The organism is Patescibacteria group bacterium, assembly GCA_004297735.1.
GTDB lineage: Bacteria > Patescibacteriota > Saccharimonadia > UBA4664 > SCTI01 > SCTI01.
On sequence record SCTI01000002.1, the window covers coordinates 1 to 115,343 of the forward strand.

A 115,343-nucleotide genomic window follows, 5' to 3' on the forward strand; every position below is an offset into this window, starting at 1 on the left:
CGTAGCTAACCTGTGACGATGCCACCATTTTTTGAACGGTACCCGACTTTTGAATGCTTTGGATTGAGGTTAGCCTGGCAGCCTCAACCTCAAGCTCCTGCTTATTAGAAACAGCCTCAGCGCGTTGTCGCTGCAAATCTGATACCTGATAACCTAACACCCCCACCTTGGTTACCTGAGTTAAGTACAGCAAGGCTAAAACCGAGATCGCGGCAACCACTACTACGGTGGCCGAAACCGGACCAAGCTTCATGTCGGTCTTGGTGCGGTAAAGATTTTGGTTGCGTCGCACAGCAAGTGTGGCGGTGCTCATAATTACTAATTTCCTGTTTATTTTTAAGTTTTAGTTTTTGGTTAAATCGTTTTTTGGTGCGGTTAGCGGCGCTCATCTCGTTTTTTGGTACACCGCTAACCGCGGCAAACTAGCGGCTATTTAGCGATCTAGCTTGCGAACTTGGATGCGTCGAGCACGCATGCTCTCTACTTTGATTGGAACTGACATTCAGCCCTCCTTTTGGTTTTGGTTTATTTTCACTGCGGCTCGGAGTTTGGCGCTCCTAGCACGCGGGTTAAAAGCATCTTCGGTACCGGCTACTGGTTTGGTGGTGAGCTTTTTAAGGCTGGCCACGTGGTCACAGGTGCAAACCGGCTGTTTTGGTGGGCAGGTACAGTCTTTTGACTCGCGGTTAAAAAACTCTTTAACCAAGCCGTCTTCCAGCGAGTGAAAGCTAATGACCGCTATTCTGCCACCTGGCTTAAGCAATCTAACTAGCTTTGGTAAAGCTTGCTCTAGCTGCTCTAGCTCTTGGTTGACGTGGATGCGCAAGGCCTGAAAGGTCTTGGTGGCAGGGTGAATCTTGCTCGCTCCTCTACCGCCCACCGCTTGCTCAACAATTTTAGCTAGTTGAGTGGTGGTCGAAATCGGTCGTTGGCGTACTATCGCCGCCGCAATGCGACGTGAGCGACGTTCACCGCCGTACTGGTAGATTAGATCGGCTAGATCTTTTTCTGACACCGCGTTAACCACGTCGGCCGCCGACGGCGACTGCGACTGGTCCATGCGCATGTCGAGCGGGGCTTCAGCCATAAAGCTAAATCCGCGCTCTGGGTTGTCAAGCTGTGGTGACGAAACCCCCAGATCCAACAAAACCATGTCGACTAAACGACGATCATGTAACAGCTCTTCGGTAGCCGATAAATAATCGCGGCGCATAATCCGGACTCGATCATGGTTGTTAAATCGCTGCTGCAACGCGTGTATAGCGCGATGATCGCGATCGGCCAAGATCAAGAAGCCGTCAGGAGCAATCCGCTCAGCAATTGCCGCAGCGTGACCGCCATATCCTGCCGTTCCGTCAAAGTACAGCTCACCTGGATTTGGATCCAGTAGCTTGACTGTTTGCTCTAAGAGCACCGGAACATGTTTGGCGACGTGGGTCATTGGTATCTCGACTGTCCGTAGTTCGTGCTGGCTATCAGTTGGTGACGCGATAGCCTACGGCCAGAGTGGTTTTCAAGGTCACCTACTCAGTAGTCAGTGTTGTGTTTGAGATTTTTGTTTTTGTTGAGTGTGATGGCTATCGTATGAGCCATCGAGTTGTTGTGGTAAGGAACTGTCATAATTCCGTAAGAATTGTGGCACATTCCTTATAACGATTGTGTGAGGTGGAGTTGTTTGTTGCTAGGTGCCAGGATGTTTGAACGGATTCCTCGAACCGTCGTACTGACTACCAAGTAGCTAATCTTGAAGTTTTTGTTTTTGTTTTTAAAGGACGATGCCTGGTTAAGTTAGGTAGTTGAGGGAGTCTTGATGCGCCAGTAGCCTCCGGGCATTTTAGTGGCCACCACCTCTTTATTGCGATCAAAGCCGGCGTAACGGAGCAAATCCTGCTCTATTGTTATACGTCCCTGCTTTGAATCCATGGTGGTTTCCATCATGCCTTCGAGCAACTGATCGGCCATGTCGGCTAGCTCGCGATCAAAAACGATCGGAGTGGCTCCATTACCCTTCCACTGTCCACTGAGTGCGGTTTCCATTTCGTTGTTCCACACCGCCTCACTGTACACATGTAGGTAGTTACCAAAGCCGCGAGTGATGATAACCTTACCGCTTTCAAATTCAGGGCGAAGTTCAGCTGGAATTGTCAGCCGATTTTTGTCGTCCAATTTGCGCTTAAAGTATCTCATCAAACTCTTTCTGCCTCTCTTTCAACCCTCTATGTGCTACCTTGTGTAACCCATTGATTAGATAATACTACCCACTGCTACCCACTGTCAACGATTTTCTCTATTATTTTACCCACTTTATGCATGAATACAAAAAAGACCACCTAATCAGTGGTCTTTTACAATAATTGCTGGGGTTGGCGCATGTAGGGCTACTGCCCCACCTGCGCCGGAACGGCTACCCCAAGCGGCGCATCTCGTCGATCATGCCGTCGATCTCGCGAACGCGATTGCGTCGATGCCGACGCCCACCGTGGCGGACCGGAGGCTCGTGGAGACTCTTGGTCACCTCCTGCGGGCTGCATCCCCTCTCGCGAGCGATATAGCCGACACGTAGCGCGGCCTGTTCGTAGCTGAGCCGATCGTCCACCGAAATCTCGTGCAGGGTCGGAACTGGGAAGCCCCACTCGATTAGGAGCCGTTTCGCATCCTGTTCCGAAAGCGTCTGATTCAAGTCAGGTGCAACTGTCATACGGCGTGACCTCCGTGGTCGTTTGGGTACCGTTGCTGTGATTTTACAGATGTGAGCGTGTTTTGTCAATACTGTTAAACAAGTTTGACGAACAATATTAAATAATGATTAAAACTTGTCGAGCTGAGCCTGAACTTCGTCCGCTAGCCCATCGATCTTAACTCTCACCTGTTCCAAAGTATCGCGGTGACGAATGGTAACCGATTTGTCCTCTAGGGTGTCAAAATCAATCACAATACATAATGGCGTGCCAATCTCGTCCTGGCGGCGGTAGCGCTTGCCGATATTGCCGTTGTCGTCATACATAACCGCGCCGAACTGCTTTTTGAGGTCGGCGTAAACGTCCTTGGCAACCTTAACCAGCTCAGGCTTGTTGCGCAGCAGCGGCGATACCGCTACCTTTACCGGGGCTAATTGCGGCTTGAGCTTAAGCACGGTGCGGTCATTCTTGTCGTCCTGCCAGTAAGCGGCAGTCAGAATAGCCAGCACGGTTCGGTCCACCCCAAAGGTTGGCTCAATCACGTGCGGGATAAATCGCTGGTTGGTGGTTGGGTCGAGGTAGCCCACATCAACCCCACTGTGCTTGGCATGGTTGCTCAAATCAAAATCGGTGCGGTAAGCCAGGCCGTACAACTCCTTTACGCCAAACGGAAACTCAAACTCAAAGTCGATCGTTTTTTTGGAGTAGTGAGCACGGTCAGCCTCGGGAACGTCCAGGTCGTGAATACTGGTCTTTGGCAGGCCAATCAGCTCCATCCAATCGCGCATACGCTGCTCCCACTCGGCAAACTGCTGCTCCCACTCCCCTTCGGTCACAAAGTACTCAATCTCCATCTGTTCAAACTCGCGGGTACGGAAAATGAAATCTTTAGGTGTGATTTCGTTACGAAAGGCCTTACCGATCTGCGCCAAACCAAACGGCAGCCGTGGATGAATACTATCCATAACGTTTTTAAAGTTTACAAACATACCTTGAGCGGTCTCGGGGCGCATATAAACTTGGTTGGCGCTATCCTCGACCACCCCGGCCCGGGTCTCAAACATCAGATTGAACTGACGAGCGTCGCTCAGTTCGTTGCCCTCCGGGCTCTTGATGCCAAGCTCTTTAATCTTGGCGCTCATTTGGTCTAGCGTCATCCCAACTGGGTCAATATCATGCTCTTCCAGTAAATGATCCACGCGATAGCGTTTGCGGGTCTTCTTGTCCTCAACCAGTGGGTCGGCAAAGCCGGCGCCGGTGTGCCCACTGGCCTGCCAGACACGAGCGTTCATTAAAATAGCGGCATCGACACCGTACATATCATCGCGACTATCAACAAAAAACTGCCACCACAGCTGTTTAATATTGTTTTTAAGCGCCACTCCATAAGGACCATAATCCCAGGTACCAGCTAGACCGCCGTAAATTTCGGATCCCTGAAAAATAAAGCCACGTCGCTTGGCCAGCGAGACCAGTTCATCGATTGTAGGAGTTTGAGTGGTTTTTTTGTCGGCCATAATGTGGCTTATTATAAGGCAAACCCGGTTAGCTGGCTACTCTAGCACCTGGGCGGCACGAAACCGCTGACCAAAGGTGTGGTCGTAAAAGGCGTTGCAGGCCAGCATTGAATCAACCGCTAGATCGCTCACCGCCTCAATGCGCCGGATTGAACTCAGCGGGTTGGCCAACATCAATCGCCACAGCTTAATCTGGTCCTGGGTTAAGGGCAGATTGATTGAACCACAGCCGTCCCCAATTATGCCACCGTGCTCGACGCTCAAACCATAATTACGGTGCGATTTTGCGCCATGACAGACAACACAGCCGTCCAGCTCCGGGCGGTAACCGAGTTGATCTAGCAAGCGCAGTTTAAACCACAGCTCGGTTACCGTGTCGGGGTTAGCCGGTATCTCCTTGAGCGTATCGTGCATCAAATCAAACAGCGCCGGGTGTTCCCCTTCGCCACTCAAGCGGTTGGTCATCTCGGCAACCAAGTAGGCCAAGCGCATTGCATCGTAGTTATCACCAATCTTCAAATGCGACTGCAGTCGCGCCGAGGTGATAATATCGAGGTTCCGACCCTCGGTTAACATCAGATCCGATTCAGAGAACAGCTCTAGGTGTCCGGCCAGTTTGCTTTTAATCCGGCGCACCCCTTTGGCTACCGCGCGGATCACCCCCCGCTCCGGCGTAATTAGCACAATAATACGATCGGCCTCACCAAAGTTATGGCGGCCAATAATAATCCCTTTTGTCTGATAACTTGCCATGCCGTAAGTTTAGCAGGTATCTGGCGGACGCTTTGGTTTAAGCGGACGAGGTATTAAGCGCTACCATCACCTTTTTTACCACCTCATCCGGGGTATGGTGCGACTTAATTAGATAGTCGGTTACGCCCAGGGCTCGCGCCAGCTCTTGGTTCATGTCAACTTGAGCCTCACCAAGGTTGGTCAGCAAAATTACCGGTACGTTGCGCAATCCCGGCTTCTTTTTTATCTCTTTTAAAACGTGGAAGCCGTTCATTTTTGGCATCAAAATATCCAGTAAGATGATGTCGGGGGTGTAACCCTCTAATAAATTCAAGCACTCTTCGCCATTGGTAGCCACCACCACCTCATGACCCTCCATATCAAACTTGGCCTCATACATTTCAACCAGTACGCGATCATCTTCTGCCAACATTATCTTTGCCATTACTGTACCTCCATTCACTCGATTGGGCTTTGGTTCATCATTATACTACACTACTGCAGCAGCGGAAGCTGCTTAGCAATTGGCAAGGTAAAGCTAAACCGACTGCCCTTGCCCTCACGGCTGCTAACCCAAATTTTACCACCATGTGATTCAACCAAATTCTTAACAATATAGAGTCCCAAGCCGGTACCGCCAGCCTGAACGCTCATTGGGTTGTAAATCCGGCCGAACTTCTGGAACAGACGCTCTAGGTGAGCCGGAGTGATGCCGACCCCTTCGTCTTTAACGCTTATAACCAGCTCATTACCTTGAGCCTTAAAGTCGATTGAAACCTCGCTCTTAGGTAGAGAGTACTTAATGGCATTATCGACCAAGTTAACCAAAATCTGCCGCAACCTCACCTCGTCAGCCAACACCAGCGGCAGCTTGTGCTTGCGATTAATCTTTAGCATGATCTGGCGCTCAAATCCTTTGCTCGCCAGTTCGGCCACTACATCATTAATGAGCGGTTCAACCGCGGTTGGGGCAATTTTGAGCTTGATCTTGCCGCTTTCAATATAGCTAGCGTCCAGCAGATCTTCTACCAAATGAATCATACGCTGGTTGGTCTGGTAGACCCTTTCCATAAAGTACAGTTGACGATCGGTTAATGGACCAAAATCCTTTTGCACCAACATACTCAAAAACCCTTTAATCGCGGTTAATGGCGTGCGGAGTTCATGCGACACAATTGAGATAAAGTCGCTCTTAACCGCCTCTACCTCTTGCTCACGTTGAATGTTGCTAATAATTACGATGCCGCTGGTCACGTTACCGCTGTCGTCAAAGATTGGCGAGCAGCTAATTTCGGTCCACAAAGCCTGGCCGTTCTTGGTCTCAATCAACTGCTGCCGCTTGGTAACAACCTCGCCTTCCTGTAGTACCTTCCGCAACGGTGTCAGCATCGCCATACTGGTACCTTCGGGAGTCATCGCCTTAACCACATCGTGGAACGACCGCCCAATCGCCTCCTGCATGGTAAAGCCGGTTAGCTTACTGGCGGCCGGGTTAAAACCAACCACCTTGGTATCACGGTCAAAGATCAGGATCCCCTCTTCGGTAAAGGTAAACACCGCCTCCCATCGTTCACGGCGAGCGTTAACCTCGTTGTACAGCTCCCAGTTTTCAATGATCACCGCTAGCCGTGAGGCAACCAGTCGTAGCAGCTTGGCCTCGTGCGTGTTATAGGCCGAGTCTCGGTGGCTGACCTTGATCACGCCCAGGGCTTTAGAGTGGTAAGTGATCGGCACGGTTAGCATGTGGCTTTTGGATATCGCCCCATCATCAATCTCTGGATTATAGGTTTGAGGTTTACGTCGCAAAAACGCCTCCACCACCGGATGATACGCCCCTAAATGCCACTGGCCGGCATGTTCATGAAAGTGCGTGCTGGTCGCCACCCGCTTAAGCAGCTGCGAATCGGGCTGATACAAGTAAATGCTGACGTTGGGCGACTCCAGCAGCTGGCTGATCATGGTTAAGTACTTTTTATAGATTTGATCAAAACGGAAACCAACAAAACCACTCAGTTCCGCCAGACTGGATAGCTCGCGTGAGTGCTTGTTAGCTAAGCGAGCCATCTTGTTGGTCTCAATCGTCTTTTCGACCAACGTGGTGACGTCTCTAGTGGTGATAATGGCGCCCTCGTACCGATCGCCGCGAATTAACGGGCTAGCAACCAACTGTAAGTGCTGAATCTTCGACCCAAGATCGGCCTCGGCGTAAAAAGTGGTCTCCCGCCGCTGCTTAACCAGACCTAAAACCTTATTAATATCGGTATCAAAGCTCAAAAAGCTGGTTACTTCGGGTTGAGCCAAGGCCTCGGTGATTGGCTTGGCCGGCAGCACCTGGTTAATAATCTCGAACCGCGAACTAACCGTCGTGACCACATCATCGGCGTCAAGAATAATCATGCCAATACTGTGGTTTTGTTGAATCGCGCGCAGCTTTTCTTGCTCAGCGTACAGGTGGGTTTGGTCGCGAAGGTTGATAAGGACGCCCATAATGCCATCGTTAATGTCCCGATACGGACCCAGCACCGCCTCAATTGAGGTGGAGCGATCATCGCAGGAGATTGACATGACCAAGCGCGATTCCTGGCCGGACAGAGCACGCTTAAGAGCTCCATCGGCGTTGTCGTAAGTCAGTGGCGTTTCGTCTGGGCTGCCGTTGGGCGACTCCACCAACCCCAGAAAGGTGCGGCCGTTAATCTGCTCTTCAGGCAAGCCAAGCAGACGTGCTGCGGCTGGATTACTGTAGGTGATTACCCCGTCTTGATCTAAACAAAGCAAGCCGTCACGCATACTCTCGCGCATTCGGTCCAACTCGTTTTTAACCTTGGCAGTGGCGACTTTGGCTGGTGCCGCCACAACCGGCTGCTGGTAGAAATTTGTGGTTCGCCGCGCCATCATCACCCTTGTTACTAGTACTTAAAGTACCATGATCCACCAGATAGCCTCAAGCATAAGGGCTGTGTTCTGCTCAGTTATCTACGGGTTGATTTTAGCGCCGGCAACGATGGTATTAAACTCGCCGACATACCTTTTATCTTCGGTGATCAAAACGATGGTTTTGTCGCGCACCGGCACAATAATAACCACGCCTTCATGGCGCTGATCATCAATGGTCCCTTCAAGTTGGGTGGCGTCAATCCCCGAAACCTTGGTTCCCTTGCTAGTAACCTTTTTCTGCTTAATTAGGGTTTGATAGTCTTTAACCACATCGGCCTGGGACTGGCGCAGCAGCTTGAGGCGAAAAGCCTGGGTGTTGCGAGCATCCCGGTTGAGATTAATGGTCACCGTATCAGGGTTAGCGGCAAAATCAACTTGGGTTGGACCGGTGTTGTTACGGCCGTAATAGGTGCTCCAGGTTTTGGGTATGGGCAGTACAAAGCCACCGTCTACCGCATCGGCGGTAAAGTTTTTAAATGGTAGTTCGTTAGCTTTGCGATTTTCTTCAGCACTTTGCTGTTTTTGCTGTTCTCTAGCGCGCTGCGACTCAGCCTTAACTAAGGTGTTGAGATTACCACGAACATACTCATTGTCTCGGTAAGCTAGGACTGCTAGAACCCCAAAAACAACCATCCCAATGGCTAAGAAAATGGTAAGAATAAGATGGATGCTGATGCGTTTTTGTTCGTACATTCTGGTTATGGTTATACCATGAAAAGATCTTTTGGAGCAAGGCTGGCCAATGCGGCCCTCTTTTTAAGTACTATTTTGAATTTAAGAAAATCTATAATATTCGCTGAATATTATATAAATTATCAAATTCGATAAACTACCCTATTCGATACAAGTAGCTGTTGCGAGTTTTAGAGATCGGCTTGCGCGGCAGCTCAAACACATGACAGACAACTCGGGTCGGTCGACTAAGCTCTGATTCGAGCTTAGCGTTTAGCTTGGCCATGTACCGATCAAGCAAAAAAGTGTAAATAACATCCGCTGGCGGCAAGGTAACCATCCAGTAATTTTGCAGCCTAACACTCACCTGCCGCCGATACGGCCAAGTCCGAGCGTACGACACCAACCACAGTAATGGATTCAGCTCATACCCAATAGCGTTAGCGCCTCGCCGCGCCGCGGCAATCAACACGGTTCCATCACCGGAGCCAAGATCAATTAAGGTCTCACCGGCCTGCAGTTCGGCTAGATCAAGTGCGCCCTCAAGCTCGCGTCGTTTAATTGGCAAGTATGGTGCGCCAAAAAAGGTTCCGGCCGCAAAGCACACCGCCAGTACAATCAGCAGCCACCACATTACAGTAAGGTAGGAGGCTCACCGGCCCAGGCCGCTTCGGTTTCAGCTGGGGCAGCGGTATCAAAGCGCTGCTTGATCTTTTCAACCCGGTTCTCAACCTCGCCCAGCTCTTTCTTTAGCTCGCTGGCTAGCTCCATCCCCCGCTCAAACTTGGTTAAAGCAGCGTCTAGATCTACCTCGTCCGATTCAAACCATTCGGTTATGGCCTCAAGCTCTTTTAATTTGGTTCCAAAATCTGGTTTTGCTGTCACTACTTATCCACCTTTGCGTTGATGTTTCCTGCCGCCAATTGTACCACGAGCGAATCGCCAACGTTAACCTGCTGCGGCCCGGTAACCACCTGTTCACCCTTGCGTACAATGGCGTAACCGCGCTTTAGGGTGGCGGTCGGGTCATAGCTTCCTAGCAGGCGGCTGAGCGAGTTAAGGCGCTGCTGCTGCATGGCCAAAGTTTGACGCTGAGCGTTAAGTAGCCGCAACTCTAAGTTTTGCAGGCGGGCTTGCGGCAGCCGTACAAACCGCTCCAGTACATTAATTTGGCGAATAATGTGGTTCTGGTAACGATCGAGCCGGCCGCGAATGGTTTGTTCAAACCGGCGTTGTCGGTGCCCAATGTCCTGTATCACCTCGGCTTTATCTGGAACCACAATTCGAGCCGCATCGGTAGGAGTAGCCGCTCGCACGTCGGCCGCAAAGTCAGCCAAACTAACGTCCACCTCATGGCCCACCCCAACCAAAGTTGGCACTCGACTACCAGCAATGGCGCGAGCCACCTCCTCGGTATTAAATGCCTGCAAATCCTCCAAACTACCGCCACCCCGGATCACCACCAGCACGTCGGGAACGCTGGCCTGTTGATTAAAGTACTCAATGGCACGCACAATTTGAGCTGGGGCCGGCTGTCCCTGCACCTGAACGTCGGCCAGCTGGATCTCCATTCCGCCCCAGCGTTGGCCTAAAATTTTAATAAAATCGGCGTAGGCCGCCGACTGGCCGGAGGTAACCAAGCCGAGTCGCTCTGGGAACCGCGGCAGCGCCCGTTTACGACTGGCCTCAAACAAACCCTCTTGCTGCAACTTGGCTTTGAGCAGCTCAAAGGCCCGCTTAAGCGCGCCCTCACCGGCCAGGCTCACCGACTTGACCGTCAGGCTGAACTTACCCCACTTGGTTACCTTTGGCACTCCGGTCACTCGAATCTTCATGCCATCTTCGATTGGAACTTTTAGCTGGTAGATTGGGATAAAGCACGGCAAAGTGGCGTCCTCATCCTTTAAATCAAAGAACACCCACTTGCCCTGATTAACCTTGTAGCTGGACACCTCTCCCTCGATCGTAACCGCCGGGAAGGCAAAGTTTAAGGTTTCGTTAAGGATATCTAAAAAGGCCTTAACGCCAATAATTTGATCTGAGGGTGGCTCCAGTAACTGCATACCTTTTAGTATATCAGGTACAATAGCTCTATGAATCACATTGTCATACTCGGACGCCAACCAGAATTTGGCTTGGTAGAGCTTGAATCACGCCTATCGCCAAAACAGATCCAGCCCTGGGGCAGGTCTGCCGCCCTGCTTGAGCGGTCGATTAATCTAAGTGAGTTTGGGGGTGTTATTAAGGTCGGTCGAATCATCTACCAGGGCCCTGCTCGTGACATTAACGAGGCACCTCTCCCCCTTGACGAGCTGGTGGCCGAATCCGGCAAAACCACCTTTGGGCTAAGTTACTACGGGCTGAATGCCACCACCGCTTTTGTCCGCAAAACCGGGGTTGCTCTTAAAAAACGCTTAAAGGCCGGCGGATCGGTTAGGTTTGTGGCGCCACAAACCGGCATCCACCTATCGGCCGCTCAGGTAAAATTTAATGGCTTGTTAAAAAATGGCCATGAGTTACTAATAGTGATTAATAAGCAGCAGATGGTGGTGGCAATTACCGAACAGGTTCAAGATATCGATAGTTACGCCGCGCGCGACCACCAGCGTCCGACTCGCAGCGCCAAGGTGGGCATGCTACCACCAAAGCTGGCCCAGATTATGGTTAACACCACTCACGGCAATGAGGTTTTTGATCCCTTTTGCGGCACCGGTGTGATTCTACAGGAGGCGGCCCTGCTTGGACGTCGGGTGGGTGGCTCCGATCTGTCTGCAGATATGGTTTCGGCCACCCGCGAAAATATGAAATGGCTGAATGATATTGCCGCCTCCGCTATAGCAGCCGACGAGGCGCTTGAAGCCGACGCTAGAGCGGTTAGACTGCCCTCTGCGAAGGCATCAATTGTTTCCGAAGGCTACCTTGGTCCCAACATGAGCAGTAAGCCCACCTTAAAGCAGTTAGGGCCGATTCGGGATGAAATGCTGGCGCTTTACCGCGATAGTTTACGCAACTGGGCGGAGCAGCTTGAGTCGGGTTCCGAGATTGCAATTACCGTACCAGCTTGGCAAACCGCCGATGGCGGCCAGCAGCTACTGGGAATTGTTGACCTGCTACCTGATTTAGGGTATACTTTGAGGCAGTTTGCGCATGTCCGTAGTGACGCGCTAATATATCGGCGACCAAACCAGATAGTTGGTCGTCAATTATTAATCTTAAGGAAGAGTTAATGTCAAAGACAAAAGCTGGCGGTACAGCTAAAAACGTACATGATTCACCAGGACAACGGCTTGGTGTTAAGTTGTTTGGTGGTCAGTTAGCTATTCCTGGTAACATTATTGTCCGACAGCGCGGCAGCCGTATGGAAGCCGGAGATGGCACCCGCATGGGTAAAGACCATACCATTTTTGCCACCCGAGCCGGGCGGGTTAAGTTTACCCTTAAGCAGATTACTAAGTTTACTGGCTCAAAGGTTCGTCGTCAGATCGTAAGTATCGAAGACGAGCAGCCAACCAAGAAATAACTTTTATATTTAGGTGAATTTAAAAAACCGCCATCTTAGGCGGTTTTTTTGTTGCTGTCTTGATCTTAAAATTTACTTCGACAGCTCCTGAATCGCCCGTTCCAGCTGTGGATCACGGCCGGCGTTCAAGTCAGCCTGCTCCAGCTTAACCTCGATATCAGGCTTAATTCCAACCTTATCAATCCCTTGCCCGCTAGGGGTAAACCAGTGCGCTACCGTCACCTTAAGCTCAGCGCCATCACCCAGCTTAATTACTTCCTGCACGCTACCCTTACCAAAGCTCTTTTCGCCCAACAGTTGGCCGGCTTTGTTGTCGCGTAAAGCACCAGCCACAATCTCGCTCGCCGAGGCGCTACCCTCATTAATCAACACCACTAGCGGCAATCCAACCAGCTGGCCGCCACCGGTAGTCTGGAGTCGCTCAACCGTCCTACCCTGACGCCGCTCCTCTACCACCGTCTTGCCATCAGGCAAGAACTGGCTCGAAACATCAACCGCACCATCCAAGTACCCACCAGGATTGTTGCGCAGGTCCAAAATCACCTTGGTCGCACCCTGAGCCTTAAGATCAGCGGCGGCCTGCTGGAGCTTAGCTACAGTATCGCTGCCAAACTGCGTTAGCTGAATATAGCCAATGCCATTCTCTTTCATACTCGACTTAACGCTTGGCACCGTGATCACGTCGCGCACAATCTTAATCTCAATTGGCTCGCTGCTGCCCCTGATTATCTTAAGCGTTACCTCGCTGCCTTTTGGCCCGCGAATCTTACTTACAGCCTCGTCCAGCGTCATGGTTGAGCTGTCTTGGCCGTTGATGCTAATAATTACGTCTCCAGCACGCACTCCGGCCTTAGCGGCCGGGCTATCAACAATTGGCGAAACCACGGTCAGCTTGTTGTTGCGAATCGCCACCTCGGCGCCTACGCCCGATAAAGTACCATTTAACTGGTCTTCAAGATCCTTGGCTTCCTTTGGCTTAAGGTAAACCGTATAAGGATCTCCCAATCCGGCTACCAGCCCGGCCTTCGCACCTTCCAGCGTATCGTTTGGCTTAACCTCACCATCAAACTTTTTAACCAGGGTGTCGTATATCGATGATAGTTCGTTAAAATCAGGGCGCTCATTTGCGGCCGGACCGCCAAACGTCACCACCGTTGGGGCCAGCTGACCACCAACAAACCCAATCGCTAGCAACACCACCGCTATCAGGGTGTTGCGCACACTAAATCGAGAGGGTTCTGGATTCAAAAACTTACCTTTTATTAACTAATTAGAAGTGGATAAAGTACAAATTATCTGATGGGATAGTCATTACACTGTATTCGCCAGCGTTATTGAAATTATACTGACTTACAGTAATCATACGTCCTGAAACTGATTCAACATACATAGCATGGCCATATGGCCCGGCAGTTGTAATGGCAACATCTCCTGGTCGAGGGCTTCCATCAACAGGTATGCCTTCGGCTTGGGCGTTTCCAGGCCACTGCTTGGCGTTCCCCCTACCTCCCCAGTATGGCATACGACGTCCGGAATTGGCTACTCGGAAGGCGGTGTAGCTAACACATTCTCGGTTATACATACCCCATCTATCTATAAGTGTGTCTTTCGGGGCATTACACCATGTGGATGGATAGCCTCCCCCGCAAGGGGTGCCTCCGGAAGGTATGCCTCCAAAACGTGATGCCAAAATAGCCGCTTGCTGCTTTTTAAGCTCCTCGGCCTTGGCTGAGCTGGCCTTAGCCTGCTCGGCGTACTTCGCCTCATCACCCCTGGTCGAAGCCAAAAGATTTGACTGCTCATTTTGCTGAATTGCCAACGCCTGAGATAAATTAGTCTGGTTTCTAATTGCCAAATCTAAATCAGCCTGCTGCTTTTCTAGCTCTTCCTTTTGTCGCTGAACCTCTTTAGCGGCTTCCTGAACGTGATCCTTTAAGGTGTCTAAGTACTGCTGGCGGTCAACATACTCGCTAAAGCTTCGGCTCGAAGCCAACATTTCGAGTGGCGAAACCTTAGACTCCTGGTAGATAACGCGGACGTTCTCGTCTAGCACCTGCTTTTTTAATGCCAGTTTATCTTTGGCATCATTAATATCTTGAGTTAGCTTCTGAGCCTTGGCCTTGTTAGCGGCAATTTGCGAGCGAATCGCCTGCGACTGCGCCGCAATCTCGGCCAGCTTGTTGGCCAGCGTGTCGCCCTGAGTTCTTAAGGTAGCCGCCTGCTGTTGGTTGCGAGCCGCATCGGCGTTAGCGGCCGCGATTTGCTCCTCTAGCGTGGCGGCGTGGGCCGCTACCGGCGCCAACACCAAACCCAACGCTAGAACCAGCGCTGTTATGGTTTTAAAACTGAAATTTTTGTTTTTTGGTGAAACCATACTAATTAGGTGTTCGCCCCTTAACACTGTTTACTATACCCCTTTAGGTTTAATAATTCAATAGCGGTTATGATTCAGGCGCCTTAGCGCTTACGCCAAGAGCACGAGAGGTATTATGGCTGAGTTTTAATCTGGAATCAACCGGCTAATTATAGCTTGAGATAGCGTTTTAGGGCGACCATACTCGAAGCGGTGCCAATTAAAATTCCTAAAGCCAAAAGCGCAAACACCACCAGCACCACATTATCTTGGAGCAGCTTAACTACGATTCCGGTGTCGACGTAGTTACCAAGCCGCGGCGCCCCCTTTAAGATCACGGTGTAGGTAAACGCAATCGCGATAAAGGCCGCAATAATGCCATACAGGGCGGCCTCAAAAATGAACGGCCCACGAATATACCAGTTGGTAGCGCCCACCAGCTTCATGATCTCAATCTCCTCCCGGCGGGTAAAGATGGCCATGCGGATGGTGTTAAAGATGATCAAGGTTGAGATGATCACGAACACGACCGAGGCAGCCAGCCCGGTAGCCTTAAAGAAGTTTGAGGTTTGAATGATCCGGTCGATGGTGGCCTTGCGATCGCCACTGTAGCTAATCGGCTCCCGATCAGCCAGTAGCGGCTTGAACTCCGACTGGTTCACCACCGCCGTAATTGGGTCGAGCTTGTTTGGGTCCTTGGCTTTAATTTGGAGCGAAGCCGGCAACGGGTTATCGGTCTCGGTTACCGCCTCGAGCAGCTTGGGGTTATCCTTGTTTTGCTCACGATACTGCTTGAGCGCCTCGGCCTTGGTCACCAAAACCACTCCCTGAACGTTATCGGTCTGCTCTAACTTAACCTTGAGTGCCTTAATTTGATCGGGGGTGGCGGAGTCCTTAAGGTACACCGACACATCAATCTTACCAACCACCTCTTTAATGGTTGAGTTGAGGGCGACGGTGGCCACGTAAGAGACGGCTACCAGAGTAAGCGTAATGGTCATGACGGCTGTAGCGGCGGTGCTTAGCCAAGCGTTGCGGGCAAAGTTGTGCAGCCCGGTCTTGGTGATCCGGGCGGCTGTTAGCGGATTGATCATAGAGCGTACTTCCCCTGCTCTTCGTCCTTGATGATCCGGCCGCGCTGAATGGTAATAACCCGCCGCTTGAGCGAGTTTACGATCTCTTTGTTGTGAGTGGTTAACAGGACGGTGGTGCCAAACCGGTTAATCTTTAGCAATAATTCAATGATTTCCCAAGCATTCTTGGGGTCCAGGTTGCCGGTAGGCTCATCGGCCACCAGGATCTTGGGTTGGCGAACAAGGGCGCGCGCAATCGCGACACGCTGGCGCTCACCACCGGATAGTTCGCGCGGAAAGTTCTTTTCTTTACCGCTGAGGCCGACCAGCTGAAGCACGCGGGGCACGCTGCGCTTAATCTCACGGTTGGGAGCGCCGGCCACCTCAAGCGCAAAGGCCACGTTTTCGTGCACGTTACGGCTTGGTAGTAGCTTAAAGTCCTGGAACACCACGCCAATTCGGCGGCGCAGGTGCGGCACGTTCTTATACACAATGGTGTCATAATCCAGCCCGCCCACAATAATCTTGCCGGAACTTTGAACCTCTTCGCGGGTAAGCAGTTTAATCAGCGTCGATTTGCCAGCACCGGACGCACCCACGATAGTCACAAACTCCTTGGGTTGGATGTGCAGATTCAGCCCGCTTAGGGCAATCTGCTTGTTCGGGTACATTTTGGTAACGCGATCAAACAGTATCACGTGGCTATTTTAGCACTAATGAGCCTATAGCCAAAGTGTTTATGGTTCTTTTATTGACCAACCCGACTCGACAGATACGCCTCAATAAATGGATCTAGATCGCCATCTAGCACCGCCCCCGCCTGACTGGTTTCATGCTTGGTACGCTCATCCTTTACCTTGGTATAGGGGTGCAGCACATAATTGCGAATTTGGTTGCCCCAGGCTGCCTCCTGGTTCTCGCCGCGTAACTCACCCAGCTCAGTCTTTTGCTGCTGCAACATTAGCGCAGTTAACCGAGCTTTAAGAATTGCCAAGGCTTTTTCTTTGTTCTGCAGCTGACTGCGCTCGTTTTGAATCGCGACTACGGTACCGGTCGGAATATGGGTAATCCGAACCGCCGAATCGGTGGTGTTAACGCTCTGGCCACCGTGACCACCGCTCCGATACACATCCACTCGCAAGTCTTGCTCATCCAGCTCAAACTCTTCGGGGCGATCCAGCTGTGGCAACACCTCAACCCGAGCAAAGCTGGTTTGGCGCTTAGCATCAGCATTAAATGGACTTTGACGGACCAGACGATGCACTCCGCTCTCCCCCTTTAGCTTGCCGTAAGCGTACTGGCCATTAACCTCAACCGTCACGCTCTTAATGCCAGCCTCCTCGCCGTCGGACCGCTCAACCACCTCGGCCTTCCAGCCGGCCTTTTCAAAATACCGTAAATACATCCGCAGCAGCATCTCGGCCCAGTCCTGGGCATCGGTGCCACCAGCACCGGCAAAGATAGAAATAATAGCGTTGTTGCGATCGTAAGTACCCGACAGTTTCAGCTCAAACTCTTTGGCGGCAAAAGCCTGCTGCAAGCGCTCCAGGTTGGCCTGCAGATCGCCGGCCATCGACTCGTCGCCCAGCTCGGCCAGCTCCTTAGCTACCATTACGTCCTTATGTAAACCAACCCACTCCTCTAAATGACTCCTTAGCCCTGCCGCCTGCTGGCTAATCGCCGCCGCGGCTTGCGAGTCATCCCAGAATCCTGGCGCCTGCATCTGAGCATCAAGCTCCTCCAAGCGTCCCTGCTCGGCCTCGAGCCCCAAGCGCCGCATGGCCTCCTCGACCAGCAGCTGTAGCTCAACAAACTGTTTAACAATTGATTGCATGATGAATATTATACCTGAAACCACAAAAAGCCCCGTACCTGATACCTTTACCGGTATCCGATGGGGCGATTTGTGGGCTTATCGCGTGCGACAAGCGCCAACTAGAGTAACGGGCCCGAAGGCCCGCTGCCTCTAATTAACGATGCGTTAACCTTATCGGTTGAGTAGCTTTTTAGCCAAGGCACGCTTACTGCGGCGGTAAGCCATCACAGCGTAACCAAGAGCACCACTACCAGCCATGGCCATCAGGCCAGCCTCAGGACCGGTCTCCGGAAGAGTGGTCGGCTGAGCGGCGGCTGGGGTAGCCGGAGTCTTTGGCTGCTCGGTAGTAGTAGTTGGGCAGTCAACCTGGGCCTTAAACTGGACGAAACGAATCTGTTGGGTCGAAACACCAACGCTAGAAACGGTAACGCCACCGTTTAAGATGCCGTCGGGCAGGCTATTCAAAACCACGTTGTTCGGGTCAAGCAGCTGGGTGCTACCTGGAACATAGCTCAAACGAGCGGCACTTGAAAGGTTTACACCCGCAGTGTCGGTAATCTGAGTTGGGTTGGCGTCAGCAGCGGTTACGGTAACCATTGAGCTGTGACTGGTTCCAACAGTGGTAGGCAAAGTAGCCTTAACGTTAACATTGTTGATTGGGTCTGGACCCGGGTTGTGAATACGTACCTTAAAGGTAACAACCTCACATGGTTTGGCGGTTACAGGATCACCAAAAGTGGTGTTCTGAGTATCGTTCTTTACGCGATAGATGTTACCGCCCTCGATCTGACCGGCGGCCATTACGGGGGTAGCAACTAAGCTGACGACTGCAACAGCAGCTACAGCGGAAGTCTTAAGATTGAAGTTCATAGTCTTCTCCTTTCTGATGCTTTCGCACACAGAAAATTAGTTATCTTACGAAGTGATTCGTTAACGCATGTTATTTAGTTGTAAACGTACCACCTCTGTAAGAGAGACGGTAGACAGGCTAGATAGTCACAGATTATCAAGTTGGGTTGGGGCGGGGCTCGAAAGCCCCACCCCATTGATACCCAGAACTAGTGCATCGCCGCGGTCACCGTGGTGGTGGTCCCCGGTGTGTCCGAGTCGGTGATGACGACCGCGGAGTCGAACGACCCGGGTGTCCCGGGCGTCTCGGCCTTGACGTCGGTGTTACCCGTCGTCGTGACCGTGCCGCCGGTGCCGGTCGCGGTAGCCGTGATCGTCACCATGCCCGCGACCGAAGTCGCCCACATGGTCACCCGGTAGCACTTGGTGCCGGTCGGGCACGGTGTGCCATCCCAGCGGTACGGAACCGAGATCTTGCCGGCAAACCAGGCCGACGCGTTGCCGCTGGTGATGACCGCGTCACCGCTGGCGCCTTCACCCGAAGCCTCGTAGTAAACCTGGCAGTTGCCAGTCACGAAGATGTGGGCGCAGGTCGTCAGCTGGATCGACGGCGGTGGAATCACCGGCGGAGGCGGCGTGACCGGGGGCGGCGGCGGAGGCGGAACCTCCTTCTTGCAGATATCCCCGTTCACCGTCACGTAGTTGCCGTTGCCGACCACCACGATGCTGCACTCCGCAACGATCACGAAGCACTGCTGGATCTGCGAGTTCCACACGTGGTTCTGCTCGGCCTTGCACTGCTGCTCAGCCGAAACCACCTGGCCGGGGGTTGCGGTTGGCGGGACCTCAGCCGTCGGCGGGATCTTGCGAACCAGCCGCCTCTTGACCGACTTGACCTTCTTGACGAAGGCCCGGACATACGTCTTGCACTTCTGCCACTTCTTGCCGGCCACCACGTTACGGCAGTAGGCCTTCATGAAGGGGCGATACGAGACGCACTCCTTGTACTTCTGGTGGTAGGTGGTGCTCGTCTCGATCGTCTCGTCGACGTACACCTCCGTCTCACCGGTCGCGTCGTTGTGCACGAACTGCTCCGGCGAGATCGAGATGACCTTGCTGGTGGGCTTCCCCACCGGCTTCGGCTTCCCGACCCGCTTCTTGCTCGTCGACCGAACGGCCAGCACACCCATGTGGGAATGCCGGTAGTTGCCGTCGAATGTCGAGTAGACGCCCCCGCTGCACGAGGTGTTGAACGACAGCGTGTAGCCGCCCGGGGTGGTCGTGAAGACCACCTTCGGCGACTGCAGGAACGCCATGACCGACTGGTCCTGGTGCATGTAGCCCTGCTCGATGAGCTTGCGCTTCATCGAAGGCAGGAACTTCTTGCCCGCCGGCGTCTTGTAATACGCGACGGCGCCGGCCTTCGAGGTGAAGCCCGGACCGCAGTACGCCTGGGCCGGCGCGGCGGCGCCGAACGACATCAGGATCGCCGCCACCACGGCGGCGATCGACAGCATGACCTTGCGGAACATGGTGACCTCCAGGGTCGTGGGACGGATGAACTTGATGAATCGGCTGACGAACTTGTCAGCCGTCTGGCGGGTGAGGTGCACGTTGGGCATGACCCCTCCTTTCGGATGGCTGACAAGACTACCGCGTAGCCCAACTACGCGGTTACGGTGATGTGTACCGAAACCTGGGAATATATCGTGGGCGGCACAAATATATTCCCAGAGTACGGCACACAGCCTAATCGCGTAGAGGACTGTGCAAATGTCTAGTTCTATAGGTATCAAGGGTCTTGATGACCCATGACTATCTAGCTTGTCAATGTCCCCTCATCTGAACCAGTTCGGTTGATTTCTCCACCTCACCTCTGTTCTTCAGAGTGAATATAACAATATATCATGCTTATGCATTTTTGTCAATACTTAAGCTGTATAAAATGCTTATGATTTTAGTGCATTCTCATAAGATATAATTCCTGTGCTTGGGGCCAGATCGTACAATCTGATCTGACCCCAGTTCTCTATCTATTCCGAACCTGTTAACGTTCGGCGGTCCAGGTTGAGACCATGGCAGAGGCGCGGAGTTCATTGGCCGTGAAGCCTCTGTTCTCGTTGTTCCGCCCGAACTGCCCTGTATTCCAAGGGTCTGCCAGGTAGAACTTGCCCTGCTTAAAGCCGCGGATCACCAAAAAGTGTCCGCCTCCTGTAAACGGTCCAGGAGCAAAGAGAATGATCGCGAGACCACCTCTTTGAACGGTATTGGCTACCAAACCGAGATCTCCTCCTGTGCGGCGGGCCTCAAGCCCCATACTCAGGAGGGCGGTCAAGATGATGTCTCCGCCACCATGGAAGTAGCTCAACACTCCACCCTGGATAATCTGACTGCAGTACTTGCGAGCCAGACTAACAGGAGAGACCCTGCTTCCAGGATGAAGCGTCCGGCCCACCATAGTGAGAGCCGTCACGCCGCAACCCGAACCCTTGATCGTTCTGCCGCCACCGAGGCGACAAAACGGCTTGCCTCCCCACTTCTTCGAGGTTTGGTTGAGGCTGACCATCGGATAATGTCCACCGATGGTGTAGCCAAATCCCCTCTTAAAGGGGCGGATGTGCGCGCCTGATTGACGCTGAGGGTTCGACGGATGGCGACGAGCCGGCTTGGTGGCCGACTTCGGTGCCTTATCGGTACCCTCTTCTCCCTTCACAATCCCCAGATCTTCAATGGTTGTCTCATCTGGAGGAAGCGGCGGGAGCTCGGTCGCAACCGGCGGGGGTGCCTCCGTCGAAGGGGGCAAGGTTTCTTCGGGTGGGGGCGAAGAATTTGGATCCTCAACCACCACCGTTTCACCGTTACCGGTGATGACGGTTTGAGCCATACCCGAAGCGGGTGCCCAGGTCGCGATCGCCAGCGTAGCGCTGGCAACCAAAGCCAGGATAATGCTGATGAAGCGTGACATGTACACCTCTAGAGGTTGAATTTTCAGAGAACGTGTCCCTTTACGGGATATTACACTATATAATACTTTTGTTTTTTTGTCAATCTAAGAATCGACTATGTTTAATCTGGTTTTCATCTGTTGAGCGTGGATTCGTGGGAGGTAAAGTGGGGCCCTGGAGCGGCAGAGTTGCCGCCCCAGGGTTGAGTCGCATCAAAAGCAGGGCCGATGGGCCCAGTACTGGACCGAGTATGAGGGGTAGCCAGCCACCCTGACTACCTCGACCCAGCGAGTGAGCAGAGGCGCCGAGATGGTGACTTCCTCAAAGTCAAGGCACATCCGGTAAAGCTTTCCGCTGCTGCTCCATCCGGTGTTGTTGTACGGGCTTGCCGGGGCCTTGGTTGCTGCGGCTGCCCAAAAACAGCACAAGCCGGCCGACAGCAGCATGATGAGCAGGAATGCTCGCCAGCCCCGGCGGTACAACGACATCAGGTGTGACATAATCTGGCACCCTCCTCAGGGCTTCAAGATCTACAGATCGTGAACTTCTGCGGTAGGGCATCCGTGCCCCTCCTATGTGGTTGCTTTCCTATCTGATACGACTCTGGGTGACTTGATCACCCACGAATCAACACATCGCTGTCAACGTACGATGGACAAATATACCATAAAGCTTACGTTTTGTCAATGATTTTACAGCACTGTATAGCTGATTTAATTACCAGTTAATTAAAAATTCGACAGATAGAACGATCTGGATTATGGTCGATATATGAACTATATTGATCAGCCTGGCTACGAGGAGTTTAAGGAAGCAATAAAGCGCTTCCACCCCGACACTCAAGAGCGTTTATTGCGCATACATGCTAAAAATGAGCAAAGGTGGAGAGCTCACGATGAAGATTTTTACGCAGTTATTGAGGATACAACTCAGATGAAGAAGTTATTACGACGGATTAAAAAGCGTCTTGATGCATTTGAAAATAAGTCTAAAGCGGTCGGGACAAGAAAAGCCTAACGTCGTTTTTTGCGTTTTTTGTTTGCCTTTTTAGAGCCCCCAGATGAGCTCTTTTGTCGTCTAGCAGCACGGTTGCCACCAGATGGAGCAACCTCTTCCCCATCTGATCCGGCCTGGCTCATATCGCTGAGCTCGTGGGCCTGGGCAGCGGCCCGGGTCATAGCGGTCTGGACCTGTTCACCGGCTGGTTCAATGGTCAGGCTGGCGCGTAAGATTGAATTGGCAATCTCCGCCTCCATAATCTGGATCAGCCGATTAAATAGGTTGTGACTTTCGCGCTTGTACTCAATTAACGGATCGCGCTGACCAATGGCACGCAGGCCAATACCTTCACGCAGTCGCTCCATGGCCTCCAGGTGCTCAATCCATAACCGGTCGAGTATCTGCAGGTAAACCAGCCGCTCCAGCAAGCGCATCGCCTCCGACCCCATCTGTTGTTCCCTGGAATCATACAGCTTAGCGGTGTAACCAATTAGGATTTGAGCCACATCTCGCGGGTCAGCATCCTTAACCTGATCTATTACCGACTGGTCCAACATCATGCCGGCCTGGACCTGTTCAACCACCTTATCGGTATCAAGTATGCCGGTACGCTGATCGGTGTGAGCTTCAACCAACACCGTCATCTCGTGAGCCAGCATCTTCTCAATCTCTTCCCTCAGGTTGGCGTGCTTGAGCGCCGCCTTGCGTCGGCTGTAAATCACCTCACGGTGTCGGTTCATTACATCGTCAAACTCAACCACCTGCTTGCGAATGTCGAAGTTGTGCCCCTCCACCTTCTTTTGGGCGTTTTCAAGACTACGACTAACCACGCCGCTCTCAATCGGCGTTTCGTCGTCAACACCTAGACTTTGCATCAAACCGGCCACTCGCTCGCCACCAAAGATGCGCATCAGATCATCTTCGAGCGAGACATAAAAACGGGTTGAGCCTGGGTCACCCTGGCGCCCAGCGCGACCACGCAGCTGGTTGTCGATCCGACGAGACTCGTTGCGCTCGGTACCAATTACGTACAAACCGCCAACCTCCTGCACTCCTTCGCCCAACACAATATCGGTACCACGACCGGCGATGTTGGTGGCAAGCGTCACCGCCCCCGGCTGGCCGGCATCGGCCACAATTGAGGCCTCGCGTTCGTTGTTTTTGGCGTTGAGCACTCGGTGCGGAATCTTAGCCTTACTTAGCAACTGGCTCAGCATTTCGTTCTTAGCGATTGAGGCAGTACCAACCAACACCGGCTGACCGGCCTGGTGTCGCTCGGCAATATCACCCACCACGGCGTTAAACTTACCCATCTGAGTACGATAAATTCGATCTGGATGGTCAATTCGGATATTGGGTTTGTTGGTTGGAACCACCACCACATCTAGCTCATAGACCTTAAAGAACTCCTCTTTTTCGGTCGCGGCGGTACCGGTCATACCGGCCAGCTTCTGGTAAAGGCGGAAGTAGTTCTGGAAGGTGATGGTGGCTAGCGTCATCGATTCCTGACGAATCTCAACCCCCTCTTTGGCCTCAATCGCCTGGTGTAGACCCTCGCTGTAGCGACGACCGTGCATTAAGCGACCGGTGAACTCGTCCACAATAATGATCTCGTTTTCGCGCACCACGTAATCTCGATCCTTGAGGTAGAGCGACTGAGCCTTGAGCGACTGCTCAACGTGGTGAACGTCCTCAATCCGACCGGCTTCGTAAACATTATCAACACCTAAAGCCTTTTCCAGCTTACAAATACCATCGTCGGTAACACTGACCGCCTTTTGCTTTTCGTCCAAGGTGTAATCTGTCCCCTCCTGTAAACCCTGGGCCAAGCGGGCAAACTGACGATACTTGTCGGTGCTTTCGCCGGCCGGGGCGCTAATGATGAGTGGAGTCCGTGACTCGTCAATCAAGATAGAGTCGACCTCGTCAACAATGGCGTAGGCCAGATCACGCTGCACCATCGCTGGCTCTTCATTAACCATATTGTCGCGCAAGTAATCAAAACCAAACTCGTTGTTGGTACCGTAGGTAATATCGGCGGTATAGGCTTCGCGGCGGCTAACCGGGCGCAGATGTTTGAGTCGGACGTCGTCAACACCTTCGGCCCCATAGTCCGGATCGTACAGATAAGCTGATACACCAAAGGTCGCCTGTGGCACAATCACCCCGGTGGTCAAGCCAAGCGCATGGTAAATCTGAGCCATCCAGCCGGCGTCACGTCGTGCCAGATAGTCGTTAACGGTCACCACGTGAACGCCCTTACCGGCCAAAGCGTTAAGGTAGGTTGGCGCGGTAGCAACCAGGGTCTTACCCTCACCGGTCCGCATTTCGGCGATTTTACCCTGGTGGAGCACGATTCCGCCGATTAGCTGGACATCATAATGGCGCTGGCCAATGGTGCGCCTGGCGGCTTCGCGAACCGTGGCAAAGGCTTCGGGCAGGAGATCATCGATGCCGACACCTTCTTTGGCAAGCTGATCTTTGAGCTTTTGGGTCTGATCTTTGAGCTTAGCATCGGATAATTTCTTGGTTTTGGCTTCGAGTGCGTTGACCTGTTCAACCAGCCGCTGAGCGCGGTTGACTTCGCGGGAACTGGTATCGCCAAAAATGCGCTGCAACAACTTCATAACCTGGTTATTTTAGCACATTTCTCCAGGTGTGACAGGCTCTTTAAGTGACTACTGTGTATCAACTGGTGGGTAATCAGATTCAGCGACTTGATTACCTCGCCGACGCGGACGGTGCGAGCTATGCTTATCCTTATACTTGATAATCTGGGACTTTAGCTTTTGCTCAACAATATCAACCGCAGCATACAAGTTAACCGTGCCCTCCTTGGCAAACATGTCTACGCCGGGCACGTCTAGACGCACCTCGCAAATATACTGGTAGCCCTCGCCGGCGCTTTTATCAAACTCCAGTACCACCTTACCCTTGGCGATGGCATGACCTTTGGGCATGTAACGATCCAGCTGACCAATCTTACGCCCTACGTAGTCCTGTAGCTTGTCGTCCAGCTCCTCGTGATGGCGAGCGGTTAACTGTAGGTTAATCATAGCGTCTTACCTCCATAGTAGGTTTGCAGGGCTTCTGGTATGGCCACAGTACCATCCTCGGCCTGATGATTCTCAAGCAACGCAATTAGCAGGCGACTGGTTGCCACGGCGGTGCCATTTAGGGTATGCACGTGCTCCAGGCTACCATCTTCCTTTCGGGCGCGAATATTTAAGCGGCGAGCCTGATAATCAGTCACATTACTACAGCTGGTGAGTTCGCGATAGCTGCCATCAACCGGGCTCCAGTACTCAATGTCGTACTTCTTGTAGGCCGGGGCACCCAGATCGCCAGCCGCAATCCGTACCAGCCGATACGGGATCTCTAGTTCATGGCAGATCCGTTCCTCAACCTCAACCAGCTTTTGATGCCATTTTTCGCTATCTTCGGGCGAGCAGAACACATACATTTCTAACTTATTAAACTGATGCACTCTGTATAAGCCCTTACTGTGTTTGCCGTAAGCCCCCGCCTCCTGGCGATAAGCCGGACTGTAGCCAGCATAGAGTAGCGGCAGCTGATCGGCTTCCAGGATTTCGTCGGCATGATAGCCGGTTAGCGGGATTTCGGCGGTAGCAATCAAGTTAAGGTCGTCGCCCTCAATCTCGTAGATCTGGCGCTCCTCACCGCGAGGGCTAAAACCGGTCCCGTTCATGGTGCGAGTGTTAGCCATATGCGGCACGCTCATTAGAGTAAAGCCCTCTTTTTCAAGCAGATCCATGGCCATGTTTACCACCGCCATCTCGAGGCGGACCAAGGCGCCCTTTAAAAAGTAGAACTTGGCGCCGGCCACCTTGGCGCCACGCTCGAAGTCAATCCAGTCGTTGGCTTCACCAAGAGTTAAATGATCCTTAACTCCGTCGCGCTTTTCGGCCTTGCCCCAGGTCCTTTCCTCACGATTATCCTCTTCCCCGCCTTCGGGTGTGTCAGTGGCAAGCAAGTTTGGAATCTGTTGCAGAACTGCATCCAGCTTTTCGGTGGTTTGCTTAAGCTGTTTTTCGAGCGGTTCAAGCTCGGCCTTGGCCTGCTGTAGGGCCTTGAGCTCATCCTCGCTAGGCTTACCCTTAACGTTCAGCTGGGCGCGGAGCTGCTCAACCTTGGCAATTTGCTGGGCGCGATCGGCATCAAGTTTGATGGCTGCCTTTATATCAACCTTAATTCCTCTCTGCTCAGCTGAGGTTTGGTAATCTTCGGGGTTGGCTCGGAGGTTTTTGATATCAATCATAATAGCTTTATTATAGCGTGCCTAAAGGCTTTTTTATAGGTTGATTGTTACACAAATCAAGCCAAACTCCGGTCTTTATTAGCTTTGTCGCTTCAAGCGTTTTGTTAGCCAATCGCGATCAAGACTGGCCAAGAACCAGCCCGCCTTTGGACCGTATAGCTTACCCAGGATGACTTGATAAAGCGCCTGGAAGGCTTCTTTGGGTTGGAGCTCGGCCTCATCTTTGGCGGCATAAATCAGCTGGTGCATGGTTTGGCCATCAATATCGCCAGAATGATCTTCAATTTTAGTAGCAAGTAGGTCGAGGAACTTCTGCTGGGCGGCGCTAAGGTCGGCTTGAGGAAGCTCTTTTTGAACCTGGAATTTTACTTCATCCGGAGCGTATTTTTCGAGCCAGTTTTTGACAAAGGTGAGTTCGGCAATAATGATATCGCGCTCGTTTTCAACCTCGTCTTTGTAATCGGTGCGGCGGAGTACTTCGAGCGTTTGCCCCTCGTCTCCCTGGGCGGCCTGATACACCTGAACCAGGTGCTTAAACGGTACGCTGGAAATCACGCGTTTGGTGTCACCGGCCACCGCAAAGTTGTAGGCATCACGAAACTCATGATCCGGATCATCCTGAACGGCAGCAAACTCATCGATTAAGTTATAGAGGCCTTGACCGGGATCAAAGATCAGCTTTCGCTCGGGGCGGCTGCGAACAATAAAGTAACGCAGGATTTCAGCCGGCATAATTTTGAGAGCTTCTTCAGGGGTAACTCCATTACCCTTTGATGAGCTCATCTTGATATTTTCGCCAGGACGATGAATGTGACCGTAGCGCGCCGCATCGTACGGCGGCTCGATGCCAAAAATATCGCGAGCAAAATCTACGCCGGTGTCGTACGAGCTACCGGAGGCGCCATGCTCTTGGGCGCCAAATGGCTCAACCTGCACGCCTAGCAGAGCCCAGCGCGCCGGCCAGTCGAGACGCCAATCGAGCTTTACTCGTCCATCATTAAATGGCGTATCGTTAATGGTTTCTTTATCTTTATTGAAAGTATTGAGCTCTCCCTTGGCAAACCGGTTGTCTTCCTGTAACACCGTTACCGGAGTCCAGTCGGCCGGTAGTTCACGGTTTGATTTTGCTTTAAAGATTTCGCGAATGCGATCAACTTTTGAAAGTGCCTGAGTAATGTACGGAGCCATCTTGCCAGGCTGATACAGGTCACGGTAGCTTCGAATAATCTCCGGCTTGATTCCCATTGGCTCAAGATGCTGCTCAAACTCAGCAAAAAAGTGGTCGGCATAGGATCCGTACTTTGAATCGGTTGGGTTTGGCACCAAACTAATTGGCCAACCCACATACTGCTCAAACTCCTTTGGTAAAAAGTCATAGCGTTTACGTAATGGGTCAAAGTCGTCCACCACGTGAAGATGGCGAGCCTGGCGACCACGCTGGCGCACCGCCCAGGTTAAGGCCTCGGCGGTCATAATCTCACGGAAATGCCCAATGTGGTATGAGGCCGATGGCGAAATGCCGCTCGACACGATAATCTCGCCGTCTGGGTAGCGGCGGATAATCTCGTCGGCGGCTAGGTCGAGCCAAAAATTGCTGGTTTTGGTTTCGCTCATATGATGTGATTTTACCTTAGTTATTGCTTTCTATAAACCAAAATGAGCCCGAGTGGGCTCATTTACCGGTGATCAAAGTCTATTTTATTCGATATGCTTGATCTTGTAGGTCATAGTGCCCGAAGGAACCGAAATCTCAACCTCTTCACCCTTGCCCTTGCCCATAAGCGCCTGGCCGATTGGTGACTCATTCGAAATCTTACCGAGCTCCGGATTGGCCTCGGTGGAGCCAACGATGGTGTACTTCTGTTCACCATCTTCAAGCTCCAAGTGTACGGTCGAGCCAATATCAACCTTGTCGGTCTTTTTGGGAGCCTTAATGATTACCACGTTGCGCAAAATCTGCTCAACCTCGGCAATGCGCCCTTCCACAAATGACTGGTGCTCTTTGGCAGCATCCCAAGAAGCGTTTTCGCTAAGGTCACCAAACTCCTTGGCCTCCTTCAGCTCCTTAGCAATCTGGGGACGCTGATTTTTGGTCAAATCCTCCAGCTCGGCCTTGAGCTTTTCAACGCCTTCCTTGGTTAGGTAAAACTCTTTTTTAGTTGTAGGTGCACTCATGTGTGCCTCCTTTCTTGTTCCCTCATTTTTTGCTTGGCATAAAAACGCCCGAGGAAAAACCTCGGTGCCAGGCAGAGTCTATAAGCTTAAAAGTAAGTGCGGACACTTACGATGTAATGTATTGTCCCGCAGCCAACGCCTAAGGTCAAGCGTTACTCTTGTTAATGTGGTTTAAAAGCAGTATTTGGGCTTAACAAAGGTAAAGTTTTTAAATACAAGCGTTGTTATTGACTGACATTAGCGTCTTTATTTAACGCAGCCGCCAGGCCGCTTAAAGCACCACGCTAGCGTTTCGCGAGTGGCCGGAGCAGCATATTGAGCGCCTTCACCCGAGTTTTCAACCAAGATAACTGTGACGATTTGCGGATCATCATACGGGGCGAAAGCGGTGAACCAGGCATGTGGCTTGCGCTTACCATTGGGATCGGTCTCGGCGGTACCGGTTTTACCGGCAACCGGTACCGGTACCTCTCGCTCCATCTGGCAGCAGGCGGTACCGTAGGATTCAGATACCACCTTGCGCATGGCTTGGCGAATGAGCTGAATATTGGCCGGGCTAATAAAGTTTTGGCGGACAACTTCGGTGCTGCTAGCGCGGATGGTGCGACCACCGGCATCTTGGACCTCTTTTAAAATATGCGGCTTCAACACATTGCCGCCGTTAGCCACCGCCGCCGTAGCCACCGCCATTTGCAAGGGTGAGGCGCGGAGGTCACCCTGCCCAACCGAAATGTTGTAGGTGTCTCCCAGGTACCACCCCTCACCACTAGCCTTCTTTTTACTGGCCGGAGTTGGTACTAGGCCGGCGGTTTCACCCGGCAGGTCAACTCCGGTCTTAGCCCCTAGGCCAAACTTGTTATAGTAAGCCGTCAACCGATCAACCCCTAAGCCGGCAATATTACCAAAACCACCACCAACGGTATAAAAGAAGACGTTTGAGCTAACCGCAATCGCTCGTGAAATGTTAACCACTCCCAAGCCACCCTCTTCGTACGAACGAAAGGTGTACTTGGTGTTGGGGTCATACCGGTTAGGCACCTCCAGCGAACCGGTATCGTTCACGGTGGTAGATGGAGAAATAACTCCTTCTTGCAAGCCGGCTGAGCCGATTAACGGCTTGATGATCGAGCCAACCGGGTAGGCTCCGCCCATCGCCTTGTTAAACAGCGGTTGCGCCGAGTCATTAAGCAGCCGGCTGTAATCACTCTGACCAATACCCTTAGCAAACAGGTTGTTGTCGTAGCTAGGCAGGTTGACCGCCGCCAATATCTCGCCGGTTTTTGGGTTGAGCGCAATCCCGCTAGCACGCGGACTGCCGCTAGCCTGCATCTGCTTTTTTATCGCTTCGGTCATCTGCTGTTGTAGCTCGGTGTCGATGGTTAGAACTAGGTTAGAGCCAGGCACCGACGGCTGCGAACTAAGCAGCTTGATTGGCCGACCCGACGCGTCGACCTCGGTCTGCTCGCGTCCGTTTTGGCCGCGTAGCTCCTTTTCGTACTGCAGCTCCACCCCTAGTTTACCGGCATAATCGGTTGGGGCGTAATCGGGGTTGCGAATTAAGTCCTGTTCGCTAACTCTACCGGTATAGCCCAATATCGCCGAGAGCAAGGTTTGGTCGCGGTAGTCTCGGATCGGGTTTACATCTAAACTAAATCCCGGTGTGGTGGCCGACAGCTGATCAAAGTCGAGGGCGGTCTCGCGCGGCACATTATCGGCAACCAGTCGCGGCTGTGTGGCCGCCAAACAGTCAAATTCGGCCCTAAACTGTGGCGTACCAGCTTTAAGCGCTTGATCTATACAGGAGCGTTCAACGCGTTGCTCAATCTCTTGCCCACTTACCCCCAGAGAAGCGCCAACGGTAGCGTAAATCTGACGACGGTGATTGATGTCACGCGGCAGCAAGCTGGGTATTACCGTAACATCAAAGCTAGCCAGGTTCTGGGCCAAGGTCACCTTGTTGCGATCGTAAATAACCCCTCTTGGCGCCCTAGTTACCTTTTGGCGCAGGCGGTTTCCGTCGGCGAGCCCAAGATTACGGTCGCCATCAATAATCTGCAAGCGAAACATTTGAATCGCTAGTACCGCCATCACCAAAAAAACCGCCCCCACAATAATAATCAAGCGGCGTCGGCTGGTAGGAGTTTCGATCACTCCCGCCTCGGCGTCGGCTGGCAGAATGGCCTCAATCCATCTTTCGTTACCACCCTGATCACGCTTAATCACTGGATCGCCCTTATGGGGTGACTGCTCGCCACCAAAACCGAATATAGGCTCTTTGGCTTTACGGCTCACAGCCAAGATCCTCGACGAAGCTCGCTGGTAATCCGCGCGCGCCGGTCGCGAGTAAGTTCGCGCACCGCAAACAAAACTCCGACCACAATCACATTAAAAATCGCTTCGATTCCGGTTCGCTGAACCACTACCGCCCAGTCGATGCCGGCGGTAGAACCAACCACTCCCAGTACAATAAATAGATTGGCGACTATTGTACTAATCACCACCACCGCGGCCGCTAACGAAAACGACTCGGCGTACAAACCAAACTGACGGGCCGAGATTATAGCGAGCGTTACCACCGTAAAGAAAGCTGTACGCAAGCCAAAATCACTGCCGCTGGCTAAATCAAGCAGTAAGCCACATAGCACGGCGCTAGCTACCGCCGTAGTGGCCCTAGCCCACAGTGCCGTCACCACCACCACCGCCAGCACCACATTAGGCATAACTCCCAGCGGTCGAACATGGCTAAACCAAGATAGCTGCAACCAGACCGCCGCCAAAAGTGCTCCAACCTGCATAACAATTGCTAGCATATCTTACCTCCGCTCCAAGTTACGGCTGCGAAACCACATAAACCACCTCTAAGCGATTAAAGGCCACTCCCGAGGTTACCTGAGCCACCTGGAACACCCCGTTGTCGCGGCGTTCAACCGTCTGCACCTTGCCAATAATCAAGCCCTTAGGTATCTCGCTGCCGGTACCGGCGGTCACCACCGTATCGCCAGGCGAAACCGTTTCGGTTTGAGCAATCTTGTCCATAACCAAACCGCCACCAATCTGGCCGTAAATGGTACCGGTTGGTCGATTTGGCGCGTCCTGGTCGAGGGCGGTCACTCGAAAAGTCGGGTCAATCACCAAAAAGACCTTGGCGGTGGTAGGCGTAACTTCTTGCACCGTACCAACCAGGGCTCCCTGACTAATCACCGCCATCCCCGACCTTACCCCATCGGTGCTGCCGCGTCCGATAGTAATAAACTGGCGAAAATTATCCGGTTGATACCCTATCACTTCGGCCCCAATTAGCTTGTCGGGTCGAACGCCACCCAGATTAAGCTGCTTGCGTAGCTCGTCGTTTTGCGCCGCAACCTCAACCTCTTGGCTCAACCGCTGCTTTAAATCGGCCACCTCACTACGAAGCTGCTGGTTTTCCTTAGCCAAGCCTCCAATCGAGGTTGCGGCGGTTAGCCAGCCGGAGGTTGACGCGCTCATCTTGCTCAAAATGCCGGCAAATGGAGCGCCAATGGTTGCCACGCCGCTCTGAACCGGACGCAACAGACCGGCCGAACCAAGCGCTACCAGCAACAAGCCAATTGCCATCAGGCCTAAAATCTTTCGCTGTACGCTACGCCCTCGCTTCATATCATTCCCGCCCTACTTAAACTGGGTTGGCACCAAGATATCCTTGAGCGTATCGATATCCTCTAGCACCAGACCGGTCCCCCGCGCCACCGCCGTTAGCGGGTCATCGGCCACGTGTACCGGCATCTTAGTTTGCTGCATCAGTAGAGCATCCAGGCCTTTAAGTAAGGCGCCGCCGCCCGCCAAAACAATGCCACGCTCCAAAATGTCCGCCACCAGCTCTGGCGGAGTCTCCTCGATCGTGATCTTAACCGCCTCAACAATCTCGCGAACACTCTTAGCTAGCGCCTTCCGAATCTGCTCATTGGTTACCTGAACCTCTTTTGGCAAACCGGTCACCAAATCACGCCCCCGCATCGGCATCGACTTAGGCTTGTCTAGCTGGTGAGCCGCTCCGACCGTTACCTTAATCTGCTCAGCGGTCCGCTCACCAATAGTCAGGTTGAACTCATCGCGAGCAAACTGGATAATGTCTTCGCTTAGTTCGTCACCGGCAACCCGGATACTGCGGCTGGCCACAATCCCACCCAGCGAAATCACCGCGACCTCGGTGGTACCACCGCCAATATCGACAATCATTGAACCGGCTGGATCCTGAATTGGCAGTCGACAGCCGATCGCCGCGGCCATTGGCTCTTCGATGAGGAAGGTCTGGCGGGCGCCGGCGTTGGTGGCGGCGTCTTCCACCGCGCGCTTTTCCACCTCGGTTACGCCGCTGGGGATGCCAACCACCACCCTTGGTCTGGCCAGCAAGTTCCAGCGCTGGGGATGCACCTTGTCGATAAAGTAGCGCAACATCTGCTCGGTAACCTCAAAGTCGCTGACAACACCGTCTACTAGTGGTCGGGTCGCCACAATACTGCTGGGAGTACGCCCAACCATCTTTTTAGCCTCGTCACCAATGGCTAATACCTGGTTGGTTTTGGTGTTAATTGCCACCACGCTTGGTTCGTTGATCACAATCCCACGGCCGCGCACATACACCAGGGTGTTAGCGGTCCCTAGATCGATCCCAATATCGTGCGAAAATCTTCCGAGTAGTCGGTCAAACAATGTCTATACCAGCGTTACCATCTTGAGTTAGTTTAACAGGTTTGAGGGGTTTGAGGCTAGGGGTGACTTAGGGCGGCTTCACCTCCATGTGCTGTTTTGTAAAATGGGCTGTTTAAAGATTTTTAAACGAGAGCAGCCGCGCGCTACCTGAGAATATTCCTTTAAAAAGTAAATTTTGGCCCTCACACCTGTTAAAAGATCCTTAAACAGGTGTTTTGCTATAATTAGAGCTAAGAGCTCTTCACATCTGACCGAAAGAAGTCGCACATGGCCATTAAACACGACTGCACTTACGAGGAGTTCGAACCCCCCGAAATTCGTCGCGTCCGCGAGCGCCTCCAGGAGCAGCTGGCCAGACAAGGCATCGCCCTCCGAGGTCGACCTCCTGTCTGGGTTGTCGGCGCCAGCATCAAGCCTGTTTCAACCAGAACCAAGTAGCTCAACGGGCCCGGGTGGAATGTTCCTACCCGGGCCGCAGTGTTTTTTATTGAGTAATAATTAGATTATTTGAAAAGTTTGAGAGCTTCGGCGTGCGAGACAAGCTTTGACTCCGCTTCGTTACGACGTTTTACTTCGACACTGTTTTCTTTGAGCGTCTTAGGGCTAACCGTTAATCGGACCGGCATACCCATCAGGTCGGCGTCGGCGAACTTGGCGCCAGCTGGAATGTCACGGTCGTCGTAAATTGTTTCAATACCCTGCGCTTTAAGGTCAGCGTAGAGCTTGTCGGCGGCCTTGACGACGTCTTCATCCTCACCGATTCGAACAATGTGAGCCTTTGCCGGCGCAATCTCTTCTGGCCAAATCATGCCTTTATCGTCGTGGAACAGCTCAATCAGTACGCCCATAACGCGCGCCGGGCCAATACCGTAAGAACCCATGATGACCGGCTTAACCGAGCCATCCTCATCGGTAAACTTGAGACCGAGTGGGTCGGAGAACTTGGTACCGAGCGTAAAAATGTTACCAACCTCGGAGGCGTTAACCTTTTCGAGCTTGTTTTTATCGAGGCCAAGATCGTTAAGGACCTCATCGGTGTAAACCTCTTCGTTGACGGCCAGCTTCTTGTCGCGATCTAGGTAAATAACATCCTCTCCGGCCTCAATTATGGCCTGGAACTCATGCGAGTACTTGCTAAAACTGCCGCCGCTGGCAAAAGTAATAAAGGTGTGGTCACCGATTCCAAGGCGCTGAAATACTTTGGTGTAAACCTCTTTCATTTTTTCGTAATACTCATCATGCTGCTTTTGGTCGCGGCTAAAGGAATAGAGGTCCTTCATAATAAACTCGCGCGTACGCATGATGCCGCTCTTGGCCCTAACCTCATTGCGGAACTTGGCCTGGAACTGGTAAACATACTGCGGCAGATCACGGTAGCTGCTAATGTTTTCAGCCATTAGCTCGGTTAGCGGCTCTTCGTGAGTAAAACCAAGACCCAGCTCGGTGTCGTTGTGCAACTTGGTGCGGAACCAAACGTCGACCTGCTTATCGTCCCAACGGTTGGTTTTTTGCCACAGTTCGGGCGGCTGCAGCGCGGTCATGGTTAGTTCCTGGCCGCCGGCTGCATTCATCTCTTCGCGGATGATGCCAATAATGCTGTTGAGCGTCTTGAGGCCCAGCGGCAGCATAACGTAAGCACCGGCCATCTGCTTATGAACAAAGCCCGCTCGCAGCAGTAGCTGAGCGCTAATTGCCTCCTCATCCCTGGGAGCTTCACGTCTAGTCTTGGTAAAAAGTTGAGATAGTTTCATGTTTAGCTTTGGCTGATTGCAATAAAAGCAATGTAGTTATTAAAGGCGTGCAGTGCGATTCCTGGGATGATCGACCCAAGCCGTACGTACAAGAAACATAGTACCAGACCAATCACGAAGGTGTATACAATCACATTGGGCTGAACGTGAGCCAAGCCAAACAAAAAGCTCGATATGGCCGCCCCGGCGATTAAGCCAAATCGCTTTGATAGGGCTGGAAAGACAAAGCCACGAAACACCGTTTCTTCGACAAAAGCCGGTAGAACAACCAAGACCACCGGCAGCCACCCTCTCAAGCTGGTTGCCAAGCCATCAAAATCGTTGGTCTGCGGCTCATCTGGATTAAAACCGGGAACCAGCAGTTGCACAACGACGTACAGTATTTGCACCACTAAAATAAAGGCGATGAATAATCCGCCAATATACAGCAGCGCCTTCCACCAGCTAAACCCGCGAAAGCCAAGGTCGCGCCAGTTTGCACCGGTTCGATGTAAAAGGTAACCAATAATCGCTAACGACCCAATGGCATCAACGATAGCAAAGATTAAGTTCGCCTCCGGCTTATTGGAGTTAATTAGCTCATTAAATGGCTGGAAAACAGGGAACAACCCGGCTGCAACGGCGAACCATACATAAAAAGCAAATGGCAGAACCACCCAAGCGCCAGCAAACAAAGCCAAGGCATGTCGGGCGCTCCATGGCACCGAGCGTAAACGCTGAGCGGTGCTAGTACTAGTTGAGGCGCTGGATGTCGACAAAGGTCACCACGACCATTAAGGCGATTAAAGCGGCAAAACCAATGGTATGTACGGTAGCCTCAAAGCGTTCCGACAGCCGTCGGCGGGTAAGCTTTTGGGCAGCGATTAAGGTCCAGCGCCCACCGTCTAGGGCGGGCAGCGGTAGAGAGTTTAGCACCGCTAACGATACCGAGATTGAGGCGACAAACAACAGTACGTACGACACTCCAAAGTAAGCCATGTTGGCCAAAATCGACACAATTCCAACCGGACCGGCTACCTGCTGACTCACCTGCCCCTGCGTTAGCAAGCCGGCTACCAAACCACCAAAAGCCGCCAGTGTAGCCCACACCATCTGGGCGGTCAAACCGGCCGCGGTGATTACCGCGTCTACCGGACGATACTGTAGCTTGTAGGTTTGAATTGGTGTGACTCCAAGTTGGCCCTGTTTTTCGTCAGCGCCACGCAAAGTAGTTGTAATGGTGCGAGTGCCCTGGTCACCTGCAACCTCAAAGCTAACCGTTTGGCCGGCCTGAGCCTTGGTGAAATCAAGCAACTGCTGCTCCGATTCCAGGGGCTGGCCGTTGGCGCTTAACACCACCTCTCCCCGCTCAATTCCCGCCTTAGCGGCCGGTGAATCTTTGGCGACCGATACCACCATTACCTGTTTGGGCTGATCGTAGGTTGGTTGGCCAAAGCTAAACTGATTGGCCAGTACCGGTGGCAGCCCACTAATACATAGTCCGAGCAAGATGATGTAAGCGGCAACCAAGTTCATGGTGACTCCGGCAAACAAAATCTTGGTCTTTGACCAAAAACTGGCCGCGTTAAAACTGCCAGCCCCTTGGTCTGCCGTATCCTCACCCTTGAGTTTGACAAATCCGCCCAACGGCAACCAGTTGATTGAATAAACCGTCCGGCCGACTTTTTTGCCAATAGCGCGGGGCGGGAAACCAAAACCAAACTCCTCTACCTCAACCCCGCTACGCCTGGCCGCCACAAAATGACCCAGCTCGTGCACAAACACCAGTAGTCCAAAAATTGCAATTACTAACAGAATAATAAGCAAGCTCATCTCCTTCTATTGTAGCTAACTTGACGCCCTAGGGCTATACGCCAAAGTTACGTTTACGTTTGGCGTACTCGGTTAAGGCCGCGTCAAACTCAGCCTCATTAAAGTCGGGCCACATTACATCGCTAAAGTACAGCTCGCTGTAGGCCGACTCCCAAATTAGGTAGTTGCTTAAGCGCTGCTCTCCCGATGTCCGGATAATTAAATCTGGGTCGGGAATACCGGCAGTTGATAAGTGCTCCCCAAAGCTAGATTCGTCAACCGACTTTACCCCGCTGGCCAGCAGCTTGTTGACCGCCTCTACAATATCGCGGCGCCCACCGTAGTTAAAACAAATATTAATGGTGCCGCCGCTGTTGTGGCGAGTAAGTTTTTGCAACTTGTCAAAGCCCTCCAGCAGACCTTCATCAACCCCTTCGCTGGAGCCAATAATATTAATGCGGATGCCTTTATCGTGCAGGCGTTTGCCCTCTTCTTTTAGGACCCAACCCACCAATTTCATCAAATAACCAACCTCTTCTTCGGTGCGAGACCAGTTTTCGGTCGAAAAAACGTAGCCGGTCACGTACTTCACCCCTCGGTCAAAGGCCAAGTCGGCAATTTTGAGCAGGTTTTGGTAACCAGCCTTATGGCCCTCTTTGGTTTCGAGCCCTTTAGCCTTGGCCCAGCGGCGATTGCCATCTGGAATTACAGCGACATGAGTGGGTGTGGTAGGACTGGTTTGCGACATGATTGGTATTATAGCGCGGACGGATTAAACCGTCATGAGCTCGGCCTCTTTGGCCTTGGCAATATCGGTAATTTTTTGCTTGTACTGGTCAATCTTTTTGTTAAGTGACTGTTCGGCAAACTTCATATCATCCTGAGTCGCCTGCTTGTCCTTTTCTAGCTTTTTGACCTCATTAAGCACGTCATGGCGAATGTTGCGCAAGCTAATGTTACACTGCTCCACCTTGTTGCCAAGTTCTTTAACGATCTGGCGGCGGCGCTCCTCGGTCATTGGCGGGACATTCAAGCGCACAGCGTTACCGTCGCTAGCCGGGTTAAGACCCAAAGCCTGGTCCTCGCGAATGGTCTTTTCGATTACCGCTACCAAGTTCTTATCCCACGGGCTAATGGTGATGGTTTGTGCATCAGGTGTGGTGATGGTGGCTACGGCTTTAAGCGGCGTCTGCTGACCCCACTGCTCCACCATAATGTTTTCGACCATGCTGGTCTGGGCTCGACCGGTTCGCAAACTGTTGAGTTCATCTTTAAGATGCTCAATCGCCTTATCCATCCGCCCATCGGCGGCGCTCACCACCTGTGTCACCATTTTACAGCTCCCCGCCTAGCTCAATGCGCTTAAACTGACGAATCACAATTCGTTCACCCAGCTTAGACGACAGATCGGTCATCATTTGCTCAATGGTTTGATCGCCATCCTTAATAAATGGCTGCTTGGTTAAACAAACACTTTCGTAAAACTTAGCCAACTTACCATCAATAATCTTATCGGCAATCTCGGCTGGCTTGCCTTCAACGTCAACCGCAAACACCTCTTTTTCCTTAGCAATCTCTGCCTCTGGCACACTCTCTGGGTCCAGGTACTGGGGGTTAGCAGCGGCTATCTGTAGCGCCATATTGCGAGCAAACTCCTGAAAGTCCTCGGTGCGAGCCACAAAATCGGTCTCACAGTTGACCTCAACCAGGACACCAATCTTGCCACCGTGAACGTAACTCGCGATGGTGCCTTCTTTAGCCTCGCGGTCGCCACGCTTGGCCACCCGGGCGGCACCCTTTTTACGCATGGCGGTTACCGCGGCTTCAAAGTCACCACCGGCTTCAACCAAAGCCTTTTTGGCGTCCATCATGCCGGCGCCGGTTAGCTCTCGCAGTTTCTTAATATCGGCTACTTCTACGCTCACTTAACCTCTCCTTCTTTTTTGGTATCTTCTTTAGCATCCTCAACCGGAGCCTTTTGGGCATGTAGTTTAGCGCCTTCAGCGACGGCGGCAGCGATTCGGCCGGTAATCAACTGAATCGACTTGATCGCATCATCGTTGGCTGCAATTGGGTAGTCGGCCAAATCCGGGTTGGCGTTGCTGTCGGCCACACCAATCACGGTTAGACCCAAGTTACGAGCCTCGGCAATGGCAATGTGGTCACGCGTCATGTCGACCACAAAGACCGCCTTTGGCAGCTCGTCCATCTTTTTAATACCGCCAAAAATACGCTCCAAATGGTTCTTTTCGTTGGTCAGGTCCAGGACCTCTTTCTTGTTGTACTTACCAGCAAAGTCACCCGACTCCAAGCCAGCTTCAAGCTCCTTAAGTCGCTCCACGCGACTGCGAATGGTACGGAAGTTGGTCAAAAGACCACCCAGCCAGCGCTCGGTTACATAAGGCATACCGGCAGCCTCAGCTTCCTTTTTAATAATCGCTTGGGCCTGGCGCTTGGTGCCAACAAATAGCACGCTGCCGCCGTCTTCGGCAATCTTGCAAGCGGCCTTTTCCGCCTCCTCAAGCTGCTCAGCGGTCTGAGTTAGGTCAATAACGTGAATACCGCTGCGAGCCCCAAAAATGTACGGGCGCATCTGCGGGTTCCAACGACGAGTCTGGTGGCCAAAATGAGCACCAGCTTCCAATAACTGTTTAATAGTTTGATCTGCCATAAATTGTCTCCTTAGTCTTTGCTTCAGGCGACCGCTGAGTTTTAGGTTCGGCGGAGGATTGATGCCTGAGCTGTAACGTTAATCAATGCAACTTGGTTAGAATACCAGATTTGAGAGGTTTGGGCAAGCTATTGAGCCGGCCGCACCCACATTCGTTCAACCCAACCATTTCTGGGTTCTTCAAACGTATCATCGGTTGAATTAAATCCAAGCTTTTTGAGGATTTTTACGCTTGGAGCATTACTATCTTCACAAAATGCCACGAACTCTGTTATCTCCATACTAGTCTGAGCCATCTGCATTAAGGCTTGAATTGAAGCGGTAACGAGGCCCCTGCCCCTCATCGAAGGGTCGAGAAAATAACCAAAACCGATCACGGTTGGGTTGGGCGTTCCGGACATGTAGCCATTGTCCTGCCATAAGTTGACCCAACCCACCATATTATCTTGCTGCACAAGGGTGTAGCGAAGGATATCAGGCTTACTTTGGCCTCTCCTAATCTCATTGACCACATCTGCCTCGTTGAGCATTTTGGAGGCCACAGTGACACGGTCGCGTATGCTCGGATCAGCCTCGAGTATTTCAATAGTCCTTTTAGCATCAGATTCCTGTACTAACCTCAGGTAGACATCATCTTGCACTTGGACTTTTTGTAGTGCCGGAATTTGGTGTAAGTCTCTTGCAATATTTTTTGGCTTTGTCATACCAAAACTATACTATAAATTTTTGAGATCAGAATTCGTTAATATTAGTTGTTTACGATAAATAGGCCTGGTGGATACGGTCTCACGACGAGGGGCCGAGCTGGTGCTATACTTTGGCTTCGTCACCCGCTGTATTGGGGTTCGATTCCCCATAGCTCCACCAGGTTAATAAACAAAAATAGCCGCCCGGAGCGGCTATTTTTGTAGTCAGTGTTGTCGGGCCAGTGCCACAGCTCCACCAGATACATTCGATACCTTTGTATCGATTTGATTGTAGCGCATTCTACTCCTTGACGCCATCCCCTTTTTCAGGTAAGATGGTCGAGTTATGAAAACCGATATTCATCCGACATTATTCGACACCAAGGTGCACTGCAACGGTTGTGATACCAACTTCACTACTCGCGCCACGGTGCCAGAGATCACAGTTGAGATTTGTTCGAACTGTCATCCGTTCTACACCGGCAAGCAAAAGCTGGTGGATACCGCTGGTCGCGTTGAGAAGTTTGAGGCTCGCCGTAAGGCCGCCGAGGCCAAGAAGGCCGCTAGCTTAAAGGCAGCCGATGTTAAGGCTGAGCGTGAGGCCAAAAAGGCTCAAAAGAACGACCCTGAGCTTAAGGAAATTGCCGAGGAGCTCAAGGATCAGACCATTGATGAGCCAGCCGAGGTTGATGCTCCGGCTCCAGAAGCTGAGACCGAAAAGACCGATTCAACCGAATCTTAAATAATTATTAAACTTAGCAGCACGTTCGTTATTCGGCGTGCTGTTTTGTTATGATGGAGTACAGATATGGATGCCACCGAGCAAAAAACCCGCGAGGAGTACGGTCAGCTAGAACAAAAGCTGATGGATAGCTCGTTGTTTGGTACGCCAGAATACGTAAAAGCGGCTAAGCGTCAGACCGAGCTAAAGCCCTTGATGGCGCTGTACGATGAGCGACGGCTGGTTGAGGATGATTTAAAGGCGCTGGAAGATCCAGAGATGGCCGAGCTAGCCGCTGGCGAACGGCCAGGCCTAGAGGCGCGGTTGGCCGAGGTTCAAGACAAGTTAAAGGTAGCTCTGGTGCCCAAAGATCCAAATGACGGCAAAAACGTAATTATTGAGATTAGGGCCGGGGCCGGCGGTGATGAGTCGACCTTGTTTGGCGCTGAGCTTTTTAGGGCTTACAGCCGCTACGCCGAAGCTCGTGGCTGGAAGGTAGAGGTTGATAGCGAAAGCCCCAGTGATGTTGGTGGCTACAAAGAGATTGTGTTTGAGATCCGCGGTGACGGTGTCTATGGCGACATGAAGTACGAGTCGGGCGTGCACCGCGTCCAGCGCGTACCGGCCACCGAATCGCAAGGCCGAGTTCATACCTCGACCATAACCGTTGCGGTACTGCCGGAGGCCGAGGAGACTGAGCTGGCGATCAACGAGAATGATTTGCGCATCGACGTGTTTCGAAGCGGTGGCCACGGTGGCCAGAGCGTTAACACTACCGACTCGGCGGTGCGTATTACTCACCTACCTACCGGCACGGTGGTAACCTGTCAGGACGAAAAGAGTCAGCTTAAAAACAAGCAAAAGGCTATGGGCGTGCTACGCTCTCGCCTGCTGGCCCAAAAGCTTGAGGCCGAGCAGCGCGAAAACCGCGAGGCGCGCCTGGCTCAGATTGGCACCGGCGATCGTAGCGAAAAGATTCGCACCTATAACTTCCCCCAAGACCGCATTACCGATCACCGTATTGGCCGCACCCAGCACGGTCTCCCGCAGTTTATGGCCGGTGAAATTAGCGGCATGATTGAGGCCCTAAAAGCCGAAGATCTTAAACGGGCATTAGAAACTGCAGGCCTGTAATGACGGTTGGGCAGCTAATTGAACAAAGCGTTGCGCAGTTAGAGGTCGCCGGGGTTACCGGGGCAAGACTGGACGCCCAGCTGCTAATTGCTCATGCGGTCGGGCGCAACCGCGCCTGGGTGATGGCTCACCCGGAGTTTGAGCTAGGCTTAGATCAGCTAGAGCTAGTAAAAGACTTGATGCAACGACGTGCTCAGCGTGAGCCGGTCGTTCATTTAACAAACAAGCGTGAATTCTACGGTTTAGAGTTTTACATTAACGCCGATGTGCTCACCCCTAGAGCCGAAACCGAACAGATGGTTGAGTGGGCGGTAAAGAGCGCCCCCAAAGACTCCCGCTTAATTGACGTTGGCACCGGTAGTGGCGCGATCGCGGTGGCGATTGCCAAGCAGCGGCCGGACCTCAAGATTATGGCAACCGATGTTACCGACGAGGCTTTGGCGGTGGCGCGGCAAAATATTGCGGCTCACAAAGTTCAGGTTGAGCTGGTTAAATCCGACCTATTTGAATCGGTTAAGGGTGAGTTTGATACGGTGGTAACCAACCTGCCCTACCTGCAAGATGACGCCGAACTGATGCCCGAGGTGCAAAAGGAGCCGGCGGTGGCTCTGCACGGCGGAGCGGACGGCCTTGATCTGTACCGTCGCTTTTTGCAGCAGCTGCCCTCGCACTTACGCCCTGGCGGCTATCTGTTTACCGAATGCGACCCCTGGCAGCACGCCGGCTTAATTGAAGCCGCTGCAAATCAGCAGCTTTTACTGCAGCAAGAGGGTTATTTTATTTTGGGATTTCAGCTCGCGAGCTAAACTACTGCCGAGGCGCCTCACCCAGCGTTACCTCAATTGTCTGCTGCTGGCCATCACGCCACACCGTCAGCTTAACCTTATCTCCAGGCTTGTAATCGTTAATTAAGGTTGAGAGACTGTGATCTTCATCAATGGTCTTGTTGTTAACCTTAATAATAATGTCGCCCTCTTTTAATCCGGCCTTAGCGGCGGGACTGTCGGCCGCTATTGCGGGCTGACCCTGACTGCTGGTTAAGTAGGCACCGGCGGTGACCTTAAGGTCGTTACTGGCGGCAAACTCCTTGGTTACAGGTATGTAGCGCACTCCAATGTAAGCCTTTACTATCTTCCCCTGGGTTTTAACCGTTTCTAGCTGGGCTGCAATTTGGTTGATGGGAATAGCAAACCCTATACCCTGGGCATTACCCGCCACAGCGGTATTGATACCAATCACCTTACCGGTCAGATCCACCAGCGGACCACCCGAGTTGCCAGGATTAATGGCGGCATCGGTTTGAAAAAGATTCTGGAGCTGCTCAACCTTGTTGCCCTGCTGATCACCGGCAGCCACCGGGCGCCCTAAGCCCGAAATGATACCGGTGGTAACGGTGTTTTCAAACTGCCCAAGCGCGTTTCCGATCGCCATAACCTGCGTACCAACCTGAATCTTTGATGAGTCACCTAGCTCAGCCGCTTTTAGCCCACTGGCTTTGATCCGTAAAAAGGCAGTGTCATTTTGGGCGTCACGCGCCACCACCTGCACATCCTTATACTCCTTACCTTCCGAGGTAAAAACGGTTAGATTACTGGCACCTTCAATCACATGGTTGTTGGTGATGATCAAGCCATCCGAACTGGCAATAACCCCAGTACCGGCGCCCTGGGTGGTTTGTGAGGCCCCAAAAAAGCTAAAGCCGGTTGATTCCGAGGTGATCGAGACCACACTCGGTGAGACCTTTTTTGCCACCTCGATCGTGGCCGAACTTTGTTCTAATAAGATTGACTGTTTGCTAACAGGAATCAAGCCCGGCACCAGCCGAGCCAGTCCAAAAGTGGTTAAAGACCCGCCAATAATGCCGCAGATCAATGCCACTAGTACAAATCGCCCGGCAAATGGACGGGGCGTTAGCGGATTTGATTTAGTTGGTTTTGCCTCGGTATCTGTCATCCGATTATACTCCTCTACCCCTTGAATTAGATTAAGATTTGATTAAATCGTGCCATTCCAGCGAGTGCCAGCAATCACAATTGCCAGCAGCGCCGCGCCAATGGCCACATACTCAATTAGCCGACTGCGACTTAGTCGCTTAAGGCTGTGAGCGGTGACAATACTAACGAAACAATAACCTATACCCGCTATTATAATAGCGGCTTGCGGCACAATTATATAGCCTCCCCCAATATCATAGTTAACCTGCCAGATGTACAACACCCACCCTACCTGAGCGGCTACTAAACCCCAGGTTGCCGCTAAGATATTGGCGGCCTTTTGTTGAGTCGATTCAAGCAGCCAGCGAGCGTTGGCGTAACTGGCTAACCATAACACCACCAACATAACCGCATCCGGCCAGTGCCAAAAGGCGGTGGCTAAAAAGATGGCCGAAACCGCTAAAAGCTGGCCCACACCAGCAATCAGCGGGTATAGTCTTGGCTGCTGCCATCGCCATAATATTACCGACCAAGTGGCATAAAAGATGGCAAGCGTAAGCTGGCTGGCCACCGGGAATACCGCTTGCCCAACCGGGGGCTGGTTCAACCCGATCAACACCACCACGCTCAGCCCGGCCAGTATTTCGGGTGTTAACCCAATTAGAGCCCTGTGGCTACGCCCTCGCCGATACCATCGAACTGCTGCTACTACTAGCACCAAAGTGGCGGCCAGCCAAGCAAAGCCATAGTGGCTTAAGAGCAGCACCGTAATGGCAAGAGCTAGCTGAACGAGAGCGAAAAAAAAGACGGTTAGAGTCATGGCTGTGTTGGTAGTTGATAATCCTTACCCACCATTATAACAATGTCTGCCGAAGATGCAGGTTTAGCCGCTGGATCCCCCTTAACCACCGGCGCTTTAAAGCGCTGCTGTAGGTACCTAACGGTATATGGCTTGGTGCCATTGCTGTAGTCAACCAGCTGAGTGGTGGGTTGCTGCTGAGTTGCCGTAGTTGTACCAACCACCTGGTAACTATAGGCCGATAACTGGCGGTTCAGCCGATCGGCCAGACCGGTTCGGCCGCTGGCGTTAACAATCTCAATCTTAGGTGACTCTTTCTTAAGGTAGCCATCGGCAAAAATGGTATGAACCAGCTCTTGAATCTCGCTGTAGTCAAACGAGCCTGCTCGAGGCAGTAGAATCGATCCAGCCCCCTTAAAGGTGTTAGAGCCATTAACCAGTAGGCCACCCTCTTCGTTGGTGAGAACCTTGGTTGTTATGGTGTCGGTTTTAGCATCTTTTAATAACTCTGCTAATTTTTGCACTTCGTTTAGCTGCAAGTCCATCCGAACATGATCGCCAATGCCGTCAATTAAAGCGCTCATCTTGATTGGATTGGTTAAGGTCTTAGCGGCCAAAACTTCGTGGCGCAGAGCGAGGAGTACCTCTTGCTGACGCGCGGCTCGCCCAAAATCACCCTCGCATACTCCATGACGACATCGGACGTACTTTAAGGCGGTGGCTCCGTTTAGTTTTTGTGCTCCCGGCTTGAGCGAAAATGGGCAGTAATTACGGCCGTTATCGCAGGGATAATCGGGATCATAAAGCGCTTTTTCGGGATTAACCTGGACGCCCCCTACCGCATCAACCGACTGCTTAAAGGCCCCAAAATCGGCTTGAATGTAGTAATGAATTGGCAGGTCCAGGATTTGGCTAACCACCTGTTTTGACAGCTCCGGACCACCATAGGTGCCGGCAGCGTTAATCTTAGCCGCACCATAACCTGGAATTTTAACGTACAAATCACGCGGGATGCTCAGCATGGCTACATCCTTATGGATTGGATCAATGCTGGCCACCATAATGGTGTCGGTAAGCGCGCCGGCGGTGTGCTCTGCTCCGCCCACGCCTAGCAAGAGGATGTTAATCCGGCCATCTCCCTCCCCTTTTAGGCGGGTTGGGTCAATTTGGCCTTTAAGCGCAGGGGCGCCTTGGCTCGGCTTAGCAACCACTTTTTGGCTAGCTAAAACCGCCTTAACGCTCAGCATAGCTAAAACCGCCAGTACGAGCGAGATAATAATTACCCCAATGTGCTGACGGCGATCAAGAATAGTGCCGGCGATCCGGCGGCCAAAACTAGTGCTTGATGCTCCCATTGCAATCCAGTATATCAAACTATAAGCGTAAGCGTAAAAGCTTGCTGCCATCTAGTTTAATCGGTATACTTGGGTCTAGTAATTTTCTTATTGTGAACCCAGATCTTAACCACCCTAACTCAACCACCGCTACCAGCGGCGAACCGACACCGTCCTTAGTTGAACGGATTTTTTCTCATTGGCTGGTTAGCTGGGTGATTATACCGGCCGCACTCATTTTCCTGCTACACAACTTTGTGTTTAGCGCTTACCACGTGGTTGGCAGCAGCATGATACCCAACCTGCACGACTCTGACTACTTAATCATCTCTAAGGTCGGAAAGACGGTTAGCGGACTGAGCGGTCAAAAGTACACCGCTGAGCGTGGTCAAATCGTGGTCTTCCACTACCCTAAAGAGCCACAATACGACTTTGTTAAGCGGGTGGTTGGATTGCCGGGAGAGCGAGTAGTGGTTAGAGATGGCAAGATCACCGTTTATAATACCGAACACCCAAATGGTTTTGATCCCGACACCACTCACACCACTACCGGCAGCTACACTCAGGCCGGACCGGACGATGAGCCGATTGACGTCACGGTGCCAGAAGGCAACATTTTTGTGGTTGGCGACAATCGTACACCCAATGGCTCCACCGACTCACGCGAATGGGGCTTTTTACCTAGCAGCGATATCGTGGGTAACGTGGTGCTTCGACTCTACCCGCTTAACTCAATTAAACTGTTTTAAGTTTTTGCAATAATTGATCAAGCTCGGCTTGATCGCGATAACTCAGTACCAGGCTTCCGCCCTTGGCGCCGGCTTTAGCTCGTACCGAAACACCTAAACGCTGCGACACCGCCTTAATGGTGTCGGCAGAGACTGTAATTGAGTTTGAAGCTGGGCTCTTGTGAACGGATTGAGGGGCGGTAGGGGCATTAGCCTGCTGCGCTAGCGCCTCAGCCTGGCGGACGCTCAGACCCTGGTCGATAATTGCTTTCAGTAGGCCTTCCCGTTCGTCTGGGTTCACGGCCAGAATGGCACGACCATGAGCCTCCGATATCTTGCCGGCAGCTAATGCCTGCAAGGCCGCTTCGGGAAGTTGCAGTAAGCGCAGCTGGTTCGAAATCGTTGATTTGGCTCGACCCACCCGCTTGGCTACCTGGTCTAGCGACAGATTAAACTCGTCCATTAGCTTCTTGTAGGCCACCGCCGCCTCAAGCGGGTTGAGGTTGGCGCGCTGGACGTTTTCGATCAAGGCCAGCTCTAGCTTTTGCTGTTCACCAAAACTTCGCACTATTACCGGTGCGGTGGCTTGACCGGCCAGCTTACTAGCCCTCAGTCGTCGCTCGCCAGCAATCAACTGGTAGCGGTCACCGTCTTGGCTGACAACCAGCGGCTGTAACACGCCGTGCTCTTTAATTGAGCTCGCCAAAGCCTCCAGCTCGGCTTGATCAAACTGGGTTCGAGGTTGATGTGGGTTGGGGTCAATTTGCTCAACCTTAATTAGCTGAACGGCTTCACCTAAGTTGGCGGCTGAACTAGTGGCGATTGCGCCCGACTCGGCTGGCTCTACCCCCGTGGGCTCCAATTTGGTGGGTATCAGCGAATCTAAGCCTCGCCCTAAACCGCGTGGTTTACTCATGCTGCCACCTTCTTTTTAGCAGCCTCAGCGGCGCCCTTTTTGGTCTTAGCCTGAGCCTTGGCTCGCTTGGTCACCTCTTTGGCGAGAGCGTTGTAGCTACGAGCACCCTTACTCCATTTGTCGTAGTGGCTGATTGGCTGACCGTAGCTGGGAGCCTCAGCTAAGCGAACGTTACGAGGGATAATGGTGTCAAAAACCTTGTCGGGAAAATGACGCTTAACCTCTTGGTGCACCTGTGCACTTAGAGTGGTACGACCGTTATGCATGGTCAAAACCACCCCCATTAAATCTAGTTCTGGGTTGAGCGCCTGGCGCACTCGCTGAACGGTCTGAATTAGCTGGCCAAGACCTTCAAGAGCGTAAAACTCGGCCTGGACCGGGATAATAAGCGAGTCGGCGGCGGTTAGGCCATTAACGGTCAACAACCCGAGCGATGGCGGGCAATCAATTAAAATGTAGTCGTATGGTAGATCCTGGAGCGCTTGCCGCAGCTTAAACTCGCGCTGCTTGGTGTCGACCAGCTCTACCTCGGCGGCCGCTAAAACTGGGGCGGCAGGCAGCACCACGACGCCGTTGTAGTTGGTGCGCAGAGCGGCTTCGTGGGGGTGAACATCACCGGTCAGCACGTCATATAAACTGGTGTCGACCATACTCTTATCCACGCCCAGACCGCTGGTGGTGTTACCCTGAGGGTCCAGATCGACCACCATTACTCGCGCCGAACCTTTGGCTAAAAATGCAGCCAAATTAATGGTGGTGGTGGTCTTTCCGACTCCCCCTTTTTGGTTAGCTATCGCGATAACGTGTGCCACTCGAACCCTCTTTGTATTAGCTGAATTATACCATCAACGAGCTTGTGTTTCTATGGTTTTGGAGTGACCGCTACTGGTGTGGCTACCACCACAATGCGCTGAGTTTCACGGACATCGTTACAGGTGTAAATTGTTAGCTGCGGTGTCGCGGTCTGGTTGAGCACCGCCACTTCGGTACGAGGCACCACTCGCTTGGCTTGAACCGCATACTGACGACGGGTACCCTGGTTGTCGACCAAAATCAGGTCGCCTACCTCTAGCTTATCGAGATTATATAGCGTGGTGGTGTTGGGCGGCAGATACTTAAACCGGTGGCCGGCCAACACGTAGTTACCACTGTCTACGCTACCGGTTTGATTCCAGACTCCCTCAGCCCGATCCAATACCGTTAAATCGGCACCAGCCAGCACCGCTGTATCCACCCCAATCTTGGGTATCACCAGTCGGTTTTGGGTGGTTGGTGCGGCCTGCGTAAAGGTTGGTGACGGTTGAACCGCGGTAGCCGGCTGCGATGGCGCGATCATGTGGCCAACTCGATACTGGACCTCGGGTACCCAAGGGTATAGGGCGATGGCCGCGGCCAAAAAGGTTGCCACTAGGCTAGCGCGAACCACCCAACGATAGCGACCTAGATGCCGCCGCCAGTGCGAATAAGCCGCCCGCAAGTGCTCGGCGTTGAACTGTCGCTGAACCGCCGCGGTGTCCGCCAGAACCTGCTGCACCGAGTCCGGCTGTAGTTTAAAAAAGCGAGGCTCACTGGTCAGCTGCAGCTGAAGATCAATGGGGACTTGTTTGCAAACCTTGTTGCGGCTATCTAGAAAATATCGGTATGGCCCCTTCTCCCAGGTTTGGTCGGGGCTGAACAGACTTGGAGGAGACTGCAGGTAGGCTGAGCGACTAAAAGAAGGTTGCATAGCGGCGCCTGGCCCAGACTAAGCCAGCCAGCGAAACCGCCATTGCCGCCGCGCCGGCCAAACTTAATATAACTGCGTTGTCGCCGGTAGCAGCTAGGCTAGATGAGCTGGCGGCGGATCCGCTGTTGGTTGTAGCCGCAGGGGCGGTACTGGTAGCTGCTGGCGCAGACGAACTAGCCACCGGCTCCGGCGTGGCAGCTGCCACAGCTACCACCAGGGTTAGCTGAGTTTGCCCAACTGTAGCACCGCTACCATCGGTCGCCACTACGGTAACCTGATGCTGACCGTTGGCGATGCTCTGATCAGCGGTTACGGTCCAGTTACCACTCGAGTTCGAGGTGGCCTTAAACGACTTGCCGTCAACCGTAACGGTAACGGTAGAGTTTGGCTCGCTGGTACCGCTAAAGACCGGGTTAGCAGTGGTCACGTTGGTGGGATTAGCTACGGCTACTCCGCTCACCGACTGTACCGCGGTAGCCTTGGCGGCCGCGGCCTGCACGATAAAGGCTGGCGTGGTGCTGGTGGCACCACCAAACTGAACCCACTCGCTAGCCTGATCGCCAACCTTAGCCCTGGCCTGCCACTGATACTGGCCATCATCGAGATTATCCACCGTCACACTTGGATTGAGATTGCTGCCATTAGCCGAAACCGCCGAGCCGGTATGAGTGGCCTCACCAGTAAACGGAGTGCCAATCGGTCGGACCTCAACCTCGGGCGTAACCGAGCCGCTGTTGGCATCGGTCTCAATAGTAAAACTAAGCTTAACGCTCTTTTGCTGTACCGTCCCACCGGCTGCCACCGCTTCACCGCTGGCGGTGAGCTGCTTTAAGCTGGTCGGATTAACCGCCTCAACCTCTTTAGTTGGGGCCTTGGGCTGCTCTTTTTTGGGCTGATTTAAAAACCACCAGCCAATCGCGGCGCCAACCGCAACCAGTAGTAAGACAATTAAGCCGACAACCAGCGGCCAGCGACGCTTAGGCGGCTCGGGAGCGTTTGGTACCGGTCGCGGTTCTGGTGGAGGTGGCGGAGTTTCGGCAGGCGTAGGCGCTGGGGCCGGCTTAGGGGTAGCCTCAGGAGCCTTTTTGGCGGCCGCCCTTACATACGAAGCCTTTGGCGCGGTGCTCATGCTGGTAGCTAGCGGCGTTTGGTTTACCGGGTTAGGAGCCGGGACCGGGCGGGCATGAAAAGCGCTCGCCTCATAGGCGTTGGCACTGGTGGTATTAATCTGATTGTTGGTACCCGATCCATTCAGCAGATTCATCCGCGGATTATTGGTTGGATTCGGGGTACCGCTGGTAAGTGAATCCATACTCCGTCCGTTATCACACGTACTTGAATTAAGCATAGCAATAACCATAAGCAGATTCAAGGGCTTTTAAGCGTTTTTTAATGATTACACACATTAAAAAACCGGCCGCCTAGCCGGAATCTTAATAGCTTTGATTAATCGGCTAGCTAAGCCGACTTAGCCTTACCAATTGAGGTGACCTTAATCTGGGTGTAGCGCTGACGGTGACCGGTCAACTTTTTAACCCGCTTTTTGGCCTTAAACTTGAGCACCTTAATCTTATCGCCCTTGGTCTCGCCCAAGACCTCAGCCGCTACGACCACGCCCTTAACTCGAGGCGCGCCTACCTCAACCTTATCGCCATCAATTACCATTAAAGGCTCAAAGGTCAGTTTTTTGGCGTCATCAGATACCAGATCAATTTCTAGGGTCTGGTTTGGCTCAACTAAATGCTGTTTGCCGCCGGCTAAAATTACTGCTTGCATGGGTATATAACCACTTAAATAACCTCACCACTATAACCAAAATCTTCAGGTTTGTAAAGAAGTAAAGGCGCTACGACCCAAACTGAATCTTTTTACGCCTAATCGCGATCGATTCCAGAAGGCCGACTGCGATTAGCGACACCAACAAGCTGGTGCCTCCGTAGCTGATAAATGGCAGTGGAATACCGGTCACCGGCATCAGCCCAATATTCATACCAATATTAATAAACAGGTGGAACAGCAGCATGGTGACCACGCCGACCGCTACAAACACCCCAAAACGATCTTCGGCTCTTGAAGCAATGTAGATCCCGCGTAGCAACAGTACGGTAAATAGCAGTAGCACGATCAGGCCGCCAATAAATCCCATTTTTTCGCTTAACACCGCAAAAATAAAATCGGTGTGTTGTGATGGTAAAAAGTTAAGTTGCGACTGACTACCGGCGGCCAACCCGCGCCCGTACAGCTGCCCACTACCCACCGCGATCGTAGACTGAACCACGTTGTAGCCGGTGCTAAGCGGGTCGGCGGTTGGGTTTAAGAACACCTCTAGACGGGCGCGCTGGTACGGTTTAAGCACAAACTGGATAAAGATTGGCAGGCTTACCACGGCGGCACCAAACAGCGCCGCAAAGTAGGTCCAGCGCACCTGGGCCATTATCGCCATTACCAGCCAAATAGCACCAAACACTAGGGCCGTTCCTAGGTCTGGCTGAGCCAACACCAGCAGGCCAGGGACCGCCACATACAGTAACGAGATCGCCACCGGGCGAATTCGATCCATTGAGTCATAGTTGGCACTAAAGTACTTAGCCAACACCAAGATCATCACAATCTTAGCGAACTCCGATGGCTGAAACTGGAAAAAGCCAAGATCAATCCACCTGGTAGCACCCAGGGCAGTCTTGCCCAATACAAAAACCGCCAACAAGCTGACCAACATCGCCACATACAAAACCGGGGTAACCTTGCTCCAGCCACGGTAGTCCATGCGCGCCGCAAGCCCGAACCCAACCAACGCAATAACTAAAAAATAAACTTGGTGAGCAGCGTCCACCGGCGCAACCAAGTTAGCCGCCTTAAACGAGGTTGAGTAGATTACCACCACCCCCACAAGAGACAGTGCAAGCGCTGCGCCAAACAGCACCCAATCAAAGTTTTTCCAGAACCGCGACTTAAACATTAAGTTCTATTATACGCGGTAAGCCGGGTCAACAAAATCTACCAAGACCCTGGTGGAACTGTTGGGGCGCCTCTCTAACCCAGATTCTGGCAGATAGCAGTTTTACACGCTATTTGCAGGGTGGGCATTTGACTATCGGATGGCGCTTTGCGCATGCTGAAGACCCACCGATCGGTGGGTCCCGAGGTCCACTGGCAAGGGGACGCGGGGCAACGTACTACAACCCCGCAAAGGAGGTGGAGTACATGGGAAAGCCAAAGTTCGACACCCAGTCGAACAACTCGAATGCGTGGGTCGGTGTCCGCGAAGGTCAGGACAGATCATCCGGCAAGACGCATACCGAGATCATCGTGCATGACAAGAGCAACAACGATCACGCTCACGTCGGCATCGATAAGAGCGGCAATCAGATATATCGCCGTGATCGCTAAATAGCGACACCGAGGCCCTTCCGGCCTCGGGCCGGGAGGGCCTCATCTATACGCGGCGCGTCAGGCCATCCTCGCGAGCTACTCCCTCACCGAACGCCGATGCAATCGCGCTGTAGCGCGCGAGGAGCACCAGAGCGTTCGCAATCTCGCCATGCTCAGCCGGTACGAGAAACTCTCGCATCCACGCTGAGTTCGGAGTCGCAGCCATTATGTCCGCGAGCACAGCAGCCTCTTCGGGATCTGCTGCCGCCCAACGATCACGAATCAGCTTCGAAGCTTGATCGATCGATCGGTCATCGAAGTCGTCCTCGTCGAAGCGACGGCGCATTTCATCGCGCAGCTCGACCAAGTCTTGTAATTCACTGTTACCCATGGCTTTATTGTCGAACAGGCCAGCGACTCATGCAAGCACGAGCGTGTCCAATCGCCCGTCCGATCGCGTCAGAGTGCTCGCTCCTGAACTTCCCGCATTCAGGCGCTTTCCGCTCGATTAAGGCCTAGGACTATCTAGGGCCCTTTGCCCTCCCTTACTACAAACGCCTCCAGATCTGGCAAAATACGTATTGGCTTAACTACTGATACGAGCTAAGATCCTTAACGAAAGGAGGTGCACATATGAGTGAAAGTGATAAAACTGTGACTCTCGCTCAAGCGCCCAAGAAGGCGCTGGTGTATCTCCGTGTGTCCTCGGCCCAGCAGGCCGAGACCGACTACGACGTTGAGGGCTTCTCGATCCCAGCTCAGCGCGAGGCCTGCAGGCGCCGTGCCGCGGAGCTAGAAGCTGAGGTCGAAGCAGACTTCGTCGATCGCGGCGAGTCGGCCAGAAGCGCTGACCGCCCAGCCCTGCAACGGATGCTGGCCAGGCTTGAAGCCGGCGGCATCGATTACGTCATCGTCCACAAGCTGGATCGACTGGCGCGTAACCGGGCCGACGACGTCGAGATCGCGATGCGGATCAAGGCAGGCGGTGCGGTGCTGGTCTCCGTCACCGAGAACATCGATGAGACGCCATCCGGGATGTTGGTTCACGGAATCATGTCCTCGATCGCCGAGTTCTATAGCCGCAACCTGGCCTCAGAGATCGTCAAAGGCTCCCGGCAGAAGGCCAAGAACGGCGGCACGCTGACCCGGGCGCCCATTGGGTACCTGAACGTGCGCGAGTTCGTAGATGGCCGCGAGATCCGCACTATCGGTATCGACGAGGAACGAGCGCCGTACGTGCAGCTGGCGTTCGAGCTCTACGCCACCGGCAACTACTCGCTGTCGCAGCTCTCCACGCTGCTCGAACACCAGGGGCTGCGTTCCCGGGCTACTCGCCGGCGGCCGAGCGTCCCGGTCACGGCCAGCAAGCTTCAGGCGATTCTGCGCAACCCGTACTACAAGGGCATCGTCTCCTACCAAGGCGAGAGCTTCCCCGGTCGGCATCAGCCGCTCGTTGACGACGATCTGTTTGAGCGAGTCGGCCAAGTCCTCTCCGGCAAGAAGCTCAGTGGCGAGCGGGACCGCAAGCACCGTCACTACCTCAAGGGCTCGCTCTACTGCGGCGAGTGCGGCCGCCGTCTGACGTTCAGTCGCAACACCGGCAATGGTGGCTCCTACGACTACTTCGTCTGCAGTGGCAAGCAGCGCAAGACCTGCAGCCAGGGATATCTGCGCACCGATCACATCGAGGCTGAGGTCGAGAAGCTCTACGCGACAGTCCAGCTGACGACCAAGCAGCGCGCAGAGATCCGCCGCCTGGTTGAGACACACCTCGATGCCATGCGGGCGGTGACCGACGCCGAAGCCAACAAAGCCACGGCTGAGATCACAAAGCTGCTGCGCGAAGAACGCAAGCTGCTTGAGCTGTACTACGCAGACCTCGTGAGCCGCGAGGCCTACGCCGAAGAGACCAAGCGGATTGCCGACGGCAAGCGGGCCGCCCAGCGACGTATTGACGAAGCTTCAGGAACTACACAGGAGCTACTCGAGGCACTCAACCGTGCGCTGGAGATGACAACCAACGCGCACAAGACCTACCTGATGTCCGACTTCACCGGACGCCGCCTAATGAACCAAATGTTCTTCAAGCGGATCGAGGTCAAGGCCGACGAGATCGATGACGTCAAGCTCTCCGACCCCTACGCCCAGCTACTGGCCCAGGACCTGCTGGCAGAAGCCGAGGAAGCCGCCAGAGAGGCCGCCGCTACCGGCGTCTGGGAGGCCCCGGAACTTCAGGCCGAACCGGCCACAGGGCCCGGAAACCAAAGAACCCTCGGCCTTTCTTTGGCCGAGGGTTCCATTAGTACTGCTGTCATGGAGCTGTGGGGATTCGAACCCCAAGCACGAAGATTATCGGTCCTTTGCTAGACCAACTCAGCCCCGCGTAAAAGCCATTGCTACCACCAAGGCATTTACAGTATTTCAAACAGTTATTAACAAAAAATTATCGATTTGACATGGAATGCAAAAATGTTAATCTATATCTGTACGAGGATTATCGGTCCTACCTAAAAAACCGGCCATCATGGCCGGTTTTTTAGTGCCTATTTTTTAGCTCTTCTTCAACGAGATTATCAGCTCTTCCCCATCAACTTTGGTGTGCTGCGTATCCTCAAAGTGATCCGAACCGCTCGTCACCTTCTCCGCCAAAACCTCTTGGGCAATTGTCGCCTGATGCTCTTTGAGGGCCTCGCTGAGATCTTTTGCTTCACCGACTACGTCAAAGTTGAGCTCGATTCGGTCATCAACTTGGAGACCAGCCCGTTTACGCAAGTTCTGAACATGGCGAACCACATCGCGCATGATGCCCTCGCGCTTGAGTTCGGGAGTGATAGTGGTGTTAATCTCTACACCTGATTTGTACTCACCAGACGCCCTCTCGAACTTGACCTCCTTAACGTTCAGCTCTTCTTTAGCGATATTTAATAAACTTTCTTCCAATGGATCTGTCCACTGCAGCGTAGCCATACTGAGTGGCTGACGAACCTTGATACCCGTGCCTCTTGCCCTGAGCTCGAGCCCCTGGGTAATGAGCCTTCGTAGAACGGTCATGCGTTCTAATAAATCCTCATCAATCTCCCCGGTCTCCGGCCAGTCGCTCAGATGAACCGAAGCTGGAACGTCCATACCGGCAGTCAGCTCGCGCCACAGCTTATCGGACACAAATGGACTCCACGGCGCCAGTAGCTGCGCGATTCGCGCCATGGCGTAATGCAGCGTGGCGTAGGCGGCCTGCTTGTCGCCATCATCCTCACTCTTCCAAAAGCGGCGGCGACTGCGGCGCACGTACCAGTTAGACAGATCATCGATCAGCTCGCGAATTGGACGGGTCGCCTTAGCGATTTGGTAGGCATCGGCCTGCTTGGTCGATTCGGCAATGGTTTGGTTGAGGCGAGCGAGTAGCCACTGGTCCAAAATGTTGTCGCTGTCTGGCTGGGTTAGAGTTTTTGGCGGCTGCCAGTTGTCTACCTCGGCGTAGGTACTAAAGAAGCTATACACGTTCCAGAGTCGAAGGAAAACGTTGCGCGCGGTCTCCTGCACGGCCTCGGACGAAAAACGAACATCCTCACCGGCCACAACCGGGCTCGACATCAAGAAGAAGCGCAGACTATCGGCACCCTGCGTACTAAAGAGCTCGGCTGGATCGGGGTAATTTTTTAATCGTTTACTCAGCTTTTTGCCATCGGCGGCCAGGACGAGCCCGTTCACGACCACGTTTTTATAGGCCGGCTTATCCATTAGGGCGGTCCCGAGTACGTGTAGGGTGTAGAACCAGCCGCGAGTCTGGTCCAGACCTTCGGCAATAAACTCAGCCGGGAAGGCCTTGGCGAAGCCATCTTTATGCTCAAACGGATAGTGATCCTGGGCGTATGGCATCGCCCCGCTCTCAAACCAACAGTCAAACACCTCTTCGGTGCGTTTGTAGGTTTTACCATCGCGTTTAATAACGATTTCATCAATGCCGGGACGGTGCAGATCAAACTCTTTATCGTGGCCACTGAGCTCACGGAGTTCGTCGAGACTACTAATGACGATGATGTCCTCAGTATCCTCCACGTTCACCCAAATTGGTAGCGGCGCGCCCCAGAACCGGTTGCGGCTAAAGTTCCAGTCACGCGCGTCGGCCAGCCAGTTACCAAAGCGACCTTGTTTAATGTGATCTGGCACCCAGTTAACCTGGTTGTTGTTGGCGACCAGTTTTTCGCGCAGATCGGTTACCTTAATAAACCAGCTTGGAGTCGCAAAGTACATCAGCGGAGTCTCACAGCGCCAGCAGAACGGGTAGGTGTGCTCAAAGGTTTCGGCGGCGAAGATGCGGCCCTTGGCGGTCAGGTCGGCGATAATGTGTGGGTCGGCGTCCTTAAAGAAGGTGCCAACGATTGATTCCAGGCCGTCAACTTGCTTGAGAGCTTCAACCATGACGCCAAATCCGTCCACGCTTTCGATGAGCGGCAGATTTTCGCGCTTACCAAGCTCTAGGTCGGTCTCGCCATAGCGCGGCGCGACATGGAGGACCCCGGTGCCGTCTTCAAGGCTAACCGAGTCATCGGCGTAGACTTGATGCGCATTATTAAGCTGGGCTTCGTCGGTTACTGCGAGCTTATACAGCGGCAGATACCGCTTGCCCACCAAATCGCTTCCTTTGTGCTCTGCGACCACCTTGTAGTCGGCTTTGCGCAGCTCCAGCTCGCTTAGGCGCTTCTTAGCCAAGATGAGTCGCTCGCCTCGCTTCCACTCCTCACCTTCACCCGAATTGGTCAGCTCAACCGTGACGTATTCAGCTTTTACGTCAACCGCCAGAGCAGCGTTAGCTGGCAATGTCCACGGCGTAGTGGTCCAGGCAAGCAGCGAGGTGTTTTCATCATCTTTTAATTGGAACTTAACGTAAACGCTGGGGTCGGGCACGTTATCTTTGTAGTTTTGATTAACCTCAAAGTTACTTAAGGTGGTGGCGCAACGCGGACAGTACGGGCTAGAACGAAAACCGCGGTAAACCAATCCTTTTTCGTGCAGCTGACTCAACACCCACCAGACGCTTTCAATGTAGTTATCGTCCAGGGTGGCATAGGAGTTTTCTTGATCGCTCCAGCGACCCAGGCGAGTCATAAACTCTTCCCACTCATTCTTATACTTAAAGACGCTGGCGCGGGCAGCTTCATTAAACTTATCTACACCAAGCTCCAGAATCTGGCGCTTGCTGGTTATGCCTAGCTGTTTTTCAACCTCATTTTCAACCGGTAAACCATGGGTGTCCCAGCCGTTGCGGCGCGGGACATAGTAGCCGCGCATGGTTTTATAGCGGGTGATTGAATCTTTTTCGGTCAGAGCCACCACGTGACCATAGTGCGGCAAGCCGTTGGCAAATGGCGGGCCGTCATAAAAGCTGAATCGATCGCTGCCCTGACGCTGCTCAACGCTTTGTTCGAAGGTTTTTTCATCCTTCCAAGTCTTGAGCATCTCGGCTTCGAAGGCGGGAAAGTCGGCTGGCTGGGCTTTTTTCATGGGGTCTCCTGTAGGTCCGACCTAGCAAAGGGTCGGACCTCTTATCTAGTGGGTAATCTTTTGTTAATCTAGCTTATTCGAGAAAGGTCGGACCCTTTGCTAGGTCGGACCCTAAACACACAAAACCTCTCGTCGGCAGGAGTCCAATGTGGACGGTTCCATCCTGCTTCCCGAGAGGGCACTTAATTCGCACTTTTTACGCCGTACTCGCGTCTGGTTCTACTTGGTCTAAACCGTTCTTCCAGCTGCTTCGCGGGTGATAACCGCTCATGAACCGAGGTTCAATGCATGTGTAATTGTACCCTTACAATACCGGTATTTTATCAGCCTAGCAAGCTGTTGGCGCCCTGGACCAACAGCTGCATTAGCAAAAAAGCGACCAGCGGAGCAAAATCAATCATCTGTGTCTTTGGCAGAATCATCCGAATTGGTATTAATACTGGCTCGGTTAAATCAACCAATAGCGCGCCAAAACCGCCCTTGGGGTTTGGGTCGATCCAGCTCATTAATACGCGCGCCAATAAAACGATATTAAAAATAAAGACAAATAAATTAATAAAATTTAAAGAAAACTCGGCTAGCATTGGCTTATAAACCGCCTCGGTAGGCGTCGGCCACTCGCTGTGGAGCCGGTAGCTCGCTCTCCCATTTTGCGGTCAAGGAGCCATCGCCATCGGTCACTAGTATCGCCGGTCGCTGCATTACCCCATACAGCTCGGCCAAAGCGATGCCGTCGCGGCTGTCCGCGTCAAGCAAATCAACCGTAATACCCTCTTCACGCTCAAGTTTGCGCACCAAGTAGTCAATGTGGCGATCAGCCGGGGTACTTTTAGTAAACAGCAACGTAACTTTCATGCTTACAAGTATACCAAATATAAAAGCGCTTTCGCGCCCCGAGTCATTTGTGACCCGAGGCGCTAACCAGTAGCTCATGCCAGGGATTCCTCCGGCGGCTCAACGTCGCAAACACCCCTCAACCAGAGCTCGGTATCGAGCTGGTGCGCGAAGCGCTTGAGGCTGAGATTGCGCCCAACCTTGACGTCAACCGAGACGGAGGTCGAAAAGTCTCTACCCTCGCCAAAGCGCTCAAGCGCTCGGCGATCCTCCGGGCTGATGTATTCTGGTCCACCTATTCCAGAGTGGTCCAGGCGAACCAGCAACTTGCAGGCAGATAAGGCTGATTTGACGGTCAGGCGATACGTGGGCGGCTCCTTAAGCATTACTCCTCCTCGCAATTGGTGACCCAACAAAAAAGAGTCCGCTTGGACTCCCTACTGCGTTTGCTTGTGCGTTTAAGCTACGATGAAGTCCGAGGTTGATGGCCAAGCATCAGCAGGCCGCTCACGACGAGCAGGACTACGGTGACGAGACTGTTACCAACGGTCTTCATACGGCTTAGACTACGCCTCCAATTTAATGATGTCAACAGATTAAGATAAGAAAGTTTCGGACCGGGCCCGACGCCTTCCCTTTGCAGAGAAAGTGTCGGAACCCAGCCCGTGTCTGCCCTCGGCCGTCAACCGAAGGCTAGATGTAGATCACTATCCTTTCCACCCCTGGTCGTGATCAAAATACCAAGGGATAACCTCGCCGACGGGATGCCGGCAAGACTGCTGCGACGGACGACCTAGCTGCAGCCGGCGGTGCTGCCACAGCTATTGCAGACGGGGCAAGGCCCACCCTTGCGAACCATCAAGCCACCGCAATCGGAACAGATGCCCGCCACGGACAGGCCGAGGTAGGTAAGCGGCTGCTCCGCAGGCGAATCCGGCTTGCTACCGTCACCGGTTGTCGAAACAGCAAGCTCCTGCTGAGCTGCCTCCGCGTACTCGACCGGAGTCGACCCACCGGCATCCTCAGCCATCTTGCGCTTGCGCACCTCAGGCGTCAAGATGCCGAGCTCCTCCTGGACATCCGTATCCAGGAAGCGGCTGGCCAGCCAGCGCATGATGTAGTCCGGCAGACTCTTGGCGAACGGGATCTCGATGTTCTCGGTGATCCCTTCCGGCTCGAATCGCACGAAGCTGAACTTCTCCACCAGCGTCTCAAGCGGCACCCCGTACTGGAGCGCGATCGAGATCGCCGTGGCGAAGGAGTTCATCATGCCCTTGAGCGCTGAGCCTTCCTTGCCGAGACCGTTGATGAAGATCTCTCCCATCGTCCCGTCCTCGTACATACCGGCCACAATGTAGCCTTCGTGACCTCCGAGGACGAACTTGTGAGTGATCGACTTGCGCTCCCGCGGCATCCTCCGGCGAGCCGGTGTGCCGCGAGCGATCTCGACGAGGATCAGGGTGATCATCTCCGACTCGTCCGCCGTCAGGACCTTGCGGTCACCAATGAGGGACTCGTAGAGATCGCCGACTGCCTTGAGTGTGGGCACGCCCTTGATCAGGGCATGCTCGAACACCTCGCACAAGGCCTCGACCGCCGCGCGCTGGATCGGCTCGCCGAGCTCAACGCCCGACTCGCCCTTACCCATCTGCGCGTCCGTGCGCAGCGCCTGGGCGGTCTTGGACCCATCGCGGTAGATGGCCAGAGCCTTGACGCCGAGGCGCCAGGCCTGGGTGTACGCGTCAGCGATGTCCTCGACGGTGGTCTCCTGCGGCATGTTGACCGTCTTGGAGATCGCACCGCTGATGAACGGCTGAACCGCACCCATCATCTTGATGTGGCCCATGTGGCTGATCGCCCGCTCGCCGACCGCGACATCGAACACCGGCAGGTGCTTCGGGTCGAGACCCGGAGCGCCGATGATCGTGCCGTGCTCGGTGATGTACTCCTCGATGACCTCGATCTTCTGGTCGTTGTACCCGAGGGTACGCAGAGCCAGCGGAACCGTCCGGTTAGGGATGGTCATCTGACCGCCACCAACCAGCTCCTTGAACTTGACCAGCGAGAAGTCCGGCTCGACGCCGGTGGTGTCGCAGTCCATCAGGAACGAGATCGTCCCCGTCGGTGCGAGCACCGTGGCCTGCGCGTTGCGGTAGCCGTGCTGCTCGCCGAGCGTGACCGCCTGATGCCAGGCAAGGCGCGCCTCGGCCAGCAGATCCATGTCACGAATGTGACCATCCGGGATCTGCTGTGCGGCGTCATGGTGCATCCGCATCACCTTGTTGTGCGGCTCGCGGTTATCGGCGTACCTGTCGTACGGACCGATGGCCGCCGCGATCTTGGCCGACTGAGCGTAAGCCCGACCGGTCATGAGCGCGGTGATGGCCGCCGCCGTTGCCCGACCCTTGTCGGAGTCGTACGGCATGCCGTTGGCCATCAGGTAGGCACCGAGGTTGGCGTACCCCAGGCCGAGCTGACGGAACGCTCGCGCGTTATCACCGATCTCCTCCGTCGGGTAGGACGAAGGGCCAACGATGATCTCCTGCGCCAGGAACACGATGTCCACCGCTTGCTTGAAGCGCTCGGTGTCGAACGTGCCATCCTCACGCCGGAACTTCATCAGGTTCAGCGAGGCCAGGTTGCAGGCCGAGTCATCGACATGCATGTACTCGCTGCACGGGTTCGAGGCGTTGATGCGCCCCGAGTTCGGATCGGTGTGCCACTGGTTGATGGTGGTGTCGTACTGCACGCCAGGGTCGGCACAGCGCCAGGCCGCCTCCGCGATGTCTCGCATCAGGTCCCGAGCCGGAATCGGATCGCCGACCGGATCCCCGGTCTTGCGAGCGATCAGGTGCCAGTCCTCGTCGTTCTCGACCGCCTGCATGAACTCGTCCGACACGCGGACCGAGTTGTTGGCGTTCTGGTACTGAACGTGCCTGAAGCCGCGACCGTCGATGGACATGTCGAAGCCCTTTTCCTGCAGAGCCCCGGCCACCTCTTCGGCCTCGACCTTACACCAGATGAACTCCCGGATGTCCGGGTGGTCCACGTCCAGCACTACCATCTTGGCCGCCCGACGTGTCTTGCCGCCGGACTTGATGGTGCCGGCCCAGGAGTCGGCGCCACGCATGAACGACACCGGTCCGCTGGCCGTGCCGCCCTTGCTCAGCGGCTCCATCGAACCGCGGATCGCCGACAGGTTGATGCCGGAACCGGAGCCGCCGCGGAAGATCTTACCCTCCCGCGTGTTCCAGTCCAGGATCGAATCCATCGTGTCCTCGACACTCAGGATGAAGCAGGCCGAGCACTGCGGGTTCTCTTCGAACCCGACGTTGAACCAGACCGGGCTGTTGAAAGCCGCCGCCTGGTCCAGCAGCAGGAAGAGCAGCTCGTCGTAGAAGATCGAGGCCGGGTGATCGGGCTCCTGCTCACGCAGAACCTCGATCTTCCCCCGCCCAGGACCGAAGTAGCCCCTGGCCATACCCCACTGGGTGATGGTCTTGGCAACCCGGCCGGTCATCTGCCTGACCGAGCGCTCACGCGTCGGTGAGCCCAGCTGTCCGCGGAAGTACTTCTGCGCCACGATGTTGGTGGCGTTCTGGCTCCACAACTTCGGGAACTCGACGTCCTTCTGCTCGAACGCGACCTTGTCGCCGTGACCGATGCGCGCGTCACGGGTCTCCCAGTCGACGGTGTCGAACGGGTGCACGCCCTCCTTGGTGAAGTAGCGCGTGATCTTGAGAGGCTTGCTAGCTACGCCGTTATGGGGCGCCGCCAGCGTCTGCTGACCTTCGGTTTCGGTCGATGCCATTGAGCATCTTCCCCTTTCTGCCTACAGGCAGTCGTTGATAGGCTGCCTGGCGGCAGTACTACGTAGTTGGCTTGTCAAAGACCTTTCGGATACAAACGTACTGTTAGATACCCGTGAGATGGCTGCGCGAAGCAGCTACCACACGGACCCCCAACTATCTTTTTAATGGACGGCGCTTTAGTCTAGCCAGTTCGGCTTCAAACGACTCCACATCGGTAAAGGAGCGATACACGCTAGCAAAGCGGACATAAGCCACGTCATCAAGCTCCAGCAAGTGATCCATGGCCAGCTCGCCAATTCGCTCCACCGACACCTCCGGCTCCCCCAGCGAACGAAGTTCACGCTCAATCTGGTTGATGGTTTCCTCAAGCTGCGAAGCGGCAACCGGACGCTTTTCGCAAGCCCGGTACAGCCCGCCAGCCAGCTTTTGACGATCAAATGGCTCACGGCGGCCGTCCTTCTTTATAATGGTCAGTCGAGGCTGTTCGGTTCGTTCGTAGGTGGTAAAACGAAAGCTACACTTTAGACACTGACGCCGACGGCGGATTTGAGCGCCGTCCTCTAAGTCGCGCGACTCAATCACCTTAGAATCTAAGTAACCACAATCTGGGCATCTCATACCGAAACAGTCTCCCCTACACCGATTTAAAATGAGCGATTAACACCACCCTTGGTGTATTATTCTTGTGCTTACTCCATATCTAGCGTAAGCACTATCTACTATAACGCTTGTGCTCCTATGGATGTCAATCTTGATTTTAGGTATAAATGTTAGGTAAATAATTTTGACCTAGGTTCACTTCGCGTGAACCAGGTCCACAGTCTAGTGCTTGCGGCGGCGGATGAAGGCCGGTACATCCAGGTCGTCATCGCTAACTCGACCGGTAACCGCGCCGGCGGCTCGCTGGATTAGCGAACGAGCACCCTTTTTAGCAGGCTCGGGCGAAGCGCTGGGCTTGGCGGTCTTTTTTGGCTCATCATTAAATAGATCGTGGTCGTCATCGTCGTGATCAGCTGGGGTGGCCTCGTCTTCCGGCTCAATTGAGCTAACGGTGGGCTGAGGTTTCTTGGCAAACAGGTCATCTTCATCAGCCGTGCTGTCGGCCGAATCGATCGAAGCTGAGCTGGTTTGTTCATCAATAAAAGGCTTGGCGGCAAACCGATGGGCCACCGGCTGTGGTTCTGGCTCCGGCTCATCAACCTTAATATCGATGGCGGTGTCATTATGAGACAACGCTGCTACTTCGGCTTGAATTGCCTGACGGAAAGCCGGAGCCTGGTTAACATCAAAGGTTGAGCGAGGCAGTGGGCCATCGCCATCAAACCCGGTTGCTACCACCGTAATTTTAATGTGGTCATCCATACTCTCATCTAGCACCGCTCCAAAAATAATGTTGGCGCCAGGATCAACCGCTTCGGTAATCACCTTGGCGGCCTCATCAATCTCGTGCATGCTCATGTTGCGACCACCGGTAATGTTGAACAGAACTCCCTTGGCGCCTTCAACATTAACCTCAAGTAGCGGCGAGTCAATCGCCTGGCGGGCAGCCTGGGTCGCGCGGTTGTCACCCTTACCCACACCAATACCCATTAAGGCTGAGCCGGCGTTTTGCATAATCGACTTAACGTCAGCAAAGTCCAGGTTAATCAAGCCGTGGACGGTTATAAGATCCGAGATGCCCTGCACACCCTGCTGCAACACATCATCCACCACCTTAAAGGCTTCTAGTAGTGAGGTTTTGCGATCAACCATATCAAGCAAACGGTCGTTGGGAATGGTAATCAAGGTATCAACGTGGTCCTTGAGCTCCTCAATTCCCTGTTCGGCCTGGGTGGCGCGGCGCTCACCTTCAAAGGCAAAAGGCTTGGTAACAATACCAATTACTAGCGCGCCACTCTTGCGAGCCGCGGCCGCCACCAAAGGAGCCGCACCGGTACCGGTGCCGCCGCCCTCACCCGCGGTAATAAAGACCATGTCGGTATCGCGCAAGGAGTTGGCGATCTCTTGTTCGCTCTCTTCGGCGGCCTTGCGACCAATGGCTGGGTCGGCACCGGCGCCCAGACCCCGAGTTAAATCTTGGCCAATATGAATCTTTTGGCCGGCTCGTGAATGATGCAACGACTGCGCATCGGTATTAATTGCCACAAACTCGACACCTTGAACCTTTGAATCAATCATGCGCTCAACCGCGGCTGTGCCACCGCCGCCAACGCCGCAGACCTTAATTCGCGCAAAGGTTTGTATCTCGGGGAGAACCTCAGCCATCTTGAATCATATCTCCTTCAACTATCCTTACCACAATACCTCCGGACCCTACCGGCATAATGTGCAGTGTAGCCAAATCACGGTTTGAATGCAAATTTTTTGTTCACTTAAGATGGCTAATTTTTAGCGTACACAATTTGTGTTCAAACTAGGGCAGAAGGTTGCGGAGCGTCTGGCGCAAGCGGGTAACCGTCTGACCAATCCGGGCGTTGGTGCGATCGGCGGGAACTCCGGCGTGCATGTTTTCGAACATAAGGCCGACCGGAGCGGCAAAGGCTGGATCGTGAACCTTATCAATTAAGCCGGTTAAGCCGGATGGCTGGCCAATAATTGCGGGTAGCTTAAGGGCATCTTTGGCAAACTCATCGATACCAGGCATCTTAGCGCCGCCACCGGTTAGCACCACGCCTCCTGGTAGCATGCCGGCCTTACCAACGTTACGAAACTCCTGCTGAACCATATGAAAGATCTCTTCTAGTCTGGCCTGCACTATGTCGTGCAGATCGCGCTTAGATATAATGCCACCGCCATCGCCACCCAGTTCATCGATCCGAACCTTTTCGGTTGAGCTAATTCGGCCTGGGTTGGCCTTAACGTACTTGAGTTTAACCTTTTCGGCCACCTCAACATCGGTGCGCAGCCCAATCGCAATGTCGTTGGTAATGTGTCCACTACCAACCGGCAAAATACTAGAATAAAGAATCTCGCCCTCCTCATAGACCGCTATGCCGGTGGTACCACCGCCAATATCGATAACCGCCGCCCCCAACTCCATCTGCTTTTTGGTTAGAACCGCCCGGGCAGCCGCTACCGGCACCAACGACTGTCCTTCAATATCGATACCGGCCTGATACACGCTACGCTGCAAGTTTTTAATAGCCGGGGTGGCTCCGGTAACAATGTGGGTTTCGACCTCAAGGCGAACGCCGTTCATCCCCACCGGATCTTTAATGTTGGTTTGACCGTCCAGACTAAATGAACGAGGGAACATTTGAATAATTTCTCGGTTGGGTGGTAACTGAATGGCGCTGGCGGCCTCTTCGGCGCGACGAACATCCTCTATGGTGATCTCCTGGTCGGCTCGGCCAACCGCAATCACCCCGGTTGAGTTCTGGCTGAGGACATGGGCGCCATCGATGTTAATGGTGGCGCGATCAATTGGTACGCCGCTAATGCGCTCAGCCTCATCAACCGCCGCCGTAATTGACGATACGGTTTCCTCAATATCTATCACCTCGCCGCGGCGCAGACCCTCAGCCGGAGCCACTCCAACCCCAATAACACTCGGGTTAACCGCCTCGGCTTCGAGCAGGCCAACAATGCAGCACACTTTGGTGCTACCAATATCGAGACCAATGTAAATGTTGTCTTGGCTGCGAGCTGCCACCGGGAAACCGCTCCTTCGCTTTACCTACTGTTTAGTATACCGCTTATGCTAACCTGGGGGCAAGCCAGGGCCCATCAGGGCGAATCGGACAATAGCTGAAACTCTGCTTAGTATAACAGAATTATGACTGCGTGAGGATTTGAGCGCCCTGCTCGGTGATAACAACGGTGTGCTCAAACTGAGCCGACAGGCTGCCATCGGCGGTACGAATGGTCCAACCATCGCCATCAAGCACAATGTCGGCCGAACCGAGCGTTGCCATGGGCTCGATGGCGATAACCATGCCCGGCTGCAGCTCTGGGCCACGACCGGCCTTACCCTGATTCGGCACCTGCGGCTCCTCCCATAGCTCATAGCCAACCCCGTGGCCAACCAACTCGGTGATAATACCTAGTTTATGCTGGCGTAAAACCTGCTCGATAGCGGCCGATATGTCACCAACTTGGGCTCCGGGTTGAGCGGCGGCAATCCCGGCTGCCAGAGCCCGCTGGGTACCTTCTAGTAGACGTTTGGCAGCGGCTTCAGGGCGACCAACCGCCACGGTGATGGCGCCATCGGTAATTCTGCCCTTATAGCGCACGCCATAATCTAAGCCCACAATGTCACCGTCCATTAGTGGAATGTCGTTCGGGATGCCGTGGACCACCGCATCGTTGACCGAAATACAGATCGGATCCGGAAATCCCTGATGCCCCTTAAAGGCGGCCTCGACTCCATGGCGCTTGGTTTCATCGGCCGCTAGTTGTGACAGCTGTCGCGGGGTGGCTCCTGGCTGAGCGGCCGCCGCAACCGCCTTTAGCACCTGGTCCAAAACCGCTCCCCCCTGACGCAGTCGCTCAATATCGTCGGCGGTTTTAAGCGAGATGTTCGGCATGTAGCACCTCTAAAATACGTTGTTGCACCACCGCCGGCTCGGCGTCAGCGTCGACCTCGCGCAGCAGTCCCTGCTGGCGACACAACTCAATGGTTGGCAACGTGTCGCGCTCGTACTCGGCCCATCGCACCTTAATGGTTTCGGGCTGATCATCATGTCGCCCACGTTTAGCCAAGCGCTGCTCAACCTGTTCGCGCGACAGTTTAAGCAAGATTACCAGGTTGAGCTTACGGCCTAGCGCCGGCAAGTCTTCGTTTAAATGATGCACCTCTCCAGGCTTGCGTGGTGAGCCATCAAGTACGATACCCGTGTCCGCTGGCAGCTGACGCAGCTTTTCCAGCAACACCTTGTGCACGTAAGGTGACGGCACCAAATGACCGGCGTTCAGCGCCGCCACCACCGCCGGGTCGATACCGGGCTCCTTGATGTGCTCACGCAGGATGCTGCCGGTCGAAACCGCCTGCCACCCGAGCTCTTCGGCCAATATCCTGGCCTGAACCGACTTACCGGAGCCAATCGGCCCCATAATAGCTACGACAGGGGCCATATAAACCCCGTTAGGTACGGCCCAAACACCGCCACCCCAATGGCGGCCGCACCGACCGCCGCCACCAGCACCGCGCCAGCGGCAATGTCCTTAATAATTCGAACCTGCTGGTTGTGGTTGGGCTCAATTAAGTCCAGGATCTTTTCGATGGCGGTGTTAACCACCTCCGACACAAACACGATAATAATGGCAAAAAAGATTGCCGCTAGCTCGGCGTTAGACACATTTAGAGCCACCGCTAGTAGTAGCGCTAACACCGCTATAACCAGGTGAAAACGAGCGTTTCGCTCAACCCGCACCACATGCACCAATCCGCTAAAGGCGGTACGGAGGCTGCGTAAAAATCCGATTACTGATTCCATTTAAAGTCCCTGTATCTTAGGTTTGAGTCGACCATCACTCGCTGCTGAATCGCCTCCATCTGCTGCTGGCCTTCTGGGGTTGAATGGTCGTAACCGGCAGCATGTAACAATCCGTGCAGCGCTAGCAGTCCCACCTCATCGACCACCTCAATTTGGGCCTGTTCGGCCTGACGAGCGGCGGTCTCGGTACTTATAACCACGTCGGCGATGGTTGGATCGTCGTTTTCAACCGGCTGATATGGGAAGGTTAGCACATCGGTGGCATAAGCATTACCGGTATACTGTGTATTTAACTCGGTTATCTGAGCATCGTCAACCAGCAGCAGGTTCACCATGCCGTCTGGCAACTCAACCTGGTCATCATTGTCGACGGCAGCGGCGATCGCCTGAACCGCGGTGGCCAGCTCGGTCGGCCAATCACCCACCAACTGAATCGTCATTATTGCAGCTTGGCTCGTACCGCTGCCGATACGGCCGCTCCGTCGGTACGACCGCTAGCGCGTTTGACCACCTCGCCAATCACCTGGCCCATCTGGGCCGGGCCACTTGGCTTGAGCTCGCTTATCACCTGGCTGACAAGATCGTCTAGCTCAGACTGGCTCAGCTGCTGCGGCAGGTAGCCCTCAATAATTGCAAGCTCCTGCTGCTCGGAGTCAGCCAGGTCGTCTCGGCCCCCAGCGCGATACTGGTCAATGGAGTCACGGCGCTGCTTGGCCTCACGCTGCAACACCTTAAGTGCCTCCGGCTCACCCAGATCATGTCCAAGTTTGATTTTTTCATTAATAAAGGCGGTTTTAATTAAACGTAAAACCTGCACGCGATCGGCCTGCTGCTCCTTAAGAGCAGCGGTTAGATCCTGGTTGATGGTATCGATGAGCGACATCTGATCCCTATCTTAAAGTTGATAATTAGCGATAGAGGGCTTGCTTGGCTTTGTTGGCCTTGCGAGCAGCCTTGCGGATAGCAATTTCGCGTTGAGCCCGCTTGGTTAGCGGCTTCTCAAACTGACGCTTGCGCCGAGCCACACCCAACACACCTGATTGCTGCACCTTCTTGTTAAAGCGGCGGATCAGGTTTTCGAGTGATTCTCGTTCATCTTTGCGATTTACTTGCAGCACGTGCTGTCACCTTCTTTCTTGGTTGATGATTGCTTATTTTGCCTTGAGCAACTTGAGTATTGTATCTGATTCTTATCTGTTGCGCAAGAGCGGGTCCGACCTAGCAAGAGGTCGGACCCTTTGCTAGGTCGGACCTCTTTAAGGCGCCATCAGATGGAGGTGTAGGTGATCCACCTCCTGCCCACCTTTGCGCCCTACGTTGATAGCAACCCGGTAGGCGCCGGTCACTCCCTGCTCCGCCGCCACCTGTCGAGTGGCCTCCAGCAGGCTTCCAGATAGCTCCGGAGTAGCCTCATCAAGACTGTTAACGTGGTCTTTCGGCACAATCAAGATGTGAACCCGCTCTTTAGGGTGGATATCTTTAAAGGCCGCAAACTCATCATTCTGCCAGATCAGCCCATCTGGACTGTTAGCCAGCTTACAAAATAGGCAGTCTGGAAGGGTTTGCGTATCGCTCATACCCCCACTCTACCATATTTGAGATGTCCCAAAGCAAAGGAAAACCCCGTCCGAAGACGGGGTCCTTTCGTCCCGGCAGATGCCAGGGCGAGGCGATGAGGCTACCTGAAGTTGCCCGGGAGACGGAAGGTGCCTCCGTGGACACCTCCACAGGTGGGCCAAGGGTCAATCTGGACCCCAGCTCCGCATGCAGAGGGCTGCTCTCCAGGAACAAGGGTTCGAGTTGGCGGCGGGCTGCCCCGACGACGTCGAGCCTTGGTCCTCACTACTGAGGTACTGCCGTTACCTGCCAAGTTGATCATCTCCTTATGGATCAACAGGTGGGGATCAGGTTGCTTTTATAGTACTCCTAAGCATAAGCATATACAAGGTGGAAATAGGTTGAGAAATAATAGCTTACAGACCCTAAACGTACTTCGAGGCCGTCATCTGGGAGTGATGACGGCCTCGTTAAGAGACCCAGGTAGTTCAGGCGCGGTTGAGCGAGCGCTCGAGGCGGCGCGCCTTCCCGTAATGGCCGTTGGCGCGCAGATGCTTGATCTTGCGCTTCAGGTCCAGCTCGTCCAGCTTGGTCTCGTAGAAGACCTTGAGCGAGTTCAGCGCACCGGTCAGGAGATCGTGGAGCACACCGGCAAAGGTGCGGTTCTTGATCTGCGCCAACGCTGAGCAGTAGGCCTTTTCGAGAGCCTCACGTCCCTGCCCCAGCCGGTAGCTGAAGTACAGGCCGTGCTGCACCAGGGTGAGCTTGTTCTGAAGCACTGCTTCGTTCATCTGAGAATACACCTCATGGGAGTAGATGTCGGATGGCGTCCGTGCCAGATGGCCATATCTGATCCTTCAGATATGGGTACTGCTTTATCGAGCGTACGCCCGGTGCCGGCGATTTTGCATCACCCTGAGTCCACGCAAGAACCTGGCATGCACCGCCGGATGGGGGCGCTTCCGGGTATCTGGCTTGAACCGAGCACGTTTTTGCTTCATGCGACTCCTACGGGTAGCGCTTGAACGGCAGCAGCAACTGCAGGTAACCAACCAGGTAGAACCGGTCGATCACGCGGTTGCCGGTCTGGCCAGGCTTGGTGGGCTTGTACACCAGACGGAAAAAGCGGAGAAACGCCTCCATGGCTTCGCTCCCGGGTAGTGGTTTGGGGTACTACACCTTTTGGCCTGAATTCGACCTTAGGGTTATCTAACCTGATTTATAGCAAATTTACAGATAAATGTCAATTCTGCCTAGATGGTTTTGACGTTTTTGCTAATTAAACATCTAAATAGATCTGAATTGGCTTTTTTGGCTTTCTTAAGCCAAAGTTTGTTGTTTTCTGAGTGTAATATAAGCATTAAAACTATTGACAAAATGGCCATTTGTTGGTATTATGTCTCCCGATAGCTTAAAAGTCGTGCCAATCCGGTACGCTTTTTTGTTATCAGGGCACCTTTTAAACGTCAGCTTTAGTAATAAAGCCGATATAGGTTCGCTCCTGAAGTGCGATAGCAAGATGTACTTCAAATGGGAGAAAGGATCACTTCTTACCCCCATGTATAACCTGCATACGCTGGTACTGCTTGTAGCAATGCTAGCCAACCCGGTCCGAATTGCCGCCGCTTTGCCGATTGCTCTTTCGACCGCTCCCGAGGTTAACGCCTCATCCCCTACTACCGCACCTGTACAAAAGATTACCTTTACCACCCAGGCCGCTCAGCCGGTAACCATCCCGGCTACTCCTCAGCCCAACATTGAGACTGAGGTGATTGAGCCCCTACGTCAGGCCCAGGCCGCTAAGGCCGAGGCCGAGGCCAAGGCTGCTGCGATTGCAGCTGCCAAGGAGGCTCAGGCTAAGGTTGCCGCTAAGGCCACTTCTGCCGCTACCACCGAGGCCGCTCCGGCTGCCACCGGTGACGCCTGGTACAAGCTCCGCTTGTGTGAGTCTGGTAACGATTACACCAAGAACACCGGTAACGGTTATTACGGTGCATACCAGTACAACATTGGTACCTGGAACAACTATGGTGGCTTTGCCCGTCCGGACCTCGCTCCGGCCGCGGTACAGGACGCCAAGGCCCAGGCTGACTACGCCCGTCGTGGATTCAGCCCATGGCCTGCCTGTTCCAAGCGCCTCTAAACTAAAAACCGCCCTCTCGTAGGGCGGTTTTTAGTTTGGTAAGAGGTCCGACCTACAGGCCGACCTTGCGCTTCTCTAGCTCCTTAACCACCGACCCTAGTGGAATCATCTCCTGAGCACCGGAGCGCATATCGCGCAAAATTACGGTCTCTTCTTGAATCTCCTTTTGGCCAATAATGATGGCGTAAGGCACGTTTAGTTTGTTAGCCCGCTCTAGCTGCGGACCGATGCCGTCGCGATCAACCGCCCCAACCGCGCCAACACCAGAATCAAGCAGCTGCTCGATTAGAGCAAAGGCGCCTATCCGAGCCGGTTCGCCAAGGCTCGCGACGTACACCTTTACGGCGTGCTCTTGCGGCAGCTCAACCCCCTCTTCTTTTAGCTCCAGCAGAACCCGCTCCAAACCGATGCCAAAGCCGGCCGCGGGGGTGGGCTTACTTCCGCCCAACTGCTGCACTAAATTATCGTAGCGCCCGCCGGCACCCAGGCTGCTCTGTGAGCCTTCGCGTTCACCGTAAAACTCAAACACGGTGTGAGTGTAATAGTCTAAACCGCGAACCAGCAGTGGGTTCAGTTCGTAGTTAATCTGCATGGCATCCAGGTATTCTAGTACCGCTTCAAAATGCTGCTTGCTTGACTCCGATAGGTAGTTAAGAATTTGCGGTGCCTGCGCCACAATCTTTTTGGTGGCCCGTTCCTTCGAATCAAGCACCCGCAGCGGGTTGGACTTTAGCCGCTTGCGATCCACCTCGGGCAGCTCCGACTCGTAATCTTTAAGGTAGGCGGTTAGCGCCTTGAGGTAGTCTTTGCGGTCCTGCTGATCACCTAAGCTATTAAGCTGCAGGGTGACGTTACGCAGGCCAATCATGCGGTAAAAACGCATCGCCAGCATCATAATGTGAGCTTCGATGCTTGGCGAACCGTCGCCAATAACCTCTACCCCCAGCTGGTTGAACTGGCGCTGACGACCGGCTTGAGGACGATCGTAGCGAAACACCGGACCAGCAAACATTAGACGAACCGGCTGCGGCAAGCTGGCCATACCGTGTTCGATGTAGGCTCGAACCATACCAGCGGTTGGTTCAGGTCGGAGCGCCACTTCCTTATCGGAGCGGTCGGTAAAAGCGTAGAGCTCCTTGTCGACCACATCGGTACCTTCGCCCACACTCCGTACAAACACCTCTTTTTCTTCCATAATCGGAAGCTCAATTGGTTCAAAACCGGCGGCACCGGCTAGATGCCTAAAGGTGTCGGTTAGGTATTGATGAGCTTGTTGTTGCTCCGGCAGTATATCTGGCATACCTCGAACGTGCTGAAACTTTTTGGCCACAGTATCTCTTCTCCCTACAATCGTAAAACTGACCTAAAGGCTACCACAGATTAGAGGTCGGGTTCAAGGCTGCCCGCGGGTGGATTGGGCTAGTAGCTTGGGTGAACAAAGCACTCTAATTTTAGGTAGTAAAAAATTTTAAGTACTAAATTAGAGTGCTTTGCGGCCAGTCGTACCGCCGGCCTACCGCTGCATCACCGACTATTGCATAAAAAATGTATACGTAATTTTTACAGGGGCTGTGTTAGTTTAATACGGTCTGTTTTTCAACCGAAGTCACTCCGTTTTGTAGGCGCAATTCTTGAATTAAGGCGCTCAACGAGAATAAATCGGCCACCTCAACCGTAACGTCAATGATTGAACGCTCCTCATTCTTACCCTCGTTGTACGTAGCAATTTTAACAATGTTAATACCACGACTAGAGATCAATCCGGTAATGTCATGAACCAGCCCCAGCCGGTTTTGACAAATCAGGTGCAATTCCGCCTCAACCAAATGAACCTGCATGCTTCCGGGCCGACCCCAGGCACATTCAAACAGTCTTTCGTCATCGTTCGGAATATTTTGACAGCCTTTACGGTGCACCGTTACTCCTTTACCTCGAGTAATATACCCAACAATGGCATCGGGTTGCTCCGGGTTGCAGCAGGGCGCGGTAGAACAAGGTAGCTCCGGCGCGCCCACCACATGCGGCCTAGCGATTGGGCTAGTAGTTGTTTGTTTAACAACGCTTTTTGGCGCCTGAGCATGGTTGAGGTGCGACAACAAGCGCCGCAAGGCCGAAGCCAACGATAGCGAACCATCGCCCACCGCCGCTAGCAATGAGTCAGCATCATGTAGGTTGAGGTCCTGGCAGGCTCGGTTGATATTGGCCTTACCAATGTCATCAAACCGCTTTAGACCCCACGTACCTAACTGAGCCTCAATCAGCTGCCGGCCGGTAACAATGTTGGCGTCGCGACTGGCGGCTTTGAACCAACTTTTTATACGACTTCGTGCCCCGGTGGTCTTAACAAAGTTGAGCCACTGACGATTGGGGGCCGGCTGCTTACGCGTGATAATCTCCACCACGTCGCGGTTTTCGAGCGGACGGTCTAGTGGCGCAATTCGGTGGTTTACCCGCGCCCCCTGGGTGCGCAAGCCAACGTCGGTATGAACCGCAAAAGCAAAGTCGACCGGGGTGGCCCCTTCGGGCAGATCATAAAGGTCGCCCATGGGAGAGAACACAAAGATCCGATCGCGGAACAGATCAACCTTTAAGTCCTGCATCATGTCGCTGCTGCCGGTTTGCTGAGCCGACAGTGATGCTAAATCTTGAATCCAACTTAGCTTTTTGTTAGGCTTGGCAGCCGCTTCGCCCTGACGATAACCCTCACCCTGCTTGTGGAGGTCGTACAGCACGTGCGAGGCCAAGCCATACTCTGCCTCTTGGTGCATCTCCGGTGTACGAATCTGTACCTCAATAATTCGGCCGTACTTAGCAAAGACCGTGGTGTGGAGCGAACGATAGCCATTGGGCTTTGGCACCGAAATATAGTCTTTGATTCGGTATATGAGGGGTTTATATGACTGGTGTAGCAATCCTAGTGCCTGATAGCAGTCGGTGATGCTTGGCACAATAATGCGCAGCGCGGTTAGGTCGTAGATCTTGGTAATGTCACCATCGGTTTTGGTAAGCTTGCGGTAAATACTGTAGAGGTGCTTGTTACGACCACTCAGCGAATGTGCCTCGATACCATGTTGGCGCAGCAAAGCGTCTACGTCCTGGCCGAGCTCATCAATGTACTCGCGATTTTCTACCCGGTGGTGAGCCGCCAGCTTCTGAACCAGCTTAAAGGCTACCGGGTTGGCATACTCAAAGGCCAGATCCTCCATTTCGGCTTTAAGCGCACCCATACCCAACCGGTCGGCCAGCGGAGCGTAAACGGTTAAACTTTCTTCGGCAATACGGTGTTGTTTGGCTTCCGGAAGATAGCCCAGCGTCTGCAGGTTGTGTCGCCGATCGGCCAACTTGATCATCAACACCCGCATATCCTTACTCATCGCCAGCAGCAACTTGCGCATGTTTTCGATACTCGCCGCCTGGCGCTGCTCGGTGGTCTGATCAATTTTGGTGTAACGGACCGTACCAAGCTTGGTAACACCATCAACCAATGAGGTGATGGTTGGGCCAAACTGGTCGCTCATTTGCTGCTCGGTTACCGCGGTATCCTCCAGTACATCGTGGAGCAACCCCGCTGCCACGGTTTGAGCATCCATGCCGATCTCCATAAGGTAGAGCGCTACCTGGCGAGGGTGCTCAATGTAGGATTCGCCACTTTTACGCAGCTGGCCGTCATGTGCCGTGGCTGCCACCGCATCGGCCAGTTCAATTAACTTACGATCGTCGGCCTGGTACCGTTTTAATTCAGCCTTAAACTCTGCCTGCGACATCTCACTGAATACCCTTTAGCACCAGCTGCAGCGTTGATTTACCTTGGTACTGATTGTGTTCTAATAAAGCATGTACCGCCACCTCTTGGCCGGAGCGAAGATTGGGATAGTCTTGGGCCAAGTTAAAGCCGACCGACTCAAAAATCAATCCTTCGGGGCTAGCTAATCGTAACTTAAGATGCTGCTGGTTTTTACCAATAGTATCGAGGGACACCACCTTGAGGTTGCGAACCTCGAACACCGGCTGGGTGTTGCCCTGACCAAACGGTTCCAGCTGAGCTAGGGCATGGTACAGCTCCCAGTTCAGCTGGTTGGCGTCATCAAGATCAATATCGGCAACCCGGTCATTGGTGACCTCAAGCTCCGGCTCAACCTCCAGAAAGTGTTCATTGAGCCCCTGTCGTAACAGATTGATGTTGTCGGCCGGCAAGGTGAAACCAGCGGCCCCGGCATGCCCTCCAAACCGATCAAACAGCTCGGCGTTGGCGGTGATGCCGTCAATTAGAGGGTAGCCCCCAGCGCTACGGCCAGACCCCTTGGCTACGCCGTCTCTTAGTTCTAGGACCAAAGCTGGCTTACCCCAGCTTTCGGCCAGCTTAGAAGCCACAATACCCACCACTCCGGCCGGCCAGCTACTGTCAGCCAGCACCAGCACCGGATCGCTGGCGTAATCGGCCGCTAGCGCGTTGGCCTCTTCAAAGATACGCTGCTGCTCCAGTTGGCGCTGATGGTTGAGCTCTTCGAGCTGAAAAGCCAACTGCTGCGCCACAATGGGATCCTTAGTCAGCAATAGCTCTAAGCTGAAGTTGGCATGCTCCATCCGACCGGCGGCATTTAAGCGCGGTCCCAGCACAAAACCAATCTGGAACGCCCGCAGCGATTCCGGCTCAACCCCAGCACTTTGCATTAAAGCCACCAGCCCGACCCGCTTGGTTTTTTGCAGCACCACCAGGCCGTACTTTACCAGGGCACGATTCTCGCCCACTAGCGGCATAACATCACAAACGGTGCCCAGCGCTACCAGATCAAGTAGCCATTTTTCTTGGCCAACATCCGGCATTCCGGTGCGACTCTGCAGCGCCCGCACCAGCGCAAAGGCTACCCCTACGCCTGCCAGCTCCTTAAACGGATACTCGTCCCCCGGGCGCTTAGGGTTAACCACCGCTACCGCCTGTGGTATTTGATCCGGGACCTCATGATGATCGGTGATAACCATGTCGATGCCATGTTCGGCGGCCCAAGCCGCCTCGGCCACCGCGGTTATACCGCAATCAACCGTCAGCACCAGGGTGACGCCCTGGGCCGCTAGCTGCTCTAAAGCCGCTTGGTTCACACCATAGCCCTCTTTGTAGCGATCCGGTATGTAGCTGAGCGGCTCCAATCCATGAGCCTCCAGCACCTCAACCATCAAAGCGGTTGAGGACACCCCGTCTATATCGTAATCGCCATAAACCGCCACCTTCTCGCCGGCCACAATCGCACGCTGCAACCGCTCAACCGCCTTGGTCATATCGGTCATCAAAAAGGGGTCGGCCAGGTCACGGTGGTAGTCGGGGCGCAAAAAGCGATCAATCGCCTCTTCGCCTTCGATGCCACGCTTGCGCAACAAGTCGCGAACCAGCGGTGGGAGTTCACTGGTCGACACCATGGTTTGGTCTATATTTGTACTCGAATCATAACCACTCATCTTGGCCTAAGTATACAGCACATTTAAGAACTAAATAATTGCTCGGTAGCGGCCCACACCGGAATGTGTAGGCCGCTCAATGACTAGAACCAGGTGTTGTCTACGACCGAACCGTACGGCAGACCAACTCCTGGAGGCATGTTCAGGCGATACTTCGCCGCCTCTTCCTGCCTCTCCCACCGCTCGAGCAACCCAATCACTCGGTGACAGAACGACTGATCCTCTATCGAGCAGTCGATCATGGCCTGATGGTTGGCCCACCAGGTTGCGCGGGCGGTGGACGGGTCGTAAACCCGCCCGTCAGCGTTGGGGCTGCACTTGAGCACCCACTCCAGCGCGACGCACTCGATGTAGGTCAGCCCGGCCGCTACGAAGTCGCAGCTGCCGTCGGCACGAAGATGCAACTGGTAGCGACGGTGCGCCTCGCGAAGCGATGGCGTGGGTCGCAGCTGCCGCTTGATGGCCTTGAACAAACTACTCAGCATGTCGTCTCCTCCAGTCGACCAGGCTGATTGACGGTACGAGCTTGGCTTGAGGCCAGCTCGATCTGACTCTGCCCTTCCCTGCTGTACATCAGCCACCAGTCGAGCACCTTGATGACGTCGATCGCCATCATGCGCGTTGCGTCGGTAGCCAATGGAGAATCACGTATGCCCGTCCAGTGATCGAGTAGTCGGTGGATCTGGCTCCAGCCTACAGGCTTAAGCTGGCAGTAGGCGGTTAACTCAGCCTTGGTAACCACTACATGCAGACTAAACGACTCATCCTGCTCGGCCCGCTCGATATACCGAGCCACCTTCTCGTAAGCGATTGGCCAAGCGCGGTGGTTGGTCCACCACTGGCGCAGTGCCCTAAAGTGCATGTCAGCCTCCTCGACCTAGCAGGTCGTTTTTCCCGTCATGCCACTCGGTGCCACCAACGCCTCGGTAGTACTGGTCGTGCCACTACGAGCCTGGCGGTCCCAACGAGCCAAAACCGCCGTAACAAAACCTCGGCGCAAAGAGATGCTGGGATCTGTGTGATCCAGAATCTCCACTCGAGCCGCGAAAGCTTGCTGGGCATTTGAAAACCCATCCCGCCACTGCGCGGCATCGAATTCGCGGCGCAGCAGCCAGACCGAGCGAATTTCGCCCTCTGCAGCGGCGTACCTCCTGAGCGCTACCTCCTCACTGGCGTACCGACAGGTCGGTAGCACAACCAGGGCGCGAAGAAACTGGCGCCATCCAGGCCAAACGATCTTCATCAGACTCACCCCTTTCGGGCGTTGTAAAGGACTTGCGTACTGCTTACGGTACTACACGTTACTGAGCAGAATACGCCTACCAGCAGGTAAAATCAATCCGATTATGCCTGCTTAATAAATATTTAATTAACGCGGCGTTTGGAGGCTTGGGATTTAAGGACAATGCTTTGGAGCTCGCGGTAAAGAGCAAAGCGCTGGTTGGCGCTGTAAACAACGGTGTTTGACTCCTTTGAGGACTTAACAAAGCCAATTGATTCAAGCTTTTTGAGTTCGCGCTGAACGTTACCGGGATCTTCGCGGATCATCTGGGCCAACGATCTAACATGCGCCTTTACATCCGGATACTTGGTAAAGACGGTGATAATTTTACGGCGGGTTTTAGATGTGATAAACACGTCTAGCATTGTGACTTCTACAACTCTTTATAGAAGCTATACTACCGGAGCTATGGCCGTTTGGCAATCCGCTTTTGCTTGTAATTATGCCAACTTACCAGCAAAGGTGCGGCGTTAAAGATTGAGGAGTAGGTGCCGGCAGCAATACCTATTAGGAGTGCCAACACAAACTGCTGAATCGACTGGCCGCCAAACAGATAAAGTGCCAGAAGTGTTAAAAGAACGGTTAATGAAGTGTTGAGTGAACGAGCCAAGGTTTCAAGAATACTGTTGTTGACGATTTGCTCAAACTCCCCACGTTGGCGGCGCAGATTCTCGCGAATTCGGTCAAACACCACAATGGTATCGTGCACCGAAAAACCAATTACGGTTAAGATTGCCGTAACAAACAAGGCATCAATCTCAACCTCAAAGAAGACTCCCAGTAGCGAGAACACTCCCAGTAGCAAAAAGGCATCGTGGAGCATGGTAATAATAGCAGTGACACCAAAGTTCCAACTGGTCATTGGCGGTGGTACATTGCGGAAGGCAAAGGCGATGTACAGCACAATAGCCAGCGAGGCCAGAGCGATGCTAATAACGGCCTTTTTAGTAATGTCGGCACTAACCGATGGACCAACGTTTTCGTAACGTACCTCTGGATGACCGGAGCCTTGTAGCTGCGAGGATAATGTCTGCCGATCAAGCTGTTGGCGCTTCACATCATCGCTACTGCTACGGTAACGGATCAGGGTGTTGTTGCCGGCACTAATAACGGTAACATCTTTGAGCTGTTGCTGATCGGCGATACGCAGCACCTCGACCTGCTCTACCCCACCCTGCACCTCCATTAACTGACCGCCCCTAAAATCGATACCCAACTTAAGGCCATGCAACATTAATGAGATTGCGCCTGGTACAATGATGGCCAGCGAAATAGCGTACCACAGCTTGCGTCGTCCGATTATGTTCATGGTCGCTCCACCTCCGCACTGCGCACACCGTAAAAGCTTGGCTTTTGGCCCCAGCTGTAGCGCAAGCTAAGGCGCAAAAGCGTACGCGTCACCACGATGGCGGTAAACATGCTTATGAGCACACCCAAGCCCAGGGTTACGGCAAACCCTTTAATCAGCGCGGTCCCCGAAAACAGGTACAGAATTACGCAGGTAATGATGGTGGCAACGTTGGAATCACGAATCGAGGTCCAGGCTCGATCAAAGGCCGACTCTAAGGCGGTAGCAAAGGCCTTACCGCTACGTAGCTCTTCCTTCATTCGTTCAAACACTAGGATGTTAGCGTCAACCGCCATACCAATACTCAAGATGAATCCAGCGGTTCCAGCCAGGGTTAGAACGATGGAATACGGAGTCAGGCCACTGATTTTATAAATCGTTAATGTCAGTAGCGTATAAATAATAAGCGCACCAACGGCAAACACTCCGGCCAAGCGGTAATACGCCACCATAAAGGCTGCCACAACAGCCAAGCCGATAATACCGGCGACCAAGCTCTTGGCGATCGACTCGCGACCCAGGGTGGGGCCAACGGTGCGCTCTTCGACCAGGGTTACCGGAATCGGCAAAGCGCCGGCGGTAATCTGGTCGGCCACGGTGCGGGCCTCGGCGATTGAACCAAAGTTGCCCTCCAACTGGGCCCGCCCGTCGGTAATTGGCGAGCTAACGGTGGCCGGCCCAAAGATTGGCTGGTCATCCAGCAGGGTTAGCAGCTGGCCGTTGGTCTTATTTAGGCGGGTGGTGAGATCACCAAACTGCTTGGTGGCCGGACCCTTCATCTGGAGCGTAACCACCGGTTGGTTGGACTGACTAAAGCCCACCTCGGCCTTTTCGACGTCCTTACCGGTAATCCCGGTCTCGGTAGGCGTTTGGGTTGAGGGATCAACCTCTAAAAAGGTTAGCTGCGCGGTCTTACCAATCTTGTTAACCGCCTCAGCCACATTTTGAACCCCTGGCAGCTCAACGATTACACGATCGCTACCCTGACGCTGAACGGTGATCTCGGAGGTACCGGCCGGGTTGGCGCGCTTTTGGATTACGTCAATGAGGCCGGTCATGGCCTTTTCGCGGTCGGTTTGGTTGAGCTTGGCCAGCTCAGCCGCATCGGCCTTAAAGACCAAGTGGGCGCCACCCTGTAAGTCGAGTCCCTGCTTAACCTCCAGGTTGACGTTCTTAATTCCGACAAGTTTAAGCAGGTCGCTTTCTCGCGGCCAGGTGATAAGTGCGGTGACAATGGTCAGCGCCAGGATTAGCCAAACTTTGGTTCGTAAACTCACAACGTAGTGTAGTGTAGCGTACAATTAAGAGTATGAGCAAGGTGGCGACAAAAAATTACGTGGTGGTTTCACCGCTTACCTACACCGGCGCCGAAACGCGCGGCTTTACCTATGACAGCGGCGAACAAGAGCTGCCGGTCGGTCAGATCGTCAAAGTGCCTCTTGGGCGGCGCCAGAGCCTGGGCGTGGTTACTCAAATCAACCTACCTAAACCAGAATTCGCTACCAAGCCGGTTAGCGAGGTGCTCGACCTCCCGCCTCTACCCGCACATATCACCAATCTTGCAACCTGGATGCAAGATTACTACTACGCCAGCGCTAAGTCGGTCTGGCAGACCCTGCTACCGGCCGGCATCACGCGTAAGCGACGAATAAAAGAGGTTGAGCCAAGCCCGCTCACTCTTAAACCCTCAACCGAACCACTTACCGCCGAGCAGGAGGCTGCAATTAAGGTGGTTGAAACTGGCCAGCGCCCGACCACTCTGATTCGGGGCGTTACTGGGGCTGGCAAGACCCGTATTTACATGGAGCTGGTGGCGACCGAGCTGGCCAAGGGTAACTCGGCCATTATCTTGGTGCCAGAGATCGCCCTTACGCCTCAGCTGCTAGCGTTGTTTCACGCTCGCTTCCCTAACCGCATCCTGGCTTATCATTCAACCTTAACCGAGAGCCAAAAACATGTGGCCTGGCAACGTGCCCTGCTCAGCGAGGAGCCAATGGTGGTGGTTGGCGCCCGATCGGGTCTGTTTTTGCCACTAGCGCGTCTTGGCCTGGTGGTTATTGATGAGTGCCACGAAACCAGCTACAAGCAAGAACAGAACCCGCGCTACCACGCCGTAACCGCCGCCGCTCAGCTGGCTCGCCTGGCCGGCGCCAAGCTGGTGCTCGGGAGCGCCACCCCTGGCGTCCAAGAGGCTTACTTGGCGAGCGAAGGGCGCCTCAACCTAGCCGAGCTAACCAAGCGCGTCCAAAACCGTAGCCACCCCGAGATCAAGGTAATTGATATGCGTCAGGCCGAGGTCAAACAGTGCGGCAGTCAGATCTCCCGGCCACTGCTACAAGCACTAACGGAAACGCTGGAGGCTGGCCGCCAATCTTTACTGTTTATTAACCGCCGCGGTAGCGCCAGTAGTCATCAGTGTGACGATTGTGGCTACGTCAGCAGTTGCCCCACCTGCCATCTGCCTCTTACCTTCCACGGCGATCGCACCAAGCTGCTCTGCCACATCTGTAACTACCAGCTCACCCCACCAGCAATCTGTCCCGAATGCAGCCATGCCAGCTTTAAGTTTCTTGGTGGCGGCACGCAGCGAATTGAGGCCGACATTCAGCGGCTGCTGCCAAAAGCTCGACTGGCGCGACTCGATAAAGACAGTGCTCGCGGCCACGACCTGGCCGAACTTCACCGCCAGCTCCACGCCGGTGAGATCGACATCTTGATTGGCACCCAGATGATCGCCAAGGGCCTGGACCTGCCGGCCCTCGACACGGTTGGGGTGATTAACGCCGACACCATGCTGCACATGCCCGACTACAGCGCCAGCGAGCGCACCTATCAGCTCCTCACCCAGGTGGCAGGTCGAGCTGGGCGGGGCGATGCCAGCGGCATGGTCTACATTCAGACCCACAGCCCAACTCACCCGGCGGTGACCGCAACGGTTAACGGCGACTACTGGAAGTTCGCCAATGCTGAGCTAGCGGAGCGCCAAGAACATGGCTACCCACCCTTCCGCTATCTGTTAAAGCTAACCGTGTCCCACCAGGATAAAGCCACCGCCTCTAGAAGAGCCCAGGAGCTATATGGTAAACTTGGCCAGGTAGAGCAGGTTCGCCGTCTCGGTCCCGCCCCCGCTTTATACGACCGCGCCGGAGGTCAGTACCACTGGCATATCATCGTTAAAGCCGCCTCCCGCCCCCGCTTGCTAGCTGTTGCTAAGCTGTTGCCGGACTGGTGTAAGACCGATATTGACCCGATTAATCTGCTATAAATTCATTAAACCTTTATTAAATACTCCTAGATTTAAACCATGAGCGCCAAACAGACCACAAAAACCAGCCCCAAAGACGACATTATTAGCCTGCCCGATCCTCGCCTGCACACCAAGTCGCAGCGCATCGGCTATATCGACGAATCAACCCAGCAGCTCGCCGAGCACATGATTGCCGCTACTCTCGACTGGGAGGAGTCACGCGACCACGAGTTTGGGGCTGCTCTGGCCGCCGTCCAGTTAGGCAAGCTTTACCGTGTGGTTGTCATCCGTAACGAGTTTGAAGACAAAGCCGACAAAAGCTTTGGCGTCTTTATTAACCCCGAGATCGTCAAGGTTGAGGGTGAGCCAGAAGAGGCCATGGAGGGCTGCCTAAGCGTACCAGATCGTTACGGTATGGTTGCCCGCTACCCCAAGGTTAAGGTAAAGGCGCTCAACCTCGAAGGCAAGCCAGTAAGGATCACCGCTACCGGCTTTTTGGCTCGGGTCTTTCAGCACGAGATCGATCACACCAATGGCAAGCTGTTTGTTGACCACATTACCGACCCAAACAAGCTTTTTACCCTTCAACCTGACGGCAATTTTAGTAAGTATTCTCCTAAAAAATAAACGTGCTACCATACCACTATGGATGACCACCGAATCGTCTTTTTTGGCACCAACGACGTTGGCGTTCCGGTTTTGGAGCACCTCATCGACGCCGGCTATGATCTGGTAGCGGTTGTTACTAAGCCCGATGCGCCCAGCGGCCGCGGACGCGAGCTAACCGCCCCCGAAGTTAAAACCATTGCCGAAAAAGCCGGCATTCCGGTGCTCCAACCAGAGCTGCTGGATGATGATTTTGTGGAAGAGCTCCGAGACCTTAGCCCGACCGTTGGCATCTTGGTGTCCTATGGCAAGATCATCCCCGAAGAGGTGCTCGACCTATTTGAACCTGGCATTATCAACATTCACCCCTCGTTACTGCCTAAGTACCGTGGCTCCTCCCCCATTGAGCAAGCCATTTTAAACGGTGATAAAGAGACCGGTGTCAGCTTAATGCTCCTCGATGAGGGCATGGACACCGGTCCGGTTTATTTAACCGTTAAAGCTCCATTAACTGGGACCGAAACCAAACCCAAGCTATACGACCAGCTTAGTCAGCTCGGTGCTATTACCCTAGTCGAGCACCTCGAGGACATTTTGGGCGGTGATTTGTCGGCCACCCCGCAAGATGACCAAGAGGCCACCATCGCCCCGCGCATCAGCAAGCAAGACGGCTTGATCGACTGGAGTAAACCAGCTACCCAACTGGAACGCGAGGTTCGAGCTTACCTGGGCTGGCCCGGCAGCCGCACCACTCTGTTTGACCGCGATGTGACCGTAACGGCAGCAAGTGTTGAGGAAGATAGCGATACCAGCCTGGCTCCCGGTGAGGCCAAGCCGGTTTATGGCAGCATCGAGGTCGGTACTGGCAACGGTATACTCAAAATTGAACGCTTACAGCCAGTTGGCAAAAAAGAAATGACCGCGGCAGAGTTCCTGCGCGGCCTTCGTTTGTAGGGCGTTTTCGTTCCGCCCTGTTTCTATATCTCTATTATAGAGTAAGCTTTTCGACCATTACAAGACTTGTTCTTATCTGGCAATGCGCCTATCCTTAGAATCATGAAAAATATTATAAAAGTCTTTGGCTACGTTCGGCACATCAAGCGCTACATGATCATACTGGCTCTACTTGGCCTCGGAATGTCGCTGCTTAACGTTATTCAGCCTTATATATTTAAGGTAATTGTTGATGAGCTTGTTCGTTCAACTAGTGACCCTAGCTTTACCCCTCAAATAATTTGGTACTTGCTTGGCGGACTGTTGGTGTTGCGCATTTTTTCTTCGGTAATAAACTACTTTAATAACATCTACGGCAACACTGTCTACCTTGGTTTTGTAAAAGATTTACGCCAAACTATTTTAGCTCACGTTACCAAGCTATCAATTGACTACTTCGAAAAAAGCCGCACCGGAGCAGTTATGCAGCGAGCTACCGGCAACTCCGCTGAGATCGCCAATTGGTTCTACAACAGCGCCAGCAACATACTTGGGCAGATTTTAAGCACACTATTAGCTCTGTCTTTGATATTTTTTGTAAGCTGGCCGGCTGGCTTACTGGTTCTGGTGGGGGCAGTCTTGTTCTACAGTCAGCAAATACCAGTCATGCGTAAATACCGGCCAATCGGCACTCAAATGCAAAAGGCTATGGAGCGGTCACAGGGATACGTTCAAGAAACTATAGCTCATATCGCAACGGTTCGTAGTTTTGGCGGCGAGTCAGGGGCGCTTAAGAGGCACCTTGAGGCTCTCACTGAATGGGGAGATCTATTAATAAAGCGTGACTCCGCCATGGAGCGCAACGTACTCCTAAGACAGTTTACGATTAGTCTAACTCTGGTTGGAGCGGTAGCAATTGTGGCTTATGGCGCCGTTAACGGCTACCACACAACCGGTGACATCCTCCTCATCTCTTTATATGTGCAGCAGATTAGCGGCAGCTTATGGCCACTTGGCCGCTTTTACCTTAGCGTACACGAAACCGATATCACCGCGGAGCGCATCGTTGAAATGCTAGAAACTCCACCAACCGTGGTGGATGCTCCAAACGCCAAGGAATTGACTGAGATTACAACCGTCGAGTTCAAGAATGTTAGCTTTAAGTACCCGGGCAAGCGCAAGCTCACCCTAAACAAGGTTTCGTTTAAGGTTGAGCCGGGCCAGACGCTAGCCCTGGTGGGCCCGAGCGGTACCGGCAAGACAACCGTGACTAAGTTGCTGCTGCGCTTTTACGATGTGAGCGATGGCGCGATTTTAATTAACGGCACAGATATCCGTGAGTTTACTCAAGAGTCACTGCGGCGCCACATGGGCGTGGTCATGCAAGACGTGGCCCTGTTTAACGACACGGTTGAGGCCAACCTGCAGCTGGCACGGCCGGAGGCGACCTCGGCGGAAGTGCGAGCGGCGGCCAAGCAGGCTCATGCCAGCGTGTTCATTAATAAGCTGAGTGAGAAATACCAGACGCTGGTTGGCGAACGCGGGGTTAAGCTGAGTGGTGGCGAGAAGCAGCGGGTGGCGATTGCTCGCGCCATATTAAAGCAGCCGCAGTTGATTATTTTGGATGAGGCGACCAGCGCACTGGACAGCGAGAGCGAACAGCAGGTACAAGCCGGCTTGCAGGAGCTGATGCAGGATCGGACCGCGATTGTGATCGCTCACCGCTTGAGCACCATTATGGGTGCTGATCAGATTGTGGTGATGAAGGACGGTGCGGTGGCTGAGACCGGCAATCACGACAGCCTGTCGGCGAAGCAGGATGGTCTATACGCCAAGCTGGTCAGCCTGCAGCGCAAAGGGTTCGTAAAAGGCTGAGGCATGCCCCTCGGCCCTGTTCGTATCTGGGTTTGCCTTGAATTTATGCTCAAATATGCTACTATGTGGTATCGCTGGTAAGCGCTAGGTAGGGCTTACACAAACTTCGACACTTGGAGATGGTCACGTGACCGTTTTGGGATTTTGGAGCAACCTGATGCTGAACGAAGAGTCGGGGTTCGGATGGCAGCTCATCAACCTGATCATCGGCGGTGGCTGCGTCTTCCTGGCATGGTTCTGGCAAACCAAGTTCCCGGCTGGATTCAGCCGGCTACAGAACGTGATCAAGGAGCTGTACCGACCACTTGACCCAAATGACGACCCGGCAGAGGTTCGGGCGGAGCGCGTCAAGATGATCAACGAAACTGCTAAATTGACCGCTGGACGTGGTACCGCTCGGTCAATCTTAGTTTTCGCGGTAGGAGGCATTGGTGTCGCCTTCATCACCACGGTGCTCAACAGCGCCTTCAATTAACCTGACCCGCCACAACGTATAAGTAAGTGCGTTGTGGCGGGCTCCCACATTCACGTTGCATAGAAGTATGTTATTATATGTCTTTCTCCTGAAAGTAACTCAAAAAGAAGGTAACTACCGTGAGCAAAACCCTGCTCATCGTTGACGCCCCAAACATCAATTCAACCGTGGCTAGCTTCCTGAGTGTTGTGTACCGGCAGCAGGGCTACATCCCGAAATCGTATGAACTACCTCACTACGAAGCGCTCATCGCTTATTGGTCACGACCGGAGTCTGAACTCATAGCCTGGTTGATGGCCAATGTTAATCCAGGCCAGGCTGAAAGTCGCTGGCTCGCCTGTGCACGCAACGGAGGCTTTAGCGTAATCACTAAGCCCAGATCCGTGGTCAACGGAGAGGTCGACTTCGATATAAATCCATCGGATATTGACGAAGAAATGGTAGCTCGCTTCAAGCAAACGCTTTGGAACGAACCGCTAGATCGAGTGATCGTGGTCTCCCACGACGGCAAGCGATGGCGAACGCTGTTAATGCTTGCTCGGCAGCTCGGCTTTAATGTCATCGTCATGGGGTTTCGCGAAGCCTCAGAGTGGCAAACGGTTGGTGCCTCCAGCAATCTCTGGACCTTTGTCGACCTACGTCGAGTCTCTGGCTTCATCGACGCACCGCTCCCCGAGGTACCGCCCATTCGCCAGCCCATACAGCTCCTAGATCAGATGGAGCAGCTCCTCTGGCCTCCCGAGCACTCCGCTTAAGCCCTCCCTCGTGGAGGGCTATTACTTTTCTAAAGCTTTATTTTGGCTCTGGTCAAGCACCTCTTGAGCCCCAAAGTGAAGTTCAGCTTTTACCGCGTCGGTTTCGGCGCGAACAAGCTCGGGGTAAGCCGGATACAGTTCAGCCAACTTCTTGAATACCGCTTCGTCACCATCTTCGACAGCCTCATCTAGCTGCTTTAATTGCTCCTCGCTTAGCAGATCACTCAGCTTCAACGCCACTCGATTTTGCACCACCTCGGACAGCTGTGCCGCCAGCTCCAACTTCTGCTCTTCGGTGGCCTGGCCGTAACCTATATCTTGATAAAACTGATCATCTAGCTTCATGCTCATCTCCTATTTATACTTGTAAATTGAATTGGTAATATCGGCCTTTTCCAGCCTCCAGTATGGAACATCTTCATTGGTGCGAAACTCTAGCTTAGGCAGTAGCTCCTGCTTAACTTGAGCCTGATCGGCGGGTGAAAGGCTTTTAAATTCCTTGATATTTTCCAGGTGCTTACTTAAAACCGTGGCCTTTGAGTCTAAACTTCCACTATCGTAATCCTTAATCACATCCGGATAGCTATGATCTGGGTCGTAGGTAAGCGTTAGGCGCTTGTCAGCCAGCCCCGCCCCAGGGTAATCCGGTTGCTCCACATGAGATCCACCAAGGCTAACATGCTGCGCCTCGTGTACCGGTGCGTCCGGGGTTAATGCATCAACAATGCGGGTAGCGCCCGCCGCCAATGCTGCCGCGCTTGCGATCACAACGCCGATCCGATTGACTCGCTTATCGGACTTAAGGCGGGCAGACTCAGCTTCCATTTGACCAAGCAAAGTCTTACTTAAACCATCAGTGAGATTTCCCTCACTTTCGATATTCTGGTTTAGCTGACTGCTGCCAGCCTCCGACAAAACTGAAATTAAGGCTTTATCCTCATCGCTCAATTCGGTATCAGGCCGATCGGTAAAATGGCCTAAGGTATTGGCTATTTTTTGAAGATCAGGATCATCGCTAACCTCATCTTTATCTAAATAAATACCTTGCTTTTCGGCGGAATCAAGCAGCCCCTTACCCTTCTTCGCCCTCCGGTCCACCATCGCTTCGGCGCCAGCTTTACCACTTAGGTATGCTCCACCAGCCCGGAGCGCAAAAACCCCGGCTGCAGCCACGCCCAGCCCACTAGCCAACAGCACACCACCACCTACGCCCATTGCCACACCGGCGCCAATACGTATCTTCTTATTCTGCTGCCACCAACGCACAAACTTAGCACCTGCTCCCAACTGCTTTTCACGAGCCTCTTGCTCAAGGGTTGAACGCTGCGCCATTTCGTAGGCTAAACGCTGCGTTATGAGTCGAGACTGATCTTCTTTGGTGAAAGCTTCGCCACTGTTAAGGGCTTTGAGTGCCGCTTCGGCTACCTCATTAATAATTGTTTTGTTAATCTCATTGACATAGGCCGCCTCCAGCTCTGACAGCTCCTCTTTGTCAACCTTGGCAAAGATAGTCCGGCGTTCATAAGCCCGCATTGCCACCAACTCGGCCCTTGTTCGAACTAACTGCTGATGCTTTGATAAATCGGGGTCATCAAAATCAATGTGAGTGGCTAGCTCATCTTTATGCACAGTAAATATTCGGTCGTACATGCTTTGAGCCCGCCCCAGCAAGACTTTTGGTGTCCACTTTTTAGATTCGCCGGTTGGTTCATTCGACTTTGTCTCATCTGGATTTGGGCTGGCTGGCTGGTTGGTTGTTCCTGCGCCCTCATCTTCTTCAACCTGACGCCTCCAGTCGTCAAGACCATTCACTGGCGATGCGTCGGGGTTAGGGAGAGGAGCGGGAGGGTTATCCTGCTGTTCTAGCTGTTGGCGCCAGTCGTCTAGGCCAGTATTGACCGGCTCCGGCTCACCTTTAATGTGTCGCATAAGAGCTTGCTTTAATTGATTATCGTCCGGTACGAGTAATGTCTCCTCCTGGACGTACTCAAGGGCCTTGCGAGTCGCCTCGGCGCTATAGGGATGATTATGCAGGTACTCATTAACAGTAGCGCGGAGCTCCCCATTCTCCAAAGCATCAAGTTGCTCAGCCTCAGGGGTGACTGTTTCGGGACCAGTTTGGGGATGTTGACGCTCCGTCATAGATAGATACCTTACAGGAATCATTCTACTTAAGCTTACGGGTATTGTCGAACCAATATGAGATAAACATTCAGGGGATATGTGGTCTGGCCACCGGAGCGAGCTTATGCCCGCCCCGGTGAACCATGTTCGCTAACTGCGCGAACGCGACCTACTGCTACCAGCCGGCGGGATCGCCCATGGGGGCGATCGGGATGGCCGGCTGGGCCGGTGCAGGGGCCGGCACCGCGGGTGCTCCGTCGTCCGGAACTCCCGAGCTGTCGGGCCCGGTCGGCTCAGCGACATCGTCATCGGTGATGACGATCTTCTTGGCCGCCTTCTTGGCCTTGCGCCGGTCCCGCCATCCCGGCATCGAGTTGGCGAGCGAAGCCGCGAACTCCGGGTCTTCCGCCAGCCTACTCTTGAGCTGGGCAGACAGACCGTCGAGCCAGCCGTCGTCCTCGGCGAGGGCCCGGCCGACCTCGGTGGCAAAGGCCACCGGGTCGAGCTGATCGACCCGATCGGACAGAGCGGTCAGCTGATCCAGGAACCCGGGGTCATCCTCGGTGGCCTGGATGGTCTGAGCCAGCTCATTGAGACTGGTCAGAACCTCGGCCATCTGATCGCCAGACGGCGGCTGGCCGGGATCTCCGGTGCCACCGGCGGGAACCGGAGCGAGCGGCGGGCCCGGATCGGGGACCAGATCCGCCAGCTCCTTGCGCACCTCGCGCTCCGCCTGCGCCCTTCGGCGCTGCTGGAGCGCCACCTCATCGTCGAGCTCGAGCTCCTTAGCCCGAGCATCGATCACCCGGTCGGCGGCCTGCCTGAGGGAGTGCTCCCCCGCCTGGCGCTCCCGGCGAACCTCATGTCGCAGCGCGTCGAGCGAGGGCGGCTGGGGTGCCGTCTGCCGGAACTGGTCCAGCATCGACGCGACAGCCTCCTGAGCGGCCTGGCTGGCGATGCGCTCGGCCTCCTGCCGGGTCACACCGCCATCCTCGCGCCGCGAACGGCGCTGGGAGCCCTGCCTCGGAGTCGGGGACTCCTCAGCGGCAGGGGTGGGTGCCACCGGCGGTTCGGCCGGCGGAGCGTCCTGCGAGGGCGCCCCATCCGAGGCCGGAGCCTCGTCGGGGAATGCGTCATCGAGGGCGGAGGCGAGGTCGCCGCCGCCCGTTCGTGTACCGGCCATGTTGTTCATGCCTCCTGGGCAGTCGAGTTGAACTTCTTCTGAACCGCCGCCTCAACTTCGACGGCGACCTTCTTGATCACGTGGTTCGGAGCCTTCCCGCCAAAGTTGGCCTGGAGGAATCCGATCCACGCACGGGGGTCCTGCGCCGCTTCGCGGTTGCCCTTGAAGCTGGGGATGAGCTCACGGATCAGCGCTTGCTGAATCCGCTCCTTCCACTGCTCGTCGGTCAGCGCCTCTTCAGCAGAGGAAGCCGGCGACGAACCGTTGACGGTCTGGGCTTGCTGGCCCATCGCTGGAGCGGTACGGGACCGTAGTTCGGCCATCCGAGCCTTGAATCCAGCCGTGTCATCACTGACCTTCTCGCCAGCCTGAACCTCCTGTTCAGCCTGTTCCTTTAGCTCCTCGAAAGAAGCGTGGCGATGCAGGAGCCGCATCACAGCTTGCGTCAGCATGCCGGCGTTACGCGCCGGATAGCCGGCAACCAACATGGCCACCCGGAAGTACCAGGACGTGACCGACGAAACCGAGGGATGGTTATCCCGCGAGTTCGTCGAGCCATGAACGTTCTCGTACTTCTCGCGCTGCATGTTGACCTTCAGGTCACCCTGAAGAACGCTGGAGTAGCTGACGAAGGCGCCCTCCACCTTGAAGTGAGGGTCATTTTCGGGGTCGTGCCGGTAAGGCATCGATACTTCTGCGACGCTTAGCTCCGGCAATGCAGCCGTAACCAGCTCCAGCGCTTCTTCCCGACTCAGATCACGAGGATCATCCTTCGGGAAGCCCATGCGCCGAATTGCTTCTTGCACCATCTCCGGGTGCTTGCTGAGCATGTTGGGCGGATCGCCCAGATCTTGGACTGTGAGGGCCACGATGGGCTCCTCCTTTCCGGCGGGTCGCCCCGCCCTCTTGGCTTGATCAGGCCGCGCTGAGCGCGGTGCATCTTGGCGAGGACGGCATTGCCGCCTCCAGCTGCGAATCTGAGCACGAAGCTCACCATCCGACACCGAGAACAGCGCCTTGGCTACCTCCTCCCGCTTACCCTGATACACAGGATGGCGGATACCCAGGACCCTCATCAGATCCTGTAGGTAATTGAAGAAAGCAACCTCGATCTCCTCCACCGAAGCGGCGGAAACCGGGCCGTTCTGGTCTTCCGGAACGACGAACTCGTACTTATTCCACACCACCACCCCGCGGTCGCGGCGGAAGTGAAAGTCCGACTGACGCCTCAGCGCTCGGTGGCGCAGTTGGCAAAGGACCTCCAGGGCTCCTTCTCTGTCGAGCTCAAGAGGATGAATTGAATTCAACCCCAAAGCTGCAACAATGAAGGAGTGGTTGTACATCGTTTCTCCGTTGGTAACGGGTCTATCCGATGTCACGTGCCGCTCCTTTCGCGGTCGTGGGTTTGCAGTAGATCTCAACAGACTGTATTGGGTGCTTTTACACCACAACATAGCCCATGAATATCTATCTCTATTAAGCTGTCAAAGAGTTATTGCCTACAGATATAGGCAATAAAATAATTTATCATATTTTAGTTAAAAAGTCAATGGTTATTGCGAGCATAAGCTCAATAAAAACAAAGGCGGGCGGAGGAGCTGGTGTGCTCCCCCGCCCGTTTCACCTGCCCGGCGAAGATGTTCAGGCCGCGACGGCCTGTTCGTCATTCCGGATGTCATCGCTCAACCGACAGAAAGAGTCGAGAGCTGCCAGCTTGAGCAGCAGATCCCGGTGGCTGGTCTGATCGTCGGTCGGATTGATCAGCGGACGCAGCAGCTCAGACGGCATGCCGCGAAGTGCCTCCTTGAGCTCTTTGCGGACGAGCTGCTCTCGCATCACGCAGTACCACTCATGAAGATGAACCCCGCCCCTATCGAGCTTCTCTACGTAGGACTCCGCCAGCAAGCAAGCAAGCTCTAGCTTTACCAGCTCATCCTCACTGCACTGCAGTACCGCAGTGACGCGTCCGGAAGTCAAGATTTGTAGCTCCGGGTTGGACTTAAGTGCCTCCAGGAGCGCCCTGTGGTTCTGCCGCAGGGCGTTGGCGCGCGCACCCACCTCTTTGCGGCGAACGATAGTCGAAGCCCACTGGTGAGCCCGTGTCATCAGATCGAACTTATCGATCGATTCCTCGGGCGAGGCATCTTCAGGGTGCGAATACAACATATCCCGCAAGAGCAAGCTGAGGTCACGCGGATAGGGGTTCGGATTGCCTAATGGGTACATCTTGACCAGGTTGCGTCGGTAGTACTCCACCATGCCGGCCAGCACCACCCCCAGCACTATCTCAGCTTCTGGGTTTGGCTGATCGAGGAGGTCCTCTTCGCCTTCGGCACAGAGCGTTGAGTCTACGCCCTGCAGCAACTCCACCTCATGAATAGTGAGGAAATTTTCACCTAGACGCGGGATGAAGTGCTCGGCGCTCGCACACGCTTGAGGCCACCACCGCAGCTCTTCTGTGCGGAAGTACTCCGCCACCGGATGCTTCTGTTCGAGGGCCGCCCTGGTTAGGGCAAGACTGGCATCGGTCGTGCTAGACACGTCACTCCCCTTTCGGGATTGAACAACAAAGATGTGTGGTGCGCTTGGTGTTCACACCAAGATTAAGCGCTACTTTACCACTTTTAAGATGGTTTTACAACCGGATATCAGATCTATAAATCATTCATGATCCGAGCGATGTGCTCGGCGTATTGGCCGCTGCCATCATGTTTAAAGTGGATGCGTGGCACAAACTTAGTGGTCATGCGGGCCGCTACCGCCCGTTGGATCTGGCTGCGAGCGCCAACCGCACGGCGCATCAAGGCCTCTTGCTCTTCCTCGGAGTCGGCAATCACGCTCAACCAAACCGTTGCCTGGCGCAGGTCCGGCGAGACATCAACGGTGGTAACGCTCAGCTGCGGGGCGGCTAGCTGCTCTCGAAGTTCGGCGGCAACCAGCTGTTGCACCAAGCTAGCGACTTTGTCGGTACGTTGACTCATAGCTACAGAGTACGCTGGCGAGTCTCGGTGGTAAAGAACTCGAGACGATCGTCGACTTCAATTTTGGTGTTAATCGCCACGTTCAAGCCACACTGCTCACCTTCAACCACCTGCTTAACCTTGTTTTGCTCTTTTTGGACGTTGGTTATGCGACCGGTGGCAATCACCTCTTTGTCGCGCTTTACGCGCACCTGTACGTCTGGCTCAACCTTACCGGTGAGCACCTCACCACCACAAATAACCTCGGCCTTGGTGGTCTTAAACACACCCAAAACCTTGAGTTCGCCGACCGGTAGCTCAATCACCTCCGGTGCCAGCATTTGGGTTAGAGCGGTGCGGACGTCATCAAGTAGCTCGTAAATAACTTTATATAGACGAATCTGAACCTTTTCGCGATTAGCCAACTGCTTAACCGCCGAACCAATTGAGACGTTAAAGCCCATTACTAGAGCGCCCGCGGTTGCGGCAAAATTAATGTCGGATTCACTAATGTCGCCAATGCCCTGGCTAACCACTTTGACCGCGACCTCATCGTTTTTAAGATCACCCAAGCTGGTAATAAGCGACTCCAGCGAACCCTGAACGTCGGCCTTTACCACCACGTTGAGCTCCTTAATTTTGCCGGCGCTAATGGCCTCGGTTAAATCACTGGCATCAATGCTTTTAACTCGCACCATGCTCTTAATTGAGTTTTGGCGCTGGTTGGCGACGCTACGATCGCGGGCGGTTTTTTCGTCGGCCACAGCGTAAAAGACGTTACCAAAGTCTGGCACCGCTTTAAATCCGGTCACCACCGCCGGCATACCCGGATCGGCTCCCTTGAGCTTCTTGCCCCGGTAGTCACCCAAGCTGCGAACCTTGGCGTAGGTGCTGCCACTAACGATGTAGTCGCCAACCGCCAAGTTGCCGTGCTGGACCAGAATGGTGGCCACCGGACCACGACCGGTCTCGAGGTGCGACTCGATTACCACACCTTCAGATGGGCCGCTCGGGCGAGCCCGCAGCTCCTCCAGGTCGGCTACCAGTAGCACCACATCAAGCAGCTTGTCGATGTTGGTACCGGCTTTGGCCGAAACATCAACCATTACGGTCTTACCGCCCCACTCTTCGGGCACCAGCTCTAACTCGCTCAGCTCCTGGCGTACTCGGTTGGGGTCTGCGCCCGGCTTATCAATCTTGTTAATTGCAATTACGATCTGAACGCCAGCCTCTTTAGCGTGACGAATCGCCTCTTTGGTTTGCGGCTTTACGCCGTCATCGGCCGCCACCACAATAATGGCCACATCGGTTAAACGGGCGCCGTGAGCACGAATGGCCGAAAAGGCTTCGTGACCCGGAGTGTCCAAAAAGGTAATCCAGCGGTCCTTGCGCTTAATCTGGTAGGCACCAATGTGCTGAGTAATGCCGCCCGACTCACCGGATACAACGTTGGTTTGGCGAATAGCGTCAAGCAGCGAGGTTTTACCGTGGTCGACATGACCCATAACTGCAACAACCGGTGGACGAGTCTCGCCCTCGCCCTTGGCCAGCTTGGTAGCTCCCTCGGCCGGGCCATCCTGAGTCACCGCTTCGGCCTTAACCTCAAAACCAAGGTCGGAGCCAATAATGGCGGCGGTATCAAAATCGATCTGCTCATTGATGGTAGCCATAACGCCGTTCTTCATTAGCTCGGCAATAACGCTGGTTACCGGGACTCCCAACTTACCGGCAAACTCACCCACCCCAATAATTGGGGCAATCTCAATTTGCTTGGTTGTGGTTGTTTCGGACATAAATTCACCTTCGATTCTGGCCAATTATGGCCGGTAGTTTGTTAGCGCAAGCGCTGCTGCAAGTGTAAAACCCGCGCCCCGGCTGATGGCCGGTGGTTTGAGTGTCGGCTAAAACCGTGCCACCCTGACGCACCCAGCGCTGCAGCTGCGCTTGAGGACGCTTGGTCCGGCAGACTCGACAGCTACGCTGCGGCTCCGCCACCGGGCCTACTCCTTATCGCTAGCGGCTTTAGTAGCAGTAGCTGGCTTAAGACTGAGGCTGAGCTTGTGGGCCTCGGGGTCGATGGCAATAATGCGGAACTTCTTCTTTTCGCCCACCTTAACCAGCTTGGTTGGGTCCTCAACGTGCTCGGTGCTGAGCTCGGAGATGTGAACCAGCGCCTCAACCACTGGTGTCACCTGGACAAAAGCCCCAAACGGAGTAATTCGAGTGATGGTACCCTCAACCTCAGAGCCGACTTTTAGGCCCTTAACCTCGTTAGCCCAGGGATCGTCCTGCAGCTGCTTCATGCTCAAGCTGAGCTTGTCGCGGTCAATCGAGATAATCTTGGCCTCGATCTCCTGGCCAACCTTAACGTACTTGGCCGGACTATCGACTCGATCCCAGGCAATCTCGGAGATGTGAACCAGCCCTTCGACGCCTTCGACGTTGACGAAGATACCAAAGTCAACCACACCGGTGACCACACCCTTAACGGTGGTGCCAACCTTCATTAGAGCGACTTTGCTCTCGGTGTCTTCGCGGCGGGCGGCTTTTTCGGATACGATCAACTTGTTGTCGCGACGATCCAAGTCGAGCACACGTACCTGAAGCGGCTTACCAACCAGCCCGGTTAGGCGGTTGTGAATCTCATCGCGATCGGCACCAGATACACGGGGGTAGTTTTCGGCGCTTAGCTGCGACACCGGCAAGAAGCCACGAATGCCTTCAACCTCAATTAAAAGGCCTCCCTTGTTGGCGTCAAATGGGCTGACTGGGAACACCTCGCCGCTATCTAGACGTTGCTGTAACGCCTCCCATCCCTTTTCTTTAGCTACCTTCTTAAGGCTGAGGATGGCGTAGCCATCATCGCTCTCCGGCTCAATAACGCCGGCGCTAATGGTGTCGCCAGGCTGAAGGTTGCCGGCCTGCTCAATTTCGCGACCGATCACCAGACCGGTACCGCGCGGACCGAGATCTAGCCAGATCTCGTGCTTATCAGCAGCGATAATGCTGCCTTCAATCACATCGCCGGACGACATTGCCGGAACGCTATGATCAGCGAGCAGCTCCTCCATGGTTAGTTTGGTTGATTTTTTAGTTGTGGTTGGCACTGTATACAATACTTCCTTGTGTTGAGATTTCACCGACAAACCGTCAGTCAGCCGCCAAAACCGCCGTAATGGCGGTTTTTGACAATAGAAGACACTCCACGTCAGTGATTAAGGTTATTGTACCCTATCTATTGCTCCAGGTAAAGAGAGTGCTTGACGACGGCTTCGGCGATACGCCCAAGCCATAACAATCGTTGCGGTTAGACCGACTGTGGTACTAAACTCTCCCCCGGTTTTAGGAGTGGTGGCAACTCCAGCTGGCACCGCTGCGTGCGCACCGGTAGCCGGAGTGGTTGTGGTGCCTGCAGGAGCTGGCTTGGTAGTAGCTCCGGCGGTTGGCTGACCACTTTTTTGGGTTGAACCGGTTGAGCCGCTCGTACCACTGTTGCCGCCCGAAGTGCTCGACTGACCCGACTTAGACTGATCGGTCTGGTTCTTATTTTGATCCTGGCTAGCGGTTTGCTCTTGCTTGGTGGTTTGGCTGGCCTGGTTATTCTTATCTTGACGCTGTTGGCTGCCATACAAAAAGGTAGCTGCCACCACTACTGCAACCAGCAGTAGTCCGGCAATAGTGGTTAAAAGCTCTCTCCGCCTCATAATGATCCTCCTTACAGCGGCCGCCTCGCTTGTCTCACTAATATCTGCCCGCAGTATAAAACCGGTGGCCCATAAAAACAACAAAAAATCTCACCAATACGTCAAGATGGGGTCCGGAGAAAACAGGAAATACAAGGAGGTGAGCACTCATATATGCCTGCCACTCTGGGCCCCATCTCAACCTACTGATGAGATAATGGCAGATAATAACATAATGACCGCACCTTGTCAAAGGATGGTGGCCTGTCTCAACCTTAAGCGTTATACTAGAACCATGTATATTGGCGTAGATATTGGCGGCTCAAAGATCTTGGTGGTGGCAGGAAATGCCAAGCACCAGATCCTGCGCCAACAAAAAATAAAAACCCCCGAAGACGGGCATCAGGGTGTAATTGAGATTATCCACTTAATCGAGCAGGTTGCCGCCGGCGATGAGATTAAAAGCATCATTGTGGCTTCGGCCGGGCCCCTCGACTTTAAGAATGGCTGTATTCGCGAGAGCTCACCCAACATGCATGGCTGGCGTGGCACTAAGCTGATTGAACCAATCAAGAACCACTTCAAGCGCCCCACCGAGCTGGTGGCCGATACCGCGGCGGCGGCGGTTACTGAAGCCACCATTGGCGCCGCCAAAGGCGAGGAGTTTGTTTTGTATGTCACCATCAGCACCGGGGTTGGAGCGGCGTTAGTAGCCGGCGGCGAGGCCTACCAGGGCGTAACCGGTATTGAGGCTGGTCATATTATTATCGACCCGGACGGTCCGCCTTGCGGCTGCGGCGGGCGCGGTCACTTTGAGGCCATGGTTAGCGGCAAAGCCATCAAAAAGAAGTACGGTTTGTTTGGCTACCAGATTACCGACCCTAAGATCTGGGATGAAATTGCGGCCACCATGGCACTCGGATTTCACAGCTTAATCGTCAGCTACTCCCCTTCCGTCATAGTGATTGGCGGTGGAGTTGGGGTTCACTACGCCAAGTTTCATGACTTTTTAATGAAGCATTTGGCCGAGCTACATCCACTCTATCCTCTACCAGAAATCCGCCAGGCCAAGTACATTGAAACTGCGGTGGCCTACGGTGCCCTAATTTTGGCAGCGCAGCATTACAGTAGCTAGTGGCTCTTCTAGTGGCTCCGCAACTGGCTACTTCACTCACTATCACGTTCGTTGCGTAGGCAGTTGCTTCGCCATCATATCGGAGCGCAGTTTGTGCCTCCGCAGTGAGCGTGGTAGCGAACGCAGGAGCCACAAACGGAGCGACCGGCGGAGGCAAGCTAACCGCTTATGCTTGCTGTAGGGTTTTGAGCGGGCGTATAGTAGATTCATAACGCAGGAGGGTGCGCTTGCAGGGCATTATTAACGACTTCCCCCAGTTTGAGTTTGTAGCCGGCTCAATCTTTGTCTGGTCACCTCAGTATCAGGCGATCATGTACGATCGCAAGCGAATTCGCAGCAATGAAGGGCGCTTAGCGCTGCTTCACGAAATCAGCCACGCCGTTTTAGGGCATCGCATTTACAAGTACGATATCGAATTGATTGCCATGGAGGTCGACGCCTGGGAGAAGACCCGCGAACTAGCCCAAAAGTACCAGGTAACGGTAGACGAAGAGCATATCGCCGAATGCATCGCTAGCTACGACCACTGGATTACCAAGCGTTCAACCTGTCCCGACTGCGACAGCTTTTGCCTGCAGCAAGCTCGCGACCAGTACCGCTGCTTTGCCTGTGGGGCGGTCTGGGAGGTCAACTGGCGCAAAGATCGCCGAGTCACCCGCCGAGTGGTTGATCGCGAAATCCACCGCGCGGCTCTCCCTCTGCAGTTCGCTGAGCGTAAATAATTAGCTGCCACCAACACCAAAAACCCCTTCGAGTGAAGGGGTTTTTGGTTGACTTAATTAGTCGCTAAATTAGCTAGCGTCTGAAGCGCTGGCCTTGCGGCGGCGCGAACGCTGACCGCCAACACGACCGGCCTGACGAGCCAGTTCGGGGTTCTTAGCAAAACCACCACCGCGGCTCTTACGACCACCGATGCGACCAATAGTCTGGTAGAAGTTGGTGCCGTAGCGCTGCTTGTTGGTAATAGCGGCGGCAATACCACCCATCTTTGTACCTGACATAACTTAATCTCCATTTAGTGCTTAGTCTTCATTGTGCCAAAAACGGCACTCAACCGCTTTGGCTTTTTTACCAAAAGCGTTTCGATAAAAACGAACCATCTTTTGGGAAAAACATCATAAGAGGTTTAGACAATTGCTATACTATCATATTATGCTTATGTTGTCAACTATTGCTGGGCTGATTTTGTATACACCCTTGGCGGCGCTTTGCATCACGGCTATACTTGAGCACGAATATGACTCAACTGATATTAATTTTAGATGATTTGCGCAGCACCGCTAACGTTGGCTCCATCCTTCGTAGTGCCGATAGCTTTGCGGTTGAGCTAGTCTATGCCTGCGGCTCTACTCCTTATCCACGGCTGGTTAAAGATGAGCGTGACCCGGTGGTTATCAATCGCAATAGCCGAGCAATTGCTCGAGCCGCGTTGGGCGCCGAACAGACCGTTAGGGTTGAACACATCGATAGCTCAATCGCCGCTATTGAGGCGTGTCGCCAAAATGGCTGGACAATAATTGGGCTCGAACAAGACGCAAATGCCACTCCAATGCACCAATTTAAGCCGCCTCAAAAAACTGCGCTGGTAGTGGGTGCGGAGGTCACCGGTTTGAGCCAAGCCACCAAAATGGCCTGCGACCAGCTAGTTGAGATCGCTCAATTCGGTAGTAAAGAGTCGCTCAACGTAGCGGTGGCTACCGGCATCGCCTTGTACCGGCTACGTTCAGAATCTGTCTGAGCCGCTAACATTAAACTATCGTGTTCACGTTCCATCCAAAAGGCGTTTGCACGGATAAACTGCTTTGCCATTGGTAGCGTATCGGCTATGTGCTGAATATGCTGGGCGTAGACCTCCCGATTTGGGTTGCCTAGCTGCTGCTTAAGCATAATGGTGTAGCTCCGGTCCACCTCAACCAGCCGCTCAAGTAGCTGAGACAACTCAACCGGCGCTAGTTTACGGTAAGCCTTAATCACCCCAGCCTTCGAATCATCAACCAGCTCTACCCCCTTAAGGTCCAGCAAGCTACGAACCGAGTTAACCGCTACCTCGAGACCCTTGGTTAGCACCTCAATATGACGCTTATCCTCCATATCAACCGAGGTGAGATCATCAATTGCTTTGCCGACATAGCGCAGTTTAAAGCTAAGATACTCCGCCGCATCGCCATAGGCGTTATAAAAATCGGTTCGCAGCAGCGGCAAAAAGTTTTGCTTAATCAAGCCACCCTGCTGCACCACATTGCTAAGATGCTGGTAGAAGCCATAGCTGATGGTATGAAATCGGGTTTGAGCAATGATGGTGTCAACTAAAATGACCGCCAGATCCAGGTGGCGGTCGGCGCAGCGCTGGCGGAGGCCGGCTATGGCCTGGCGAGCTGACGCCGTATCACGGTAGTATATGACCAGGTCGATGTCGCTTCTTAGGTTGTGCGTGCCATGAATGATTGAGCCGGCCACAATGGCTCCTATAATATCTTCGCAGCCTTCAACGGTCTGCCAAATGTCTTGTTTGCCGGCGCGAAAATCGGCGTCTTGCGGCACCCGTTTTGCGACCACTTCGGAATAACGAAAAACTCGACCCATAACCGGTAACTCCCCTTACGCTTATTATTATAGGCACGTTAATTCCGCTTACGCTAGTCAAAAATGTTTACCTGGGAAAAGAATTGATAATTACTAATTGAGGTGCCGCGCCTGGTTGGCGCAGCACCTCTAAAGCCGATCAGCGGTGGCGACTACTGGATCCTGGTAACCGTTCCGTCGCGGTTGAGTCGCCAGTACAGCCGAGAGCGACCGCGCGTTTTGGCGACAACACTCCCGGCCGCGACGATCTCGCCGGCGAACTCTCCGGTGGCGCCGGCTGCCGACACGTACTGAGTGGTGCCACTGCCAGGAAGGCCGCGCCCAACGACTTGCTTGGCCCGACTGGTCAGCTGGTTCGGGTCGACTCCCTCCCTGCAGAGCACCCGTCGGCAGACGCCAACGCGGTTGACGGCTGATCTGCCGGGGCGGTCCTGCCTCCTTGCAGCGCTACTTCGAGCGGCCCCGCCTTCGAGCAGCTCGTCGCGCAACTGGCTGTTCATGAACTCTCCTTCTGGTTGCAAAACCGGTGGATACTCTTTTATACCTTGCAATCGAGTATAAGCACAAGCTTTATTTAATACAAACTCACCTTGACACCAGATCGTAACAGATGTAGCTTAGAGGCAAGCATAAGCATTAATTCACGACGTTAGGGTCGCGTTCATGCCAAAAACCAAAACCAACCATCATCCCGACCATCCCGTCTCCGAGGTTTACTTTCCGCTCAAGCCACGAATGAAGCTGGGTCGTCGAACCGCTAGCTGGCTAATGGCCACCTTTGCCCTGGTCGGAGTGGTGACAATTTGGACCAGCGCCGCGGCCACTAAGCCCCTGGTAACGCTACAGGCCGAACAAATGAAGCCGGACCGCTCGTCGGTATTCGCCTTTTACGATCAAAGGGCGGTCGGCAAGGCCGCTACGGTGATGTTTGGTAACTCAACCATTACCACCACCAACGTCCAGCTAAGCCAGGAGGCGCAGGAGGTCACAATCCGGGCACGTAGCCAGCGGTGTTTGGGTTCGCCGCAGCTACAGCTCAAAGTTGATAACAAGGCGGTCGGTATGGCAACGGTATCGGCCAGCGGCTATAGCGAGTACCGCATTGCCACCAAGATTCCAGCCGGAACCCACACCATTGGTGCGAGCTTCATTAATGATTACTACAACTGGGGGCGTCACTGTGATCGCAATTTGATTATCGATCAAATAGAGATTCGTGGTGCTTCGCTGGTTAGCTCAATCCCTACCCCGCCGGTAATTATTGCGCCCCACGATACCGATAAGGATGGTGTGGCCGATACCACCGACGGCTGCGATACTCAACCGGGTCCGGCCACCAATCAGGGTTGCCCATTACAGCAAACCGGTGTCCAAGCTAAGACCGCCGGGAGCTTTATTGATAGCATTGGCGTTAACACCCATATCGGGTATGGCTCCTACCCTTACAACGACATTCAAAAGGTTAAGGATGGTCTGCAAAAGCTCGGCATTCGCAACGTGCGTGATGGCGACTATCTCAACAATCCAACCGGACAGGCTCGGCTAAAGACCCTATTTGATGCCGGTATTAAAACCGACCTATTGACCAACAGTGACGATCTGGTGGCTACACTCAATAATATTAAAAGCTACCCCCAAGGCAAGGTAGCTGCTCTTGAAGGCATTAACGAGCCGGACTGCTTCTTGAAGGATAAGCGTAGCGATTGGGTTGAGTTTACCCGTAACTACCAAAAAGACTTTTGGAATCGAGTTAAGAACGATGCTACCTTGCAAAATGCCGATATCCTCAGCCCCGCCTACTGTCGCGCCGAGACCGCCGCTACAGTTGGCGACCTGAGTCCCTACTTTGAATATAGCGCCATTCATCCCTACCCTGGCGGCTGGGCGCCAGAAAAAGCCATTGCCGACCAGCTTAAGCTATCGGCCTCGGCTAGCGGCGGCAAGCCGTTCTACGCCACCGAAACCGGCTACCATAATGCAATCTATACTCAGTCGGGGCACAACCCCGCCACCCAGAGGGCCAGTGGTATCTACATGCCTCGCCTATTCCTGAGCTACTATCTGGCCGGGATTAAGCGCACCTACAGCTATGAGCTGGTCGACCAGCGCCCTGCCAACACCTGGAATTTGATCTTTGACCACGAAGGCAACTTTGGAATGCTCAACTATAACTTTAGTGAGAAGCCGGCTGGAGCTGCAATTCGCCGACTGACCACCCTGCTGGGTGATACCAACACCAACTTCCAGCCCGGCAAGCTCGACTACAGTGTTAGCGGCGACACCTCCAACCTGCAACAGCTGCTGGTGCAGCGTCCTAATGGTACCTTCTACCTGGTGCTGTGGCGTACCGATAGCGTTTGGGATGTACCAACCCGACGCGACCTCCCGATTGTTAACAAACCCTTAACCGTTAAGGTTGGTAATGAGGCTCGCAACGTTAAGGTTTATAACATCAACACCGGCGATGCTCCAACCATCACAGCCAAGGTGGCACAGCTCCAACTCAACCTCGGCCCCGAGGTACAGATACTCGAAATACAATAATAAAAAGCCTAAATCGGCACACAAAAAGAGCTCGCATAAACGAGCTCTTTTTGAAAATCCGGCACCGACCTACTTTCCCCATAAAGAGTATCATCGGCGCTGAGGAGCTTAACTTCGGTGTTCGGGATGGGAACCGGTGTGGCCTCCTCGCTAAAAGCACCGGGCTACCAGCTAAACACGTGGTTTAACCGGTGGCCCGAAGCTGTTAGGCTTGCGGGTTGTAACTTATGCATGGGTGCTATGGTGTTTTATACACCACACACCGCTCGTCAAACTTCATAAAAAAGTCGATGGACCGATTAGTACACCTCGGCTGAACGTATTACTACGCTTACACCTAGTGCCTATCAACCAGATCGTCTTTCTGGGGTCTCATGGGGAAATCTTATCTTGGAGATGGCTTCGTGCTTATATGCATTCAGCACTTATCGCAACCGAACATAGCTACCCGGCGATGCTCCTGGTGGAACAACCGGTACACCAGAGGTTCGTTCACCCCGGTCCTCTCGTACTAGGGGCAAACCTCCGCAAATTTCCTACGCCCACACCAGATAGGGACCGAACTGTCTCACGACGTTCTGAACCCAGCTCGCGTACCTCTTTAAATGGCGAACAGCCATACCCTTGGGAGCTGCTTCACCCCCAGGATGAGACGAGCCGACATCGAGGTGCCAAACAGCGCCGTCGCTGTGAACGCTTGGGCGCTATAAGCCTGTTATCCCCGGGGTAGCTTTTGTCCGTTGAGCGCTGCCGATTCCACATTCTGAGGAATAAATTCCTCGTGTGACAGCGGATCACTAGCTCCTGCTTTCGCACCTGCTCGGCTTGTAGGCCTCGCAGTCAAGCTGACTTATGCGCTTGCACTATCGATACGATTTCCATCCGTACCTAGTCAACCTTTGAACGCCTCCGTTACTCTTTAGGAGGCAACCGCCCCAGTTAAACTACCCACCAGACACTGTTCCTGAACCGGAACAAACGGGCAAACAATCTAACAAAGCAAATGTTGCGAAAACATAGAAGAAAAACTAACCACGACTTTTTGATCTTGACTCACCTATTTCCTCTCACAGCGAGTTATAGGTCTGCGAATCAAGATCGGTAAAGATGTGGGCTTTCTTCAATTTGCCTTGTTACCTTGTCCGCTTGTTGCGGTCCAGGTTAGGACAAGATTACAGCAAGGGTGGTATTTCACTGGTGGCTCCACGTAAGCTAGCGCCTACGCTTCAAAGCCTCCCACCTATCCTACACATGCTGCAACCCGGCCCAATGCCAAGTTGTAGTAAAGCTCCACGGGGTCTTTCCGTCTTGGTGCGGGTAGCCGGCATCTTTACCGGCATTGCAATTTCACCGAGTCCCTTCTTGAGACAGTGTCCAGATCGTTACGCCATTCGTGCGGGTCAGAACTTACCTGACAAGGAATTTCGCTACCTTAGGACGGTTATAGTTACCGCCGCCGTTTACTGGGGCTTCAGTTCAGTGCTTGCACACATCCCCTTAACCTTCCAGCACCGGGCAGGCGTCAGCCCGTATACATCCACTTTCGTGTTAGCACAGACCTGTGTTTTTGATAAACAGTCGCCTGGACTCTTTCGCTGCGGCCTAGCAAGCTAGGCAGACCTTATCCCGAAGTTACGGTCGCTGTATTGCCGAGTTCCTTAAGAAGGGTTCTCTCGTACACCTTGGTCTACTCGACCCGAGCACCTGTGTTGGTTTGCGGTACGGGCGGCTATAGCTTGGCACGTACAGGCTTTTCTGGTCGGCTTGGCTCACCTGAATCAACCGTTTTACCGGTCTTTCATTCGTGCTTCATCCGAAGACTACACACTTAGACAGACATATCCAAAGTCTGCTCTGGCTACCATGCCGCGCACCTGTACGCAAAACTATCGCCGGTACCGGAATATTAACCGGTTGTCCATCGCCTACGCTACTCGCCTCGGCTTAGGCCCGACTGACCCTGGGACGACGATCGTTGCCCAGGAAACCTTGCTCTTACGGTGGGCAGGATTCTCACCTGCCTTATGGTTACTCATTCCAGCATTCTCACTTCCCCCCGCTCCACCTGGCCTTTCGGCTCGGCTTCAGCGCAAGAGGAACGCTCCGCTACCACTTTAGTTAAACTAAAATCCATGTCTTCGGTAATACGCTTAGCCCCGTTACATTTTCCGCGCGGAGTCACCATTGACCAGTGAGCTGTTACGCACTCTTTAAATGCATGGCTGCTTCTAAGCCCACATCCTGGTTGTTTATGCGTCTCCACATCGTTTCCCACTGAGCGTATATTTAGGGACCTTAGACGATGGTCTGGGCTGTTTCCCTTTCGTGCATCGAGCTTAGCCCCGATGTACTGACTGCCACGGTAGTCTCTCTCGGTATTCGCAGTTTGACAGGGATGGGTACCCGTGAGGGCCCCAGACCCAATCAGAGCTCTACCCCCGAGAGGTAGTTCGTGACGCTAGCCCTAAAGCTATTTCGCGGAGAACCAGCTATCTCCGAGTTCGATTGGAATTTCTCCGCTAACCACAGGTCATCCAAGCATTTTGCAACATGCCCTGGTTCGGTCCTCCACGTAGTGTTACCCACGCTTCAACCTGCCCATGGTTAGGTCACCCGGTTTCGGGTCTAATCGGCACAACTATGGCGGGCTATTAACCCTCGCTTTCACTACGGCTTCGCCAGATGGCTTAACCTAACGCTGTACCAATTAACTCGCTGGATCGTTCTACAAAAAGCACGCCGTCACAGCACAAGGCTGCTCCGACTCATTGTAAGCACATGATTTCAGGTTCTATTTCACTCCCCTTCCGGGGTTCTTTTCGCCTTTCCCTCACGGTACTGGTTCACTATCGATCGTAAGAAGTATTTAGCCTTAGGAGGTGGTCCTCCTAGATTCAATCAGGGTTTCACGTGTCCCGACCTACTCGAGAATACAAACATAAGGACAAAGTGTTTTCGAGTACGGGACTTTCACCCTCTTTGGTGTGCCTTTCCAGACACTTCCGCTAACAACTTCGTTTTCTTACCTTACCCAGACCTGTGGCAGTTGCTGGTCGCATTACACAGAGCTTTCTTTACAGACAGCGCTGTGTAATGGTCGTTTGTATCTCACAACCCCTTGTTAACATTCGCCTGCCAGCTTATTTACGTGTTGCCACGCAAAAGTTAAAAAGGTTTTGGCTCTTCCGCTTTCGCTCGCCGCTACTTACGGAATTGAGGTTTCTCTCTCTTCCTCACCCTACTTAGATGTTTCAGTTCGGGTGGTGCCCTCCTCCTATCCTATAGATTCAGATAGGGGTGACGATGTATTACCACCGCCGGGTTGCCCCATTCGGAAATCCCCGGGTCAAAGCTTGATAGACAGCTCACCGAGGCTTATCGCAGCCTTCTACGTCCTTCTTCGGCTTCTTACGTCAAGGCATCCTTCATGTGCTCTTGAGTAACTTTTTTACGATTCGTTTGACGAGCGATGTATGGTTACAAATTCATGTTTCCACCCATCACTCATTGGTTGGTATTGCATCTGTTTATGATCGTAAAAATTCATAAACAGTACCCAAAACAATTACATGGGAAGTAATTGTTTCGTCTTAAAATTCATTTAATTTTCAAAAAACAACTCCGCGGTTTGTACCTCGCGGAGCCCACATTCAAACAGACAAATTTACCTAGCCCGAGAACGTGCCTCCGTTAGTGCTGGTTAATTGTCTACTCATATATGAGCTCCAATAGTCGAAATTAAGAGTACCAAAATAACCAGGTGGTGTAAAGAGGTTAATTGTGACAAAAATAACAACGCCCCTCGCAGGTATTTACAACACTACGAGTGACGCTGAAATGTCGGGATAAATTAAGCGACTAAGCGGCGTCGCGCTGTTCAGCGGCAGGCTGTTCGGGCGAGGCTTGAGCGGCCTTAGCGGCGGCAGCAGCTTCAACTCGAGCCCGTGCCTCCTCGAGGTTAGCTGGAGCTGAGGCAGTCTCGGCAGCTACCTGCGTAAGAGCCTCATCGCGTTCGATGGTGCGCAAAGTTTCATTTGTGCTATCCATTACACGACGACCTTCTAGCTTGGCCTCCGCCAACTCACCGTTTGCCTCCTTAAGGGCATCACGATGAAACAGATTCCCAATTCGATTGAGGAATCCACCTTTTTCTTGCTCTTGCGGGGCTGGATTTTCTGGTCCTGGCATGTTTTTGTTTTTCCTTAATGGTAACCCTATTATACCTGATGAAAGCGCTTATGTAAATACAACAAAGCCGCCGGTTAGGGCGGCTTTGTTTGAGCGTTAGACGCTACTTAAGCGGCTGGTGCTTCGCCTTCTGCTGGTGCAGGTTCAGCGGGTGCCTCAGGCGCAGAAGCTGGCTCTTCAACCGGGGCTTCCGGAGCTGGAGCGGGTGCTTCTGGCGCAGGAGCAGCCTCAGGAGCATCTACTACTGGCTCAGCAGCTGGCGCATCGGTGACCGGTACGTCGGTTGCTGGTACGGCTGGAGTGTTTTCTTCTTGCATACTACCTGATTCCTATTTAGGTTTTGTTTGGTACCTCTCTATTATTTCACGTCACCCAGCATAAGCACAATAGTGAGTTGGTTTGAATGATTACGCTTATGCATGCATATAGCTGTTATGCATAGTATTATTACCCGGTACGCCGTGTACGTCCCTACCCAAGGAGAGTCCACTGTGACCACCGCCACCGCACCGATCATCTCGGTTACACCGGGTCGTTCACTGGCCCAGCGCATGGACGCGCTGCAGAAGGCCAACGAGATCCGTACTCGTCGTGCTCAGCTCAAGCGCGACCTCAAGGCCGGCCGAGCGTCGATCCGTGAGATCCTGCTGAACCCGCCGGTGTGGCTCGAGACCGCCAAGGTCTTCGACATGCTGCTGGCGACGCCGAAGTACGGCCGGGTCAAGGTCAACAAGATCCTGGCCCAGTGCCGCATCTCCCCCAGCAAGACGATGGGCGGTCTGTCGGAGCGCCAGCGCAGCGAGCTGGCCTCCCTACTCCGCCAGTAGCGGCACGCTGCCCCACGCGCGGGTTCCCTCACCGGAACTCGCGCGTTTCGCTTTTAAAAGTCCTTATGCTTGAGCCGGCTTATGGTTACTGATACTCTGCCCAGGTAGGTGTGAACATATCCATTTAGGGGGTGCTGCCGTGACGACGGCAACCATTACTCTGCCGCCCAGGAAGGGTGAGCAACCGCAGCACTTGGCCGCTCTTGAGCGCGCCAACGAAGTTCGACTGGCCCGAGCCGAGCTCAAGCGCAGGATCGGCACTGGCGAGACCAACGTCAGCAGAATTGTGCTGTCGACCCCTCCAGAAGCAGCCGGCATGACCGTGGCTGATCTGCTGATGGCGCAAAAGCGCTGGGGTCGAACTCGCACGCGCAAGTTCCTGCTCGGGATTCCGATCACCGAAACCAAGACGGTTGGGAGCCTGACCGAACGGCAGCGCAACGCCATCGCCAAGGCCCTGGAGGCTCCCACCGAGGCCTCAACGACCACTCCGAGCCGCGAAGAGCGCATCGAGGCTTTCGCCGCTCAGATGCAGCGCTCGGGCGAGCCCGGTCGAACGGCTAGCTAATCGACCAGGCCGCCTGCACACCAACGGGGCCTCATCTCACACCGGAGATGGGGCCCAAATCGACTCTACCAAGATTACGTCCTTATAAAGCCATCATATGGTTGCCAGCAGCGCCATTTTCTGCTTAAATACTTTCGTTGTGGGCTTGTAGCTCAGCTGGTTAGAGCGCGTCACTGATAATGACGAGGTCGCAGGTTCGAGTCCTGCCAAGCCCACCATTTTTGTATCTATCCCCACTTGGGGCATTAGCTCAGCTGGCTAGAGCACCTGCTTTGCAAGCAGGGGGTCATCGGTTCGAATCCGATATGCTCCACCATTCATTATTTAAATGCTTAAGCTCTTGCTATCTTAAGCGTTTTATGTTATTATAGTGCAACTTGTTGGGGTATACGAATCCCTAACCTGAGCACACTGGAGACCCGATGGTTCCTCCGTTCGTCACCAAGCTGTTCCGCAATCCGTGGCCGGAGACGGTCCCGAACGGGACCCTGATCCGCATCTTCGCCGATGCGGTCGAGCAGACCTACAGCAGCCTCGTGCCGAAGTGGCAGGAGAGCGGCGAGCTGGATCCCGAGAAGGACTCCTTCGCCGGGGTCATCCTCGATCCGACCAACCCGCGTGAGGCGACGACCATCGCCGAGCGCGTCATGATCGTGTTCGGCTGGGGGCCGGATATGGCCGACTTCGTCCCCAATGGGATGTCCAAGGCGGACTCCCAGGAGCGCTTCGGCATCCCCAACGGATGGCTGATCGAGAACGCCAGCTACTGCATCGCCGACGGCGAGTTCACATGGGGTCACTCCGCTGGCGTCGACTACCTCATCGAGGGCATCGACGAGACCACCGTCATCTTCGACGGTGGCGGCAGCGGCTACTCCGCCGAGCAGGACAAGAAGGTCGTACAGGAAGTCGGCGAGCTGGGCCTCCTGAAGATCAAGGAGATCCGCGACGCCTGGCTGGCCGCCCGGCGTGCCGAGGAGGCCGGCCGTCGCTGGTACAACAACAGCGACACGCCCGACCCGAAGTACGCGCAGATCCTGACCATGCCGGTCATCGCGGCCATTGGCCCTGAGGAGCTGCGCGGCGGCCCCACCCCGGACTGGATGAAGTCGGCGGGCGCTGTCGTCAAGCCGACCATGGAACCGGGCATCTCCGCGTTCGGTTCGCCGACCATGGCGCCGGGCATCGCACCCAGCGGCCACTCGTAGGCCCCAGGCCTACAACGCCCTCGAAGAGGGTTTTCACAGCACTACGTTGTGGAAGCCCCTTCGGGGGCCTTTCACTTTCTTATCCCTATTACCATAAGCTGTTATACTGCAACCATGGAACTGTTTAATCAAATCCTATTCGGTGGGCTAGCTATGGCTGCCGGCGTGGCGATGGTTAAGTACAGCTTTTGGCTAACCAATCAAACCGGTAGCATCGGCACCGTTGAGCGCTACATGGGTGCCGGCTCAACCTATACCTTTTATAAAATACTGGGAATTATCGTAATTATCGGTGGCCTGTTTTACATGACCGGCATGCTCACCCCAATTATGGAGTGGCTATTCGCTCCGCTAGCTCCAATATTTGCGCCGTTTAGGGGCCAAAACGGCTCGTAAAGCCGTCTCCTACCGGCGGCGATGGTGCCGTAATTTAACCGCATGCAGCCTGGCCAGGTTGCGCTCAACCAAGTGATGAGTGGCGCGAATATCCGACTCTTCTTTATGAGTCTCTAAGGCAGCCTTGGCCTCGGCCAACGCCTGATGCGCCCGGTGTTCATCAATGCTATCGACGTGCTCAGCGGTTTCGGCACTAACCTCAACCGTGTCGCCGTCAACCCGCAACAGCCCGCCGCCGACGGCAAAATGATCATGCTCATCAGAGTCTTTACGGGCAGTAACATGAACCACCCCCGGGCGCAGCGAAATCACCAAGCTGGTGTGGCCCGGCATGATCGAAACATCGCCCTCAACCGTAGGCACAACCAACTCATACACCTCGCTATCGAGCAAAACTCCTTCGGGTGAAATCAAGCGGGCTAGCACGCCTTAGTCCTCTTTTGACTCTTTTTGATGAGCCGCTACCACATCATCGATGGTGCCTTTCATGTAGAAAGTTCCCTCGGCAATATCGTCGTGCTTACCTTCGATGATCTCCTTGCAGCCGCGAATGGTATCAGCGCGGCTGACGTATGAACCAGGGATGCCGGTAAAGACCTCACCCACAAAGAATGGCTGACTGAGGAAGCGCTGGAGCTTACGAGCACGAGCCACGATTAGCTTGTCCTCTTCGCTGAGCTCTTCCATACCAAGAATCGCAATGATGTCTTGCAGGTCCTTGTAACGCTGGAGCACCTGCTGTACGCCACGAGCGACGTTGTAGTGCTCGTCACCCACAATCTGGGGGTCGAGCATGGTTGAGGTTGAATCAAGCGGGTCTACGGCCGGGTAGATGGCCAGCTGGGCCAGTTCACGGGTCAGTACAATGGTTGAATCAAGGTGGTTAAAGGTAGTCGCCGGAGCAGGGTCGGTCAGGTCGTCGGCTGGCACGTACACCGCCTGAACACTGGTGATCGAACCGGTGGTGGTACTGGTAATGCGCTCCTGTAACTGCCCCATCTCTTGGGCGAGGTTTGGCTGATAGCCTACCGCGCTTGGCAACCGACCGAGGAGGGCTGAAACCTCAGCACCGGCCTGAGTAAAGCGGAAGATGTTGTCGACAAACAGCAGCACATCTTGGCCGTCATCACGGAAGGACTCGGCCAGAGTTAGGCCGGACAAACCAACACGCAAGCGGGCTCCAGGCGGCTCGTTCATCTGGCCAAACACCAAGGCGGTCTTATCTAGAACGCCTGAGTCCTTCATTTCGTGGTAAAGGTCGTTGCCCTCACGGGTACGCTCACCAACACCGGCAAACACCGACTTACCACCGTGCTCGGCAGCGATATTGCGGATGAGCTCCTGGATAATCACGGTTTTACCGACACCAGCACCACCAAACAAGCCAACCTTACCGCCACGGGCCACCGGAGCGATTAAATCAACCACCTTAATACCGGTCTCGAACACCTCGGCCTGTGTGCTCTGGTCAACCAGGGCTGGAGCAGCGCGGTGAATTGGCGCGTGCTGCTTAAAGCTAGTGGCGGCCTTGCCGTCAATCGGCTCCCCCACCACGTTAAACATCCGACCCAGCGTCTGCTCGCCCACAGGAATCGAAATTGGGGCGCCGGTAGCGGTTACATTGTCGCCGCGAGCCAAGCCATCGGTACTGCCCAAAGCAATGGCACGAACGGTGCGCCCGTCGAGGTGCTGAGCCACCTCTAGTACCAGCCGTTCTCCCCCGTTATCGACCTCTAGCGCATCAAGCAGCTGCGGTAGACCATCTTTAAACTCAACATCGATCACCACACCCATAATCTGGATGATCTGACCGGTCGAAGTTGTTGGTTTGGTTTGTTTCATCATAATCTCCTATGCGTCGGTTAAGGCGGCCACTCCACCACTAATCTCGGCCAGCTCTTGGGTAATGGCGGCTTGGCGGGCGGTGTTGTAGGCCAGGGTTAGTTCATCAATAAGCTCGCTGGCGTTGTCGGTAGCGTTTTGCATTGCCAGCATACGCATGGCATGCTCACTGGCCACCGCGTTGGTAGCAGCATCAAGCAGGGCGGCCTGTGCCCAACCGGTAGCGACCGAGGTAATCGCCTCTTCGGCGGTTGGCTCAAGGGTGAGCGAGCCGGAGTCACCAGGTTTCGATTCAACGCCGTCGGTTCCGGAGTCGGCGGTCAGGGGTAACAACTCGGTGGTAGCCACCTGTTGATTGAGCGACGAGATAAACCGCGTAGTTAGTACCATAACCGAGCTGATCTCGCCCAGACGGTAACGGTCTAGCAGACTGGCGGCCATCCCTCGGACCGCTCGCATATCTGGACTAACGGTTAAACCGGGATACAGGCTAATCGCCTCAACCTGTTTAAGGCGATTGGTCATCTGCTCGACCTGCTGCCCAATCGCGGCCACCTCAACCTTGGTGCCCGCCAGGGTGTACTGGCGCACCAACTGGCGCAATCCGGATTCAATGCGACTTAAATAGGCGCCGGCCAGACCACGATCGCTAGCAAACACCACAATCAGCGCCGGAGCCTGCGGGTTGGGCGCCTGTGCCAACGGGTGTAAGCGCCAGTCATCGGTGGTGGCGGCTTCGGCCAAGACCCGGTTGAGCTGTTGGCGATAAACGGTAGCCGACTGAGCCGCATTGGCAGCCGCTCGCAGCTTGCTGGCCGCCACCAACTGCATCGCTTTGGTGATCTGGCGAGTGCTGGTCACTGAGCGAATCCGGCGCTTAATGGCAGTGGTTCCGGCAGCCATTATTAAGCCTCCGCTCCAGGTTGACGACGGTATGGTGCCAGCGCCTTGGTGGCACACTGCAACAGCTCATCGCGACTATCGGCCGACAGTTTGTCGCCCTGGTTGACCTGTTTGGTTAACTTAGCGTGGTGCTCGGTTAAATTATTGAGCGCCGCACGAATAGCGTCGGTCATATCATCCATTGAAACCTGATCAAACAGACCCTCTTCGCCAGCTAAAAGCAAGATTGACTGCTCAGCCACGCCCAGTGGGCTGTACTGCGGCTGTTTAAGGATGGCGGTCATCCGCTCACCGCGCACCAAGCGCTGCTTGGTTTCAGCATCCAGATCAGACGAAAACTGACCAAAGCTAGCGACTTCGCGGTACTGAGCCAGATTAATTCGCAATGAACCGGCCAGCTTTTTGATAACTGGCGGCTGAGCCGCTCCACCCACCCGCGAAACACTTAATCCAACGTTAATGGCGGGGCGAGTACCCTGGTTAAACAGATCGGTATCTAAAAAGATTTGGCCGTCGGTAATACTAATCACATTGGTTGGAATGTAGGCGCTAACATCGCCGGCCTGGGTTTCAATAATTGGCAGCGCGGTCAGCGAACCACCACCCTGCTTGTCGCTCAGCTTGGCGCTGCGCTCCAGTAAGCGTGAGTGCAGGTAGAACACGTCTCCCGGGAAGGCCTCGCGACCTGGTGGACGGCGCAGTAGCAACGACAGCTGTCGGTAAGCCTGGGCGTGCTTGGTAAGGTCGTCGTAAATAATTAACGCGTCGCCCTTGTTGTCGCGGAACTCCTCGGCCATGGCGGTGGCGGCATAGGGAGCCAAATACTGCAACGCTGCCGCATCCGATGCCCCGGCCGCCACAATAATGGTGTTATCCAGCGCGCCGGCCTGGCGCAGCTTTTCGGTCAGCTGAGCCACTCGCGACAGCTTCTGCCCAATTGCCACATACACGCTGACTACACCGCTGTCCTGCTTGGTTTGGTTGATGATAGTGTCGACAGCGATTGCGGTCTTACCGGTACCACGGTCACCAATGATCAATTGGCGCTGGCCGCGGCCAACTGGGGTAACCGCATCGATCGAAACCAAGCCGGTGGCCAAGGGCTGGTGTACCGACTGGCGGCTCATCACGTCAGGAGCCGGAGCCTCAA

General features: G+C 54.0%; 114 protein-coding genes, 3 tRNA genes, 2 rRNA genes and 2 pseudogenes (1 of these 121 running past the window's edge). 27 read left to right on the top strand and 94 right to left on the bottom strand.

Translation table 11 applies throughout. From position 1 onward, the window contains the following. The 12 genes from EPO04_01615 to xseA all read right to left on the bottom strand — a co-directional run. Positions 1-313: hypothetical protein (locus EPO04_01615; protein TAK88795.1), on the bottom strand; the 313-nt coding region annotated here is incomplete at its 3' end. Positions 314-502: 189 nt separating this feature from the next. Further along, positions 503-1,441 (bottom strand): 16S rRNA (cytosine(1402)-N(4))-methyltransferase RsmH, encoded by a 939-nt coding sequence (gene rsmH, locus EPO04_01620; protein ID TAK88796.1) that lies wholly within the window; start codon positions 1,439-1,441, stop codon positions 503-505. A gap of 347 nt (positions 1,442-1,788) precedes the next feature. Next, positions 1,789-2,187, bottom strand: coding sequence for a hypothetical protein (locus tag EPO04_01625; GenBank protein ID TAK88797.1), 399 nt, complete (start codon positions 2,185-2,187; stop codon positions 1,789-1,791). Positions 2,188-2,404: 217 nt separating this feature from the next. Beyond that, a complete protein-coding gene (locus EPO04_01630; GenBank protein ID TAK88798.1) occupies positions 2,405-2,698 on the bottom strand; it encodes a hypothetical protein in 294 nt (97 codons plus the stop codon). Positions 2,699-2,806: 108 nt separating this feature from the next. Then, positions 2,807-4,195 carry a glycine--tRNA ligase gene (locus EPO04_01635; GenBank protein ID TAK88799.1) on the bottom strand — a complete coding sequence of 463 codons (1,389 nt, stop codon included), beginning with the start codon at positions 4,193-4,195 and terminating at the stop codon, positions 2,807-2,809. A gap of 36 nt (positions 4,196-4,231) precedes the next feature. Continuing rightward, positions 4,232-4,948: a DNA repair protein RecO gene (recO, locus tag EPO04_01640; GenBank protein ID TAK88800.1), complete on the bottom strand. Its 717-nt coding sequence runs from the start codon at positions 4,946-4,948 to the stop codon at positions 4,232-4,234. 37 nt (positions 4,949-4,985) lie between these two features. Beyond that, positions 4,986-5,372: a response regulator gene (locus EPO04_01645; protein ID TAK88801.1), complete on the bottom strand. Its 387-nt coding sequence runs from the start codon at positions 5,370-5,372 to the stop codon at positions 4,986-4,988. Between the two features lie 50 nt (positions 5,373-5,422). Beyond that, positions 5,423-7,822: a PAS domain-containing protein gene (locus EPO04_01650; GenBank protein TAK88802.1), complete on the bottom strand. Its 2,400-nt coding sequence runs from the start codon at positions 7,820-7,822 to the stop codon at positions 5,423-5,425. A 78-nt stretch (positions 7,823-7,900) separates the two neighbouring features. Continuing rightward, entirely contained in the window at positions 7,901-8,554 is a 654-nt protein-coding gene (locus tag EPO04_01655) for a hypothetical protein (GenBank protein TAK88803.1), read from the bottom strand. A 136-nt stretch (positions 8,555-8,690) separates the two neighbouring features. After that, positions 8,691-9,167: a hypothetical protein gene (locus EPO04_01660; protein ID TAK88804.1), complete on the bottom strand. Its 477-nt coding sequence runs from the start codon at positions 9,165-9,167 to the stop codon at positions 8,691-8,693. After that, positions 9,167-9,418, bottom strand: a complete 252-nt coding sequence (xseB, locus tag EPO04_01665; protein TAK88805.1) for an exodeoxyribonuclease VII small subunit — start codon at positions 9,416-9,418, stop codon at positions 9,167-9,169. Before xseB ends, EPO04_01660 begins: the two co-directional genes overlap by 1 nt. Then, positions 9,418-10,596 (bottom strand): exodeoxyribonuclease VII large subunit, encoded by a 1,179-nt coding sequence (gene xseA / locus EPO04_01670; protein TAK88806.1) that lies wholly within the window; start codon positions 10,594-10,596, stop codon positions 9,418-9,420. Before xseA ends, xseB begins: the two co-directional genes overlap by 1 nt. Positions 10,597-10,626: 30 nt before the next feature. On the opposite strand from xseA, the gene EPO04_01675 reads away from it, so the two are divergent. Both EPO04_01675 and EPO04_01680 read left to right on the top strand, forming a co-directional pair. Beyond that, entirely contained in the window at positions 10,627-11,760 is a 1,134-nt protein-coding gene (locus tag EPO04_01675) for a hypothetical protein (GenBank protein TAK88807.1), read from the top strand. Continuing rightward, entirely contained in the window at positions 11,760-12,053 is a 294-nt protein-coding gene (locus tag EPO04_01680) for a 50S ribosomal protein L27 (GenBank protein TAK88808.1), read from the top strand. Before EPO04_01675 ends, EPO04_01680 begins: the two co-directional genes overlap by 1 nt. Positions 12,054-12,125: 72 nt before the next feature. Here the strand turns inward: EPO04_01680 and EPO04_01685 are convergent, their stop codons facing one another. From EPO04_01685 to EPO04_01720, 8 genes are all read right to left on the bottom strand, one after another. Then, positions 12,126-13,316, bottom strand: coding sequence for a S41 family peptidase (locus EPO04_01685; GenBank protein TAK88809.1), 1,191 nt, complete (start codon positions 13,314-13,316; stop codon positions 12,126-12,128). 7 nt (positions 13,317-13,323) lie between these two features. Then, complete coding sequence (locus EPO04_01690) at positions 13,324-14,427, bottom strand: CHAP domain-containing protein (GenBank protein TAK88810.1); 1,104 nt, start codon at positions 14,425-14,427, stop codon at positions 13,324-13,326. Between the two features lie 149 nt (positions 14,428-14,576). After that, the gene (locus tag EPO04_01695) at positions 14,577-15,500 is read right to left on the bottom strand and encodes an ABC transporter permease (GenBank protein ID TAK88811.1); all 924 of its coding nucleotides are present in this window, start codon (positions 15,498-15,500) and stop codon (positions 14,577-14,579) included. Beyond that, a complete protein-coding gene (ftsE, locus tag EPO04_01700) occupies positions 15,497-16,177 on the bottom strand; it encodes a cell division ATP-binding protein FtsE (GenBank protein ID TAK88812.1) in 681 nt (226 codons plus the stop codon). The genes EPO04_01695 and ftsE overlap by 4 nt, the downstream gene beginning before the upstream one ends. Positions 16,178-16,227: 50 nt before the next feature. Then, positions 16,228-17,313, bottom strand: coding sequence for a peptide chain release factor 2 (locus EPO04_01705; GenBank protein ID TAK88813.1), 1,086 nt, complete (start codon positions 17,311-17,313; stop codon positions 16,228-16,230). A 153-nt stretch (positions 17,314-17,466) separates the two neighbouring features. Then, positions 17,467-18,165, bottom strand: a complete 699-nt coding sequence (locus EPO04_01710; protein ID TAK88814.1) for a hypothetical protein — start codon at positions 18,163-18,165, stop codon at positions 17,467-17,469. A 188-nt stretch (positions 18,166-18,353) separates the two neighbouring features. After that, positions 18,354-19,766 (bottom strand): hypothetical protein, encoded by a 1,413-nt coding sequence (locus tag EPO04_01715; GenBank protein ID TAK88815.1) that lies wholly within the window; start codon positions 19,764-19,766, stop codon positions 18,354-18,356. Between the two features lie 425 nt (positions 19,767-20,191). Continuing rightward, the gene (locus EPO04_01720; GenBank protein TAK88816.1) at positions 20,192-21,109 is read right to left on the bottom strand and encodes a hypothetical protein; all 918 of its coding nucleotides are present in this window, start codon (positions 21,107-21,109) and stop codon (positions 20,192-20,194) included. A 751-nt stretch (positions 21,110-21,860) separates the two neighbouring features. Between EPO04_01720 and EPO04_01725 the strand changes: the two genes are divergently transcribed. Beyond that, the gene (locus tag EPO04_01725; protein ID TAK88817.1) at positions 21,861-22,106 is read left to right on the top strand and encodes a hypothetical protein; all 246 of its coding nucleotides are present in this window, start codon (positions 21,861-21,863) and stop codon (positions 22,104-22,106) included. On the opposite strand, the gene EPO04_01730 is transcribed toward EPO04_01725, so the two are convergent. The 17 genes from EPO04_01730 to EPO04_01810 all read right to left on the bottom strand — a co-directional run bounded on the left by EPO04_01730 (position 22,103) and on the right by EPO04_01810 (position 40,148). Continuing rightward, positions 22,103-24,715, bottom strand: coding sequence for a preprotein translocase subunit SecA (locus tag EPO04_01730; GenBank protein TAK88818.1), 2,613 nt, complete (start codon positions 24,713-24,715; stop codon positions 22,103-22,105). The genes EPO04_01725 and EPO04_01730 overlap by 4 nt on opposite strands. A 51-nt stretch (positions 24,716-24,766) precedes the next feature. Next, positions 24,767-25,144: a ribosome-associated translation inhibitor RaiA gene (gene raiA / locus EPO04_01735; GenBank protein ID TAK88819.1), complete on the bottom strand. Its 378-nt coding sequence runs from the start codon at positions 25,142-25,144 to the stop codon at positions 24,767-24,769. After that, the gene (locus EPO04_01740; GenBank protein TAK88820.1) at positions 25,141-26,367 is read right to left on the bottom strand and encodes a serine--tRNA ligase; all 1,227 of its coding nucleotides are present in this window, start codon (positions 26,365-26,367) and stop codon (positions 25,141-25,143) included. The genes raiA and EPO04_01740 overlap by 4 nt, the downstream gene beginning before the upstream one ends. 78 nt (positions 26,368-26,445) lie before the next feature. Next, entirely contained in the window at positions 26,446-27,981 is a 1,536-nt protein-coding gene (gene lysS / locus EPO04_01745; GenBank protein TAK88821.1) for a lysine--tRNA ligase, read from the bottom strand. A gap of 84 nt (positions 27,982-28,065) precedes the next feature. Continuing rightward, positions 28,066-28,542 (bottom strand): transcription elongation factor GreA, encoded by a 477-nt coding sequence (gene greA, locus EPO04_01750; protein ID TAK88822.1) that lies wholly within the window; start codon positions 28,540-28,542, stop codon positions 28,066-28,068. Between the two features lie 246 nt (positions 28,543-28,788). Then, positions 28,789-30,834, bottom strand: a complete 2,046-nt coding sequence (gene mrdA, locus EPO04_01755) for a penicillin-binding protein 2 (protein ID TAK88823.1) — start codon at positions 30,832-30,834, stop codon at positions 28,789-28,791. Then, positions 30,831-31,352 carry a hypothetical protein gene (locus EPO04_01760; GenBank protein ID TAK88824.1) on the bottom strand — a complete coding sequence of 174 codons (522 nt, stop codon included), beginning with the start codon at positions 31,350-31,352 and terminating at the stop codon, positions 30,831-30,833. The genes mrdA and EPO04_01760 overlap by 4 nt, the downstream gene beginning before the upstream one ends. A gap of 19 nt (positions 31,353-31,371) precedes the next feature. Next, positions 31,372-32,178 carry a rod shape-determining protein MreC gene (gene mreC / locus EPO04_01765; GenBank protein TAK88825.1) on the bottom strand — a complete coding sequence of 269 codons (807 nt, stop codon included), beginning with the start codon at positions 32,176-32,178 and terminating at the stop codon, positions 31,372-31,374. Positions 32,179-32,190: 12 nt separating this feature from the next. After that, a complete protein-coding gene (locus EPO04_01770; GenBank protein TAK88826.1) occupies positions 32,191-33,231 on the bottom strand; it encodes a rod shape-determining protein in 1,041 nt (346 codons plus the stop codon). 503 nt (positions 33,232-33,734) lie between these two features. Next, complete coding sequence (locus tag EPO04_01775) at positions 33,735-34,982, bottom strand: prolyl-tRNA synthetase (protein ID TAK88827.1); 1,248 nt, start codon at positions 34,980-34,982, stop codon at positions 33,735-33,737. Positions 34,983-34,984: 2 nt separating this feature from the next. Further along, positions 34,985-35,740, bottom strand: coding sequence for a CPBP family intramembrane metalloprotease (locus EPO04_01780; GenBank protein ID TAK88828.1), 756 nt, complete (start codon positions 35,738-35,740; stop codon positions 34,985-34,987). Beyond that, a complete protein-coding gene (locus tag EPO04_01785) occupies positions 35,715-36,794 on the bottom strand; it encodes a PDZ domain-containing protein (GenBank protein ID TAK88829.1) in 1,080 nt (359 codons plus the stop codon). The genes EPO04_01780 and EPO04_01785 overlap by 26 nt, the downstream gene beginning before the upstream one ends. 34 nt (positions 36,795-36,828) lie before the next feature. Beyond that, the gene (gene uppS, locus EPO04_01790; GenBank protein TAK88830.1) at positions 36,829-37,521 is read right to left on the bottom strand and encodes a di-trans,poly-cis-decaprenylcistransferase; all 693 of its coding nucleotides are present in this window, start codon (positions 37,519-37,521) and stop codon (positions 36,829-36,831) included. A 24-nt stretch (positions 37,522-37,545) separates the two neighbouring features. Next, entirely contained in the window at positions 37,546-38,106 is a 561-nt protein-coding gene (locus EPO04_01795) for a ribosome recycling factor (GenBank protein TAK88831.1), read from the bottom strand. 1 nt (position 38,107) lies between these two features. Then, complete coding sequence (tsf, locus tag EPO04_01800; GenBank protein TAK88832.1) at positions 38,108-38,698, bottom strand: translation elongation factor Ts; 591 nt, start codon at positions 38,696-38,698, stop codon at positions 38,108-38,110. Then, positions 38,695-39,444 carry a 30S ribosomal protein S2 gene (gene rpsB / locus EPO04_01805; protein TAK88833.1) on the bottom strand — a complete coding sequence of 250 codons (750 nt, stop codon included), beginning with the start codon at positions 39,442-39,444 and terminating at the stop codon, positions 38,695-38,697. The genes tsf and rpsB overlap by 4 nt, the downstream gene beginning before the upstream one ends. Positions 39,445-39,572: 128 nt before the next feature. Continuing rightward, entirely contained in the window at positions 39,573-40,148 is a 576-nt protein-coding gene (locus EPO04_01810; protein ID TAK88834.1) for an N-acetyltransferase, read from the bottom strand. Between the two features lie 328 nt (positions 40,149-40,476). Here EPO04_01810 and EPO04_01815 point away from each other — a divergent pair, with 328 nt between their 5' ends. The 3 genes from EPO04_01815 (at position 40,477) to prmC (ending at position 42,791) form a co-directional block, all read left to right on the top strand. Further along, entirely contained in the window at positions 40,477-40,872 is a 396-nt protein-coding gene (locus EPO04_01815) for a 50S ribosomal protein L31 (protein ID TAK88835.1), read from the top strand. Positions 40,873-40,938: 66 nt separating this feature from the next. Then, the gene (locus EPO04_01820; GenBank protein TAK88836.1) at positions 40,939-41,985 is read left to right on the top strand and encodes a peptide chain release factor 1; all 1,047 of its coding nucleotides are present in this window, start codon (positions 40,939-40,941) and stop codon (positions 41,983-41,985) included. Continuing rightward, the gene (gene prmC / locus EPO04_01825; protein TAK88837.1) at positions 41,985-42,791 is read left to right on the top strand and encodes a peptide chain release factor N(5)-glutamine methyltransferase; all 807 of its coding nucleotides are present in this window, start codon (positions 41,985-41,987) and stop codon (positions 42,789-42,791) included. Before EPO04_01820 ends, prmC begins: the two co-directional genes overlap by 1 nt. A gap of 1 nt (position 42,792) precedes the next feature. Here the strand turns inward: prmC and EPO04_01830 are convergent, their stop codons facing one another. From EPO04_01830 to EPO04_01840, 3 genes are read right to left on the bottom strand one after another with little or no spacing between them, the layout of a single operon-like run. Continuing rightward, positions 42,793-43,938, bottom strand: a complete 1,146-nt coding sequence (locus EPO04_01830; protein TAK88838.1) for a PDZ domain-containing protein — start codon at positions 43,936-43,938, stop codon at positions 42,793-42,795. A gap of 42 nt (positions 43,939-43,980) precedes the next feature. Next, positions 43,981-44,739, bottom strand: a complete 759-nt coding sequence (locus tag EPO04_01835; protein ID TAK88839.1) for a hypothetical protein — start codon at positions 44,737-44,739, stop codon at positions 43,981-43,983. After that, positions 44,736-46,124 (bottom strand): LytR family transcriptional regulator, encoded by a 1,389-nt coding sequence (locus EPO04_01840; GenBank protein TAK88840.1) that lies wholly within the window; start codon positions 46,122-46,124, stop codon positions 44,736-44,738. The genes EPO04_01835 and EPO04_01840 overlap by 4 nt, the downstream gene beginning before the upstream one ends. On the opposite strand from EPO04_01840, the gene lepB reads away from it, so the two are divergent. Beyond that, positions 46,064-46,801, top strand: coding sequence for a signal peptidase I (gene lepB / locus EPO04_01845; GenBank protein ID TAK88841.1), 738 nt, complete (start codon positions 46,064-46,066; stop codon positions 46,799-46,801). The two genes, EPO04_01840 and lepB, sit on opposite strands and share 61 nt — an antisense overlap. Here the strand turns inward: lepB and EPO04_01850 are convergent. The 6 genes from EPO04_01850 to rodA all read right to left on the bottom strand — a co-directional run bounded on the left by EPO04_01850 (position 46,788) and on the right by rodA (position 52,381). Then, positions 46,788-47,696, bottom strand: a complete 909-nt coding sequence (locus tag EPO04_01850; GenBank protein ID TAK88842.1) for a ParB/RepB/Spo0J family partition protein — start codon at positions 47,694-47,696, stop codon at positions 46,788-46,790. The genes lepB and EPO04_01850 overlap by 14 nt on opposite strands. Continuing rightward, positions 47,693-48,508 carry a ParA family protein gene (locus EPO04_01855; protein ID TAK88843.1) on the bottom strand — a complete coding sequence of 272 codons (816 nt, stop codon included), beginning with the start codon at positions 48,506-48,508 and terminating at the stop codon, positions 47,693-47,695. Before EPO04_01855 ends, EPO04_01850 begins: the two co-directional genes overlap by 4 nt. A gap of 50 nt (positions 48,509-48,558) precedes the next feature. Beyond that, positions 48,559-49,422: a sortase gene (locus EPO04_01860; GenBank protein TAK88844.1), complete on the bottom strand. Its 864-nt coding sequence runs from the start codon at positions 49,420-49,422 to the stop codon at positions 48,559-48,561. Beyond that, entirely contained in the window at positions 49,406-50,734 is a 1,329-nt protein-coding gene (locus EPO04_01865) for an LPXTG cell wall anchor domain-containing protein (protein ID TAK88845.1), read from the bottom strand. Before EPO04_01865 ends, EPO04_01860 begins: the two co-directional genes overlap by 17 nt. A gap of 146 nt (positions 50,735-50,880) precedes the next feature. Continuing rightward, the gene (gene rplU, locus EPO04_01870; GenBank protein ID TAK88846.1) at positions 50,881-51,198 is read right to left on the bottom strand and encodes a 50S ribosomal protein L21; all 318 of its coding nucleotides are present in this window, start codon (positions 51,196-51,198) and stop codon (positions 50,881-50,883) included. A gap of 70 nt (positions 51,199-51,268) precedes the next feature. Next, on the bottom strand, positions 51,269-52,381 hold the full coding sequence (gene rodA / locus EPO04_01875; protein TAK88847.1) for a rod shape-determining protein RodA: 1,113 nt from the start codon (positions 52,379-52,381) through the stop codon (positions 51,269-51,271). A 245-nt stretch (positions 52,382-52,626) separates the two neighbouring features. On the opposite strand from rodA, the gene EPO04_01880 reads away from it, so the two are divergent. Beyond that, positions 52,627-52,812: a hypothetical protein gene (locus EPO04_01880; protein ID TAK88848.1), complete on the top strand. Its 186-nt coding sequence runs from the start codon at positions 52,627-52,629 to the stop codon at positions 52,810-52,812. Positions 52,813-52,858: 46 nt separating this feature from the next. Here the strand turns inward: EPO04_01880 and EPO04_01885 are convergent, their stop codons facing one another. After that, complete coding sequence (locus EPO04_01885; GenBank protein TAK88849.1) at positions 52,859-53,185, bottom strand: hypothetical protein; 327 nt, start codon at positions 53,183-53,185, stop codon at positions 52,859-52,861. A gap of 242 nt (positions 53,186-53,427) precedes the next feature. Between EPO04_01885 and EPO04_01890 the strand changes: the two are divergent. Next, positions 53,428-53,931: pseudogene (locus EPO04_01890) on the top strand (recombinase family protein). 240 nt (positions 53,932-54,171) lie between these two features. Then, positions 54,172-54,501: pseudogene (locus EPO04_01895) on the top strand (recombinase family protein). Between the two features lie 607 nt (positions 54,502-55,108). Here EPO04_01895 and EPO04_01900 read toward each other — a convergent pair. The 17 genes from EPO04_01900 to EPO04_01980 form a co-directional block, all read right to left on the bottom strand. After that, positions 55,109-55,177 (bottom strand) — tRNA-Ile (locus EPO04_01900). A 167-nt stretch (positions 55,178-55,344) separates the two neighbouring features. Beyond that, a complete protein-coding gene (locus EPO04_01905) occupies positions 55,345-58,296 on the bottom strand; it encodes an isoleucine--tRNA ligase (GenBank protein TAK88850.1) in 2,952 nt (983 codons plus the stop codon). 323 nt (positions 58,297-58,619) lie between these two features. Beyond that, the gene (locus tag EPO04_01910; GenBank protein ID TAK88851.1) at positions 58,620-58,880 is read right to left on the bottom strand and encodes a YggT family protein; all 261 of its coding nucleotides are present in this window, start codon (positions 58,878-58,880) and stop codon (positions 58,620-58,622) included. A 4-nt stretch (positions 58,881-58,884) separates the two neighbouring features. Further along, positions 58,885-59,151 carry a hypothetical protein gene (locus EPO04_01915; GenBank protein ID TAK88852.1) on the bottom strand — a complete coding sequence of 89 codons (267 nt, stop codon included), beginning with the start codon at positions 59,149-59,151 and terminating at the stop codon, positions 58,885-58,887. Between the two features lie 74 nt (positions 59,152-59,225). Further along, the gene (locus tag EPO04_01920) at positions 59,226-59,516 is read right to left on the bottom strand and encodes a hypothetical protein (GenBank protein ID TAK88853.1); all 291 of its coding nucleotides are present in this window, start codon (positions 59,514-59,516) and stop codon (positions 59,226-59,228) included. A 407-nt stretch (positions 59,517-59,923) separates the two neighbouring features. Next, positions 59,924-62,941, bottom strand: coding sequence for a vitamin B12-dependent ribonucleotide reductase (locus tag EPO04_01925; protein ID TAK88854.1), 3,018 nt, complete (start codon positions 62,939-62,941; stop codon positions 59,924-59,926). Positions 62,942-63,095: 154 nt separating this feature from the next. Further along, positions 63,096-63,560, bottom strand: a complete 465-nt coding sequence (gene nrdR, locus EPO04_01930; protein TAK88855.1) for a transcriptional repressor NrdR — start codon at positions 63,558-63,560, stop codon at positions 63,096-63,098. A 204-nt stretch (positions 63,561-63,764) separates the two neighbouring features. Continuing rightward, entirely contained in the window at positions 63,765-65,207 is a 1,443-nt protein-coding gene (gene ftsZ / locus EPO04_01935) for a cell division protein FtsZ (protein ID TAK88856.1), read from the bottom strand. A gap of 148 nt (positions 65,208-65,355) precedes the next feature. Continuing rightward, a complete protein-coding gene (gene ftsA / locus EPO04_01940; protein ID TAK88857.1) occupies positions 65,356-66,594 on the bottom strand; it encodes a cell division protein FtsA in 1,239 nt (412 codons plus the stop codon). A gap of 121 nt (positions 66,595-66,715) precedes the next feature. Further along, positions 66,716-67,468 (bottom strand): type I methionyl aminopeptidase, encoded by a 753-nt coding sequence (gene map / locus EPO04_01945; protein TAK88858.1) that lies wholly within the window; start codon positions 67,466-67,468, stop codon positions 66,716-66,718. Then, complete coding sequence (locus EPO04_01950) at positions 67,449-68,015, bottom strand: nucleoside monophosphate kinase (protein TAK88859.1); 567 nt, start codon at positions 68,013-68,015, stop codon at positions 67,449-67,451. Before EPO04_01950 ends, map begins: the two co-directional genes overlap by 20 nt. Further along, positions 68,000-68,377, bottom strand: a complete 378-nt coding sequence (locus tag EPO04_01955) for a diacylglycerol kinase family protein (GenBank protein TAK88860.1) — start codon at positions 68,375-68,377, stop codon at positions 68,000-68,002. Before EPO04_01955 ends, EPO04_01950 begins: the two co-directional genes overlap by 16 nt. Then, the gene (gene ybeY, locus EPO04_01960; GenBank protein ID TAK88861.1) at positions 68,365-68,817 is read right to left on the bottom strand and encodes an rRNA maturation RNase YbeY; all 453 of its coding nucleotides are present in this window, start codon (positions 68,815-68,817) and stop codon (positions 68,365-68,367) included. Before ybeY ends, EPO04_01955 begins: the two co-directional genes overlap by 13 nt. Next, entirely contained in the window at positions 68,817-69,260 is a 444-nt protein-coding gene (locus EPO04_01965; GenBank protein ID TAK88862.1) for a GatB/YqeY domain-containing protein, read from the bottom strand. The genes ybeY and EPO04_01965 overlap by 1 nt, the downstream gene beginning before the upstream one ends. A 25-nt stretch (positions 69,261-69,285) precedes the next feature. Continuing rightward, the gene (gene rpsU / locus EPO04_01970; GenBank protein TAK88863.1) at positions 69,286-69,495 is read right to left on the bottom strand and encodes a 30S ribosomal protein S21; all 210 of its coding nucleotides are present in this window, start codon (positions 69,493-69,495) and stop codon (positions 69,286-69,288) included. 138 nt (positions 69,496-69,633) lie between these two features. Further along, on the bottom strand, positions 69,634-69,954 hold the full coding sequence (locus EPO04_01975) for an HIT domain-containing protein (protein TAK88864.1): 321 nt from the start codon (positions 69,952-69,954) through the stop codon (positions 69,634-69,636). Between the two features lie 468 nt (positions 69,955-70,422). Continuing rightward, the gene (locus EPO04_01980) at positions 70,423-70,725 is read right to left on the bottom strand and encodes a hypothetical protein (protein TAK88865.1); all 303 of its coding nucleotides are present in this window, start codon (positions 70,723-70,725) and stop codon (positions 70,423-70,425) included. Between the two features lie 803 nt (positions 70,726-71,528). On the opposite strand from EPO04_01980, the gene EPO04_01985 reads away from it, so the two are divergent. Further along, the gene (locus EPO04_01985) at positions 71,529-72,077 is read left to right on the top strand and encodes a hypothetical protein (protein ID TAK89287.1); all 549 of its coding nucleotides are present in this window, start codon (positions 71,529-71,531) and stop codon (positions 72,075-72,077) included. Between the two features lie 52 nt (positions 72,078-72,129). Here EPO04_01985 and EPO04_01990 read toward each other — a convergent pair whose 3' ends face one another. The 9 genes from EPO04_01990 to secD form a co-directional block, all read right to left on the bottom strand. Continuing rightward, a complete protein-coding gene (locus tag EPO04_01990) occupies positions 72,130-73,407 on the bottom strand; it encodes a histidine--tRNA ligase (GenBank protein TAK88866.1) in 1,278 nt (425 codons plus the stop codon). 244 nt (positions 73,408-73,651) lie between these two features. Continuing rightward, the gene (locus EPO04_01995; protein TAK88867.1) at positions 73,652-75,841 is read right to left on the bottom strand and encodes a bifunctional (p)ppGpp synthetase/guanosine-3',5'-bis(diphosphate) 3'-pyrophosphohydrolase; all 2,190 of its coding nucleotides are present in this window, start codon (positions 75,839-75,841) and stop codon (positions 73,652-73,654) included. 1 nt (position 75,842) lies between these two features. Continuing rightward, positions 75,843-77,528, bottom strand: coding sequence for a single-stranded-DNA-specific exonuclease RecJ (gene recJ / locus EPO04_02000; protein ID TAK88868.1), 1,686 nt, complete (start codon positions 77,526-77,528; stop codon positions 75,843-75,845). Positions 77,529-77,611: 83 nt separating this feature from the next. After that, the gene (locus EPO04_02005; GenBank protein TAK88869.1) at positions 77,612-78,013 is read right to left on the bottom strand and encodes a hypothetical protein; all 402 of its coding nucleotides are present in this window, start codon (positions 78,011-78,013) and stop codon (positions 77,612-77,614) included. Beyond that, on the bottom strand, positions 78,007-78,390 hold the full coding sequence (locus EPO04_02010; protein ID TAK88870.1) for a hypothetical protein: 384 nt from the start codon (positions 78,388-78,390) through the stop codon (positions 78,007-78,009). The genes EPO04_02005 and EPO04_02010 overlap by 7 nt, the downstream gene beginning before the upstream one ends. Before the next feature lie 15 nt (positions 78,391-78,405). Next, positions 78,406-78,771, bottom strand: a complete 366-nt coding sequence (locus EPO04_02015) for a hypothetical protein (protein ID TAK88871.1) — start codon at positions 78,769-78,771, stop codon at positions 78,406-78,408. Positions 78,772-78,893: 122 nt separating this feature from the next. Then, positions 78,894-79,175: an ArsR family transcriptional regulator gene (locus tag EPO04_02020; protein TAK88872.1), complete on the bottom strand. Its 282-nt coding sequence runs from the start codon at positions 79,173-79,175 to the stop codon at positions 78,894-78,896. A gap of 41 nt (positions 79,176-79,216) precedes the next feature. Further along, positions 79,217-80,119, bottom strand: coding sequence for a protein translocase subunit SecF (gene secF, locus EPO04_02025; GenBank protein TAK88873.1), 903 nt, complete (start codon positions 80,117-80,119; stop codon positions 79,217-79,219). Beyond that, complete coding sequence (gene secD, locus EPO04_02030; protein ID TAK88874.1) at positions 80,116-81,435, bottom strand: protein translocase subunit SecD; 1,320 nt, start codon at positions 81,433-81,435, stop codon at positions 80,116-80,118. Before secD ends, secF begins: the two co-directional genes overlap by 4 nt. A gap of 32 nt (positions 81,436-81,467) precedes the next feature. Between secD and priA the strand changes: the two genes are divergently transcribed. The 6 genes from priA (at position 81,468) to EPO04_02060 (ending at position 88,049) form a co-directional block, all read left to right on the top strand. Beyond that, the gene (gene priA, locus EPO04_02035) at positions 81,468-83,423 is read left to right on the top strand and encodes a primosomal protein N' (protein TAK88875.1); all 1,956 of its coding nucleotides are present in this window, start codon (positions 81,468-81,470) and stop codon (positions 83,421-83,423) included. A gap of 39 nt (positions 83,424-83,462) precedes the next feature. Further along, positions 83,463-84,032: a peptide deformylase gene (gene def, locus EPO04_02040; GenBank protein TAK88876.1), complete on the top strand. Its 570-nt coding sequence runs from the start codon at positions 83,463-83,465 to the stop codon at positions 84,030-84,032. A gap of 18 nt (positions 84,033-84,050) precedes the next feature. Beyond that, positions 84,051-84,965, top strand: coding sequence for a methionyl-tRNA formyltransferase (locus EPO04_02045; protein TAK88877.1), 915 nt, complete (start codon positions 84,051-84,053; stop codon positions 84,963-84,965). 102 nt (positions 84,966-85,067) lie between these two features. Beyond that, positions 85,068-86,819 carry an ABC transporter ATP-binding protein gene (locus EPO04_02050; protein TAK88878.1) on the top strand — a complete coding sequence of 584 codons (1,752 nt, stop codon included), beginning with the start codon at positions 85,068-85,070 and terminating at the stop codon, positions 86,817-86,819. Between the two features lie 127 nt (positions 86,820-86,946). Next, complete coding sequence (locus EPO04_02055; protein ID TAK88879.1) at positions 86,947-87,294, top strand: hypothetical protein; 348 nt, start codon at positions 86,947-86,949, stop codon at positions 87,292-87,294. Between the two features lie 119 nt (positions 87,295-87,413). Beyond that, the gene (locus EPO04_02060) at positions 87,414-88,049 is read left to right on the top strand and encodes an NYN domain-containing protein (GenBank protein TAK88880.1); all 636 of its coding nucleotides are present in this window, start codon (positions 87,414-87,416) and stop codon (positions 88,047-88,049) included. A 21-nt stretch (positions 88,050-88,070) separates the two neighbouring features. On the opposite strand, the gene EPO04_02065 is transcribed toward EPO04_02060, so the two are convergent. The 10 genes from EPO04_02065 to EPO04_02110 all read right to left on the bottom strand — a co-directional run bounded on the left by EPO04_02065 (position 88,071) and on the right by EPO04_02110 (position 98,020). Continuing rightward, positions 88,071-88,394, bottom strand: a complete 324-nt coding sequence (locus tag EPO04_02065; GenBank protein TAK88881.1) for a hypothetical protein — start codon at positions 88,392-88,394, stop codon at positions 88,071-88,073. Between the two features lie 9 nt (positions 88,395-88,403). Beyond that, the gene (locus EPO04_02070; protein ID TAK88882.1) at positions 88,404-90,191 is read right to left on the bottom strand and encodes a hypothetical protein; all 1,788 of its coding nucleotides are present in this window, start codon (positions 90,189-90,191) and stop codon (positions 88,404-88,406) included. A 157-nt stretch (positions 90,192-90,348) separates the two neighbouring features. After that, a complete protein-coding gene (locus tag EPO04_02075) occupies positions 90,349-91,365 on the bottom strand; it encodes a hypothetical protein (GenBank protein TAK88883.1) in 1,017 nt (338 codons plus the stop codon). Then, positions 91,362-92,699 carry a hypothetical protein gene (locus EPO04_02080; protein TAK88884.1) on the bottom strand — a complete coding sequence of 446 codons (1,338 nt, stop codon included), beginning with the start codon at positions 92,697-92,699 and terminating at the stop codon, positions 91,362-91,364. The genes EPO04_02075 and EPO04_02080 overlap by 4 nt, the downstream gene beginning before the upstream one ends. A gap of 298 nt (positions 92,700-92,997) precedes the next feature. Then, entirely contained in the window at positions 92,998-93,897 is a 900-nt protein-coding gene (locus EPO04_02085; protein TAK88885.1) for a hypothetical protein, read from the bottom strand. A 113-nt stretch (positions 93,898-94,010) separates the two neighbouring features. Then, positions 94,011-94,337, bottom strand: coding sequence for a 30S ribosome-binding factor RbfA (gene rbfA / locus EPO04_02090; GenBank protein TAK88886.1), 327 nt, complete (start codon positions 94,335-94,337; stop codon positions 94,011-94,013). A gap of 2 nt (positions 94,338-94,339) precedes the next feature. Next, a complete protein-coding gene (locus EPO04_02095) occupies positions 94,340-96,109 on the bottom strand; it encodes a translation initiation factor IF-2 (GenBank protein ID TAK88887.1) in 1,770 nt (589 codons plus the stop codon). Positions 96,110-96,113: 4 nt separating this feature from the next. Beyond that, a complete protein-coding gene (locus EPO04_02100) occupies positions 96,114-96,311 on the bottom strand; it encodes a DUF448 domain-containing protein (protein ID TAK88888.1) in 198 nt (65 codons plus the stop codon). Positions 96,312-96,316: 5 nt separating this feature from the next. After that, positions 96,317-97,387 (bottom strand): S1 RNA-binding domain-containing protein, encoded by a 1,071-nt coding sequence (locus EPO04_02105; protein ID TAK89288.1) that lies wholly within the window; start codon positions 97,385-97,387, stop codon positions 96,317-96,319. 150 nt (positions 97,388-97,537) lie between these two features. Next, positions 97,538-98,020, bottom strand: coding sequence for a hypothetical protein (locus EPO04_02110; protein ID TAK88889.1), 483 nt, complete (start codon positions 98,018-98,020; stop codon positions 97,538-97,540). A gap of 1 nt (position 98,021) precedes the next feature. On the opposite strand from EPO04_02110, the gene EPO04_02115 reads away from it, so the two are divergent. Both EPO04_02115 and EPO04_02120 read left to right on the top strand, forming a co-directional pair. After that, on the top strand, positions 98,022-99,134 hold the full coding sequence (locus EPO04_02115; GenBank protein TAK88890.1) for an ROK family protein: 1,113 nt from the start codon (positions 98,022-98,024) through the stop codon (positions 99,132-99,134). Between the two features lie 227 nt (positions 99,135-99,361). Next, positions 99,362-99,856, top strand: a complete 495-nt coding sequence (locus tag EPO04_02120) for a hypothetical protein (protein TAK88891.1) — start codon at positions 99,362-99,364, stop codon at positions 99,854-99,856. A 69-nt stretch (positions 99,857-99,925) separates the two neighbouring features. On the opposite strand, the gene EPO04_02125 is transcribed toward EPO04_02120, so the two are convergent. Next, positions 99,926-100,135: a hypothetical protein gene (locus EPO04_02125; protein ID TAK88892.1), complete on the bottom strand. Its 210-nt coding sequence runs from the start codon at positions 100,133-100,135 to the stop codon at positions 99,926-99,928. Positions 100,136-100,371: 236 nt separating this feature from the next. On the opposite strand from EPO04_02125, the gene EPO04_02130 reads away from it, so the two are divergent. Beyond that, entirely contained in the window at positions 100,372-100,872 is a 501-nt protein-coding gene (locus EPO04_02130; protein TAK88893.1) for a TrmH family RNA methyltransferase, read from the top strand. On the opposite strand, the gene EPO04_02135 is transcribed toward EPO04_02130, so the two are convergent. Further along, complete coding sequence (locus EPO04_02135; GenBank protein TAK88894.1) at positions 100,791-101,717, bottom strand: hypothetical protein; 927 nt, start codon at positions 101,715-101,717, stop codon at positions 100,791-100,793. The genes EPO04_02130 and EPO04_02135 overlap by 82 nt on opposite strands. Positions 101,718-101,869: 152 nt before the next feature. Then, positions 101,870-102,217, bottom strand: a complete 348-nt coding sequence (locus EPO04_02140) for a hypothetical protein (protein TAK88895.1) — start codon at positions 102,215-102,217, stop codon at positions 101,870-101,872. 163 nt (positions 102,218-102,380) lie between these two features. Here EPO04_02140 and EPO04_02145 point away from each other — a divergent pair, with 163 nt between their 5' ends. Beyond that, positions 102,381-104,261, top strand: a complete 1,881-nt coding sequence (locus EPO04_02145; GenBank protein TAK88896.1) for a hypothetical protein — start codon at positions 102,381-102,383, stop codon at positions 104,259-104,261. 56 nt (positions 104,262-104,317) lie between these two features. On the opposite strand, the gene rrf is transcribed toward EPO04_02145, so the two are convergent. The 4 genes from rrf to EPO04_02165 all read right to left on the bottom strand — a co-directional run bounded on the left by rrf (position 104,318) and on the right by EPO04_02165 (position 108,766). After that, a 5S ribosomal RNA gene (gene rrf, locus EPO04_02150) occupies positions 104,318-104,425 on the bottom strand. A 115-nt stretch (positions 104,426-104,540) separates the two neighbouring features. Then, positions 104,541-107,708: ribosomal RNA gene (locus tag EPO04_02155) — 23S ribosomal RNA — on the bottom strand. Between the two features lie 411 nt (positions 107,709-108,119). After that, positions 108,120-108,449 carry a hypothetical protein gene (locus EPO04_02160; protein ID TAK88897.1) on the bottom strand — a complete coding sequence of 110 codons (330 nt, stop codon included), beginning with the start codon at positions 108,447-108,449 and terminating at the stop codon, positions 108,120-108,122. A gap of 107 nt (positions 108,450-108,556) precedes the next feature. Continuing rightward, positions 108,557-108,766 carry a hypothetical protein gene (locus EPO04_02165; protein ID TAK88898.1) on the bottom strand — a complete coding sequence of 70 codons (210 nt, stop codon included), beginning with the start codon at positions 108,764-108,766 and terminating at the stop codon, positions 108,557-108,559. A 174-nt stretch (positions 108,767-108,940) separates the two neighbouring features. Between EPO04_02165 and EPO04_02170 the strand changes: the two genes are divergently transcribed. The 6 genes from EPO04_02170 to EPO04_02195 all read left to right on the top strand — a co-directional run bounded on the left by EPO04_02170 (position 108,941) and on the right by EPO04_02195 (position 111,448). After that, the gene (locus tag EPO04_02170; GenBank protein ID TAK88899.1) at positions 108,941-109,276 is read left to right on the top strand and encodes a hypothetical protein; all 336 of its coding nucleotides are present in this window, start codon (positions 108,941-108,943) and stop codon (positions 109,274-109,276) included. Between the two features lie 139 nt (positions 109,277-109,415). Continuing rightward, a complete protein-coding gene (locus EPO04_02175; protein ID TAK88900.1) occupies positions 109,416-109,844 on the top strand; it encodes a hypothetical protein in 429 nt (142 codons plus the stop codon). Positions 109,845-109,985: 141 nt separating this feature from the next. Beyond that, a tRNA-Ile gene (locus EPO04_02180) sits at positions 109,986-110,062 on the top strand. A 21-nt stretch (positions 110,063-110,083) separates the two neighbouring features. Beyond that, positions 110,084-110,160, top strand: a tRNA-Ala gene (locus EPO04_02185). A 106-nt stretch (positions 110,161-110,266) separates the two neighbouring features. Further along, a complete protein-coding gene (locus EPO04_02190) occupies positions 110,267-111,052 on the top strand; it encodes a hypothetical protein (protein TAK88901.1) in 786 nt (261 codons plus the stop codon). 114 nt (positions 111,053-111,166) lie between these two features. Beyond that, on the top strand, positions 111,167-111,448 hold the full coding sequence (locus tag EPO04_02195; protein ID TAK88902.1) for a hypothetical protein: 282 nt from the start codon (positions 111,167-111,169) through the stop codon (positions 111,446-111,448). Between the two features lie 9 nt (positions 111,449-111,457). On the opposite strand, the gene atpC is transcribed toward EPO04_02195, so the two are convergent. The 4 genes in view from atpC to EPO04_02215 are tightly spaced (at most 9 nt apart) and all read right to left on the bottom strand, a layout consistent with a single transcriptional unit that may run on beyond the window. Continuing rightward, positions 111,458-111,874, bottom strand: a complete 417-nt coding sequence (gene atpC / locus EPO04_02200; GenBank protein ID TAK88903.1) for an ATP synthase F1 subunit epsilon — start codon at positions 111,872-111,874, stop codon at positions 111,458-111,460. A gap of 3 nt (positions 111,875-111,877) precedes the next feature. Continuing rightward, positions 111,878-113,290, bottom strand: coding sequence for a F0F1 ATP synthase subunit beta (gene atpD / locus EPO04_02205; protein ID TAK88904.1), 1,413 nt, complete (start codon positions 113,288-113,290; stop codon positions 111,878-111,880). Between the two features lie 9 nt (positions 113,291-113,299). After that, positions 113,300-114,193 carry an ATP synthase F1 subunit gamma gene (gene atpG / locus EPO04_02210; protein ID TAK88905.1) on the bottom strand — a complete coding sequence of 298 codons (894 nt, stop codon included), beginning with the start codon at positions 114,191-114,193 and terminating at the stop codon, positions 113,300-113,302. Between the two features lie 2 nt (positions 114,194-114,195). Continuing rightward, positions 114,196-115,343, bottom strand: the 3' portion of a protein-coding gene (locus tag EPO04_02215; GenBank protein ID TAK88906.1) for a F0F1 ATP synthase subunit alpha. The gene runs 418 nt beyond the window's last position; 1,148 of the gene's 1,566 nt are visible here — the last part of the coding sequence; its start codon lies off the right edge, out of view; the stop codon is at positions 114,196-114,198.

Excerpts from the sequence above, each read along its gene's own strand:
- lepB (TAK88841.1), top strand. The coding sequence starts at position 46,064 with ATGCTCCCATTGCAATCCAGTATATCAAACTATAAGCGTAAGCGTAAA.
- EPO04_01980 (TAK88865.1), bottom strand. The coding sequence starts at position 70,725 with ATGAACGAAGCAGTGCTTCAGAACAAGCTCACCCTGGTGCAGCACGGC.
- recO (TAK88800.1), bottom strand. The coding sequence starts at position 4,948 with ATGGCAAGTTATCAGACAAAAGGGATTATTATTGGCCGCCATAACTTT.
- EPO04_02015 (TAK88871.1), bottom strand. The coding sequence starts at position 78,771 with ATGAAGATCGTTTGGCCTGGATGGCGCCAGTTTCTTCGCGCCCTGGTT.
- EPO04_01975 (TAK88864.1), bottom strand. The coding sequence starts at position 69,954 with ATGAGCGATACGCAAACCCTTCCAGACTGCCTATTTTGTAAGCTGGCT.
- EPO04_01925 (TAK88854.1), bottom strand. The coding sequence starts at position 62,941 with ATGGCATCGACCGAAACCGAAGGTCAGCAGACGCTGGCGGCGCCCCAT.
- prmC (TAK88837.1), top strand. The coding sequence starts at position 41,985 with ATGACGGTTGGGCAGCTAATTGAACAAAGCGTTGCGCAGTTAGAGGTC.
- EPO04_02165 (TAK88898.1), bottom strand. The coding sequence starts at position 108,766 with ATGCAAGAAGAAAACACTCCAGCCGTACCAGCAACCGACGTACCGGTC.
- EPO04_02105 (TAK89288.1), bottom strand. The coding sequence starts at position 97,387 with ATGGAGGAGCTGCTCGCTGATCATAGCGTTCCGGCAATGTCGTCCGGC.
- EPO04_01680 (TAK88808.1), top strand. The coding sequence starts at position 11,760 with ATGTCAAAGACAAAAGCTGGCGGTACAGCTAAAAACGTACATGATTCA.
- rsmH (TAK88796.1), bottom strand. The coding sequence starts at position 1,441 with ATGACCCACGTCGCCAAACATGTTCCGGTGCTCTTAGAGCAAACAGTC.
- EPO04_01885 (TAK88849.1), bottom strand. The coding sequence starts at position 53,185 with ATGGGTAACAGTGAATTACAAGACTTGGTCGAGCTGCGCGATGAAATG.
- EPO04_01995 (TAK88867.1), bottom strand. The coding sequence starts at position 75,841 with ATGTCGCAGGCAGAGTTTAAGGCTGAATTAAAACGGTACCAGGCCGAC.
- EPO04_01715 (TAK88815.1), bottom strand. The coding sequence starts at position 19,766 with ATGCCCAACGTGCACCTCACCCGCCAGACGGCTGACAAGTTCGTCAGC.
- EPO04_01710 (TAK88814.1), bottom strand. The coding sequence starts at position 18,165 with ATGAACTTCAATCTTAAGACTTCCGCTGTAGCTGCTGTTGCAGTCGTC.
- greA (TAK88822.1), bottom strand. The coding sequence starts at position 28,542 with ATGAGTGCACCTACAACTAAAAAAGAGTTTTACCTAACCAAGGAAGGC.
- lysS (TAK88821.1), bottom strand. The coding sequence starts at position 27,981 with ATGAGCGAAACCAAAACCAGCAATTTTTGGCTCGACCTAGCCGCCGAC.
- EPO04_02110 (TAK88889.1), bottom strand. The coding sequence starts at position 98,020 with ATGAGGCGGAGAGAGCTTTTAACCACTATTGCCGGACTACTGCTGGTT.
- EPO04_01865 (TAK88845.1), bottom strand. The coding sequence starts at position 50,734 with ATGGATTCACTTACCAGCGGTACCCCGAATCCAACCAATAATCCGCGG.
- EPO04_02145 (TAK88896.1), top strand. The coding sequence starts at position 102,381 with ATGCCAAAAACCAAAACCAACCATCATCCCGACCATCCCGTCTCCGAG.
- rpsB (TAK88833.1), bottom strand. The coding sequence starts at position 39,444 with ATGGCAGATCAAACTATTAAACAGTTATTGGAAGCTGGTGCTCATTTT.
- EPO04_01915 (TAK88852.1), bottom strand. The coding sequence starts at position 59,151 with ATGAAAGTTACGTTGCTGTTTACTAAAAGTACCCCGGCTGATCGCCAC.
- EPO04_02140 (TAK88895.1), bottom strand. The coding sequence starts at position 102,217 with ATGAACAGCCAGTTGCGCGACGAGCTGCTCGAAGGCGGGGCCGCTCGA.
- EPO04_02045 (TAK88877.1), top strand. The coding sequence starts at position 84,051 with ATGGATGACCACCGAATCGTCTTTTTTGGCACCAACGACGTTGGCGTT.
- EPO04_01920 (TAK88853.1), bottom strand. The coding sequence starts at position 59,516 with ATGCTTAAGGAGCCGCCCACGTATCGCCTGACCGTCAAATCAGCCTTA.
- EPO04_01820 (TAK88836.1), top strand. The coding sequence starts at position 40,939 with ATGGATGCCACCGAGCAAAAAACCCGCGAGGAGTACGGTCAGCTAGAA.
- EPO04_01950 (TAK88859.1), bottom strand. The coding sequence starts at position 68,015 with ATGGCCCCTGTCGTAGCTATTATGGGGCCGATTGGCTCCGGTAAGTCG.
- def (TAK88876.1), top strand. The coding sequence starts at position 83,463 with ATGAGCGCCAAACAGACCACAAAAACCAGCCCCAAAGACGACATTATT.
- atpG (TAK88905.1), bottom strand. The coding sequence starts at position 114,193 with ATGGCTGCCGGAACCACTGCCATTAAGCGCCGGATTCGCTCAGTGACC.
- EPO04_01810 (TAK88834.1), bottom strand. The coding sequence starts at position 40,148 with ATGACAAAGCCAAAAAATATTGCAAGAGACTTACACCAAATTCCGGCA.
- EPO04_01815 (TAK88835.1), top strand. The coding sequence starts at position 40,477 with ATGAAAACCGATATTCATCCGACATTATTCGACACCAAGGTGCACTGC.
- EPO04_01690 (TAK88810.1), bottom strand. The coding sequence starts at position 14,427 with ATGGTTTCACCAAAAAACAAAAATTTCAGTTTTAAAACCATAACAGCG.
- EPO04_02135 (TAK88894.1), bottom strand. The coding sequence starts at position 101,717 with ATGGGTCGAGTTTTTCGTTATTCCGAAGTGGTCGCAAAACGGGTGCCG.
- EPO04_01725 (TAK88817.1), top strand. The coding sequence starts at position 21,861 with ATGAACTATATTGATCAGCCTGGCTACGAGGAGTTTAAGGAAGCAATA.
- EPO04_01880 (TAK88848.1), top strand. The coding sequence starts at position 52,627 with ATGGGAAAGCCAAAGTTCGACACCCAGTCGAACAACTCGAATGCGTGG.
- EPO04_01795 (TAK88831.1), bottom strand. The coding sequence starts at position 38,106 with ATGGTGACACAGGTGGTGAGCGCCGCCGATGGGCGGATGGATAAGGCG.
- EPO04_02095 (TAK88887.1), bottom strand. The coding sequence starts at position 96,109 with ATGTCCGAAACAACCACAACCAAGCAAATTGAGATTGCCCCAATTATT.
- EPO04_01645 (TAK88801.1), bottom strand. The coding sequence starts at position 5,372 with ATGGCAAAGATAATGTTGGCAGAAGATGATCGCGTACTGGTTGAAATG.
- rplU (TAK88846.1), bottom strand. The coding sequence starts at position 51,198 with ATGCAAGCAGTAATTTTAGCCGGCGGCAAACAGCATTTAGTTGAGCCA.
- ftsZ (TAK88856.1), bottom strand. The coding sequence starts at position 65,207 with ATGGCTGAGGTTCTCCCCGAGATACAAACCTTTGCGCGAATTAAGGTC.
- EPO04_01835 (TAK88839.1), bottom strand. The coding sequence starts at position 44,739 with ATGACTCTAACCGTCTTTTTTTTCGCTCTCGTTCAGCTAGCTCTTGCC.
- EPO04_01630 (TAK88798.1), bottom strand. The coding sequence starts at position 2,698 with ATGACAGTTGCACCTGACTTGAATCAGACGCTTTCGGAACAGGATGCG.
- EPO04_01910 (TAK88851.1), bottom strand. The coding sequence starts at position 58,880 with ATGCTAGCCGAGTTTTCTTTAAATTTTATTAATTTATTTGTCTTTATT.
- mreC (TAK88825.1), bottom strand. The coding sequence starts at position 32,178 with ATGAAGCGAGGGCGTAGCGTACAGCGAAAGATTTTAGGCCTGATGGCA.
- EPO04_01635 (TAK88799.1), bottom strand. The coding sequence starts at position 4,195 with ATGGCCGACAAAAAAACCACTCAAACTCCTACAATCGATGAACTGGTC.
- priA (TAK88875.1), top strand. The coding sequence starts at position 81,468 with ATGAGCAAGGTGGCGACAAAAAATTACGTGGTGGTTTCACCGCTTACC.
- nrdR (TAK88855.1), bottom strand. The coding sequence starts at position 63,560 with ATGAGATGCCCAGATTGTGGTTACTTAGATTCTAAGGTGATTGAGTCG.
- EPO04_02050 (TAK88878.1), top strand. The coding sequence starts at position 85,068 with ATGAAAAATATTATAAAAGTCTTTGGCTACGTTCGGCACATCAAGCGC.
- EPO04_01860 (TAK88844.1), bottom strand. The coding sequence starts at position 49,422 with ATGCAACCTTCTTTTAGTCGCTCAGCCTACCTGCAGTCTCCTCCAAGT.
- EPO04_02080 (TAK88884.1), bottom strand. The coding sequence starts at position 92,699 with ATGTACAACCACTCCTTCATTGTTGCAGCTTTGGGGTTGAATTCAATT.
- EPO04_01625 (TAK88797.1), bottom strand. The coding sequence starts at position 2,187 with ATGAGATACTTTAAGCGCAAATTGGACGACAAAAATCGGCTGACAATT.
- EPO04_01695 (TAK88811.1), bottom strand. The coding sequence starts at position 15,500 with ATGATCAATCCGCTAACAGCCGCCCGGATCACCAAGACCGGGCTGCAC.
- EPO04_01955 (TAK88860.1), bottom strand. The coding sequence starts at position 68,377 with ATGGAATCAGTAATCGGATTTTTACGCAGCCTCCGTACCGCCTTTAGC.
- recJ (TAK88868.1), bottom strand. The coding sequence starts at position 77,528 with ATGAGTGGTTATGATTCGAGTACAAATATAGACCAAACCATGGTGTCG.
- EPO04_01965 (TAK88862.1), bottom strand. The coding sequence starts at position 69,260 with ATGTCGCTCATCGATACCATCAACCAGGATCTAACCGCTGCTCTTAAG.
- EPO04_01720 (TAK88816.1), bottom strand. The coding sequence starts at position 21,109 with ATGTCACGCTTCATCAGCATTATCCTGGCTTTGGTTGCCAGCGCTACG.
- rbfA (TAK88886.1), bottom strand. The coding sequence starts at position 94,337 with ATGAGTCAACGTACCGACAAAGTCGCTAGCTTGGTGCAACAGCTGGTT.
- secF (TAK88873.1), bottom strand. The coding sequence starts at position 80,119 with ATGAACATAATCGGACGACGCAAGCTGTGGTACGCTATTTCGCTGGCC.
- EPO04_01775 (TAK88827.1), bottom strand. The coding sequence starts at position 34,982 with ATGAAACTATCTCAACTTTTTACCAAGACTAGACGTGAAGCTCCCAGG.
- atpD (TAK88904.1), bottom strand. The coding sequence starts at position 113,290 with ATGAAACAAACCAAACCAACAACTTCGACCGGTCAGATCATCCAGATT.
- ybeY (TAK88861.1), bottom strand. The coding sequence starts at position 68,817 with ATGACGATTCAGTTGGTGGGTGATTGGCCGACCGAGCTGGCCACCGCG.
- EPO04_02190 (TAK88901.1), top strand. The coding sequence starts at position 110,267 with ATGGTTCCTCCGTTCGTCACCAAGCTGTTCCGCAATCCGTGGCCGGAG.
- map (TAK88858.1), bottom strand. The coding sequence starts at position 67,468 with ATGCCGAACATCTCGCTTAAAACCGCCGACGATATTGAGCGACTGCGT.
- EPO04_01760 (TAK88824.1), bottom strand. The coding sequence starts at position 31,352 with ATGCTAGCAATTGTTATGCAGGTTGGAGCACTTTTGGCGGCGGTCTGG.
- EPO04_01840 (TAK88840.1), bottom strand. The coding sequence starts at position 46,124 with ATGGCAGCAAGCTTTTACGCTTACGCTTATAGTTTGATATACTGGATT.
- EPO04_02125 (TAK88892.1), bottom strand. The coding sequence starts at position 100,135 with ATGTCAGGTACAAAGATGGGTGGTATTGCCGCCGCTATTACCAACAAG.
- EPO04_01730 (TAK88818.1), bottom strand. The coding sequence starts at position 24,715 with ATGAAGTTGTTGCAGCGCATTTTTGGCGATACCAGTTCCCGCGAAGTC.
- xseA (TAK88806.1), bottom strand. The coding sequence starts at position 10,596 with ATGCAGTTACTGGAGCCACCCTCAGATCAAATTATTGGCGTTAAGGCC.
- EPO04_02010 (TAK88870.1), bottom strand. The coding sequence starts at position 78,390 with ATGCACTTTAGGGCACTGCGCCAGTGGTGGACCAACCACCGCGCTTGG.
- EPO04_02160 (TAK88897.1), bottom strand. The coding sequence starts at position 108,449 with ATGCCAGGACCAGAAAATCCAGCCCCGCAAGAGCAAGAAAAAGGTGGA.
- EPO04_01650 (TAK88802.1), bottom strand. The coding sequence starts at position 7,822 with ATGATGGCGCGGCGAACCACAAATTTCTACCAGCAGCCGGTTGTGGCG.
- EPO04_02005 (TAK88869.1), bottom strand. The coding sequence starts at position 78,013 with ATGCTGAGTAGTTTGTTCAAGGCCATCAAGCGGCAGCTGCGACCCACG.
- rodA (TAK88847.1), bottom strand. The coding sequence starts at position 52,381 with ATGTTTAAGTCGCGGTTCTGGAAAAACTTTGATTGGGTGCTGTTTGGC.
- EPO04_02075 (TAK88883.1), bottom strand. The coding sequence starts at position 91,365 with ATGAACAACATGGCCGGTACACGAACGGGCGGCGGCGACCTCGCCTCC.
- raiA (TAK88819.1), bottom strand. The coding sequence starts at position 25,144 with ATGATTAACCTACAGTTAACCGCTCGCCATCACGAGGAGCTGGACGAC.
- EPO04_01740 (TAK88820.1), bottom strand. The coding sequence starts at position 26,367 with ATGATTGATATCAAAAACCTCCGAGCCAACCCCGAAGATTACCAAACC.
- uppS (TAK88830.1), bottom strand. The coding sequence starts at position 37,521 with ATGTCGCAAACCAGTCCTACCACACCCACTCATGTCGCTGTAATTCCA.
- EPO04_01705 (TAK88813.1), bottom strand. The coding sequence starts at position 17,313 with ATGCAATCAATTGTTAAACAGTTTGTTGAGCTACAGCTGCTGGTCGAG.
- EPO04_01655 (TAK88803.1), bottom strand. The coding sequence starts at position 8,554 with ATGTACGAACAAAAACGCATCAGCATCCATCTTATTCTTACCATTTTC.
- EPO04_01785 (TAK88829.1), bottom strand. The coding sequence starts at position 36,794 with ATGAGCTTGCTTATTATTCTGTTAGTAATTGCAATTTTTGGACTACTG.
- EPO04_01905 (TAK88850.1), bottom strand. The coding sequence starts at position 58,296 with ATGAAAAAAGCCCAGCCAGCCGACTTTCCCGCCTTCGAAGCCGAGATG.
- EPO04_02195 (TAK88902.1), top strand. The coding sequence starts at position 111,167 with ATGGAACTGTTTAATCAAATCCTATTCGGTGGGCTAGCTATGGCTGCC.
- EPO04_02020 (TAK88872.1), bottom strand. The coding sequence starts at position 79,175 with ATGCTAGACGTGTTTATCACATCTAAAACCCGCCGTAAAATTATCACC.
- EPO04_02070 (TAK88882.1), bottom strand. The coding sequence starts at position 90,191 with ATGACGGAGCGTCAACATCCCCAAACTGGTCCCGAAACAGTCACCCCT.
- EPO04_02115 (TAK88890.1), top strand. The coding sequence starts at position 98,022 with ATGATCCTCCTTACAGCGGCCGCCTCGCTTGTCTCACTAATATCTGCC.
- EPO04_01675 (TAK88807.1), top strand. The coding sequence starts at position 10,627 with ATGAATCACATTGTCATACTCGGACGCCAACCAGAATTTGGCTTGGTA.
- EPO04_01830 (TAK88838.1), bottom strand. The coding sequence starts at position 43,938 with ATGACAGATACCGAGGCAAAACCAACTAAATCAAATCCGCTAACGCCC.
- EPO04_02130 (TAK88893.1), top strand. The coding sequence starts at position 100,372 with ATGACTCAACTGATATTAATTTTAGATGATTTGCGCAGCACCGCTAAC.
- EPO04_02065 (TAK88881.1), bottom strand. The coding sequence starts at position 88,394 with ATGAAGCTAGATGATCAGTTTTATCAAGATATAGGTTACGGCCAGGCC.
- EPO04_01850 (TAK88842.1), bottom strand. The coding sequence starts at position 47,696 with ATGAGTAAACCACGCGGTTTAGGGCGAGGCTTAGATTCGCTGATACCC.
- EPO04_01660 (TAK88804.1), bottom strand. The coding sequence starts at position 9,167 with ATGTGGTGGCTGCTGATTGTACTGGCGGTGTGCTTTGCGGCCGGAACC.
- EPO04_01985 (TAK89287.1), top strand. The coding sequence starts at position 71,529 with ATGCTAGCCAACCCGGTCCGAATTGCCGCCGCTTTGCCGATTGCTCTT.